The organism is Leifsonia sp. Leaf264 (assembly GCF_001422325.1).
Classification (GTDB): Bacteria; Actinomycetota; Actinomycetes; order Actinomycetales; family Microbacteriaceae; genus Orlajensenia.
On record NZ_LMMR01000007.1, the window covers coordinates 399,837 to 515,179 of the forward strand.

Genomic DNA, 115,343 nt, shown 5'->3' on the forward strand with positions numbered 1-115,343 from the left:
CAAGATGGCGATCAACGCCCTGAACTCCGGCGCGAAGGTCTGGCTCGCCGACCAGGAGGACGCCACGAGCCCCACCTGGACGAACGTGATCGAGGGGCAGCTCTCGCTGTACGACGCGCTGCGCGGAGACCTCTCGTACACATCGCCCGATGGCAGGCAGTACACGGTCGCCGGCCGCATCGGCCTCACCCACGGCGGCGAGGCCGAGACTCCTACCATCGTGATGCGGCCGCGCGGCTGGCACCTGGTCGAGAAGCACCTGCGCTTCCACGACCGCTCCGGGCGGGCGATGAGCGCGTCGGGCAGCCTGGTCGACTTCGGGCTGTACTTCTTCCACAACGCCCGTCGCCTGATCGAGCTGGGCCTCGGCCCGTACTTCTACCTGCCGAAGCTCGAGAGCCACCGTGAGGCCAGGCTCTGGAACGATGTCTTCTCGTTCTCGCAGGAGCGCCTCGGCATTCCGCAGGGCACGGTGCGCGCCACTGTTCTCATCGAGACCATCCAGGCCGCGTTCGAGATGGAGGAGATCCTCTACGAACTGCGCGATCACTGCGCCGGCCTCAACGCGGGGCGCTGGGACTACATCTTCTCGATCATCAAGACGTTCCGCTCGCGCGGGCGCCGCTGGGTCTTCCCCGACCGCTCCGAGATCACGATGACAGTGCCGTTCATGAGGGCGTACACCGAACTGCTCGTGTCGACGTGCCACAAGCGCGGGGCATATGCCATCGGCGGCATGAGTGCGTTCATCCCGAATCGTCGAGACCCCGAGGTCACCGGGCGAGCGCTGGAGAAGGTCGCGACGGACAAGCGCCGCGAGGCCGGTGACGGCTTCGACGGAACCTGGGTCGCACATCCGGATCTCATCCCCACGGCCCGGGCGGAGTTCGACGCCGTCTTCGAGGAGCGCAGCAACCAGCTGCACCGCCTGCGCGACGACGTTCACGTCACAGAGGCCCAGCTGCTCGACATCCCGTCGATCGGCGGATCGGTGAGCGAAGAGGGCGTGCGGGACAACGTGCGCATCGCCGTGCGCTACATCGAGTCGTGGCTGCGGGGCATCGGGGCGGCCGCCATCGACAACCTGATGGAGGATGCCGCGACGGCCGAGATCTCGCGCTCGCAGATCTGGCAGTGGGTGAACGACAACACGATCACCCGTGAGGGTCGGCGCATCGACGCCGCCTGGCTCGAGGGGATCGTGGCCGCCGTCGAGGAGGAGCTGCCGCGATCGGAGGGCGACCGCTTCGACGACGCGTTCGCCGTGTTCCGCCAGGTCGCGCTCGAGCCGGAGTTCCCGACATTCCTGACGATCCCGGCCTACACGCGGTTCCTGTAGGGAGCGTCGCCCGTCTTTGCCGAGGACCCCGCGCACACGAGCGCGCGGGGTCCTCGGCTTCGGGGCGGTCGCTGCGCTCGCGTCCCTCTGCCAGCGGGGTGTGCATGCCAGCGGGGGTGGGGATGCCAGCAGGGCCGGGGATGCCGACGGGGCGGAGGCCCGCGGCTAGGGTCGAAGCGTGACCCTGACCATCCGCACCGCGACAGCGAGCGACGCCCGGAGCCTGGCCGATCTGGCCGCAGCGACCTTCGCGCTGGCGTGCCCGCCGCACACGACGGCCGAGGCCATCGCCGACTTCATCGCCACGCAGCTCTCCAGCGCGCGCTTCGACGACTACCTCGCCGATCCCGCTCGCGTGCTGCTCGTCGCCGAGCAGCACGCGGCGACGGATGCGGCATCCGGCCGCCTCGCCGTCGGCTACACGATGCTGGTGTTCGCCGAACCGACCGATGCCGACGTCGCGGCGGCCATCGGCATCCGCCCGACGGTGGAGCTCAGCAAGTTCTACACGCTGGCCTCGAGCCATGGCACCGGGGTCTCGGGCCCCCTCATGGCCGCGACGCTCGACGTCGCCGCCGCCCGTGGGGCCGCCGGCGCCTGGCTCGGCGTGAACCAGGAGAACGCGCGGGCCATCCGCTTCTACGAGAAGAACGGCTTCGCGCGGGTCGGCACGAAGCACTTCCTCGTCGGCGACCGCTTAGAGGACGACCTCGTGCTGGAGCGCAGGCTGCCGTAGCTGTACGCCCAGGCGCGCTCAGACGCTGACGGCGTCACCCCGCAGCGTGCCCGCAAGCAGCGTGCCCGCATGCAGCGTTGCGGCGGGCGCGCCGCCGGCATGCAGAGTGCCCGCGTGGCGTGTCGCCGAGCGGCGCCCATCCGCGCGCTGCGTCGGCGCATGCGATGTCGTCGAGCGCTGTACTGCCGCGTCCGGAGGCCGCGGCATCGGAGAGGCGTACGCCGCCGTGCCGACGTGGCGCCGGCGGGCGATGTCATCGCGCCGCCCGGGCCGGAGTTCGACGCAGGAGCTCGATCCGGTCAGGGGCGAGAAGTGCGATGCCGCCCGCGGACCCGGGGTCGCGACGACCCACCGCCGATCGCCGTGTCCGGTCGTGCCGAGTGCCACGGGGAGAGGGCTGTACGAGACCGCCGACGTCCACTTCCACTCGGTGGACAGGGCGGCGAGCTGCGATCGGAGTGCCGCGCTCGACGCCGGGGCGAGCAGCACGACGGCCGGGCGCGGACCGACGTGCGAGCCTGCAGATCCGACCGGGGGCACTCCGAAGACGATGCCGGGGGCGTCGGGGCCGGCATCCGGGGTCTGGGTGAAGAACCCGTGGGCGCCGATGCGGGTGAGGGCCAGCGATCCCGTGGTGAGCACCAGGATCATCAGGCACACGATGGTGATGTAGACGCCCATCTCCACCGGCGACTTGGTGCGGGTCGGGTCGATGAAGAAGTACGGGAACCAGCCGACGATGCCGCCGCGCACCATCGTGAACACCAGCCAGATTCCCGGATACGGCAGCGCCCAGCCCATGGTGCCCCAGGGCAACGTGTTCGTGCGCACGGCCAGGCGCCGTTCGGCGATGAAGTCGACCGTCAGGAGGACGGGCATGATGAAGTGCAGGACGACATCCGACGGGGTGACGATGATCGGCTTGACCTCGCCGGCCGAACCGACGGCGAGGATGCCGTAGACGATTCCGGCGAGGATGACGTACCCCAGGACGATCGACCGCGCCGCGTGGATGCGGCTCGATTCCGGCCTGCCGGTGACGGCGAGCACCCCACTCGTCACGAGCAGGGCGACGGCTCCGACCGCCGACTGCACAGTGAAGAAGCAGAAGTAATTGCCCGCGTCGAAGGCCGTGACCCCGACCGCCTGGAAGTTCGCCGCAATGGCGATGGTCTCGACCGCGGCGAGCGCCAGTCGAGCTCCCCCGATCGCCTGATGGATGTTCCCCCGTGAGATGTGAGGGCCTGTGATGTGCTCTCGCATAATGCACGGTATCCGGCGCAAGCGCGTGCATGCTGGGCATACGCCGAGATTCGCTCACTTGAGGTCCAGAACCGCATGCAGTCGGGTGCAGTAGGTTGAAATCGCGTTCGCGTGCTCGGGAGGAGGGCGGCCGGGGCTCAAGCGCAAGCCCGCGATACCCATGAGACGCAGAACCTTCCTCATCGCCGCCGTCGGGGCTCTCGGCACCTCGGTGCTCGCCGCCTGCACCCCGCAGCCGCGGCCGAGCGCGTCACCGTCACCGTCACCGTCGCCGACTCCGACGCCGACGACCCAGCCGCCGGCATCCGCCGTTCCGCAACCGGTGTCGATGCTGCGCTCGCGGTGGAGCGTCGACCCGTTCGCGCTCGGCGCCGCGAGCTTCGCCGCCGTCGGGTCGACGAGCGCCAGCCGTGACGACCTGGCCGCCGCCGTCGACGACCGCATCTTCTTCGCCGGCGAGGCGACCTCCCGCGACGCCCCCGGAACCGTGAGCGGTGCCGTGGCGTCTGGCACGCGCGTCGCCGACGAGGTGATCGCCGCCTCCGACGGCTCCGAGCGCATCGGGGTGATCGGTGCCGGCGTGGCCGGTCTGACCGCCGCGAGGGCCCTGCTCGACGCCGGCTACGACGTCATCGTCGTCGAGGCGCGCGACCGCGTGGGCGGACGCATCGACGCCCGCACCGGCGACTCCTGGCCGCTCGCGGTCGACCTCGGCCCGACGATGATCGACGACGGCGATGAGGCGCTGCACTCCGCCGTGGTCGCCGCGGGCGGCGACGTGGTCTCGTTCGGACGGTCGGACGAGGTGCGCACGACGGCCGGAACCGCCGTCGCGGTGTCGGGCGTCGGGGCCGCGGCCGTGGCCGACGCCGTGGAGTGGTCGTCGAAGCAGCCGCACGACGTTCCGCTGTCGTTCGCCATCGGACAGTCCGAGGCGGGCGCCCTGTCGACCACCCCGGACGACGACGGGGTGTCGGATGCCGACTGGTTGGCCTATCAGCTCGATTCCGTCGTGCAGCCGCGGACCAGCGCGCCGGACGAGCGGCTCTCGGCCTGGAACGGCGGCGCCACCTCACCGGGTGACGGGGTGGGTGGAGCGGTCCCGCTGGCCGGCTTCGGCACCTTCGCCGACGACCTCGCCGACGGCGTCGACGTTCTCCTGCGCAGCGTCGTGACGCGGATCGTGACCCGTGACGACAGGGTGAGCCTGCGACTGCGCACAGGGGAGTCGCTCACCGTCGATCGTGTGGTCGTGACTCTGCCGCTGGGGGTGCTCAAGTCGGGATCGGTGGCATTCGAACCGGAGCTGCCGCTGCCCAAGGCGCGAGCCGTGTCGATCCTCGGCATGGGCGACTCCGACCGGGTGTGGCTGCGCTTCGACGAGCCGTTCTGGAGCACCGACGCCACGGTGTGGTCCACCGTCGCAGCGGCTTCCCCGGTGGCGCTGTGGGTGAACCTGTTGCCCGACACGGGGTACCCGGTGCTCGTCGGCACCATCGCTGCCGGGGAGGCGGCCCGACTCGCCGCCGTCGACGACGACGCCGTCGTGCTCGCCGAGTTGCTGGCGGGCCTGGAGCCGTTCCTCGACGAGGCGAAGCGCGCCGACGGCGATGACGGCGCGACGGCGACGCCGACCCCAACTCCGACCCCGACTCCGAGCGCGGGCTAACCGGCTGTCGGCCGGCCTCGCTGCGTCAGGCCGCCTCGACGCGCTCGTCTCGCTCGGCCGCCTGCGCCGGGCGCGGGTCGGACGGAGCGGACCCGGGGGCGTGCGGCGCGGGCGGATGCCGCATCCGGGCCCGACTCAAGCCGATGAAGGCGGCCACGAATCCCAGGATGACGGCGAGGATGCCGGCGCAATAGGCGACGATGGCCCCCGGCCCGCTCACCTGCGACGGGTCGAGGAAGAAGTACGGGTACCAGCCGACGGCGTCGCCGCGCACCAGCGTGAAGATGAGCCAGATCACCGGGTACGGCACGGCCCAGGCCAGGGCGAGCCACGGCACGGCCGGTGCCCGCGGGCCGAGGAAACGGCCGACCAGCCAGTCGAGGAGGAGCACCGACGGGAGGATGAAGTGCAGGAGCTGATCCGACCACGGGATGGCGATCTGGTAGGTGCGCGTCGAGGAGAAGGCGGCGAGCAGGCCGAAGACGATGCCCGACAGCACGACGTAGACGAGCACGATGGTGCGGGCGGTGAGGAGGACGACGGATTCGCTGCGTCCACTCACCAGCACGAGACCGCCGACGAGGGTGACCGCCACGGCGATCATGGCCGACTGGATGGTGAAGTAGCCGAAGAAGTTGGCGACTCCGAAGGAGCTGAAGCCGAGCACGTAGCGGAAGTTTCCGATGAGCGCGATGATCTCGGCGGCCACCACGGCGAGACGAAGCCAGCCCAGCGCGAGGGCGACGCGTGCCTCGCGGAGCCCCGGCGGCCGGGCCGGGTCCTCACGCACGCGCATAGGAGAACGCTACGCCAGCGTGGCTGGGACGGTCCCGGCCGCGGGAGGCGGCTGGCGCGGCTCGCTCAGTGAATCGGCTGAAGGCGCCGCGCCGCCCGGCGGGCGATGGCGTCGGTGCCGAAGGCCGCGAGGAGGAACATGACGGCCAATCCGGCCCAGCCGGCGAAGCCGTGCGCGAGCGCCGCCGTGACGACGACGGGCGCGAGCATCGATCCGACCGAGAACGCCATCGAGAACACTCCCTGATAGGCACCGGGGGCGGCGGCATCCGCCAGTTCGAAGCTCAGCCCCCATCCGCCGGCCTGGGAGAGCACCTCCGCGAAGGCGTGCGCGAGAGCCGCGGCGAGCAGCAGGAGCGCTGCCGCGATCACGCCGAATCCGGATGCGGCGAAGTAGAGCAGGCACGCCGCTGCCATGATGACGCCCGCCCATGCCGTGACGGCGCCGGCCCGGCGGAGGTCGTGGGTGCCGCGCGACAACGGCACCTGGAACACGATGACGACGATGGTGTTGAGGATGAGCACCGCCGCGACGAGGGCCGTCGGGGCGCTGGTGTCGTGCGCGATCCAGAGCGGAACCCCGACCTCGGCGAGGCCGAACTGGATGCCGAAGACCGCGCTGAGGGCCGACAGGGCGAGGTAGCGCGGATTGCGCCACGGCGAGTGGAGGCGTCGATCGGCCGAGATGGCGGCGCGCGCACTGGTGTCGACGCCGATCTCGCGCGGTGGGGCGTCGACGCTCGCGGGCAACCGCAGCAGCATGGTGCAGCCGAGCAGGTAGATGGCGCCGGCGCCGATGAGGATGCAGCGGTAGGCGTCGGCCGTGCCCACGAGCAGCGCGAGCCCGCCGAGCGCGGAGCCGGCGGCGATGGCGATGTTGGTGACTGTGCGCAGCACGGCACGCGCGTTCACCCGAGCCGCACCGGTGAAGGCCCGCGCGATGATCGCCATGCGGGTCGCATTGCTCGCGGAGTCCGCTGCTCCCACGAGGCACGCTATGAGCAGGGCGGAGGCGAACGAGGTGGCGAAGACGTAGCTGATGAGGCCGAGCCCGCTGAGCGCCGAGAAGCCGAGCAGCAACCGCCTCGCACTGAACCTGTCGGCGAGCTGGCCGCCGAGGAGGGATGCCCCGACCCCGACGGCGCTGGATGCCGCCAGCACCAGCGCGACCTCGGCGGCCGAGAGCCCCACGATGAGAGTGAAGTAGAGCACCGTCACGGTGAGGAAGATGCCGCGGCCCACCCGGCCGATGAGGGTCGACAGCACGAGCACGCGCAGGACGGGATCGGAGATCGAGGCGGCGATGCGCTGCACCGGGGTGAGGCGGGTGGGGGAGGGTGCTGCATCCGTTTCGGTCACTCGATCGATGATCACCGACTGAAGGCGCCCTCGACAGTGATGTAGCGTTCTCCTACATGTTGCGATACCGGCTCACCGAATCCGACGTCGGCGGGGTGCACTTCGGCCTGTCCCCGCTGTGCGAACTCGGGCTGTCGTTGCGTGCGATCAAGGATCCGTCGGCCTTCCCGCTCCAGCTGCCGTGGCTCCGCCGCACCGAGGAGGCGCGCAGCCGGGTCGACCTCGAGACCCTGCTCGCGCTCATCGACGACAGGTTCTGGACTCCCGACTTCCTGAATCCGCGCCCGACGTCGCCGCTCACCCGCATCGACGATGAGTTCCACGCGCTGGCGCGCATCCGCACCTCGACCTTCCATCGCGACCTCGAGGCCGTGCACGGACGCATTCCGGATGCCCTCGCGGGGCCGCCGCGCGAGGCCGTCGCGCGGATGATGCGTGCGCTGCAGCAGCTCTGGGACGCCTGCTTCGCGCCGCACTGGCCACGGATGCGAGCCGTGCTGGAGGCCGACGTGACCTATCGCGGGCGGCAGATCGCGCAGTCCGGCCTGGCGACGATGCTCAACGGGGTGTCGTCGACGGTGTCGTACGAGAAGGGTGTCGTGTCGGTGCGGCTGCGCGATCCCGTCGACCGGGAGGTCGCGACGCACGGGCTCGGTCTCACGCTGGTTCCGACGATGTTCACGAGGCGGGCGTCGGCCCCGGTGGGCAGCGGACCGCCCATGGTGATGTACCCGGCACGCGGTCAGGGCGCCCTGTGGGAGACCGAGCGGGTGCCGAATCCGGCGGCCGTCGCCGGGATCCTCGGGGAGGCGCGTGCGAGCCTGCTCACGGCGCTCGCCGAGCCGGCGTCATCGACCGAGCTGGGGGTGCGCTTCGACGTGACGACCTCGGCGGTCAACCAGCACCTCCGGGCGCTGAGGGATGCCGGACTGGTGACCTCGACGCGGTACGGGCACAGCGTGCTGTACTTCCGCAGCGAACTCGGGACGGCCCTGCTGGCGGCGTCGGCGAGGCGGTGAGAGACGCGATCAGCGTCGGACGGCTGCGTTCTTCACCACCTCGTAGGCCGCCAATGCGGCACGGCGGGTCTCGCCGAGATCGACGATCGGGTCGGGGTAGGCGTCGGTTCCGGCCTCCGGGACCCAGTGCTTCACGTACCGGCCGTCGCGGTCGAACTTCTGCGCCTGCAGCTCGGGGTTGAAGACGCGGAAGTAGGGAGCGGCATCCGCCCCCGATCCGGCGACCCACTGCCAGTTGAACGGGTTGCTCGCCTCATCGGCGTCGACGAGGGTGTCCCAGAACCACTGCTCGCCGAGCCGCCAGTCGATGAGCAGGTTCTTCGTGAGGAACGAGGCGACGACCATGCGGATGCGGTTGTGCATGGTGCCGGTGGTCCAGAGTTCGCGCATCCCGGCGTCGACGATCGGCAGCCCGGTGCGGCCATGCTGCCAGGCCAGCAGTGCCCCCTCGTCGAGCGGCGGCCACGGGAAGGCGTCGAACTCGCGACGCCAGTTGACCGTGGCGAGGTCGGGAGCGTGGAACAGCACGTGGTGCGAGAACTCGCGCCATCCCAGCTCGGTCAGGAACCGGGTCGTGCCCTCGGCTCCGGCACCCCCGAGCCCGGCCCGTGCCCTGGTCGCCCGCTCCCACACGGTGTAGGGGCTGATCTCGCCGAAACGCAGGTGCGGCGAGAGGCGCGACGTCGCGTCCTCGGCGGGGACATCGCGGTCGGCGGCATAGTCGGCCAGCTTCGCGGCCAGGAAGTCGTCGAGGGCAGCGCTCGCCGCGACCTCGCCCGGAGTCCAAGCCTCCCGCAGCCCGCCGGCCCAGTCGGGGTGCGTCGGTTCGAGCGCCCAATCGTCAAGCGCGTCGGATGCGGCAGCCCCGGCGTAGCCCTCGATCGCGGTCGGGGCCGGCAGCGGCCCGCGCGGCGGCGGTGCATCGCGGCAGGCCTTCCAGAACGGCGTGAACACGGAGTACGGGGTACCGGCGCCGGTGCTGATGGTCCACGGCTCGAACAGGAGCGACGCGGCGAAGCTCGCCACCTCGAGGCCGTCGGCTCGCAGCGTGGTCTTGAGCTCGGTGTCGACGGCGCGCGCGGCTCCGCCGTAGCGCCGGTTCCAGAACACGGCACCGGCCCCGGTCTCGGCCACGACGGCCGGCACGATGTCCGCCGCAGCGCCGCGTCGGAGCACGAGCGGCACGCCCAGCTCGGCGAGCGAGGCGCCGAGGGACGCCAGGCTCTGGTGCAACCACCAGCGGCTCGCCCCACCGAGCTCGCGGACGCCTTCGGACACCTCATCGAGGACGAAGAGCACGAGCACGGGGCCTCCGCGCTCGACCGCGGCGTTCAGCGCCGGGTTGTCTGCGACGCGCAGGTCGTCACGCAGCCAGACCACGGCCGGGGAATCTGTCGACTGCTGCACGGATGTCGTCCTCTGCTCGGGTCGAAGCGCCACATTCGCGGCGCTCCCATTCTGCGCGTTCGATAGGGTCGACTCGTGTTCGAGTACTCCTCAGCGGGTGGTGACAGCGGATCCGGTCTCGGCATCGTGACCGACCGATTCATCTGCCTGCTCGGGTCGCAGGCGGATTCGGCGCTGGGCGCCGGCGTCTACGCCCTGCTCGATGACGACGAGACGCACCTCGCCGACGCGCTCGACGTGTTGATCGGCGAGCACCCCGACCTCTCGTTCGCGATCGTCGAGGTCATCGACCCCGCCGAGCGCACCTTCCACGTCGCCGTGAGCGGCGATGTGGACGTGATCATGACGGGCACGTCGTCGACGCGCTTCAGCGGACCTCCGGGTGCGGCCTGGATCGTCGGCGAGGCCATCGGCGTCGACAGGCTGCGCCTCGCCCTCGACGCCCGTGACGGCGTCGACTGCCTGCCGGTTCGCGACGGCGTCGTGCGCACGTCGATGATCGGCGTCGCGGAGCGGCCCGTGGCGGTCGCCCGCGCCACGTCCGCGCACCTGCACACGCGGCCCATCCGTCTGCCGGCTGCCCCAACCCGGATCGACCTGGAGCGGGCGGGGAAGACCGACGCCGCGCCCGCGGCACCAGCACGGATCCCGCCGCTCGACCCCGAGGCATCCGTCTCGCTGGAATCACCGGAGCCTCCGGTGGCGCCGGAACCGTCGGAGCCCGGCTGGACCCTCGTGCTTCCCGACGGGACCCCCGTCGCGCCGCCGGTGATCTTCGGCCGTCGCCCGTGGAAGGACGGCCCGTCGGGCGCCATGCACATCGTCGTCCCGTCGCCGGGTCGGGAGATCTCAGGGGTGCACGTCGAGGTCGGTCTGGAGGGTGCCGTGCTCACCGCTCACGACCTCGATTCCACCAATGGAACGATCATCTACTCGCGCTCCAGGCCACCGCGTCTGCTCCACGATGGGGGGAGGGCGGCACTGGCCCCCGGAGATATACTCGATTTGGGGGATTCCTACAGTGTTGCCGTACAGGGGCGTTCGACGTAGAGTCCGCCACGAGCACGTCGGGACTGTCAGCAGCCCGAGCTGACAGAAAGGCGATCCACGTGGCCAGACGGGTGTCATCACCGCCGGTCATCGGAGGCTACAGCTACGTGCGTCCGCTCGGATCCGGCGGCTTCGCCGACGTCTTCCTCTACGAGCAGGACATGCCCCGCCGGGTCTCCGCTGTCAAGGTGCTGTTCGCCGACGCCCTGAACCCCGAGGTGCGCCGCGCCTTCAACGTCGAGGCCGACATCATGGCCAAGCTCTCGGCGCATCCGGCCATCGTCACCATCTACCAGGCCTCCATCTCGGCCGACGGGCGCCCGTACTTCGCCATGGAGTACTGCCCCGACACCATGAGCGCCCGCTACAAGAAGGAGCCTCTCGACATCGTCGAGGTGCTCGACACCGGCGTGCGCATCGCCGGTGCACTCGAGACGGCGCACCGGGCGGGCCTGCTGCACCGCGACATCAAGCCGTCGAACGTGCTCATCAACGCCCTCGGTTCCCCGGTGCTCGCCGACTTCGGCATCGCGGCCGCGGTATCGGCCGACGACGGGGTCCCGGAGATCTTCGCGATGTCGATCCCGTGGAGCGCACCCGAGGTGTTGCAGGAGCGGGTGTCGGGATCCGTGCCCAGCGAGATCTGGAGCCTGGGCGCCACGCTCTACACGCTGCTCGCCGGCCGCAGCCCGTTCGAGGCCTCGACGCGGGAGAAGAACACCCGCGAGCAGCTGGTGCGCCGCATCACGGCCGCGCGCTACACGGCGCTGCCGGTCGAGGGCCTGCCGCCGCGCATCGACGAGATCCTGTCGAAGGCCATGCACCGCGACCCGGCCAAGCGCTTCGCCTCGATGGCGGAGTTCGCCGAGCAGTTGCGCTGGGCGCAGTACGAACTCGGCATCCCGTCGACCTCCTTCGACGTCGCCAGTCCGGAGTGGGCCGCGGCGTCGCCCATCCGCTTCAAGGACACCCGCCAGCGCGGCCCTGTCGTCACCACGGTCGAGAAGGACTCGCGGCGTGCTGCGCGCGCTGCACGACAGGGCGATGGCGAGGGTGCGGCCGTCGATCGCGACGGCATCCCGGTTGCCTCCCCGCAGCCATCGGCGCTGCGCGCGGGCCTCGTCGGTGCCGGCATCGGCGCCGGTCTCCTCGCCGTCGCCGGCGTGGCTGTCCTGTTCATCACCGGGGCGCTGTGATGGCTACCCCACGCACGACCCGCCGTCCGGCGCGCTCCGCGATCATCGCAGCGGTCTCCGCTGTGGCAGTCCTCGGTGTCGTCGTGACCCTGGCCGTGACGGCTGAGGGCTACGAGGCCACCGAGGTTCCCCGCGTCGAGTCGTCGGTGTGGGTCACTCGCGACTCCGGCCAGTACGCCCGAGTGAACACCGACCTCGCCGAGATCGACACAGTCCGCGCCGTCGACGATCCCAACGAGGTCGCGCAGGCCGGCGCCCAGACCTCGGTCTACAGCCAGGGGCTCCGCCAGCGCTGGCCGATCGATGCCGCCAGCCCGATCGATCTCGTGCAGGAGGACGAGGCTGACGCCGCTGCGGCGACGGATGCCGCGGCCGGCGCGGCAGCGAGCACTCCGGCCGGTACCCGTGAGGTCGTGTCGGCCGGATCGCACGTGCTCTACCGCACGGACACCGGCCAGGTGTACCTCGGCGGGGTCGGCGCCGACGCCGGCGTCGTCCCCGTCGATCCGCTCGCCGAGGAGGCCGCATCCGTTCCTCCCACGGAGTCTGCAGACGGAGGCGACGGTGCCGACGGCGACGCTGAACCCGCGGCCTACGTCGCCGCAGCGGTCTCGGTCTCACCGGCGGGTCTCGTGGCGCTGTACTCCTCCGACGAGCAGGCCGTGCGCAGCTACGACGCGACCACCGGCAGCTTCCTCGGTTCGCCGCAGAAGCTCGCCTCACCGCCCGATCCCGATGCCGCCGTGGCGCTGAGTGTCGTGGGCGACGGCTGGGTGCTGCTCTCGGCCGGCCGCGCCTGGATCTCGGATCGCGATGCGCCGGTCGACGTCGCCGTCGACGACGCCGCCGTGCTGCAGGCCGGCAGCGACGACGGTGACTCAGCGCTCATCGCCGACGGGGACGGGCTCGTCGAGCTCGACCTCAAGCGCGGGACCTCGAAGCGCATCGCCCAGGCCGAGGGCACGCCGGCGCAACCAGTCGTCGTCGGGGACGACGCCCACGCCGCCTGGCTGGGCACCTCGGCCGGGGCCATCTGGTCGCGCTCGACAGGCGCGACCACGCCCATCACGGTTCCCGACGGCACCCTCGACAACGCGCAGGCGGTGACCCCGGTCATCCGTTCGAACGGGGACCGGGCCGTGCTCAACGAGACGACATCCGGCCTGCTCTGGACCCTGCCCGACGGCGCCGCCATCCCGCTCGAGGAATGGTCGGTCGACGAGGACGACGACGAGCAGCAGGGTGCGATCGTCGTCGATGACGTGTCGGAGCCGGAGCCTCCCGTGGCCGTCGACGACGCGTTCGGAGTGCGCAGCGGGCAGCTCGTGCTGCTGCCGGTGCTGCTGAACGACCACGACCCCAACAAGAAGGACGTGCTCACGATCGACCCGGCCTCGGTGACGGCGCTCGGCGACCAGGGCTTCGGTGCCGTCTCGGTCGTGGGTTCGGGCCAGTCCCTGGCCGTGCGCGTGAAGGCCGGCGAGGGCGAGACGACGTTCGAGTACGCCGTGACCGACGGCACGGCGACATCCAAGCCGGCCAGGGTCACGCTGACCGTCAAGGCGCCGGAGGAGCAGACAGCGCCTGTGTGGTGCGGCGTCGAGGCCTGCCAGCAGGACTGGCCGACCCCTCAGGTGCTGCCTGGCGGCACCGTCATGGTTCCGATCCTGAACGCCTGGGTCGATCCGGAGGGCGACCCCGTCATCCTGTCGGATGCCCGGACCGTCGACGCCGACGCCCCCGTGACCGTGGTGCCGATGGCCGACGGCCGGGTGGCCGTGCGCCACTCCGACCCGAACGGCGCCGACGGCGTCGTCGACGTGCAGGTGACCGTGACCGACGCCGGCGGCGCCAGCACCGAGAAGACCCTGTCGGTCGTCGTCACGGGCTCGCCGACCCTCGAGGCTGCGCCCGTCGCCGTCACGGCCGGGGTCGATGAGACGGTGTCAGTGGCCGTGGCCGACCATGTGACCGGCGGATCGGGATCGTTCCGCCTCGTCGACGCCGTCGCGTCATCGACCTCGGAACAGGGCCTCATCGTCTCGCCGAACGCCGCAGCAGGCGAGATCGAGCTGAGCGCCTCGGCGCCGGGCCAGTACGTGGTCACCTACTCGGTCGTCGACACCCTCTCGCAGTCCGAGCAGTCGGCGATCGTGCGACTGACCGTGGTCGGCGACGGCGTTCCCCTGTCGATGGCGCCCATCACGGCCTTCGTACGTGCCGGCGAGGACACCTCGGTCGACGTCTTCGGGGCCGTGTCCAACACCACCGGCCGCGTGCTCGTGCTGTCGTCGGCGGAGAGCACGGATGCCGCCCTCAACGTCGGCGTGGTCGACTCGGCCGAGCTGCGGGTCAGCGGCTCCACGGCCGATGGACTGCCCGGTCTGATCGGGCGGGCGAACGTGACCGTGGCCGACGGCGCCGGAGCCGCGGTGACCGGAACAGTCGCCGTCTTCCTCGCCCCGAGCGAGTCGGCGGTCTCGCCCATCGCCCTCCCCGACGCCGTCACAGTGCGTGCAGGGGCGCTCGTGCGCATCCCGGTGACGGCGAACGACGTGAGTCCGCGCGGAGCCCGACTGGTCGTCAGCCCCGAGGTCGCCGGCTCGGGAACTGCCGGTGAGCTCGCCTTCGCCGCCGGTGACAGCGTGCGCTACCTCGCGCCGTCGCAGGCAGGCACCTACAGCATCGGCTACTCGGTGGCGCTCGAGTCCGATCCGTCGCGCACCGACAACACGACCATCACCGTGACGGTCCTGCCGCCCGGAGCCAACCGCGCCCCGAAGCCGCAGTCGCTGAGCGCTCGGGTGCTCACCGGGCAGAGCGTCTCCATCCGGGTGCCGTCCTACGGCGTCGACCCCGACGGCGACGCCGTGATCCTGGTCGGAACCGAACAGCCCCCGGTGAACTCCGGCACGGCATCGGTCTCCGCCGAGGGCAACGCCATCGTCTACACGGCCCCGGGCTCCGCGGTCCCGGGCGGGCAGTTGAGCTTCGGCTACACCGTGCGCGACTCCAACGGTGCCGAGGCGTCAGGCGTCGTGCGGGTGGGAGTGCTCGACTCCGAGCTCGCCGACACTGCTCCCGTCACCTTCAGCGACTTCGCGCGCGTGCAGAGCGGTGCCGCCACTCCGGTGCGCATCCAGCCGCTCGACAACGATCGCGACCCCGCGCAGGGTGAGCTCGAGCTGATCGCGCTCGAGCCGAACGCCCCGGCCGGTACCAGCGAGTACGAGCGGCTCGAGCGACTGATCGACCCCGAGACCTCCCTCGCCGACGGCCGGGTGCTGCTGGACGCCGGTGACGTGACCGGCACCAACTCCTACGTCTACACGGTGCGCTCCGACGCCTCCTCGAGTACGGCCCAGGGCCTCATCGTGGTCGCCGTGAGCGACGAGGTCGGCGCCGACAACCCCATCGTCAGCGACACGGTGCTGACCGCGCGCACCCGCGGCGACCTGTCGAAGGCGGGCGTCGACGTGCTGTCGGGCAAGGTGACCTGGTCGTCGGGCGATGTCGCCGGCCTGAAGCTGCGCCTCTGGGGCGACAGGGCGCAGTCGCGCTACGAGGTCGACGGCTGGCGCATCACGGGCTCCCTGCCGGCCAAGGGCGATCTCGTCCCGTTCCAGGTGACGGCGACGGATGCCGCGGGCGACGACGTCGTCTCGTACGGGTTCCTGCGCATCCCCGCGTTCGACAACATGCGCGTGCAGCTGAAGGCGGCCATCGACCCCGTGCAGGTCGATGAGGAGAAGTCGGCCACGATCGACGTGCGCGACCTCGTCGACCTTCCGGCATCCGACGACGTGCAGTTGCGCGGCGGGACGTTCACCACGCAGCGCGCTGCAGCGACCTGCACGGCGAGCGGCACCGACGACGCCGTCTACGCAGCCGGACGCGAGGCGCCGTGGATCGACTCCTGCCTCGTGCCCGTGCGTATCGACGGCCAGTCGACCTGGTCGTACGTGGTCGTGCCGATCGCCATCAGGCCGAAGAACCCGCAGGCCATCCTGTCGGCGCTCTCGCGCACCATCGCCCCGGCGGCCTCGGAGACCGTCGCGCTGTACGACTCGATGACCACCTGGGAGGGCGACCGCGAGGGCGACAGGTCGAAGCTCGACTACAGCGTCGCCTACGACGGCGCATCCTTCGTCATGACGCAGAGTGGCGACTCCGTCAGCTTCGAGGCCCGAGCCGACGCCCGCCCCGGCACCCGCGAGACGGCGACGGTGTCGGTCTCGGCCTTCGGTGGCCTGAGCGCCGCCATCACCCTCGTCGTCGGAGTCGCCCCGGCCGATGCCCCGCGCGGCGCCACCTTCACCGAGAAGTGCACGGTGAGCGCCGGCACCTGCTCGATCCCGGTCGTCGGCGTCTCGGGAGAGTACGACCCGTTCGCCGGCAAGACCGGCGCCGGCCTGAAGCTCGTGAGCATCGGCTCCGGCGGAGGCGTCTCCTGCGATGTGGCGACGGTCGCGGCATCCGGCGACACAGCCGTGAACGCGGTGTTCCCCTCGGGCCAGGACGCCTTCGGCGGCGAGTGCGTCGTGCCGTTCACGGTGGCCGACGCGCAGGGCCGCACCGGAACCGGCAGGCTGACGATCGACGTGCAGGGCTATCCGCAGCGGCCGTCGTCGGTCTCCACCCGCTCCTACACGGGGTCGAGCGTGACGCTCGACGTGGTGCTCGGAGAGGCCGCCCGGGCGCATCCGGCGCTCACCGGCGTCGCCATCTACAGCGGCGGCCGCCAGCAGTCCGCCGACTGCTCGCAGTCTGTCGCCGGCGTCTACTCCTGCACGATCTCCGGCCTGGCCAACGGCGAGAAGCACGAGTACACGGCGCGCGCCGTCAACCCGGTGGGTGAGTCCGGCGACACCTCGTCCGTCACGACCTGGGCCTACGAGGCCCCGCGCATCGGCGACGCGACGGCGGTCCCCGTCTACGTCGACGGCCGCACAGCCGCGAACAACGCCGTCATCGAACTGTCGGTCGCGTCCTCGGACGACACCCAGGCCTTCCGCGTGGTCGAGCGCGACCAGACCATCACCCGCTCGGGCAGGACCACGACGGAGCGCCTCGACGTGACCCCGGGACCGCAGGTGCTGACCATCGTTCCGATCAGCCGCTTCCAGCCGCCGATCTCCGGACCGACGGACGGGGCATCCGTCGTCGTCACCGTCGATGGCGCCGGCAGCCCGATCATCACCAACGGGGTCACGGCCTCGGCCGCCACCAACTCGACGATCACCGTCGGGGGAGCCGACGTCAACGCCAACGGCAGCACGACGCCCGTCGAGCGCCTCTACGTCGCCTGGCGTGACGGCGGCGAGCCCCAGTGCCGCGTGAACGCGAAGGGCGGATCGCTCTCGATCTCCGGCGGCGAGGTGCAGGGCACAGGGCCGACGCTGTCGGGGCTGGCCGAGTTCGAGGTCTACCAGGTCAAGGCCTGCGTGAGCAACGGCTTCGGCGTCGCGTCGTCGAACTCGACCCAGGTGCTCACGTTCGTCTCCGTCGACGCTCCGTCCGGCGACAACACCTACTCCGTCGCCACCTCGGCGTCGCCGACCCCGACGCCGACAGGCCTGAGCTACAGCTACGGTCTCGACCGGGGCCCCTCGATCCAGGCGCGCCGCGGCTTCGAGGTGCAGTACTACCTCTACGGACAATGGCGCGACGACTTCTCGCTCTCCGATGACGGCGCCCCCGGTAACGTGAAGGCACGCGAATGCCGCAAGAACTTCGGGCTGTACTGCTCCGGCGAGACGGCGATCACCGGCAACGTGCCGACGACGGTCTCCGTGGAGTTCGACGATCCGAACGGGCAGGACGACGGCTGCTGGGTCGACACCACGAACCCCGGCGATCTCGTGTCGGTCTCCGCGGCAGCGCGAGGTTCATACTCCGTGTCCGGATTCACCTTTGCGGCAGACAGGCTCTCGGCTGACTTCACCGTCACCTTCACGGGGTCGTTCGCGCCATTGCAGGCCATCGCGCACACCGTCCCCATCTGCGCCCCGCCAGCCCCGGAGCCGACACCGACTCCCACCCCGACCGAGCCCGCCGACCCCGCCGACCCCGTCGCACCGTGACAGTCGGCGCATCAGTTCTTCCCCAGCATCCTTCGAGAGGACCCAACAGCATGACGATCGCCCCCGAGCAGGCCGCCTGGTTCACCGACACCTTCTCGCTGCTCGCCGACAACGTGGAGCAGGCCATCCTCGGCAAGCGCCACGTCGTCGAGCTCGTGCTGGCCACGGCGATCAGCGAGGGCCACGTGCTGCTCGAGGACTTCCCGGGGACGGGCAAGACCGCGTTGGCACGCGCCATCGGCCAGACCATCACGGGCACGAACTCGCGCATCCAGTTCACGCCAGACCTGCTGCCCGGCGACATCACGGGCATCACGGTCTACGACCAGAAGAAGGGCGAGTTCGAGTTCCACGCCGGACCCATCTTCGCCAACATCGTGCTGGCCGACGAGATCAACCGCGCCAGCCCGAAGACGCAGTCGGCGCTGCTCGAGGTCATGGAGGAGGGCAACGTCACAGTCGACGGCGTCACCAGGGCCGTCGGCGACCCGTTCCTCGTGCTGGCGACGCAGAACCCCATCGAGCAGGGCGGAACCTACCGACTGCCCGAGGCGCAGCTCGACCGCTTCATGATCAAGACCAGCATCGGCTATCCGGATGAGGCGGCGACCCTGCGCATCCTGCAGGGCGTCTCGCAGCCGAAGGGCGAGCTGACCGGCATCGTCTCGCCCGACACCCTCGTGACGATGACTGACATGTCGCGCAGCGTCTACGTGAACCCGCTCATCTCCGACTACATCATGCGCATAGTGGATGCCACCCGTCGGGCCACCGAGGTGCGCCTCGGCGTGAGCGTGCGCGGCGCCATCTCGCTCTCGAAGCTCGTGATGACCTGGGCGGCGGCTCACGGGCGCACCTTCGTCACCCCCGACGACGTGCGCGACCTGGCCATCCCGGCCTTCAGCCACCGCCTCGTGCTCGAGCCCGAGGCCGAGTTCGACGGCGTCACCGCTGCCGCCGTCATCGGGCAGATCCTGCTCGACGTCACACCGCCCCGTGAGAACGGGGCTGCGTGAGCTCACCGACCGAATCCCGTCTGGGCCGCACCTCGGCCGCGACGGGAACCCGCACGCGTGCAGCGACCGTCACGCGCTACGCCGAGACCCGGCGCGGCGCCGTGGCCGGCGCGGTGTTCGGCGTGCGCCGGGCGACGCGGGTAGGAGCCGACGCGCTGCGGCGCGCTGTGGAGTGGACGCGGGACACGGTCTCGCCGGCCGGTCTCGTGCTGGTCATCGCCGTGATCGGCGGGGTCGTCGCCGGACTCGGCTTCGGCTGGGTCGAGGCCTGGGTGGTCGCTGCCATCGCTGCCCTGCTGCTGCTGGCTTGCATCCCGTTCCTGCTCGGCGCCCACGACTACAGGCTGGAACTCGTGCTCGACCGCGACAGGGTCGTCGCCGGCAGCACCGTGGGCGGCCACCTCGACCTGGTGAACCGCGGCGAGCGGGCGTCGCTGCCCGGTGTCGTCGACATCCCCGTCGGCCGCGGCCTCGTCGAGGTGCACGTCCCCCTGCTGCGTGCCGGCGCCCAGCACCGCGAGAACCTCACCATCGGTGCCGAGCGTCGCGGCGTCATCGACGTGGGCCCGATGACCATCTCGCGCGGTGACCCGCTCGGCATCCTGCACCGCGACATGAGCTGGCCCGACGTGCAGCGCGTCTACGTCCACCCCGTCACGGTCGCCATCCCGAGCACCAGCGCCGGTCTCATCCGCGACCTCGAGGGCACCCCGACGAGCGACCTGACCGACTCCGACCTCTCCTTCCACGCCGTGCGCGACTACGTCACCGGCGATTCGCAGCGGCACGTGCACTGGAAGGCGACGGCACGCACGGGCAAGCTCATGGTGCGCCAGTTCGAGGAGTCCAGGCACGCCCGCATCGCGATCCTGCTCGACCTCGACACCGAGGAGTTCGAGACCGATGACGAGTTCGAGATGGCCGTGAGCGCGGCGTCCTCCCTCGGCCTCAACGGCGTGCGAGAAGGTCGCGACGTGCTCGTCGCCGTCAGCGCCCCCATCCCCGAGTTCTCCCGTGATGCCGTCATGAGCATCAACACGGTTCCCACCCAGACGCCCAAGGCGATGCTCGACGGCATGGCCGCCATCCAGTCCCGGGCGAACGTCATGCGGCTCGAGGCCGTCACGGCCCTCACGGCGCAGAGCTTCCCCGACCTGTCGATCGCCTTCCTCGTCACGGGATCACGGATGCCGCTCACGCGCATGCGCCAGGCCGCCATCACCCTGCCCGCCCGCATCCGCACCGTCGCGGTCAGGTGCGAGCCTGGAGCCGAGCCCACCATCCGCACGGCCCGCGAGATCACGGTGATCACCATCGGCGCCCTCGACGACCTCACCAACCTGCTCGCAAGAGGAGCCCTGCGATGAGCCGCCGCCGCGCCGCGCGGAAGCGCCGCACCGACCGCGCCATCGAGCTCTGGGGGCTCGGCTACCTAGCCGTCGGCGTCGTGCTCGCCACAGTCGCCGTCTGGCCGGTGTACCAGTCCTGGCGCGTGGTGCTGGTGGCCGTCGTCGGAGCAGGCGTCGGCGGCGGGATCGCCCTGCTGGTGCGGCGCCTCGGTTGGCGCGGCGTCACCGGCGCCCTGCTGGCCGTGCTCGTGACGCTCGCCGCCTACGCCGTGGTCGTGGTCCCCGTCGCGATCCCCTCGGCAGTCACGGGCATCCCGGGCATCGCCCGCGGCATCCGTGATGGCATCGTCGGCATCGTCGTGGGGTGGAAGCAGCTGCTGACCCTCGACCTTCCCGTCGGGGAGTACCAGGCCGTGCTGGTGCCGTTCCTGATCGTGATCCTCGTCGGCACCCTTCTCGGCACGACCCTGGTTCTGCGCGATGACAGGTGGACGCCGCTGGCCGCGCTGCCCGTCGTGGCGATGGTGCTGTTCGGTGCGACCTTCGGCTCCAGCGAGACCAGCGCGGCCGTCGACGTCTTCGGCGTCGAGCTTCCGGCGCCGCGCGAGCTGCTCCTCGCCGTGCTCACGCTGCTCGTGACCGTGGGCTGGTTGCTCGGCCGCTCCAGGCTGGTCCGGGCCAGGGCGCTCGCCCGCGCTCGAGGCGGGACGGTCAGCGGTGGCGGCGGATCCGTGTGGATCGCCGTGCGCCGCAATGCGCTCGCTGTCGGCCTCATCGTCGTCGCTCTGATCGGCGGACTCGCCGTCGCTCCGGCGGCCGCGCAGCTGGCCGATCGCGATGCGCTGCGAGACGGCATCGACCCGAGCATCGTCGTGCAGAAGCAGCCGAGCCCGCTGAGCGACTATCGCGGCTGGTTCGGAGTCGACTCCTTCGACACGGAGCTGTTCCGCGTCTCGGGTGACGTGGAGCGCATCGGGCGCCTTCCGCTGGCCGTGCTCGACGACTACGACGGTGAGACCGTGCACGTCGCAGCAGACACCCGCTTCTCCCGGCTGCCGCGGTCGGCCGGAGCCGGCGACGATCGTGTCGACCTCGGCGTGAAGGTCGGCGAGGGCTACAGCGGCGTCTGGGTGCTCTCGCCCGCCGCCCTCGCCGCCGCCCCCGACTTCACCGGCCCTCGAGCCGAGGCCCTCGACGACGGATTCGCCATCGCCGCGGACAGTGGTGGAGCCGTCGACGTCGCTCCGGCCGGTGACGACTTCGGCCTGCTGCCCGGCGACTCGTACACCCTGACCGCCGACGAGCAGGCGCCGCCCGCCGACTTCGGCTCGGCGCAGGGGGCCGCCGCCGGCCTCGACCCCGATGAGTACCCGGCCCTGCTGGAATGGGCGTCGCTGCAGGAGCTGCCGCGCACCGGAGCCGGCCTGGCCGAGATCATCGACAGGCTGCGCGCCCGCGGCTACCTCAGCCATGGACTCCTCGACGACGCCGACTCCACCAGTTGGGTGCAGGCGCTGAAGGCCGACGGCCGCTACACCTTCCTCTCGAGCTACGCCGGGCATTCGCGGGCCCGCATCGAGACCCTGTTCACCTCGCTCGTCGACCAGCAGCGCCGGGCCGGGGCCAAGGCGAGCGATGCCACCCTCGTCGCCGCCGTCGGCGACGACGAGCAGTTCTCGGTCGCCGCATCGCTGCTGGCGACGGAGTGGGGATTCGAGTCCCGCGTCGTGGTCGGCATCCGTCTGCCTGCAGCCGACGAGGTTCCCGGCATCCCGGCCTGCGTCGAAGTGTGCACCGGCTCGCAGATGAGTGCCTGGGTGGAGGTGCGCGATCCGCGGGGAGGCTGGGTGCCCTTCGACGTCACCCCGCAGTTCGCGAAGGCCCCCACCGCCATCACCGAGGGAGAGCAGCTGCCGGAGAACCCGACGGTTCCCGACGACGTGAAGAGCGAGGCCGTCGACCCGCCGCAGGCCCAGAGCGACGCCTCGGACGCCGATGTCGTTCCCACGGAGGACGGCGCCGTCGTCGCGGCGGGATTCTGGCCCGTCGTGCGCGGCGTCGCCATCGGAACCCTCGCCCTGCTGCTCCTGCTGCTGCCCATTGCGGCCATCCTGCTGGCGAAGGTGCTGCGCCGTCGCAGCAGGCGCGGTGCAGCCAGCGCCGAGGTGCGCATGGTGGGCGCCTGGGAGGAACTCATCGACGGCTACGCCGACGCTGAGGTGCCGTTCGAGAGGCTGCCCAGCCGGCTGCTGCTCGCGCGATCCGCCGGTCGCGCGGCCGCCGAGCAGCTGGCCCGCGAGGTCGACCGCGCCGTCTTCTCGGAGCATCCGCCCACGGCTGCCGATGCCGACTCCGCCTGGAGCATCGTCGACGAGGAGCGCCAGACACTGCGAGTCGGTTCGTCGTTCTGGAGACGCCTCAGCGCCGCCCTCACCCTGCGGTCGTTCCTGGCCCGCATCCGCAGTTCGAATCGTCCCGTCACCGTGCCCGTCAGCCTGCGCAAGGAGATCGCCCCATGAGTACAGCCACGTCGGATCCCTCGGGCGTCATCGGTGCGCTGGTCGCCGTGATCGTGGTCTTCTCCCTGGTCGGCATCGCCGTCTACGTGTGGGACGCCCTCGCCCTGTCGCGACTGTTCCACCGTCTGGGCGGTGAGTCGTGGAAGGGCTGGGTGCCCATCCTCAACACCGCCGAGGTCTACGCACGCGGTGGTGTTCCGGCCTGGTCGGTGGTGTTCCTGTTCATCCCGATCGTGAACCTGTACGGCCTCTACCTGTACGTCATCGCCACGCACAGGATCAACGTGCTGTTCGGGCGGGGTGCCGGCAGCACCGTGCTCGCGGTGCTGCTGCGTCCGGTCTGGGCGACCCTGCTGGCCTGGGGGAGCGCGTCGCCGGATCCCGAGCGCGGGCGGATGCAGCCCGTACCGACGCTCAGTGAGCGGGTGGGACCGCTCATGGAGCCCGCGGCTGCTCCTCGCGATGCCTCGGGTTACGCCATTCCGCCGCGGGATGCCGCCGCCGACCCCGCCGTCTCGTCGTCGGCCGCCGCTGTCGCGGCAGCATCGGTGATCCCCGTCGCAGCTCCGGCTCCGCACCAGGCTCCAGACCTGCCCCCGGTCGCGCACGTGTCGATCGCCGAGACCATGGGACAGCCGGCACCCGTCGAGGCGACGAACCCCTGGGCGCCGCGCGACCAGGGCGCTGGTGCGTCGGCCGATGCCGCGCCTGCGGATCGCTCCGTCGCGGCACCGTCCACGCCGCCCCGCGTGCAGCCCGCCGAGCCGGCACCGGCACCGGCGCCGCCGGTGGTGGCCTCGCCGCCGGCGTTCTTCGAACCAGTTCCGGCGTCGGTGCCGCCGGTCGTGGTACCGCCGGTCGCTCCGCCGGCCCAGCCGGCTCCGGTTGCTCCGGTTGCTCCGCCGGTGCAGGCTGCCCCGCCCGCTGAAGCCGCTCCGCCCGCCGCGCCCGCTCCGGCCGAGGCTCCGTTGTTCACGCCGCCGGCTCCCGACGCCGACGCCGACGCCGGCTCCGACGACGACTTCGGCCACTACGACACCATCATCACCGCCGGCCGCCCGGCCCCGGCCGACGACGTCGAGGAGGACGTCGACGACCTTGAGGCGACTGTCGTGGTCGACCGACGGCCGCGTGTGCGCTGGCGACTCGCCCTCGACGACGGAACCCTGCTCGACCTCACGGCACCGCGGGTGGTTCTCGGTCGCAACCCCGTGGCCGCCGACCCGGGAGAACAGGCACTCGCCGTTCCGGACCAGACGCGTACGCTGTCCAAGACGCATGCCCGACTCATCCTGGAGGACGGCGAGTGGACCGTGACCGACCTCGGATCGACGAACGGAGTGCTCCTCTACGACGAGCACGGCGGCGAGATCCTCGTCGATCCCGGCGTGGCGGTCTCGGTGGCCGACGGATTCGTCCTCGGCAAGGTGGCCATGCGTGTGACTTTCGTGGAGGAGACCCGGTGACGGCATCCGTTCAGCGTGTGGTCGTGAACGTCGCGGCCGTGACCGACCGCGGCCAGAAGCGCCAGGCCAACGAGGACTCCGTGCTCGCCGAGCGGCCGATCTTCCTCGTGGCGGACGGCATGGGCGGCTACGACGCCGGTGACCTGGCGAGCCAGGCCGTGGTTGCTGCGTTCCGCGAGTTCATCACCGGCGGCGAGATGACGACCCTCGACGAGGTCCGCGACGCCCTCGGGGCGGCCGATGAAGCCGTCGACACCGTCTCTGCCGGCACCAGGCGCGGCGCGGGCAGCACCGTGGCCGGCATCGCCATCGTCGAGCACGATGGCAGGCCGCACTGGCTGGTGTTCAACGTCGGCGACTCCAGGGTCTACCGGCACGTCGGCAGCGAACTCGAGCAGATCACCGTCGACCACTCCCTGGGGCAGGAACTGGTCGATCAGGGGCGGATGCGTCAGGACGAGCTCGCGACCTTCGACAAGCGCAACGTCATCACCCGGGCGATCGGGGCTCCGGACAGCACCGCTGACAGCTGGCTGATGCCCGTGACCAACGGCGAGAGGCTGCTCATCTGCTCCGACGGGCTCACCTCCGAGGTGAACGACGAGGCGATCCGCGCGACGCTCACCATGAGCGGGGGACCGGACTCGGCGGCCGAGGCCCTCGTCCAGCGTGCCAACCGCGCGGGCGGGCGCGACAACATCACGGTCATCGTGCTCGACGTCGTCTCCGGCGGCGCCACCGGCGAGCCGACGGACACGACGGGCGCCCGTCTCACCGGGAGCGGCCTGACCGACTCCATGATCGACGACACCACGATCCCCGTGCGATCGGGCGTGTGAGCGTGTCCGGCGTCGACGATGAGGACGAGCGCACCGTGATCGTGGATCGCGGCGGCGGTGATGAGGACGAGCGCACTGTGCTGGTCGATCGCGGCGGCGACGACGAGGATGAGCGCACCGTGCTGGTCGATCGCGGCGGCGACGACGAGGAGGACGAGCGCACCGTGATCGTGGATCGCGGCGGCGGCGAGGAGGATGAGCGCACCGTCCTCGTCGATCGCGCCGACGATCAGGTCGATGACGACGGCACCGCCGTGGTCGACCGGCAGCACTCCGTCGACGACGGCACCTTCGTCATCGATCGAGCGACCCACGACCTCGATCAACCGCTGTTCCGCCCACCGCCCCCGGCGCGCGAGAAGGCACCGCTCGTCCGCCGCGGCCGCCGCACCGTGAGACCGGCCCCGCTCGATCCCACCCTCGTGCGCACAGCACTCGAAGCGCCGGGGCCCGGAGCCGTCGCGCCGTACGGCCCGCGATCGCTGCCCGAACCGACGGCGCCGCCCGCTCAGCTCGCGCCGACGGCGCAGGCCACGCGCGTCGTCGACGGCAGCCTGCCCTCGGTCGAGGGCGAGGCCAGACGGGTGAGCCTCATCGCCGTCGGAGCCGTCGTCGCTGCGTCGGTCGTCTCGGTGGTCGGACTCGTGCTCCTGGCTGTGCTGCTGTTCGGCTGACGGCCGCCTCGACTGCCGTCGGGCTGTCAGAACTCCTCGTCGGCAGGCCGATCCAGGAAGCCGAGCCGTGATGGTGCGTCGGATGCCGGGTCCTCGGCATCGGTCCGGCGGCGCCGGCGGAGCACGACGGCCGTTGCGATGATGCCGAGAAGCGTCGCGCCGACGATGGTGATGAAGGCCGTGGCGGCGCTCGTGGCGGCGAAGTTCGACTGGCCGTCGTCGGGGGTCACCGTGATCGTGGGAGGCCTCACGGCGCTTCCAGCGGTGTCGACGAAGGGACTCGCCGGCCCGCGGGTGGTGGCTGACGCCAGCAGCGTGATCGCGTCCGCCGGCTGGATGAGACCCCAGCCCGCGACGTCGTCGCGCTGGTCGAGGTCTGTACGCGCAGCCGTCGCCATCAGGCGGTAGGCCCAGCCGTCCGGGCCGTCGGAGGGGTGGGCGGCCGCGACGAGGGCGGCCGCACCGCTCGCGTACCCCGTGGCGAAGCTCGATGACGGCGCCTCGGTGGCGTAGACGCAGTCGCCGGCACCCGTCGCCGAGGTGGTGACCGCCTGCGCCGGGGCCGACACGTCGACCTGGGGTCCGTGGATCGAGTCGTCCGTCACGGTTCCGGATGCATCCGTCGCCGTCACTCCGAGAACACCCGGGTAGGCGGCGGGATAGCGGGCGCCGTCTCGCGTGTCCTCCGTCGTCGCCCTGTTGCCGCCGCTTGCGACCACCAGGCTGCCGGAGTCGTGAGCGGCCTTCACAGCCGCCTGCAGTTCGGCGGATCCGGCGACCTCGCTGAGTGACACGTTGATGACGTCGGCGTCATGCTCGGCTGCCCACCGGATGCCGGCGGCCAGCCGAGCCGTGGTCGGTCCGAAGCCGTCGCGCTTCGACTCGTCGTCGGTGCCCCTGAAGACCCGGACCGACAGCAGCCGGGCATCCGGCGCCAGTCCGATGACGCCCGACGATGGAACCGCTCGGGCGGCGATCTGGCCGGCGATGGCTGTGCCGTGTCCCTGCGGATCGCTCAGCCCGTCGGCGCGCTCGCCGTCGCCGACGAGGTCGATCCCGCCGATCACGGCGTCCTCGAGGTGCGGGTTGCCGACGTCGATCCCGGAGTCGACCACGGCGACGATCACGCCCTGCCCGGTGCTGTGCTGCCACGCGGCCTCGGTCTGCAGCAGTGAGAAGGCCGCCGGCCTCTCGGAGGAGAACACGACGTTGCCGGGCTTGCAGGCCTCGTCGGCGGCCATCGCCGGCGCGACGTCGGGCATCGGCGACACCAGCAGGCCACCGGCGAGGATGCCTCCGAGCGCGACGGCGACGCCGATACGTCGGGGCGTCACTTCGAGCTCGCGGCCTCGACGGCGGGGCTGGTTCCCGCTGCCTCGGGGGACAGCTCGGGTCCGGCCGGCAGGAAGTCGAGCCATCCGGGCACGACGGGGGCGACGTCCCTGCTGGAGTAGCCCAGGCGTTCGAGGGAGTCCGTCGTCGCGACGGCGTAGGCGGTGCCGGAGCCGTCGACCAGGAAGGCCGGAGATCCCTTCCCCGTGCGAACCAGCGAACCCGCTCCCACGTCGACCCCGATGGAATCGGTGTCATTCACATCGGCCGTCGGAGCCGTGGCCAGACTCGTCGTCGCGGCGTCGTCGGTCACGTCCGACAGGGCGCACGGCACGTTCTCGGCGTCGACGGGAGCGAGAACCTCGCTCGGCCAGTCGAGGCCGCCGGCCGGGTCCGTCGCCGTGGGCAGGTCGCCGATCTCGGCCGGGCTCACATCGACGGCCTCGCCGTCGCTGTTGCCGAGGAGTTGAAGCTGGTAGGCCAGCGGCGTGAGCCTGGCGAGCTCGCCGGTGGCCAGTGCGATGTAGCGCTCGTCGTCGGGGCTGCCCTCGGGGTGTACCACGGCGCCGACGCGCAGGTCGGTGCCATCGATGGCGTCGCCCGCGCCCTTCACCGTCAACGGTGCCAGATCGGTTCCGGGCTGGAACAGGTCGAGCCACCGGCCGTCGACCTCGATCGGGGCTGAGGCGCCGAGCCCCACCGCCCGGAGCACGGCGTTGGCGTCGTCGCTGTCGACGGCGTAGCGGTACTCGCCGGCGACGACGAAGAGTTCGTCGTCGACGGTCACGACGGCTCCGCTGGCCGGGGCGAGAATGGCTATCGGGCTGTCGCTGATGCTCACGGCCGTCTTGCCGCGGCCGGTGACGCAGGCGGTCCAGCCGTCGTCGATGAGCGCATCCGGAGCGGGCAGGTCGTCGGGAGCGCCGACGATGCCCACGGTGCCACCGACGGTGATGTCGGCCACGGTGGCCTGGTCCGTGCTGATGACGGAGAAATCGCCGGCCGGAACGAGCAGGCGTGCGCTGGCCGTGTTGATGACGGGATGCAGTGTGCCGCCGACGGTGAGGTACCGGGCCCCGGTGTCCGAGACGAGCACGAGCTTGTCGTCCTCCCAGCCCTGCGGGAGCCCCGGGCGCACCAGCCCGTAGAACACCCCGGCCAGGATGACCATGGCCGTCAGGGCGACGCCGGCGACGACGGCGCGCAGAGGCTTGGCCGGGTCGAGTTCCTTGCCGCCGGGGGCGCCGCCGGTGAAGGCCGAGAGCAGGCGTCGCCGACTGAACCCCTGCGCCTCGATGAGGTCCTTCTTGGTGGCCATCGGGCTACGCGAGCCCGGCCGTGATCACGCCGAGCGGGAGCAGCAGGGCCAGGGCGATCACCTCGACGGTGTCGGCGACGCGTCCGAGGCGCAGCCGCGCGCGGGGGCTCAACAGCGTGAGGGTGACCAGGAGGGCGGTTCCGACCAGCAGGACGATGAGCATGCCGATGCGCAGATCGGGCTGGGTGACTATGACCGTGAGCCCGGTGGCGGCGAGCCCGATGGCACCGAGGGCCATGAGGGTCATGACGCCGGCGCGGGCGTAGGTCTGGCGCGACTGGAACATCATGCCGAGGAACGCGAGAGCGCACAGCAGGGCTCCCGTGAGGCCGTTCGCAGCGACGATCGGGGTGGCGGCGAGTGCCGCGAGACCGAGGGCCAGTCGCAGCGACACCAGCACCCTGGCGCCCGCTGCCGCGCGACGCTTCACATCGTCGGCGTCGATGGGATCGGGAGCCGTGAAGACGTCGGCGTCGCTCTGGGGGGAGATGACCTGGATGCGGGTGGAACTGAGCGCGAGCCACGGCAGCCCGTTCGCGAGCATCGCGGTGACGGCGAGCATGATCGAGTACGGCCCGACGGGGTCGAGCGAGAACGCCGCCGTCACCACGGCGGCCAGTCCGATGCTCGCGCCGAAGGCGAGGGGGACGAGGTGGATCTCGGGCTTCGTGGGGGTGAACGCCAGTTCCACCCCGCCGACGATGATGAGTCCGAGCGCACCGGCGGCGACGGGCCACCCCCACATCTGCTCGGCGGGCACGGCGAGGAAGCCCGCGATGCCCCCGTACCCAGCGGCGGCGAGGCCGAGCGCCGCACCGGCCTCGGTCTGGCCGAGACGCGAGAGCACCACGGATGCCGCGATCAGCACGAGCGCTCCGGCGCCGGCGAGCACCACGGCCAACGGGAAGTCGCGGCCCGTGCCGACGAGCAGGAGGGCGCAGAGGGCGAGGAACGTCACACTGACGGCCAGGGCGGTGCGCGAGCTGTCACGGGGAGTCCAGGAGCCGTGCTGTTCGCTGGTCGCGTCGATGACGGCTTCGACGACGTCGTCGTAGACGCGGGCCTCGGCGAGGAGGCCGCCGCGCACCAGCGTCAGCAGTTCGCCGTCGTGCACACCCTGACTGCCGATGCCGCGGGCGGGATCGAGCGCCGAGCCGTCGGCGCGATTCAAGACGTAGCCACCGTGCGCCAGTGACGGATCGAGCATGCCGAGGCGCCGGGCGAAACCGGGCAGGAGCTCGATGAGGGGTACCTGCGCGGGCACGCCGACGTCGAGACGTCGGTCTTCGCTGACGATCGACAACCGCAGCACCGCGCCCGCCGCGATTGCGGTCTGGCTCATGTCTTCCCCATTCGTCTCGTCCGCTCGACCAGCGGATGACACGCGTTTCACTCTAGATGATCGACGCTCAACCGACCGTGTTGCGCCATTCGGGGGACGTCCCGCATATGGGGGGAATTGCCCACCGCCTCCATCTGGCTTAGGTTGGGTCGCGGTGACGCATTTGGGGGACGAAGACGCTGCCGTGTTTCGGCCGCCCCCTCCAGTGATCGTCTACATCGGACGAATGAGAGGAATGGGTGATGGCTGACCAGATTTCAGCAGAAGAGGGTGCCCTCCGCAAGGGTGCCCAGGCAGTGCGCGAGACGAAGACCGGAGTCGACCAGCAGGTCAAGAAGGTCCGCGGCGAGATCGACCAGCTGCGCGGCTACTGGACCGGCGCCGCTGCCGGTTCGTTCACGACCTTGATGACGCGTTGGGACGAGCAGACCCGCAAGCTCAACGAGGTTCTCGTCACTCTCGAGGCCGCACTCGCCGGCACCGAGAAGGACCAGGCAGCCACCGAAGACTCGCACCAGCAGACCATCTCGGGCCTCGGCTCGATGATGGGCGCCTAGGCACCGGAACACGGATCAAGGAGTAGATGAACATGCAGTCGATGTCAGTCCGTCCCGAGCAGGTCACGGCGCTCGCAGGTCAGATCCGCGGAGGAGCCCAGGGCATCCGCGCCGAGCTCGACCGCCTCGAGGCCGAGGTGGGCAAGCTCCGTTCAGCGTGGGGCGGTGACGCTCAGCAGGCCTACGACCAGGCTCAGGCCAAGTGGAACGCCTCGATCGGGGAGCTTCAGCAGCTACTGCAGCAGATCTCCGGCAAGACCGAGGAGATCGCCGCTCAGTACCTCCAGAGCGACAAGTCGTCGGCCGGGCGTTTCTCGCTCTAGGCCGCATCCGGTGGGCCGGGAGCAGATCCCGGCCCACCGTTCACATCCCATATCACTGAAAGGAGCCCCGCCATGGCGAGCATCATCCAGGTCATCCCCGACCTCGTGTCGAACAGTCTCAAAGACCTCCTGGAGGGGCTCTCCGCTCTGCCCGAGCCGAGCGAGTTGCAGTCCGAGGGCGTCAACGTCGGCGTGGCATCCCCGTTCCGGACGGAGCTGTCCCAGACGGCCTACGTCCTGAAGGACGCGACCCGCTCGATCATCGAGGAACTGAAGGCGGCGGAGGACGCGATCCGCAAGACCGTCTCTCAGCTCGTGCAGAACGACGAGAGCATCGCCGACGACGCCAAGGCGTTCCTGAGCTTCCTCGACGCCGCAGTCGCGACCGAGCTCCCCCCGGTTACGCCCGTCGCGCCCGCTGGCGGCGCAACGCGCAACCGCTTCCAATGAGGCGTGGTTCCTCCCGCCTCATCGCCGCGTTGGCGGCGACAGCGGCACTCGTCGTCGGTCCGGCACTGCCGGCGACGGCAGCAGTCGACGGACCCGGCCTCTGGTACGTCGATGCGCTCCACCTCACCGACGCCTGGGAGGCGGGCTACACGGGTGCCGGAGTGACTGTCGCCATCATCGACTCGCAGTTCCACCCCGACATCCCCACCCTCGCCGGCGCGGACATCACAGTGCGCGAGCCCTCCTACTGTGCCGACGACGACGGAGGCGCCTACCCGGCGACGACCGACTCGCTGACCGCCAAGCACGGTACGAACACCGCCTCACTCATCGTCGGTGACGGCAGCGGCAGCGACGGCGAAGCGGGAGTCTACGGTGCTGCCCCCGGAGCGAAGCTGCTCTACTACACCGGGGTGATCACCCCGCCGACGGCCGGAGGACTGCAATTCGACGGCCAGTGCAGGCCGGTGGACGATCCGACGAGCATCACAACGATCGAGGCCGTCAACGCCGCCATCGACGACGGCGCCGACATCATCTCCATCTCCCTGGCCCTGAGCGCCGACCAGGACTGGATCCCCACGATCCTGCGTGCCGCCCGGGAGGGCGTCGTGATCGTCGCAGGTCTGCCTGACAAGCCGGGCAGTCAGTCCGACGGTTTCGCACGGTACAACAGCGTCGTCGCCGTGCAGGCGATCGGGTCCGATGGTGCGGCTCTGGCGACGGACGGCGTACCGAACTCGTTCGAGAAGGTCACGGTCTCGAACGCCGGAATCGGAATCCTCAACCAGGGCTCGAGCTTGGACACTCCCACAGCGGACAAGAACTGGACCGATCAGTCGCTCGCCGACGGAACGTCATTCGCGACGCCGCTCACGGCGGCCTTCCTCGCCGTAGTGAAGCAGAAGTATCCGAAGGCCACGGGCAACCAGCTCATCCAGACGCTGATCCACAACACAGGGGGCGGTAATCCCGACCTCCTCCATGACAACACCTTCGGCTACGGCACTGCGTCGCTGACGACCATGCTCACCGTGGATCCCACAACGTACCCCGACGTGAACCCCCTGATCCTCGACGACCCTGACGCTGTGCCCGCAGCAGCGGAGTTCGCGCAGGAATCGGCCGCGCCGTCGGCCTCGGAGTCGCCGTCGACGGCCCCGGTGGCCTCGGATGACGACTCCGCCGGGCTCGCCGTGCCGGTCATCGTCGGCATCGCCGTCGTCGGCGTCCTGGTTCTCGCCGGACTCGTCGTCCTGATCGTGGTGCTCGCGCGTCGTCGCCCGAGTGCATCCCCGCCGACCACCGGCCAGACCCAGACAGGAGCATGACCATGGGCAAGTACGAAGACCAGCTCGCAGCCATCGGCGCTGGAGCCGACTGGAACATCGAGAAGATCCAGACCCTGTCGCTCGCACTCGGCACCCTCCAGCGCACCATGGCCACCCTGGCCGCGTCGCCGGGATGGGAAGGTGCGTCCGCTGACGACGCATCCGAGGTCTTCCAGGTGCTCAAGAAGAAGTTCAGCGTGGTGCAGGATGCCGTGAGCCAGATCGAGACGACGGTCGCTCGGGCGAACTCGGCCCGGTCGGATGCCGCATCCTCGTCATCCGATCTTCCGTCGGCGCGGGTCGATCCGTTCTGGCGCACCGCGGTGACGGCCGGATCCACTGTCGTGCACCCCGTCCTCGGCCCGCTCGCATCTGACACGGCGCTCGACGTCATCGAGGGGTTCCTCGGCAACCAGCGCGAGGATGCCGCCAAGAAGAAGGTCGAGAGCCTGGGCGGCACGCTGGAGGAGCACCGGGTGGAGCTCCAGAAGAGCCAGGAGACGCTTCGAGCAGTCCCGACGATCAGTCTCACGGACGTCTCCATTCCGAAGGACGACGGACCAACGGGCCCCGCGATCCCCGGAGGCGGCTACCCCGGAGGCGGCTATCCGGGCGGCGGCTACCCCGGCGGCGGCCACCCCGGCGGCTCGACACCGGGATCGAACCCGGGCGGTCAGGTCGGAACCTTCATCGGCACTCCCGACTACACCAGCACAGACCCGACCGACACGACCCCGCACGAGCCGACCTGGGTCGACCCGACTCCTGGGGGTCCCGGCGGCGAGTACCCGGACCCCACCCCCGGACCCGACCTCTCCACCCCGTCGGTCGATGACGGTGGACCCGGCTACATTCCCGGAGGTGGAGCCGGTGGCCCCGGCTACACCCCCGGCGGCGGAGGCGGTACACCCGGCGGCCTGGGCGGATCGGCCGGCAACGGCTCCGGTGGCTCGTCCCCGATCGGTTCCGGAGTGATCGGCGGCGGCGCCGGTGCTGCGCTGCTGGCGGGCTCGAAGCTCGCTGGTGCCGGCGCGGGCGGACTCGGTGGACTGGGCGGCTTCGGCGGCGCGGGCGGAGCCGGCGGCATCGGCGGCACAGGCGGCGCCGGCTCTGTTGCCGGTGCTCGATCCAGCGGTGGACTGCTCGGTCAGGCAGGGGGAGCCGGCGGTGGTGCCAACGGCGCCAACGGTACGGCCGCAGCACGCGCCGGTGGGGCATCCGGAGCCGCAGCCGGCCGCCCCGGCATGATGGCGGGCGGACAGCCGGGCGGCGCCTCCGAGGAGAAGGCCAAGGGCCAGGGCCTCGGCGGCTACATCGCCCCCACCCTCGATGATGACGAAGAGGCCGGCCCCAGGTCGAAGGGCGCCGGCGCCGGCGGACGCGACTGACGCACCGGGCGTCGCTCTCGTGGCGTGAGCGCCCGGCGTGCACGCCACGGGCCGCATGCAGGTGGCAGGATCTAGCGTGGGAGCCTCGCCGGCCTCCCGCGTGCTGAACGACGAAGGACCAGGGGGAGACGCATGAGCACTCCCGCCGTCGAACGCCGCCGGCTCGCGCTGCTCAGCGACGGTGACCGCTTCGACATCGCCATCCCCTTGGACGACAGGCTGGGCGATGCGCTGCGTGCCGGGGGCCTGCCCGTCGGAGACGGCCGTCACATCGTGCTCGACCGCGACGGTGCCGAGATCGTCCCGGAGACGCCGGCCATCGATCTCGTCGACGGTGGGGTCTACAGCGTCGTCGACCTGCGGGCGGATGCAGCAGGCCCGGCACGCGCAGCCCGCGAGTCGGGCGGTCGACGGGCCGACCACGGCATGCCGTGGTGGGTGCTCGCCGTGATCGCACCGCTCGCCCTCGCCGCCGTCGTCGCGCTGTCGGTCGACCCCGGCATGCGCCTGCTCACCAGCATCGTGCTGGGACTGGCGGCCATCACGACGGCCGTGGTCTGGGCGGCGCGCGCCCGTGCCGGCATGGCCGGGGCCGTCGCGCTGCTCGCCCCGCTCGCCCTCGCCTTCACGGCCGGAGCCCTCGCCCCGCCGCCCGGACTGGAGGACGGTGCCCGCCTGGCCGTCGCCGCCGGATTCGTGGCCGCCGCCGTGTTGAGCGCCGTGCTCACGGCGACTGCGGCATCCGCGGAGCTGAGGGCGGCCGCCGGCACCGTGGCGATCATCCTCGCCGCCCTGGCAGCGGTGTGGGGCCTGGCCCTGCTGCTGCACTGGCAGGAGCCGGCAGCTGCCGCCGTCTCCCTCGGCGCCGTGCCCCTCGCCCTGCGCGCCCTGCCCAGCACCCTCGTGAACCTCCCCGAGGGCTACTTCATCGAGTACAAGCACTTCATCGGCAACCGCTGGACCGTGCGCGGCGCCATCCCCGAGTCGCCGGCGGCGATCCGGGTGGAGACAGTGCGGGCCGTCGTCGACGGGTCATCGGCCAGGCTCGTCGCCGGAACCGCCGTGCTCAGCATCATCGCGGCCGCCTTCGCCCCCATCGCACTGCTGCGGCCGTGGGGGAGCGATCCCATCGTCATCACGGGCGGCATCGTGCTCATGGTGTGCGTCGAGATCTCGCTGCTGCTCACGCCGAGGCACACCACGGGACAGTTGCTGCGCTGGATGCCGCGAGCCGCGGCGGCGGTGGTCCTGGTGGTCGCAGCGCAGCTGGCCCTGACGACCCTCGAGCCGCTCGCGCTCAGCCTCATCGCCGCCGGGCTGTTCCTCGCGGCGGTGATCGCCGCGGGCGTCGTCGTCCCCGCTTCGCGCGGCGCGTCCTCGCTGGCGTGGTCGCGCACCGGCGACGTGATCGAGTGGATCGCCGTGGCCTTCGCCCTGCCCGCCGCACTGCTCTACGCGGACGTGCTGAGCCTGCTGCGTGGGATGATGGCGGGATGAGCGACCGCGGAGCATTCCCCGGGCGCGCGGGGGTTCCGGCACTGCCTCCCTCCGGCGTGCCCGCACTGCCCCCTGGCCTGCTCGCGCCCCAGCCGGGGCTCGAGGGGTCGTCGCCGGACGCCCCGCGGCAGGCTGCCGGCAGCCCGGACGAGGCACGACCCGGCGCCCTGGCACCGGCATCCGCCGACCCATCGGTCGCCCCCGACATCGCGCCACCGGCCGTGCCGACTCCGGCCGGTCCGCGTCGCATCGGCGGCTCCCTCGGCACGGCGTTCCTCGGTCGACCGGCGACGGTCGGTCGGCGCATCGCCGCCTTCAGCATCGACGTCGTCGCCGTCGCGGTGATCGCCGTCGTGGTCTGGGTGCTGTCTGGCACTCTCGTGCTCGGAGCCGTCGTGGCCATCGAACTCGCCGTCGGGCTGTGGATCGTCGAGTCGCGCACCGGCATCACCCCGGGCAACGCCGCCCTGCGCCTCCGCACTGCCCGTGAGGACGGCCCGTTCTCGCCCGGCGTCGGTCGCGGGTTCGTGCGCTGGTTCATCACGGGTGCAGGCTTCCTCGTCGCCGGCATCGGCGCCTGGGTCGTCGTCGCCTCGAGCGCGTGGGACGCCTCGGGCCGAGGCCGCTCCTGGGCCGACCGTGCCGCGCGCACTCTCGTCGTCGCGGTTCCCGCCCGCAGCCGCGCCGCTGCGTCCGCCGGGTCCCGCGGCATCGTGCTCGCGGCCCCCCTGCTCGTGACGTCGACGCGGCGTGCTCCGGCGACGCTGGTCTCCGACGACGAGAACTCGGCCGGCGCCTCCTTCACCGGCGCGCCCTCCTCGGTTCCCATCGCCGTCGAATCCGCCTCGGTGCGCGGTGCCTCCACGGCCGGTGCAGACGAGCGGATGCCTCAGCTCGACGCCCCGACCGCAGGCCCCGAGACCCGTGCCCGGCGGGAGCGTGCGGAGGCGACGCCGACGGCAGCCGCGAGCGTCGACCCTGCTGCGGCATCCGTCATCCCATCCGCCGCTCCGCCGACGGGACGACGCGCAGCCGCTGTGCCCGTCGACCAGGCGCCGGGCGGCGATGCTCCGGCGGCCGAGACCGGAGCCCTGCTCCTCATCTTCGACACGGGCCAGCGCGAGCAGCTTCCCATCCCCGTCGCCGTCAACCTCGGACGCAACCCGTCCGCAACGGACCAGGGTGACAGGCTCATCTCGGTGCGCGACCCCGAGTCGACGGTCTCGAAGACGCACCTGCGGCTCGAGCACTCGCGCGGCCGCACCTGGGTCACCGACAACAACTCCACGAACGGAACCGAGATCAGAAGCGACGACGCCGCCTCAGCTCCCCTCCTGCCGGGCAACCGGGTGCTGCTCGACGAGGGCGACCGCGTGCGCATGGGCAACAGGACCTTCACCGTGAGCATCCTGATGGCGCACGAGAGTGCGGGCGAGGCCTGATGAGCGGACCACGTCTGGCACCACCCCGCGTGCCATCGGGCACCATCACGGTGCAGCCACCGCCCGAGATCGCCCCGAGCGACGGTGGCGGGGGGCTCCTCAGCTCCATGCTTCCGATGCTCGGCTCGATCGGCGCCATCGTGATGGTCAGCGTCTCCAACACCGGACCGACCGGTTTCATCACCGGCGCCATGTTCCTGCTCTCCTCCCTCGGCTTCGTGGCCGTGAACGGATGGCGACAGCGATCGCAGCGAACGTCGGCGACGCTCGCCGCCCGCCGCGAGTACCTCGCTTACCTCACCGAGCTGCGACGCACTGTGCGAGTGGCGTCGAAGCAGCAGCGCCGGGCCGGCAACTGGCAGCATCCGGCACCCTCGACGCTTCCGTTCATCGCCGAGGAGCGCACCCGCGTCTGGGAGCGCTCGCCCGGCGACGCCGACTTCCTCGCCGTGCGCGTCGGCACCAGCGACCAGCCCCTGTGCATCACGCTCGAGGCGCCGGAACTTCCCCCGCTCGCCCAGCTCGATCCCGTCGCCGCATCCGCCGCCCATCGCTTCATGCTCACCCACGAGGTGCAGAAGGACCTGCCGCTCGGCGTGACCCTGCGCGACTTCGCCCGCATCGAGATCACCGGCGACGAAAACGAGTCGCGCGGACTCGCCCGCGCGATGCTGCTGCACGCCGCGACCATGCACGATCCCGACAACCTGCAGATCGTCATCGCGGCCGAAGACGCCGCCCTCGGCCAGTGGGAGTGGGCCAAGTGGCTGCCGCACACCCACTCGCGTCAGTCGACCGACTCCCTCGGCGCCGCGCGCATGATCGGCTCGAACGTCGCCGACCTCGCGGCCCTCATGCCGGCCGACGTGCGTGAACGGCCCCGCTTCGCACGTGACGGGTCGGCGCCGATCACCCCGCACGTCGTCATCGTCACCGACGGCGCGCGCATCCCGCTCAGCGACGTGCTGCTCGCGGGCGACGGCACCTCGGGCGTCACGGTCATCGACCTGCCGGCCCGCTGGGGCGACCTCGAGAACCAGAACGCCCTGCGCATAGCCTTCGACGCGGAGCGGCCCGGCCGGGCCGAGCTGCTGACGCTGCAGATCCCGGCGCGCTCGTTCCGCCCCGACACCATCAGCATCGTGGAGGCCGAGGCCACGGCGCGTCGCCTGCTGCCGATGTTCTCCATGACCAGCACGGCCGTCGCCACGCGCTCGACGGCCAAGCAGGCCGACCTGGTGGACCTGCTCGGGCTGCCCGACGTGCGGGACATCGACTTCGACGTGTCGTGGCAGCCCCGCCTCGAGCGCGACCGCCTGCGGGTGCCGATCGGCCAGGACACGAACGGCGCGCCGATCGTGCTCGACATCAAGGAATCGGCCCAGCAGGGCATGGGCCCGCACGGTGTGATGATCGGTGCGACCGGATCCGGGAAGTCCGAGGTGCTGCGCACCCTCGTGCTGGCGCTGGCGCTCACCCACTCGCCCGAGCAGCTCAACTTCGTGCTCGTCGACTTCAAGGGTGGAGCCACCTTCGCCGGCATGGCGGGAATGCCGCACGTCTCGGCCATCATCACGAACCTGGGTGACGAGATCTCGCTCGTCGACCGCTTCCAGGACGCCCTGCAGGGCGAGATCGTGCGCCGTCAGGAGCTGTTGCGCTCCTCGGGCAACTTCGCGAACGTCTCCGACTACGAGAAGGCGCGACGGGGCGGGCGCAGCGACCTGCCGCCGCTGCCGTCGCTGCTCATCGTGGCCGACGAGTTCTCCGAACTGCTGGCAGCCAAGCCCGAGTTCGTCGAGAGCTTCGTGAACATCGGCCGTGTCGGCCGTTCGCTCCAGGTGCACTTGCTGCTCGCATCGCAGCGCCTCGAGGAGGGCAAGCTCCGCGGCCTCGACACCTACCTGTCGTACCGCATCGGCCTGCGCACCTTCTCGGCCGCGGAGTCGCGCACCATCCTCGGGGTCCCGGATGCCTACACCCTGCCCCAGCAGCCTGGCGTCGGATTCCTCAAGAGCGACACCGAGACCATGACGCAGTTCCGGGCCGCCTACGTCTCCGCGCCGCCTCCCCGTCGTCGCCGCTCGGTGGACACCGGCCGCTCCGAGTCGGGGGCGGCATCCGTCGAACTGTTCACGGCAGCGGCCGTGCACACGGCGGCGCCGGTCGAGCCCGACCTCGACGCGCCGGTGGCCATCGAGCCCGAGGAGTCGCGCAGCACCTTCGAGATCGCCGTGGCACGGATGTCGGGACGCGGCCCCGTCGCCCACCGCGTGTGGCTGCCGCCGCTCGAGGTGCCGGCGACGCTCGACCAGCTGTTCGGCGACCTCGCCGTCGACCCGACGCTCGGCCTGGTCTCGGCCCGCTGGCGTGCGGCCGGTTCCCTCACGGTGCCGCTCGGCATCGTCGACGTGCCGCTCGAGCAGCGCCGCGAGAACCTCGTGGTCTCGCTCGGCGGCGCCGCGGGCCACATGGTCGTCGTCGGTGCACCGCTCAGCGGCAAGAGCACCCTCGCGCGCACCACGATGATCGCGCTGGCCCTGACAAACACCCCGCTCGAGGTGCAGTTCTTCGTGCTCGACTTCGGCGGCGGAGCCTTCTCGGGGCTGCAGGCCTTCCCGCACCTGAGCGGCCTCGCCACCAGGTCCGAGCCCGACGTCGTGCGCCGCACCGTCGCCGAGGTCACCGGCATCCTGAACGCCCGTGAGGTCTTCTTCAGACAGAACGGCATCGACTCGATCGACACCTATCGGCAGCGGCGTGCAGCCGGCCAGGTCGACGACGGCTACGGCGACGTGTTCCTGGTCATCGACGGCTGGGGGACCCTCCGCTCCGAGTTCGAATCCCTCGAGGCGAGCATCCAGACCATCGCCGCCCGCGGCCTCACCTACGGCGTGCACATCGTCATCACGGCTGCCCGCTGGCTCGAGCTGCGGGCCAACATCAAGGACCTCATCGGAACCCGCATCGAGCTGCGACTGGGCGACCCGAGCGACTCCGAGATCGATCGCAAGGCCGCGGCCAACGTCACGGCCATCCCCGGGCGCGGACTGAATCCCGCCGCCCTGCAGATGCTCACGGCGCTGCCGCGCATCGACGGGGTCGCGGCATCCGGCTCGCTGGCCGCCGGAATCGACCACCTCACCGAGAACGTGCGGGCGGCCTGGACCGGGCCGGCCGGGCCGAAACTGCGCCTGCTGCCAGACAGCATCACCCTCGACGAGCTGCGCGCGCTGGTGCCGGCGGCGACCGCATCGCGCGAGATCGCTCTCGGCATCGACGAGGCCGACCTCGCGCCGTTCCTGCTCGACCCGTCGGAGGAGCCGCACCTGTTCCTCTACGGCGATGCCGGCTCCGGCAAGTCGTCGATGCTGCGCTCCTACGCCAACGAGATCATGCGGCACTACGGTCCGACCGAGGCGAAGATCTTCGTCGTCGACTACAGGCGGGCGCTGCTGGGCGACATCCCCGACGAGTACCTCGGCGCGTACCTCAGCTCACACGAGATGGCATCGGGCGGCCTCGGCGAGCTCGCCGCGTTCTTCCAGAGCCGCATCCCCGGCCCCGATGTCACGCCCGAGCAGCTGCGCACCAGGTCGTGGTGGACCGGCGCCGAGGGCTTCATCCTCGTCGACGACTACGACCTCGTGGCCACCTCGCAGGGCAACCCGCTGGCCGTGCTCGCTCCGCTGCTGGCGCAGGCCGGCGACCTCGGCCTGCACGTGATCCTCACGCGTCGCGCCGGTGGCGCCAGCCGCGCGGCCTACGACCCGATCATCCAGCGCCTCACCGACCTCGGAACGACCGGCATCCTGCTGAGCGGAAGCCCCGAGGAGGGCCAGCTCATCGGCAAGGTCAAGGCGGTGCCGGCTGTTCCGGGTCGCGCGCAGATCGTCAGCCGCAGCCGCGGCGTCGTCGCGGCCCAGCTCGCCTGGGTGCCGCCGCGGTACAGCTGAGGACGCGCTGGTGCCGCCGACGGCATCCGCTGAAAGCATCCGGATGCCGCTACTTCTTCTCGGTGCTGTCGGCGTCGCCGGTGAGGGTGGCGACGCTGTCGCGAGGCGTCAGGATGCAGGAACGAGGCGCTCCTGCTTCTCCCGTGCCGCCGCCGCGCGCCAGCCGACGAGCATCACGAGAAGCCCGAATCCTGCGCACAGCACCGTGTAGAGGCCGATGTAGCTGATGGCGACCCAGGCCGGGATGCGACCGAGGCTTCGACGACTGCCGCCACCGGGTGCACCGACGAGGGTGGACAGGTCGCCGTCGACCTTCGCCACGATGTAGATCGCGGCGATGATCATCAGCACTGCGAGAAGCAGGAAGACCCCGCCGACCACGATCGAGCGCATCCGGGTCGGTGCGGTGGGCGGCTCCCCATCCGTGCCCGATGGCGTCGCGAGGGCCGGATCGCCCCGACCTGCGAGCACGATGCTGATCACCCCGGCAGTCAGGGTGCCCACGGCGAGGACGCCGCTGAAGACCACGGCGAATCCCGCTGGAACCTTCTGCCGTGATCCCAGCGGCGCCGAGAAGTCACCACCCGTGAGGGTCACAAGGTAGAGCGCGACGCCGGTGATGAGCAGGCCGACGGCGAAGATGACGGCTCCGACGAGGATGGAGCGCGTCTTCGGACGGCGGCGTTCGATGGACGTCATCGAGCGTCGCCGGTAGTCGTGGGGGCTGCCGACTCCTCGGCCACGCGGATGACGACCTTGCCCCGTACGTGTCCGCCCTCCACGGCGCGTTGGGCGTCGGCCCCCTCCGCGAGCGCGAACTCGCGGTCGACGTGAACGCGCACGGCGCCCGAACGGAGCAGCGCCGCGATCTCGGCGAGAACCCGACCGTCGGCTGGCACGTTGTATCCCGTTGCGCTGATGCCGCGGGCTGCGGCATCAGCCTGCATCGTCGGCCAGCTTCCGGTCGGAGCGTTGACCAGCCGGCCGCCGTCGCGCAGCACCTCGAGCGACCGGGTGCCGGTGTCGTCGTGCACGTTGCCGATGAGGTCGATGACGACGTCGATGTCGCTCGCGACCTCCTCGAAGCGCTGGGTGGCGTAGTCGATCGTCTCGGACGCGCCGAGCTCCCTCAGGAAGTCCGCATTGGCACCGGATGCCGTCGCGATCACGTGGGCTCCCGCGAGAGCGGCGAACTGCACGGCGAAGTGGCCGACTCCGCCCGCCCCGGCATGCACGAGCACCCGGTCGTCCGGGCCGACCTCGGCCAGCCGCACCATGCCCCACGCGGTCTGGGCGGCGACCGGAACCGCCGCGGCCTCGACGTGGCTGAGGTTCTCGGGCTTCACGGCGACGGCGGTCGAGGCGACGCTCAGGTACTCCGCGAAGCTGCCGCCGACCCGCGGAACGCGTCCCATGCCGAAGACGGGGGTGCCGACGGGGAACGGATGCTGCGCATAGGGCACGGCGACCACGACGCCCGAGAAGTCCGAGCCGCCGATGAACGGGAAGGAGGCGATGGCGGCCGACGATCCGCGACCGGAGCGCGTCTTCACGTCGATCGGGTTCACGCTGGCGGCGATGACCCGCACCAACAGCTCGTCGGCGATGCGGAGCGGCACGGCGACGTCGGCGAGGTGCAGCTCATCGGCGCCGCCGAGCCTGTCGATGACGAGGGCGCGCATGGTCTCGGGGATGGTGTCCGGCATGCCCCCATTCTGCCGCGCCACCGTGCCCGCCATCCTGCGGTCCGGTATTCCGGAGCGGAGGGGCGTGTCGCCGCGCTCGACGGGCGAGCACCAGCGCGACACGCTCCGGATCCGGAGAACCGGTCGGGCTGGCGAGGCGGCGAGGCTGGCGAGGCTGGCGACCGCCTACGCCCGCAGCCACCCCTCGAACGCCGCCCGCAGCGCCGCGAGCTGCGCCGGCTGGCCGTCATCGCGCGCGGGCAGCCGGGTGAGCGGAGCGCCGAGAGCACCCGCCCACTGCTCCGCGACGGGGAACGGATGCACGGGGTCGCGGGGCGCGCCGATCACGGCGGTCGGCATCCGTGCCCCCAGCGCGGCCAGCTGTGCCTCGGACTCGAACGCGCGATTGCGCGGCACCTCGACGAGTCGCACCGCCCGCTCGACGGCCGACGGGTAGCGGAACTGGGCGAGCAGCCCAGCGCCGCCGAGTGGCGATGCGCCGACGGCAGTGCGGTAGGCCTGGGTCTCGCGGAACAGCAGCTCTCCCTCGACCGGCCCGACGTCGTGCAGCAGTTGGCCGATCACGGGGAAGGCACGCAGGTTCTCGGGCATCGACCTGTCGGTGAACGACGGTCGCACGAACAGCGACCGGTCGATGCGGAGGCGGCCGGCCAGCGCCATCCTCAGCGCGAGGGCGGCTCCCATCGACACTCCGACGACGGTGAGCCCGGCAGCGGCAGTCGAGTTGGCGGTCGTGGCGGTCTCGGCGGCATCCGATCCAACCAATAGTGACAAGTCGACCTCGAGCTCTCGGGCCAGGGCGTCGAGCGCGAAGTCAGCCGGGGCGCCGACCAGGGGCGAGGCGCCGTGGGCGCGCACGTCGGGCGCGATCACGCGCTCGCCCGGGGCGATGGCCGCCAGCAAGGGCCCGAAGACGTCGAGCATGTACTGCCTGTCGGAGCCGAGCCCGTGCAGCAGCAGTACCGTCATCGCGTGCGTCGGTGCAGTTCGTCGATCAGGGCGTTCGCGAGGCTCACGAGGATGGCGATCTGGTCTTCATCGCGCTCGACCCAGCGGCAGAGAGGCTCGTTCGACACCGGCACGAAGTCCTCGTGCTGCTCCCACACCACGAGGGTGCGGTCGGCGCCGAGCACGTACTGCTGCCACCAGACCTGACGCAGGTAGGAGCGCGGGATGTTGCGCCACGGCTTCGAGGTCGTCTTGATCTCGCAGAGTTCGAGGCTGCCGGATGCGCGCACCACGTAGCCGTCGGGGGTGGCGAGGTGGCGCGACTCGTGTTCGGCGTGAAAGAGTGCGCTGCTGGAGAGGATGCCGTGCTCACGCAGCACCCACTCGGCGATCACGGGCTCACGGGCCCGGCCGTGGTCGGTGAACGGATTGCCGCCGAAGCTCGTGCCGTTCAGCTTCTCGTAGGCGGCGGACTGGATGGAGCGCGGGGTGGCGAGCTTGGCCACATCCGTCGCCGTGATTCCGCGCGACCGCGCGCGCAGCCAGCCGACCCGATCGCTCGAGTCGGCCACGATCCGACGCATCGCGGGGTGAACGGATGCCGCGACGGGGGCTGCGGCGACCGTCGGCCGATCCTCGGCGAAGAGGTCGAGCAGCGTATCGGTCACTCCACCATTGTCCCTCGCGCCTCGGACGCCGCGCGACACGACGCACCGCCCGCCCGCCCACCGCTGGTCGATCAGCGGAAGGCTGCGAGCACAGCCGTCCCTACTTCGTCGCCAGCGCGTCGACGCCCTCAGGCGACAGCGCGTGATGGATGGCCAGCATGCTGGCCCCGAGCACGGCGGCGTGCTCGGCCGCCGACGACTGAACTATCGAGAGGTGCTCCGTCGCGAGCGGCATCGACCGCGTGTAGACGATCTCGCGCACCCCGGCGATGAGGTGCTCGCCGGCCCGTGCCATCGATCCGCCGATGGCGATGACCGACGGGTTGATCAGGCTCACGGCCGTCGTGAGCACCTCGCCGATGTCGCGGCCGGCCTGCCTCACGGCCTGGATGGCCTCGATGTTGCCGCGCTTCACGAGGTCGACGACGTCGCTGCCGGTCGCCACGTCGATGCCGGCCTTGCGGAGGTCCCGCGCTATGGCTGGCCCGGAGGCCAGAGCCTCGAGGCATCCGCGATTGCCGCAGTGGCACGGGATGCCGACCCCGCGCGCCACCTGCACATGACCGATGTCGCCGGCGATGCCCTGGGCTCCGCGCTGCAGGCGGCCGCTCGAGATGACACCGGATCCGATGCCCGTGGCGATCTTGACGAACATGAGGTGCTCGGCGTTCGGCCAGGCGAAGGCCCGTTCGCCGAGAGCCATGATGTTCACGTCGTTGTCGACGAGCACGGGAACCTGGAGGTGCTGCTGCACCCAGCCCGGCACGTCGAAGCGGTCCCAGCCGGGCATGATCGGCGGGTTCACCGGGCGTCCGGTGGAGTGCTCGACGGGCCCGGGCACGCCGATGCCGATCGCCACGAGTTCGTCGTGGCTGCGGTCGATGCGGGCGAGCAGGGTGCCCGCGGCCTCGACCATCCAGCTGAGCACGGCCTCGGGGCCGCTGGCGATGTCGATGGCCTCGCGCAGCTCGCCGAGCACGGTTCCGGAGAGGTCTGTGACGGCGAGGGTGGCGTGCGAGGCTCCGAGGTCGGCCGCCAGCACGACCCGGGCCGACGGGTTGAGTGCGAAGCGCGACGGCGGCCGGCCGCCGGTGGAGAGGGCGTCGCCGACGGGCGAGACCAGGCCGAGGGCCATGAGCGAGTCGACGCGGGTCGCGATGGTCGATCGTGCGAGTCCGGTGACGGTCGCGAGCTCGGCGCGAGTGCGCGGGCGGCCGTCGCGCAACAGCTGGAACAGCTCGCTGGCACCCGAGGTTCCGAGTGCCGATCCCCGGCTGATGTCGACCATTCGCATAGTAAAGCACACGGTCTTCGTCGATTCGTAGATCAGTGTCTTGATCTCGAACCGGCAACTTTTGTCGATTGACTAGCAAAAGTCGAAGGATGTGTGCCACACTCGGCGCATGACAACGGACGTCATCGCACCTGCCACCGCGATCCGTGTCGGCTTCGTCGGTTCCGGGTTCATGGCCTCGGTCCACAGCCGCGCGGCTCGTGCCGCTCGTGCCGAGCTCGGCGGTGCCGCCTCATCGAGTGAGGCATCCGCAGCCGATGCGGCCATGCGCCTCGGGCTCGATCGTTCCTACGTGTCCGTCGCCGAGCTGCTCGCCGACGACGATATCGACATCGTGCACATCTGCACTCCCAACACCACGCACGCGGCCTTCGCGCTCGCCGCCCTGGACGCCGGCAAGCACGTCATCTGCGAGAAGCCGCTGGCGACGACGGTGACGGATGCCGCAACTCTCACCGAGCGCGCCGCGCAGCGCGGCCTCACCGCCACGGTTCCCTTCATCTACCGCTATCACCCGATGGTGCGCGAGGCCCGGGCCCGCGTCGCCGCCGGGGAGGTCGGCCGCCTGCTCACCATCCAGGGCGGCTACCTGCAGGATTGGCTCGCCGAGCCCCACGCCGACGACTGGCGGGTCGACGTCGGCCTCGGCGGACCGTCGCGGGCCTTCGCCGACATCGGATCCCACCTGGTCGACCTGCTCGAGTTCGTCACCGGAGACACCATCGCCCGGCTCTCGGCAGCCACCCGCACGGTGCACTCCCAGCGTGGAGGGCGGGCGGATGTCGCCACCGAAGACCTCGTCGCCCTCGTCGTCGAGCTGAGCGGCGGTGCGGTCGGAACCCTGCTGGTCTCGCAGGTCGCCCCGGGTCGCAAGAACAGCCTCGTGCTCGAGATCGCCGGCACAGCCGAGAGCATCCGCTTCGACCAGGAGCGCCCGGAGGAGCTGTGGCTCGGGCGGCGCACGGGATCGGAGCGCGTCCTGCGCGACACCGACTCCCTCGCGGCGTCGGCCGCGCGCCTCTCGCTCGTGCCCGCCGGACATCCGATGGGCTACCAGGACGCCTTCAACGCCTTCGTCGCCGACAGCTACGCCGCGGTCGACGGAGCAGAGCCCGACGGCCTGCCGCGCTTCGCCGACGGCCTGCGTGCAGTGCGGGTGACTGAGGCCGTGCTCGCGTCCGCTGCATCCGGCCAGTGGGTGGAGGTGGCCGGATGAGCGCACAGGACCAGCCCACGGCGCAGGCGCCGGGCGCGACAGCCGTCGCCGGGCGCGAGCCCGTGCTCGTCGCCGCCGGGCTCGAGAAGAGCTTCTTCGGTGTCACAGTCCTGCGGGGCGTCGGCCTCACCCTCTACCCGGGGCAGGTGCACGGCCTCGTCGGGGAGAACGGCGCCGGCAAGTCCACGTTCATGAAGATCCTCGCCGGCGTCTACCAGCGCGACGCGGGATCGGTCACCCTCGGCGGAGAGGCCGTGGAGTTCGGGCATCCCGTGCAGGCGATGAAGGCCGGGCTCGCCACGGTCTTCCAGGAGTTCAACCTGCTGCCGGAGCGCAGCGTCGCGCAGAACGTCTTCCTCGGCCGCGAGCCGCGCCGGGCGGGGTTCGTCGACCAGCGCGGCATGGTCGCGGCGACCCGGTCGCTGCTCGGGGAACTCGGCATCAACTTCATCGACCCGACCTCGCGCGTCGGCACCCTCACCGTCGCCGAGCAGCAGATCGTCGAGATCGCGAAGGCCCTCTCCTACGACGCCCGCGTCATCTCCATGGACGAGCCGACGGCGGCTCTCTCCGACAACGAGGTCGCCCTGCTCTACGCGATCATCCGTCGGCTACAGGCCAGGGGTGTCGCCATCCTCTACGTCTCGCACCGGCTCAAGGAGATCTTCGACCTCTGCGACACCATCACCGTGCTGAAGGACGGCGCCCTCGTCAGCAGTGGTCCGGCCTCCGAGCTCGACACCGACGAACTGGTGCGGCGCATGGTCGGCCGCTCTATCGAGACCTACTTCCCGGGCGCCCTCGAGGGCACGACCACCGGCGAGGTGCGGCTGGCGGTGACCGGAGCCGGCAACGACTTCGTCGACGGCATCGATATCGAGCTGCGAGCCGGCGAGATCGTCGGAGTGTCGGGTCTGCAGGGCAGCGGACGCACCGAACTGGTCGAGGCGATCTTCGGGGTGGCTCCGTTCACGCGGGGCGGGATGACCCTCGACGGCGAGTCCGTGCGCATCACGCGCGCCCGCTCGGCCGTGCGGCACGGCGTGGCCCTCATCACGGAGGACCGCAAGGCGCAGGGCCTGGCGGTGAACCAGTCCGTGCTCGACAACGCCCTCCTCGTCATCCGTGGCGTGTTCGCACGGCGCACCGCCGAGGTGCGGCGCTCGATCCCGGGAGTGCTGACCTCCCTGGAGGTGAGCTCGCACGGCCTCGACCAGGAGGTGCAGTTCCTGTCGGGCGGCAACCAGCAGAAGGTCGTGCTGGCGAAGTGGCTGGCCACCAGACCGCGCGTTGTGCTGCTCGACGAGCCGACGCGCGGCATCGACGTCGGCGCCAAGATCGCCGTCTACGCGCTCATGCGCTCACTCGCCAAGGAGGGCGTCGCCATCCTGATGATCTCGTCGGAGCTGCCGGAGGTCATCGGCATGTCGGATCGCATCCTCGTCATGCACGACGGACGCATCGCCGCGGAACTGCCCGCAGGCGCGACCGAGGAGGCCGTGCTCTCGGCGGCCACCGGACACGCCGCCACGGATCGAGGTGCGGCATGAGTCCGGCATCCGCTCGCCCCATCCGTCGTCGCCGGCGCATCGACTCCACGGTGCTCGTCTACGTGGCGCTGCTGGCCGTCATCGTGGTGGGCGCCATCCTGGTGGCCACGGTCGGGCGCAGCTTCTTCAGCGCCGGCAACATCCGCGACATCCTCACCGGTATGAGCGTGCTCGGCTTCGTGGCGATCGGGCAGACCCTGGTGATCCTGTGCGGCTCTCTCGACCTCTCGGTGCCCTACGTCGTGAGCCTGTCGAGCCTCATCGCGGCCGACACGATGAAGGGCAGCGCCGCGAACATTGTGCCGGCGGTGCTCGCTGCACTCGCCGTGGCCGCCGTGCTGGGCCTCCTCAACGGGCTCATCGTCACCAAGCTGCACGTCAACGGCTTCATCGCCACCCTCGGCATGGGCCTCATCATCAAGGGCTATCTCGACACCAATTACAAGGGCACCAGCGGCGACGTTCCGTGGGAGTTCCAGCTCATCGGAGCCACGGGTCTCGGTCCGATACCGGTGTCGACCATCATCATGCTGGTCGTCGCCCTGGTCGCCGCCCTCTTCCTCAGCCGCACCCGCACGGGCAACCACATGTTCGCGGTCGGCGGCAACGAGCAGGTCGCCAGGCTCTCCGGCATCCGTACCGCCCAGCCCATCATCGTGGCGCACGTGCTCTGCTCCATCACGGCGGCCTTCGCCGGCCTGCTCCTCGCCAGCCGCCTCGGCGTCGGCAGTCCCACGGTCGGAACCCAGGGCGGCTACGACCTGCTCTCGATCGCTGCCGTCGTGCTCGGCGGCACCATCCTCGCGGGCGGTCGCGGCTCGGTCTGGGGCACGATCGGGGGCGTCGCCATCTTCGCTGTGCTCGACAACGTGATGAGCGTGCTGCAGGTCAACCCGTTCATGAAGGACGTCGTACGCGGTGTGGTGATCGTGGCAGCAGTCGCGGTCTACACGACCCGCCAGGTCGAGCGCCGCCGGGCCAGGTTCGGAGCCGATGGCGGAGCCGTCTCGGCACCGGATGCCGACCCCTCGCCATCCGACAGGGTGTCCGAGTCAGTGAAGGGCGGTGCGGCATGAAGTTCGTCAGCGCTCTCGTCAGCCCGCGCGGGGCCGTGTTCCTGCTCCTGGCCGTGCTGCTCATCGCCATCACGATCCTCAACCCGCACTTCGCCGAACCCGGACAGCTCATGCGCTTCATCCAGCGCGTCGCCCCGGTCGCGATCGTGGCCATAGGACAGTACTTCGTGATCGTCGGCGGGGAGTTCGACCTCTCGATGGGCTCGGTGGTGACGGCGCAGGTCGTGATCGCGGGCAACCTGGTGGGCCAGGAGGAGAGCCGCACGGTTCCCGTGCTGTTCCTGATGCTCGCCTTCGGAGTGCTCGTCGGCCTGGTGAACGGCCTCATAGTCTCCTTCCTGCGCGTGCCGTCGTTCATCGTGACCCTCGGCATGATGCTCGCCCTGCTCGGCGGGGTGCTCTACTGGACCGGCGGGGCCGCGACGGGCAACCCCGACGACAGCTTCAGGCAGATCGGCCGGGGCGGCATCCGCGACGTGCCCGTGCTCGATCTCATCCCGTGGTCGGTGCTCATCCTGATCGTGGTGCTCGCGGCGGCCATCTGGTTCAGCAACCGGCCGTTCGGGCGCACCATCATCGCCCTCGGCGACAACCCGACGGCGGCCGGCTTCGCCGGGGTGCGCACCTGGTGGGTCAAGACCAGCACCTTCATCCTGTCGTCGCTGTCGGCCACCGTGGCCGGCATCCTGCTCGTCGGCTACGCGGGCGTGCACCCCTCGGTCGGTCGGGGCTACGAGTTCACGGCCATCACGGCCGTGGTGCTCGGCGGCGTGGTTCTGGGTGGCGGGCGCGGCTGGGTCGTCGCCGCAGCGGCGGGCGCCTTCGCCCTCGAGGCCCTGTTCACGCTGCTCAACTTCGCCGGGGTTCCCTCGACGCTGCGCGACGCCATCCAGGGCGTCATCATCATCGCCGCCGTCGCCTACTCGGCCGTCTCGTTCCGAGCACGCCGCAGCGGCCGCACCGATATCGCCGGGCCGCCCGTCGACGCCGATGACGGCCCGGTCGACGACCCGGCCGGGTCAGCCGACGGCCCCACTGAGACTTCGCCCGCACGGGAGAAGGAGTCGCCCCCACTGTCGGGCGCGACTCGACCTGCAATCCACTCCCTCGAGGCAGAGGGCTGATCCAACACAACCAAGGAGGTTTGTGATGCGACGAATGCATGTGGCATCCGCCATGGTCGGAGCGCTCGCGCTGCTGACACTGGCCGGATGCACGACCGATCCCAGCGTGACCGCCCCGTCGGACGACGCCGCGGCCACGGAGGAGGCCGAGGTCGAGTGGTTCGACCAGGCGCTGTTCGACAAGCAGGACGCGGAGCGGGGCGTCGTTCCCGAGGGTCCTGACGGCAAGCCCTATCTGCAGTACATCAACGCCGAGATGGTCGACACCGGCGAGTTCGCGAGTGAGGGGGCGAAGAAGGGATGCTTCGCGAACGCCTCGATCTCGAACCCGTGGCGTCAGACCGGCTGGATCACCATGAACGAGCAGCTCAAGGTGCTGCAGGATGCCGGCGCCATCAGCGAGCTGGAGACGCGCGACGCGCAGGACAGCGACGACACCCAGATCGCCGACATCGACTACTTCATCAACGAGGCGAACTGCGACTTCTTCGTCATCTCGCCGAACAGCACGGCGGCAATGACTCCGGCGGTCGAGCGCGCCTGCGACACCGGGAAGCCCGTCATCGTGTTCGACCGCGGCGTGCAAACCGACTGCCCCGTCACGTTCATCCACCCGATCGGCGGATTCGCCTGGGGCATCGACTCGGCGAACTTCCTGATCGACAACCTCTCCGAGGGCGACAAGGTCGTTGCGCTTCGCATCCTCCCGGGTGTCGACGTGCTCGAGCAGCGCTGGGCCGCAGCCGAGAAGCTGTTCGGTGAAGCCGGCATCGACGCCGTCGACTACTTCACCGGCGCCGACCCGGTGGAGATCAAGAAGATCATCTCCGACGAACTCGCCAAGGGTGATGTGAAGGGCGTGTGGATGGATGCCGGCGACGGCGCCGTCGCAGCGATCGAGGCGTTCGAGGACGCCGGGGTCGACTACCCGGTCATGACCGGAGAGGACGAGCTGAGCTTCCTGCGCAAGTGGAAGGACACCGGCCTCACCGGACTCGGAACCGTGTACTCGAACTTCCAGTGGCGCACGCCGCTGCTCGCCGCGCAGAAGATCTTCGCGGGCGAGGAGGTCCCGAAGGAGTGGGTGCTCCCGCAGAGCCCCGTGACCAGCGACGACCTCGACGAGTACCTCAAGGCCAACGAGGGCATGCCCGACGGTCACTACGCCAAGTTCGGCGGAGAGGACCTGCCCGGCTACCCGACGGTCTGGCAGGAGCGCCAGATCCCGTAACCGGTACGCTGCCGACTGGCGGGGCTCACTCGAGCCTCGCCAGTCGCCATGCAGGGCCGCAGTGTGCGAGAGGAGACACGGATGCGCCGCACCATCGGCGTCAACACCTGGGTCTGGACCAGCCCGCTCGACGATGCCTCGCTCGCGGCGCTCGCCGCCAAGGCCGCCCGGATGGGGTTCGGTGCGATCGAACTCCCCGTCGAATCGGCGGGGGACTGGTCGCCGGAACGCGCTCGGGACGTGCTCGCCGAGCACGGGCTGGCGCCGATCGTGGTCGGCGCCATGGGCCCGGGCCGCAACCTCGTGGCCGCACCGGCATCCGAGGTCGTGGCCACGCAGAACTACCTCGTGCACTGCATCGGCGTCGCCGAGGCCATCGGCGCCACCGTCGTCGCCGGTCCGTTCTACGCCGCCACCGGACGCACCTGGCGCATGTCCGACGCCGACAGGGCCGAGCACTACGCAGAACTGCGGGCGGCCCTCACTCCCGTGGTGCACCGGGCCGAGCGGGGCGGCATCAGTCTCGCCGTCGAACCGCTCAACCGCTACGAGACCAGCCTCGTGAACACCGTCGACCAGGCACTGGATGCCCTCGGCCCGCTGCTGGGCCGCGGGCTCGGGCTCGCGCTGGACAGCTACCACCTCAACATCGAGGAGAAGGACATCGGCGACGCCATCCGCGCCGCCGGTCCCCACATCGCCCACGTGCAGGTCTGCGGCAACGACCGCGGTGCCGTCGGCGACGACCACATCGACTGGCCGGCCTTCCTCGACGCTCTCGACGACGCCGGCTACACCGGGCCGCTCGGGCTCGAGAGCTTCACGGGAGAGAACGCCACCATCGCCGTCGCCGCCTCGGTCTGGCGACCGCTCGCCATCACGCAGGACGCGCTCGCGGCCGACTCGTTGAGCTACCTCACCGCACTGCAGGACGACAGGGAGAGACCATGACAGAGTCCGCATCCGGGAATCGAACCGGCCACCCCGTCACGTTGTTCACTGGCCAGTGGGCCGACCTTTCGTTCGAGGAGGTGGCGCGGCTGGCGAGCGGATGGGGCTACGACGGCCTCGAGATCGCCTGCTCCGGTGACCATCTCGACCTGAAGCGCGCCGAGGAGGAGCCGGGCTACCTCGACGAGCGCCGCGCGATCCTCGACAGGTATGGCCTGCAGGTGTTCGCGATCTCGAACCACCTCACCGGCCAGGCCGTCTGCGACGACCCGATCGACTTCAGGCACGAGGCCATCGTGCGCGACTACACATGGGGCGACGGCGATGCCGAGGGTGTGCGGCAGCGTGCGGCCGAGGACATGAAGCGGTCGGCGCGCGTTGCGAGGCTGCTCGGCGTCGACACGGTGGTCGGCTTCACCGGGTCGAGCATCTGGCCGTACCTGGCGATGTTCCCGCCGGTGCCTGCCTCCGTCATCGACGCCGGCTTCGAGGACTTCGCGGCCCGCTGGAACCCGATCCTCGACGTCTTCGACGCCGAGGGTGTGAGGTTCGCGCACGAGGTGCATCCGAGCGAGATCGCCTACGACTACTGGAGCTCGGTGCACGCCCTCGAGGCCATCGACCGCAGGCCGGCCTTCGGCTTCAACTGGGACCCGTCGCACATGATGTGGCAGAACATCGATCCGGTCGGCTTCATCTGGGACTTCCAGGACCGCATCTACCACGTCGACTGCAAGGACACGCGGATGCGGCCGCACAACGGACGCGCCGGCGTACTGGGCTCCCACCTGCCGTGGGGCGACCCGCGCCGCGGCTGGGACTTCGTGTCGACGGGGCACGGGGACGTGCCGTGGGAGGACTCGTTCCGGGCACTGGACGCCGTCGGCTACACCGGACCGATCTCGATCGAGTGGGAGGACGCCGGCATGGACCGGCTGCACGGAGCGCCGGAAGCGCTCGCCTACATCCGCTCGCTCCTGTGGGAGCGTCCGTCGACGTCGTTCGACGCCGCCTTCTCGAACCAGTAGGGCCGGGCGCGCCTCCGCTCCGCAGCGAGCGGACGAACAGCGTGGAAGAGTTGACCCCACCATGGCACCGACCCCTCGCACCCTCGCCCCGCGTATCGACCGCATCCGCCTTCCCGAGCTCATCGACGCCGACGTCGACTCCCTCGAACCGCACGACAGCCGCGATGCCGAGAGCTTCGCCGGCGTCGACCTGGTCGGCCGCGATCTCCAGGGGACGACCTTCAGCGAGTGCGCCTTCGTCGACGTCTCCGCTCACGAGGCCGACCTGCGCTCGGCGACTTTCCTCGACACCGTGATCGAACGCCTCAACGCCCCGATCCTGAGCGCAGCCCGGTCGCGATTCCGCGACGTGAGCCTGGACTCCTCACGCCTGGGGTCGGCGGAGTTCTACGACGCCTCCTGGCAGTCGGTTCACATCGCGAACTGCAAGCTCGGCTTCGTGAACCTGCGTGGCGCGCATCTGAAGGACGTGCTGTTCACCGACTGCACGATCGACGAGCTCGACCTCGGGGGAGTGAAGGCCGACCGCGTCTCCTTCGCCGGAACGCGCATCGGCACCATCGACCTCACCCATGCCGAGCTGAAGAACGTCGACCTGCGCGCTGTCGACCTGCGCCGTATCGTCGGGCTGCCGGGCCTCAAGGGCGCGACGCTGACCTCGGAGCAGGTCGCCGAGCTGGCCGCGCTCTTCGCGGACCAGCTCGGCATCACCGTCGAGGACTGAGCGGCTCCGAGGGGCGAATCCCCTCGATCGGAGGCCGGAGTCAGACCTCGCGCACGGCACCCTGCTTGATGTGCAGCCTGCGCTCCGCCCGTCGCGCGACGGCCGAATCGTGGGTGACCACGATGAGAGTGAGCCCGCGATCGCGCCACAGGCCCTCGAGCAGATCCATGATCTCGTCGCGGGTCTCCTCGTCGAGGTTGCCCGTCGGCTCGTCGGCGAGGAGCACCTCCGGCTCCTTCACGAGGGCCCGCGCGATGGCGACGCGCTGCTGCTGTCCGCCGGACAACTCGTTCGGCAGGTGGGTGCCGCGGTCGGCGAGCCCCACCGAGGCGAGGGCATCCGCCGCCCGCTGCGACCGCTCGGCACCCGATACGCCGAGCGGCTCGAGCGCCGTCTCGACGTTCTGCTGCGCCGTGAGGGTCGGGATGAGGTTGAAGCCCTGGAAGACGAAGCCGATCTCCTTGGCGCGCACGCGGGCGAGCCTGCCGTCAGACATCGTCGAGATGTCGTGGTCGCTGAGGGAGATCGTCCCGCCCGATGGCCTGTCGAGGCCGCCGAGCATCTGCAGCAGGGTCGACTTGCCGCCGCCTGTCGGTCCCTGGATGGCCACCATCTGGCCGGAGCCGATGGTGAGGTTCACGCCCTTGAGCGCGTGCACTGTGCGCTTGCCCTGCGTGTAGGTCTTGCTGACGTTGCTGAGGGTGTACATGGTCCTGGCCTTTTCGATTGGAGACGGATGCGGGTCAGCCGACGCTGCGGAGGGCCTCGGCGGGGCGCAACCTGGCCGCGCGCCAGCCGCCGAACGCACCGGCGAGGAGTCCGCCGAGCACGGCCAGTCCGACCGCGATGGCGATCACCGAGAGGGTGAGCGGGGCGTTCAGGGCGATGTCGGTCGTGGCCTGGGCCGCGGCGGCCATCGGGCCGCCGAAGCTGCGTCCGCCTCCGGCCGCGGCGCCGCCGGGACCGCCACCGGCGCCACCGGTTCCGGCCGCCGCGAGGCCGCCGGTCGAGGCGCTGCCCGAGAGGGTCGGGGCGATGATGTTGATTATGGTGATGCCCAGCACACCGATGACGACGCCGAGGGCACCGCCGATGAGGCCCTGCACGAGCGATTCGCCGGCGACCTGGCCGACGATGCGGGGGTTCGACCAGCCGATCGCCTTGAGGGTTCCGAACTCGCGGGTGCGACGGGTGACGCCGGAGATCGTGAACAGGATCGCGATCAGGAACGCGGCGATCAGCACGGCCACCGACAGCCAGAGGCCGAGGTTGGCCACGAGGTCGGATGCTGTTCCCAGCGAGCCCGAGACGCTCGACGCGAGGTCCTCCTGGGTCGAGACGGTGGCATCCGGGAGTGCCTTCTCGATGTCGGCCTGGACCTGCGCGATGTCGGTCGACGACGCGGCCTGCACGTAGATGGTGGAGATGTTGCCGTCCTCGCCCGACAGGGTCTGCGCCACGTCGAGCGGGATGTAGACGTTCGAGGCGCTGGCCGCGTCGGCCGAGTTCGAGGTGACGGTCCCGACGACCTCGAAGTCGGTGCCGCCCACGTCGATCGTGTCGCCCACGGCGATCTCGGCGCTGGTGGCGTAGTCGGCGTCGAGCACGGCAACGTCCTTGCCGGCGTCGTCGGGGGCGAGAGTGCGGCCATCGGCGAGGGTCACGGCCGAGAGCGGGCCGATGGCGTCGGCGGTCGGGTCGAGGCCGAGCACGGTGAAGCTGTCGACGTCGAAGGCGCTTCCGCCTGCGCCGTCCGGGCCGCCCTGCGGGGGCGCAGCACCCTGGTCGGTGGGGGCGCTGTCGGTCTGGTCGCCGCCGTCCTGGGCGAACTGCGGCATCTCGCCGTTGAAGGTGGTGTTGGTGAGGGCGAGGGTTCCGGATGCCGCAGCCACGTTGTCGATGCCCGTCACTGTGTGGAGCGCTGTGGCCGCGAAGGTGGTGGAGCCGAACCCCGCCGACAATCGCGACTGGCTCACCGAGGTGGTGCCGTCGTCGCTCGTCGTTCCGTCGCCGGCCCCGAACTGGAACCTGCCGCGATCGCCCTGCTCGCCGTCGGCCGGCGGGGTGGGGGTCTGGCTCACGGTGATGTCGGTGCCGACGCCGTAGACCGACTCGAGCACGGACGCCTGGGCCGACTTCACGCCGGCCGCGACCGAATTGACGATGATGACGAGCGCGATGGCGAGCGCCATGCCGATCGCGATGATGGCGGTCTGGCGGCGCCGTCCGGCCAGCTCACGCCGGAGATAGGTGAAAAACATGCTGCTCCTTCAGGTGGATGCCCCGAAGCTACGAGCCGCTTCTATCGCCGCCCTATGGCCAGGCTGTGGAGACACTATGGAGCGCGGACCGACCGAACTCACAGCCACGACACCGACGGCTCATAGACGGCTCATAGGCCGGCGCGGATACTGGAGAGCACCATGACGACTGAATCGACCGACCAGGCCCCCGTCCGCCAGCTCGCCGGCGGCATCCGTCGCGCCGATGGCACCCCCGTGCGAGTGCTCGTCGTCGACGACGAGTCGACCCTCACCGACCTGCTGCAGATGGCGCTGCGCTACGAAGGCTGGGACGTGCGCACCGCCGCCGACGGTCGCACGGCCGTCGCCGCCGCCCGCGAGTTCCGCCCCGATGCCGTCGTCCTCGACATCATGCTGCCCGACATCGACGGCCTGCAGGTGCTGGCCCGCATCCGCGAGGACCGCCCCGAGGCGCCGGTGCTGTTCCTCACGGCCAAGGACTCGCTCGACGACAGGCTCAAGGGCCTCACGGCCGGCGGAGACGACTACGTCACGAAGCCGTTCAGCCTCGAGGAAGTCGTGGCGCGACTGCGCGGACTCGTGCGGCGCTCGACCCTCACGACGGCCGCGGCGTCCGACCCCGTCATCGAGATCGGCGACCTCACCCTCAACGAGGACAGCCACGAGGTCAGCCGCGGCGGCGAGCTCATCGAGCTCACGGCCACGGAGTTCGAGCTTCTCCGCTTCCTCATGCGCAACCCGCGCCGCGTGCTCAGCAAGTCGCAGATCCTCGATCGGGTCTGGAGCTACGACTTCGGCGGCCGTTCCAGCGTCGTCGAGATCTACATCTCCTACCTGCGCAAGAAGATCGACGCCGGCCGCGAGCCGATGATCCACACAGTGCGCGGGGCCGGTTACCTCATCAAGCAAGCCGTATGAGCGATCCGAGGCCGCAGCGTGTCGCGGGCGTGACGGCGTTCACGCGCGAGACCACGGCGGCGACCCCGGACGCTGCACCGGCTCCGGATGCCGCCACGCGTCCGCGTGCTCCCATGACGCTGGTGCGGCGCCTGCTCATCACCGTCATCGCCGTTCTCGCCGTGGTCAGCACCGTCATCGGCCTGGTCAGCGTGCTCGTGCTGCAGGCGTCGTTGATGAACCGGGTCGACACCCAGCTGGCCAACACCACGAAGCGCGGCTACGTCGCGGCCGACATCCCGCAGGGTCAGAACGGCGGCGGCCTGCCCGACTTCAACAGGCTTCCGGATGCCGGGACCATTCTCAGCGCGCCGAGCCAGGCCGAGGGAACCGTCGCCGTGGTGTCGCAGGACGGCGTCGTGCAGACTGCCGGGCTACTCGACACCGACGGAGACATCACCCGGATCACCGTGGAGCAAGGTGACGCCCTCGCCGCCGTGCCGGCCGACCGGCAACCGCACACCATCGCCTTGAGCGAGCCGCTCGGCGAGTACAGGGCCATCGCCGTCGCCGACCAGGACGGCCGCAAGGTCGTCATCGGGCTCCCGCTCGCCAGCGTGAACGCGACCATCACCCAGCTCGCCGTCACCATCGCCATCGTGGCCGTCATCGGCATCCTCGTGGTGGCGTTCCTCGGCGCCCGCATCGTGCGCATAGCACTGCGCCCACTCACCCGCGTCACGCAGACAGCCCAGCGGGTGGCCCAGCTGCCGCTCGACCGCGGCGAGGTCGCCCTGGGCGAGCGGGTTCCCGACGCCGACGCCGACGAGCGCACCGAGGTCGGGCAGGTGGGAGCCGCGCTCAACACGATGCTCGATCACGTCGGCGCCGCCCTCGAGGCCCGCCAGGAGTCTGAGCAGAAGGTGCGCCGCTTCGTGGCCGACGCCAGCCACGAGCTGCGCACGCCGCTCGCCTCCATCCGCGGTTACTCCGAGCTCACCAGGCGCTCCGGCCAGGAGGTACCGCCCGACACGGCGCACGCGCTCGCACGCATCGAGAGCGAGTCCGTGCGCATGACGGGCCTCGTCGAGGACCTGCTGCTGCTCGCCAGGCTCGACGAGGGCCGCGAGCTCGCCCACGACCCCGTCGACCTCACGAGCATCATCATCGACGCCATCGGCGACGCCCACGTCTCGGGGCCCGATCACGACTGGGAGGTCGACCTGCCCGAGGAGCCCGTCGTGGTCGACGGCGACGCCCCGCGCCTGCACCAGGTGGTGGTGAACCTGCTCGCGAACGCCCGCGTGCACACGCCGGCCGGTACGAGGGTGCTCGCCCGGTTGGCTGACGACGGCGACTCGGTGTCGATCACCGTGATTGATGACGGCCCGGGCATCGACCCGGCCATCACCGGAACTCTGTTCGAGCGGTTCGCCCGTGGCGACGCATCGCGCACCCGTGCGACCGGAAGCACCGGCCTCGGCCTCGCCATCGTGCAGGCCGTCGTCGAGGCCCACGGCGGAACCGTTTCGGTCGCCAGCGAGCCCGGCGACACCGTCTTCACCGTGACCATCCCGCGCGCCGTCTCCCGCTGACTGCCGTCCCTCTCCCGCTGATCGAGTAGCCCGCGAGCGCAGCGAGCAGGCACCCCTCCCGCTGATCGAGTAGCCCGCGAGCGCAGCGAGCAGGCGTATCGAGATCACCGTCCCGCGCGCCGAACCCTCCCCGAACCGACCGCGCTGTGAAAGGATGACGGAGGCTGAGGGGGCGTCAGCTGCATGGGTGACCGCTCCCGTCGGCCATCCGTTGCAGCTTGACGAGGAGCCCATGAACGACGCCGACCGCATCCTCGACTTCCGCGACGAGCTCGACCGCGATGCGCGGGCCCATGCCGCTGCTCCGACGATGTCGACGGCATCCGACTCCTCCGGATCTGTGGGCGTCGCCTTCGACTCCGACGCCCGAGTTCTCTCGGTGGTGGTCCGTGATGGCTGGCTGGCCACCCACGCCCCGTCGGAGCTCGGCCCAGTCATCGTCGACCTCGTCGTGCAGCTCGCGGCCGAGCGTGCACGCCAGTGGGGCGAGACCGTCGCCGAAGACGAGACCGCACGCGTGGCTACTCCACTCCCTCCCCAGAGCGAGAGCCCGGGGGCGCTGCTCCAGTCCGCGCTCGTCGACGCCGGTGACTCCCTCGACGTGGCAGCCATGCTCGGGCGGATGATGACGATGCTCGAGGAGGTGAATGCCGGGATGGACTCCGCGATGCAGATCGTCACCACACGGCTGAGCACGTCCCATGTCGCCACCAGCGCCGGGGGTCATGCACGTGCGACAGTCGACGGATCGGGTGCCGTCACTGCGCTCCAGCTCGACGAGCCCTGGTTGCGCGCCGAGTCGCCCGCCGACATCACGCGAGAGATCAACCAGGCGATCGCAATTGCGGCCGCCGCAGGCGCGGCGCCGACCAACCCGTTCGTGGGCACCCCACTCGAGCGCTACGGCGCTCTGCTCGACGACCCGTCGGCACTCAGCAGGATCTTCCTCGGAAAGGACTGAAGCATGGCCGATCGCATCAGCGTCGCCTACGACGCCCTCACGAACGACGCCCGGCGCTGGGATGGCGTCGCAGCACGGTTGGATCAGGCGAAAGCCAGCGTGGCGAACCTCGACCTCGGCCGAGGAGAGTTCTCCTTCGCAGCGATGGATGTGGCCGACGAGTACGCGCGCCTCCGCGCCCTGGTGGTCCGACTCCTCGAAGACGGTGCCACCCAGACCCGCGGCGCTGCCTCGGCCCTTCGCGAGATCCGCGAGGACTTCGAGGGCACTGATGCCGCCATCCAGGCGTCCTTGGCCGAGCTCTGGGAGCCGGCGGACTGACCCATCGCCGTCCACCGACATCGAACACGCACACGCACACGCACACGAGAGGACATCCGATGGATCCAGCACAGGAAGTCAGCGAGATGATCGCGAAGCTCCAGGGGAAGGTCGAGGAGCTCACCCGCATCGTGAATTCCACGCTCGCGAAGGTGCCCGATGTCCTCTCCTGGGTCGTCGACAGGCTGATCGAGGGCTGGAACACCCTCATGGCCAAGCTCGGCGAGTTCTGGGACTGGTTCACCGACAAGCTGTCCTACGTCGGAGACCCCTTTGGGCTGAACGCGGCGGCCGTATCGTGGCGTGAAGACGTCGGGGGCGTGGTGGCGAACCTCGTTCGCGACATCGACGACAGTGATCTGCTCGTCGACGACCGGTGGCAGGGCGACGGCGCCGACCAGTACCGGCAGGCGGTCGATCCGCAGCGCGAAGCGCTCGGCTCCATCAGCACCGACTTCGCCAGCAACATCTCCTCGGCACTGTCGGCGTTGGCGCTCGCCATCGCGTCGTTCTGGGGGGCGGTGTTGCTGGCCATCGTGTCGGTGATCGCGGGCTTCGTGTTCGCCACGGGCGCCGCGGCCACGGTGTTCGGTCTTCCGATCGCCCCTCCGGCCGCGCTCGCCGGCCTCGCCGGAGGGCTCGCCTCGCTTGCCGTCGGCATGTCGATCCTCTACGCGACCGCGGGGACGGTGCGTGGAACCCTGGCCGGAGCGGCCTCAGGCGTGCAGACCTGGCCGCAGTTCGTCACCGCATGAGCGCGCGCGTCTGGACCTCCGACCCCGTCAAGCTCGCGAAGCGGCGAGGCATCGGCGGCATGATGATCGGCGGGATCCTCCTCGTCCTCGGTGCCGGCACGGCACCACTCTGGAGCGCCTCATCGACCCTCGCCGTCTTCGGCATCGCGTCGCTCGCCCTTGCGGTACTCGTGTTCGTGCTGAGCGCCATCGCCTTGAGCATTGCGCGTCGCTATCCCGCTGTCAGGCACCTCGGCGGGCCGAACGACCTCGCCACGGTCCTGGTGCTCGTCGTCGGAATCCTCGGCGTCGTCCTCGCGGTGCTGAGCCTCATCGCACAGCCGTTCGAGTATTTCCTCGCCAGTGGGTTGCTGATCGTGATGATCGCGGTCTTGGCCGGATCCGTCGTGCTGCTGGCCGGGGCCAACCGCACCGCCATCCGGAGCGAGGATGCGACGGGCCCGCGGCCGTAGTCAGGCGCTGAGGCGCCCCAGCAATTCAGCGAACTTGCGGATGTCGTCCTCAGGCCAGGTGCGCAGAAGCTCGTAGAAGCGCGCCTGGTTGGTGCGACGGATCGCCGTGACCTTGGCGATGGCGAGCGGAGTGGCCACCAGCACCCGGGCGCGCCCGTCGGTCTCGTCGGCCGTGCTCTCGACGAGCCCGAGCTGCTCCATCAATCGCACCTGGCGGCTGATGACGCTCTTGTCTGTGTGCAGCTGCTCGGCGAGGACCCCGGCGTGGGCCGGGCCCTGCCGAACGAGGTGCCCGAGGATCTTGTAGCCGGCGGGCTGGAGTTCCGGATGCACGCTCGCGGCGTAGTCGCGCCAGTTCGAGCGCACCCTGTTGAAGAGAGCGCTCAGCTGCCCCTCGACATCGGCGATGGCCTGATCGCTCGCCGCATCCTGATCGGCGGTGTCGAGGTCGGCCGTCGCCGGGTCGTGGTCGTCGCTCATGGGCGCAATCCTATTCAGGTCGGCATCGTCGTCGACCGTAGCGGGGAAGAAGTCTGTGGTGTCGGCGGGGCTCATGCGCCCAGGCGTCCGATCATCGCGGCGAAGCGCGAGATGTCGTCCTGCGGCCATTGCCGCAGCTGCTCGCGGAACAGCTCGGTGTTGCTCGAGTGGGCGCACTCGACCCGGGATCTGGCCTCCGGCGTCGCCGCCAGCACGCGGATGCGGCCGTCAGCCGCATCCGCGCGGGACTCGACGAGTCCCTTGTCCTGCAGCCAGCGCACCTGCCTGCTCATCACGCTCTTGTCCGTGGCGAGCATCTCGGCGAGGGCGCCGTTGGTCGTCGGACCGAGGCGCACGAGGGCCGACAGGATCTTGTAGCCGGCCGGCTGCAGCTCGGGGTGCACGCAGGCCGCGTAGTCGCGCCAGGTGGCGCCGGCCCGCGCGAACAGCACGGCCATCGCATCCTCGACCTCCACGATGGCGGAGTCGATGGGGGCGATGGCCGTGCTGCTCATGGTGCGTGCCTCGGTGTCGGCGCTACGAGCGGCTGTCGACGGATGCCGTCGAGCCCGTGTGAGTGCCGACGGGGTGAGCCTCGCCCACGGCGGGCAGTCCTGCCGTCGCGGCGGAGACCTCGATCAGCACGTCCTCGGCGTTCTCGATCTCGCGCTCGCGCTCCTCCTCGGCGTCGACGGCGGAGCCGCCCTTCTTGGCCAGGTCGATCGCGTTCATCGTGCCGAGCTTGTTGTTCGGCAGGAAGGCGACGGCGATGACCGTGATGACGGCCAGCGGCACCGCGAGGAGGAAGATCGTGCCGACGGCGGAGCCGTAGGCCGATTCCACGAGCACGCGGATGGCGTCGGGGAGGTCGGCGACGTGAGGGATCACACCGCTGCCGAGGGCCTTCGCGGCCGCCATCTGGTTCTCGGGGGAGAGGGTCTTGATGCCGTCCTTGATGTGGTCGGCCACGAGGGTGCCCATGATCGATCCGAGGATCGAGACGCCCATGGTGCCGCCGAGGCTGCGGAAGAAGGTCACAGCGCTGGTGGCCACGCCGAGGTTCTTCACCTCGGTGGTGTTCTGCACGACGAGGGTGAGGTTCTGCATGACCATGCCGACGCCGGAGCCCAGGATGAACATCGAGACACCGACGAACCAGAAGTTCGTGTCGTAGTGGATCGTGCTGAGCAGCGCGAGGCCGACGACGGCGAGGGAGGACCCCGTCACCATGATGGCCTTCCACTTGCCGGTGCGGCTGACGATGTTCCCGAAGAACGCCGAGGACAGCAGCAGTCCGCCCATCATGGGGATCGTGAGCAGGCCCGACTGGGTCGGGGTCGCGCCGCGGGCCAGCTGCATGTACTGGCTGAGGAACACCGAGGTGCCGAACATGGCCACACCGATCGAGATGCTCGCGATGACCGAGAGCGTGAAGGTGCGGTTCTTGAACAGCTGGAGCGGGATGATCGGCTCCTTCACCTTGAACTCGGTGATGACGGCTGCGATCAGGAGCGCGGCTGCGCCGGCCACCATGGCGAAGGAGGTCGCGGATGCCCACTCGAACTGCGAGCCGGCCAGGCTGACCCAGATGAGGAGGAGCGAGACGCCACCGGCGATCAGGATGGCGCCGAGGTAGTCGATCTTCACGGCGCGCTTGACGATCTTGGGCAGGTGCAGGGTCATCTGCAGCAGGATGATCGCGACGATTGCGATGGGCAGCGCGAGGAAGAAGTTCCAGCGCCAGCCGAACGCGTCGGTCACGACACCGCCGAGCAGCGGGCCGCCGACCATGCCGACGGCCATGACGCCGCCGAAGAGACCGGCGTACTTGCCGCGCTCACGCGGGGAGATGATGTCGGCCATGATGATCTGGCTGAGCGCTCCGAGGCCACCGGCACCGAGGCCCTGCATGACACGGAAGACGATCAGCGTCGTGGTGTCCTGCGAGAACCCGGCGAAGGCCGAGCCGAGGACGAAGATGACGAGCGCGATCTGGATGAGCAGCTTGCGGCTGAACAGGTCGGCGAGCTTGCCCCAGATGGGCGTCGAGACCGTGGTCGCGAGCAGCGTCGCGGTGACGACCCAGGTGAACGACGACTGGTCGCCCTTGAGGTCGGAGATGATGAGCGGCAGCGACGAGCTGACGACCGTCGACGCGAGGATCGACACGAACATGCCGAGGATGAGGCCGGAGAGGGCCTCGAGCACCTGGCGGTGGGTCATGCCGTTCTCGGCTGTTGTGGACTTGGCGGACGACGTCGGTTCGACGGCGGACTCCGCTGCGCTGGTGCGCGATGAGCGTGACAAGAGGACTCCTGATTTTGATTGACTGCGGTCAACTATAACCATCTAGATGACTTTGGTCAACTATTGCCTTCGGTCAACTATTCCCACGCGATTCCCTCACGCGTCCGCGCGAATCGTTCACACGCCCGTGGCCGGCCTCGATTTGGCATCCCACTCCGCATCGGTTAGCCTGTACGGAGCCAAAGACCGCCGGTCATCGGTGTGCGTAGAGATACGGATGCTGATCGAAGCCTTGCGAAAGCAAGAACCTGCGCAGGTGTATCGAACTTTTCACGGGTTTCCCGTTTTCAGCTCCGTGCGCCAAGCGCCGGAGCTTTTCTCTTTCCCAGGCCCGGCCGGTCGAGGCGCACACCGCTCCCGTGGTGTGCGACGAAAGACATCAGAGGAGTACGCCATGGCGAACAAGGAAGCCACGGTCGCCGAGCTCACGGAAGCATTCCAGAGCTCGACCGCCGTTCTGCTGACCGAGTACCGCGGCCTCACCGTTGCAAAGCTCAAGGAGCTGCGCACCAACATCCGTGAGGACGCCACGTACGCCGTGGTGAAGAACACGCTCACCAAGATCGCGGCGAACAACGCCGGCATCACGTCGTTCGACGACGAGCTCGCCGGTCCGTCCGCGATCGCATTCGTGCACGGCGACCCCGTCGCCGTCGCGAAGGCTCTGCGTACCTTCACCAAGGCAAACCCTCTCCTCGTGGTGAAGGGCGGCTATTTCGATGGCAAGCCCCTGACCGCTGAAGAGGTGGGCAAGCTCGCCGACCTCGAGTCCCGTGAGGTGCTGCTTGCGAAGCTCGCAGGCGCCTTCAAGGCCTCGCTGTTCGGTGCCGCATATCTGTTCAACGCCCCGCTGTCGAAGGCCGTTCGCACGGTCGACGCGCTGCGTGAGAAGCAGGAGTCCGCAGCGTAGGTCTTCCTACGACGCGGTGAGTTACTAAGAAACCAAGGAGAAATATCATGGCAAAGCTGTCAACTGAAGAGCTGCTCGAGCAGTTCAAGGGCCTCACCCTCATCGAGCTCTCCGAGTTCGTCAAGGCATTCGAGGAGACCTTCGAGGTCACCGCCGCTGCTCCGGTCGCTGTCGCTGCCGCTGCCGGCCCCGCCGCCGCCGCTGAAGAGGTCGAGGAGAAGGACTCCTTCGACGTCGTCCTCGAGGCTGCTGGTGAGAAGAAGATCCAGGTCATCAAGGTCGTCCGCGAGCTCACCTCGCTCGGCCTCGGCGAGGCCAAGGCCGTCGTCGATGGCGCTCCCAAGGCTGTCATCGAAGGCGCCAACAAGGAGACCGCCGAGAAGGCAAAGGCTGCTCTCGAAGAGGCCGGCGCCACCGTCACCCTCAAGTAATCCGGGCCCCTCGGGGCACCAGATCTTGGCGTGAACGAACGCTGAAAGGGCGTCACCCCTCAGGGGTGGCGCCCTTTTCGTCGTCCACAGACGGAAGGATAGCCCGGCTATGAATAATGCATAGCCTTGCTATATACTTGGGGGATGCCAGAAACCGTCGTTCTCGACGCCACGCGCGCCAGTACCATCAGCCAGATTCTCGTCGAGGTCGTCAGTGCCTCGAACCGCCTCACCCGAGTCGCCGCCCGCCGCACCGGCAACACGGAGTCGCCAGCGCTGCTCCGCACCCTCAGCACGCTCCGAGCGTCGGGGCCCATGCGCATCGGCGAGCTCGCCGTCGAGAGCCGGGTCGCGCAGCCCACCATGACGAAGCTCGTCCGCACCCTGGTCGAGCGCGAGTGGGTTCGTCGCATCGCCGACACTGCCGACGCCCGGGCCTGGCAGATCGCCGTCACCAGGAAGGGCGAGCGCGCCCTCGACGAATGGCGGGAAGCCATGGGAACAGCTCTCCTCCCCGTCTTCGCCGACCTGAGCGACGAGGAGGCCGACGTCCTGGCCCGCGCCGCCGCCATCCTGCACGCCCGCATCGCCGGCGAGATCGGGAACGCGGCATCCGTCGCCGCTCCGGCAGCCACCGAGGCGGCGGCCCGATGAGCCACGGAACAACGGCCGGGACCGGGTCGATCCTCAAGCAGCCGAAGGCCGTGTGGGCCGTCGCTTTCGCCTGCGTCGTCGCCTTCATGGGCATCGGCCTGGTCGACCCGATCCTCCCGGCGATCGCCGCCGACCTTCAGGCCAGCCCCACCGAGACCGAGTTCCTGTTCACCAGCTACCTGGTGATCACGGGCATCGCGATGTTCTTCACCAGCTGGGTGTCGAGCCGCATCGGCGCCAAGAAGACCCTCCTCATCGGCCTGGCCGTGATCGTCGTCTTCGCCGCCGCGGCAGGCCTCTCCGGCGACGTCGAGTCGATCATCGGCTTCCGCGCCGGCTGGGGCCTCGGCAACGCGCTGTTCATCTCCACTGCCCTCGCGACCATCGTGGGAGCGGCATCCGGAGGCACGTCGTCGGCCATCATCCTGTACGAGGCCGCCCTCGGTCTCGGCCTGGCGATCGGCCCACTCGTCGGCGGAGTGCTCGGCAGCTGGAGCTGGCGTGGCCCGTTCTTCGGCACCGCCGTGCTCATGGCCGTCGGCTTCATCGCCATCTCCACGCTGCTGCGCAGCACGGCCGGCGACGAGAAGCCCGTGCCGACGAGGTTCTCCGCGCCGTTCCGCGCCCTCGGCCGCCCGGCGCTGGCCGTGCTCGCCACGACGGCGGTGTTCTACAACTTCGGCTTCTTCGTGCTGCTGGCCTACACGCCGTTCGCCCTCGTGCCGCTCGGAATCTCGAGTGCCATCTCGCTCGGCTTCGTGTTCTTCGGCTGGGGCGTCGCCGTGGCGGTCTCCTCGGTCTGGATCGCGCCGATTCTCACGGCACGGATGCGGCGCACCCGCGTGACCTGGACGATCCTGCCGTTGCTCGCCATCGACCTCGTCGCGATCGCCCTCCTCATCCACTCCGTCGTCGGCATCGTCGTGTTCGTCGTCATCGGCGGACTGTTGCTCGGCATCATGAACACAGTGCTCACCGAGAGCGTCATGGAGGCGACGGACCTGCCGCGCTCCGTCGCGTCGAGCGCCTACTCGGGCGTGCGCTTCCTCGGGGGAGCTGTCGCGCCTCCGGTCGCGGCGTGGCTCGCCCTGAACATCGCCGAGCCGGCCCCGTTCATCGCCGGCGCCATCGCCTTCATCGTGGCCACTCTGGTCATGATCGTCGGACGCGGAGCCCTCGCAGCATCCGACGGCCGAGCCGAGGTCGACGAGGCCGAGCAGGCCGAGGCCGTGCTGGTGGGCGACGCGGCGTAGCCCGCAGACGTCTCCGGCTCAGCCGACGTCTCCGGCTCAGCCGACGCTGACGCCGACGCCGAGACCGCAGTTCGCGCGGGTCCTCATCATCGAGACCGGAGTTCCTGCGGGTGTGCCACGCTGCGCACCCACAGGGACTCCGGTCTCGGCGTGTGAGCCCCGCTCGGTCAGCGACCGGCGACGGGCACGGGCACCGCGGCCGTCGTGGAGCTGCGCACCACCAGCCGCGACGGCAGGATGGTCTCGCCGCCGGGCTGCTCCGCCGCATCCGTTTCCAGCAGCCGCAGGACGGCGGCGACAGCCAGTCGACCCTGCTCCCGCGGTGCCTGTACGACAGTGGTGAGGCCGAACATCGCCGCGTACTCGTGATCGTCGATGCCCGTGATCGAGAGGTCGCGCGGCACGTCGACGCCGAGGCGCTGCGCGGCCAGGATGGTGCCGAAGGCCACCTCGTCGCAGGCGGCGAAGATGGCCGTCGGGCGATGGCGTGGGTCGCCGAGCACCTGCAGGGCGACGGCATAGCCGCCCGGCATGCTGAGCTCGGTCGGCCAGAACGTGTCTGTCGTCGGCAGCCCGGCCGCCTGCATCGCGAGCTCGAAGCCGCGCAGCCTCTTGCCGTGCACGGAGAAGTCCATCTGCTGCGCCTGATTGCCGCCGATGTGCGCGATGCGGGTGTGCCCGAGACTGAGCAGGTGCTCGGTGGCCAGACGGGACGCTGCCACGTCGTCGATCGCGATGGTCGTGGCGTGGGCGATCGGGCCACCGATGCCGACGACGGGCTTGCCGAACCTGTGCAGGCGTTCCACCTCGTCGAGAGACAGCTCGACGCCGACGGCGATGACGGCGTCCACGCGCTTGCGCGCCAGGAAGAACTCGAAGATCTGGCTGCGCTGGGCCAGGTCGCTGGTCACGTTGTAGAGGGTCAGGTCGTAGCCCGCGGCGAGCAACTCGCGTTCGACGCCCTCCAGGACCTCGCCGAAGAACCAGCGGTTCACGAACGGGATGATCACCCCGATGTTCTTCGTGCGTCCTGTCACCAGGCTCGCGGCGTTGGGGGAGGCGATGTAGCCGAGTTCGGATGCAGCACCCTGCACGCGCAGGCGGGTCTCATCGGCGACGTACCCCCGCCCGCTGAGCGCGCGGGACGCCGTGGCCTTCGAGACCCCGGCCAGGCGTGCCACATCGGCGATGGCGCTCATCTGCCTCACTTCCTCGGTCGGCATGACTGGAGCCGATCATAGCGTTCGAGGCGCTTTTCTGGAACCGATCTCAGGCGCGTTCTCCGTGCGTTCGCATGCACGGGAGCGGCGCATGCAAACGCTCTCTCGCCCGTTTCCCGCGCATCCGTCGAAGGAGATCGATTCGTGATCCCACAACCTTGTGCCTCGGGCGGGCGACGCGCTACCGTGGCGTCTGGAACCGGTTCCCCAGTTCTCCCTGCACACATACTCAATGAGGAGATGAGAAATGAGACTCACGCGGCATCGCCGTCTGTTGATTCCCATGGCCGCAGCAGCCGTCGTCGGACTGGCTCTCACCGGTTGTACCGGTGACGAGGCCGCCGGCAACAAGGCCGACACCGATTGCAGCCCCTACGAGTCGTACGGAAGCTTCGATTCGGGCACTGAAGTCAGTGTCTACGGCACGATCAGCGACACGGAAGCAGACCTTCTGAACGAGTCCTGGAAGGACTTCGAGACCTGCACCGGCATCGACGTGAAGTACGAGCCGAGCAAGGAATTCGAGACGCAGATCAACGTGCGCGCCCAGGGCGGAAACCCGCCCGACATCGCGATCTTCCCCCAGCCCGGACTGTTCGCAGCCCAGGTCGATGGCGGATACATCAAGAAGCCGGCTCAGGCCGTCGTCGACAACGCCAAGAAGTTCTGGTCGGAGGACTGGCAGAAGTACGGCACCGTCAAGGACGAGATCTGGGGCGCGCCGCTGATGGCGAGCGTCAAGGGCTACGTCTGGTACTCGCCGACCATGTTCTCCGACAACGGCTGGAAGGTGCCGACCACTCTCGACGAGCTCGCCACCCTTACCAAGGACATCGCGAGCTCCGGCAAGGTCGACAAGCCCTGGTGCGTCGGCTTCGCGTCCGGTGACGCGACCGGATGGCCGGGCACCGACTGGGTGGAGGACTTCGTGCTCCGCGAGTCGGGCCCCGACGTCTACGACCAGTGGGTGACCAACGACGTCAAGTTCACCGACCCGCAGATCCAGCAGGCGTTCGATGACGTCGGCTCCTACATCCGCGAGCCTGCGAACGTCAACGGCGGCCTGGGCGGCGTCGACTCGATCGCGACGACGGAGTTCGGCGACGCCGGCCTCCCGATCCTCGACGGCACCTGCGCCCTGCACCACCAGGCGACGTTCTACGAGGGCTTCTGGCCCAAGGGAACGACCGTCGCTGAAGACGGCGACGTCTGGGCGTTCCTGCTTCCCGGTACCGAGGCTGGAGCCAACGCCGTCACCGGTGGTGGCGAGATCGTGGGCAAGTACCGCGACGCCAAGGAGGTCGATGCACTGCAGACGTACCTCTCGAGCGACACGTGGGCGAACAACCGCGTCAAGCTCGGCGGCGTGATCAGCGCCAACAACGGCCTCGACCCCGAGAACGCCTCCAGCGAACTGCTGAAGACGGCCGTCGCGACGCTGCAGGATCCCAAGACGACCTTCCGCTTCGACGCCTCGGACCTCATGCCGGGCGCCGTGGGAGCCGGGTCGTTCTGGAAGGGCATGGTCGACTGGATCGGTGGCAAGTCCACCGCAGACACGACGAAGTTCATTCAGGACAGCTGGCCGCAGTAGTCGTCAGACTCCTGTTGCAATAACATCTGAGTCAGTGGGGCCGCGCGGCCAGCCGCGCGGCCCCGCTGCACCTCAAAGAAGAGGAGACCCGTACATGACGACCTCCGATCTCATCGGAAAGATCATCCAGCTGGTCGGTGGTATCGCGATCTTCGCAGCCGTCGTCGGATTGATCCTGTTCTTCATCGACAAGGCGCCCAAGCGCGGTCGCGACGTACTGCAGCTCATCGCGTTCCTCGCCCCGGCCGTGATCCTGCTGGGCATCGGGCTGGTCTATCCGGCCATCCGCACCGCTGGCGCGGCGTTCGCCGACAAGACCGGCCAGTTCGTGGGCCTCGACAACTTCGTCTGGATGTTCACCCAGCCCGAGGCTCTCGTCACCCTCCGCAACACCATCATCTGGGTCATCCTGGTACCCACGGTCTCGACGGTCATCGGCCTGGCCTACGCCAACTTCATCGACCGCTCCCGTGGCGAGAAGATCTACAAGTCACTCATCTTCATGCCATTCGCCATCTCCTTCGTCGGCGCCGGCATCATCTGGAAGTTCGTCTACGAGTACCGCCCGGAGGGCCGCGACCAGATCGGCCTCCTCAACCAGATCCTCGTCTGGTTCGGCCAGGAGCCCGTGCTCTGGTTGCAGACGGCCCCTCTGAACACGATCCTGCTCATCATCGTCATGATCTGGGTGCAGACCGGCTTCGCGGTGGTCGTGCTCTCCGCGTCCATCAAGGGCATACCGGCCGAGCAGCTCGAGGCGGCCGAGCTCGATGGAACGAATGGCTGGCAGCGCTTCACGAACGTCGTGCTCCCCGGCATCCGCGGTGCCCTCGTCGTCGTCGTGACCACCATCTCCATCGCCACCCTCAAGGTCTTCGACATCGTGCGCACCATGACCGGCGGAAACTTCGAGACCAGCGTCGTGGCCAACGAGATGTACACGCAGGCGTTCCGCGCCCTCGAGCCCGGCCGCGGCTCGGCTCTCGCCCTCATCCTGTTCGTGCTGGTGCTGCCCATCGTGGTCTACAACGTCCGCGTGCTCCGTAAGCAGAAGGAGATCCGATGACCTACACACCGGTCGAAATCCCCCTCGACGACGAGACCAAGAAGGAATTCCAGCGCGGCTTCAACGCCGACGGTTCGAAGGCCAAGCGCGTCAAGAAGCGCCTCACGTCGCGCACCGCGACAGTAGTGTCGCTCGTCATCGCCGTGATCTGGATCATCCCCACGTTCGGCCTGTTCATCTCGTCGTTCCGGCCCGAGGAGCTCATCAAGACCACCGGCTGGTGGACGATCTTCCAGAACCCGGGCTTCACGCTGGACAACTACAAGGAGGTGCTGTTCTCGGCGTCGTCCTCGTCGCCGCAGCTCGGCGCCTACTTCGTCAACTCGCTCGCCATCACCATCCCCGTGGTGGTCTTCGCGACTGTGCTCGCCGCGATGGCCGCCTACGCCTTGGCCTGGATCCCGTTCAAGGGCGCCGGCTGGATCTTCATCATCATCTTCGCGCTCCAGATCGTGCCGCTGCAGATGGCGCTCATTCCGCTGCTGCAGATGTTCACGACGTGGATCCTGCCGATCCAGCGCTGGGTGCACGACATCATTCCGATCATCCCGGAGCAGTCGTACGTGCAGGTCTGGATCGCGCACACCATCTTCGGCCTGCCGCTGGCGATCTTCCTGCTGCACAACTTCATCTCGGAGATCCCGGGCGAGCTCATCGAGGCTGCACGCGTCGATGGCGCCAACCATGGCCAGATCTTCCTCCGGATCATCCTGCCGCTGTCGGTGCCGATCCTCGCGTCGTTCGCCATCTTCCAGTTCCTCTGGGTGTGGAACGACCTGCTGGTGGCCCTCGTGTTCTCCGGCGGAACTCCGGATGTCGCTCCTCTGACCCAACGATTGGCCGAGCTCACAGGCAACAGAGGGCAGGAGTGGCAACGCCTCACCGCCGCGGCCTTCATCTCGCTCGTGGTGCCGCTCATCGTCTTCTTCAGCCTGCAGCGCTACTTCGTGCGCGGACTGCTGGCCGGTTCCACGAAGGGCTAGCGGCTCCGCATTGCAGGATGAGAGCCGACTCGGGCGCGATATGCGGCTGAGTCGGCTCTTATCCTGCAACCGTCCTCCGTCGGTGCCGGCGGTCGCCGCCGGCGGCCGGTGCGAGCTCGGCAACGGATGCCGCCGCCGGCGCGCCTAGGCTGAATCCATGAGCATGGGCGGCGGGATGCGTGGCGGTTCCAGGCGCGCCGGCGACGGCGGCACGGCGAGCAGTGCTCCCCGTCACGGGCCCGTCGACATCCAGGCGCAGAAGGCGGCGAACGCCGACGCCCCGCGCATCCCGCACCTCGGCCACCGCATCATGGCGCTGTTCGCACCGCACCGGATGGCGCTGATCCTCACGGCGTCGCTCGTGCTCATCACGGCGGCTCTCGCCGTGGTGCCCCCGCTGCTCACGCAGCGCGCCTTCGACGAGGGGCTGTTCCCCCCGAGCGGCATCCCGAACCTGCCCGTCCTGGGCAGGATCGTGGCCGTCATGATCGCCATCTACATCGTGAGCTCGCTGCTCGGCGTCTGGCAGAGCTACCTCACCGCCACGGTCGGCAACAAGGTTATGGGCGACCTCAGGGTGCGCATGTTCGGCCACCTGCAGTCGATGGAGCTCGGCTTCTTCACCCGCACGAAGACGGGCATCATCCAGTCGCGCCTGCAGAACGACGTCGGCGGCGTGGCCAACGTGCTCACCAACACGGTGTCGAGCGTGCTCGGCAACACCGTCACGGTGATCTCGGCGCTGGTGGCGATGCTGCTGCTCGACTGGAAGCTCACCGTGGTCGCCGTCGTGCTGATGCCGTTCATGGTGATCGCGCAGCGCCGGGTCGGCCAGGTGCGCGCGCGCATCGCCGGGAAGACGCAGGAGTCGCTGTCAGAGATGACGGCCATCACGCAGGAGACCCTCAGCGTCTCCGGCATCCTGCTGTCGAAGAGCTTCGCCAGGCAGCAGGCCGAGACCGAGCGCTACACCCAGGAGAATCGCAACCAGATCTCGCTGCAGGTGCGCCAGTCGATGAGCGGCCAGTGGTTCTTCGCGCTCGTCAGCGTGTTCCTCTCCAGCATCCCGGCGATCGTCTACCTGCTCGCCGGCGTGCTCGCCGCCAACGGTTCCGACACCATCACTGCCGGCACCATCGTGGCTTTCACGACAGTGCAGTCGCGCCTGATGTTCCCGCTCATCGGCCTCATGAGGGTCGCCCTCGACCTGCAGACCTCCGGCGCCCTGTTCGCCCGCATCTTCGAGTACCTCGACCTCGAACCGGCCATCACCGACGCACCAGACGCCCGCGCCGTGCCGCGGGACGACTCGCTCGGCCGGGTCGAGTTCGATCACGTGTCGTTCTCGTATCCGGATGACGCCGGCCTGGCGCATCCGACCCTCGACGACGTCTCGTTCACCATCGAGCGGGGCCAGTTCGCCGCCTTCGTCGGTCCGAGCGGTGCCGGGAAGACCACGGTCTCCTACCTGGTTCCGCGCCTCTACGACGTGAGCGCCGGCGCCGTCAGGTTCTCGGGCGTCGACGTGCGGGAGCTCTCGCAGTCCTCCCTCGTCGATCACATCGGCATCGTCAGCCAGGAGACGTACCTCTTCCACGCGACCATCGCCGAGAACCTGCGCTACGCCAAGCCCGAGGCGACGGATGCCGAACTCGAGGCAGCGGCCAGAGCCGCCAACATCCACGCCACCATCGACAGCTTCCCCGACGGCTACGCGACAGTGGTGGGGGAGCGCGGCTACAGGCTCTCGGGCGGAGAGAAGCAGCGCATCGCCATCGCGCGGGTGCTGCTGAAGGACCCGGAGGTGCTCGTGCTCGACGAGGCAACGAGCGCCCTCGACACCATCTCCGAGCGCGTGGTGCAGGCCGCCATCGACGGTGCCGCGCGGGGCCGCACCACCATCGCCATCGCCCACAGGCTCTCCACCGTCATCGACGCCGACGTGATCTTCGTCGTCGAGGCCGGGCGCATCGTCGAGAGTGGAACCCACGCCGAACTCCTCGCCGCCGGCGGCACCTACGCCGAGCTCTACTCGCAGCAGGCGACGGCGCCGATCGACGTCGACTGAGACGCCGGCGCTGCAGATTCTTCGGCGCGCGCCCGGGATTCCGAGCGCGCGCCGAAGGAACGACCGCGCTGTGGGCGAATCGGCCCGGCCCGGCGTATCCGTCATTCGTTAGAGTGAGGGGGTGAACCTCTCCTGCTCGTGTTGTCCTCGCTGAGTTCCCTCGCGACCATTTCCCTGTGCCTGCGCGACGACGCGCAGCACGACCGTTAGGACAACACGGATGCACTACGCACAGACCATCGTCGACCTCGTCGGCAACACCCCGCTCGTCAAGCTCAACCGGGTCACCGACGGCATCGCCGCGACCGTGCTCGTGAAGCTCGAGTACCTGAACCCCGGCGGATCGGCCAAGGACCGCATCGCCACCAGGATCATCGATGCCGCCGAACGCGAGGGCAAGCTCAAGCCGGGCGGCACCATCGTCGAGCCGACCTCCGGCAACACCGGCGTCGGCCTCGCCCTCGTCGCCCAGCAGCGCGGCTACCGCTGCGTCTTCGTGCTGCCCGACAAGGTGGGCGAGGACAAGCGCAACGTGCTCACGGCGTACGGCGCCGAGGTGGTCGTGACTCCGACATCCGTCCCGCCCGAGCATCCTGAGTCGTACTACAGCGTCTCCGACCGGCTCGTGAAGGAGATTCCGGGCGCGTTCAAGCCCGACCAGTACTCCAACCCCAACGGTCCGCTCAGCCACTACGAGACGACGGGCCCCGAGATCTGGCGGGACACGGATGGCCGCGTCACGCACTTCGTGGCCGGCGTCGGTACCGGCGGCACCATCACCGGCACCGGGCGGTTCCTCCGTGAGCAGTCGGACACGGTCCGCATCATCGGAGCCGACCCCGAGGGCTCGGTCTACTCCGGCGGCACCGGTCGCCCCTACCTGGTGGAGGGCGTCGGCGAGGACTTCTGGCCCTCCGCCTACGACCCGAGCGTTCCGCACGAGATCATCGCCGTGACCGATGCCGAGGCCTTCGCCATGACGCGCCGGCTCGCCCTCGAGGAGGGCATCCTCGTCGGCGGATCGAGCGGCATGGCCGTGGTCGCAGCCCTCCAGGTCGCCAAGGAGTTGCCGGCGGATGCCGTGGTCGTGGTGCTGCTGCCCGACGGCGGTCGCGGCTACCTGGCCAAGATCTTCAACGACAAGTGGCTGCGGTCCTACGGCTTCAGCAATGCGCCGACGGGGCACACCGTCGCGAACCTGCTGGCCACGAAGGCCGGACGCACCGAGCCGCTCGTGTTCACGCATCCCGACGACACCATCCGCGACGCCATCGACCGCATGACCGAGACCGGGGTTTCGCAGCTGCTGGTGCTGAACGCCGAGCCGCCCGTCGTGCTCGGTGAGGTCTCGGGTGCCATCCACGACGAGGAGCTCATGGAGCTGGTCTTCGCCGGCAAGGTGAAGCTCACCGACAAGGTGGCCTCGGTGATCGGCGAGCCGCTGCAGCTCATCGGCGTGAACGAGCCCGTCGCCGCCGCGCGCGCGGCATTCGCCACCAAGCCCGCGCTGCTCGTGACCGACGGCGGCAAGGTGCTCGGCGTCGTCACCCGGTCCGACCTGCTCAGCTACCTGGGCGCCTAGGAGAACACAGTGACAACCTCAGACCGCTTCGCCACCCGCGCCATCCACGCCGGGCAGGAGTTCGATCCCACGACCGGCGCCGTCATCCCGCCGATCTACCAGACGTCCACCTTCGTGCAGGAGAGCATCGGCCAGCTGCGCGGCGGCTACGAGTACGCCCGCTCCGGCAACCCGACGCGCACCTCGCTCGAGACGCTGCTCGCCGCGCTCGAGGGCGGGAAGCACGGCCTCTCCTTCGCGTCGGGACTCGCCGCCGAGGACACCCTGCTGCGCGCAGTGCTCCAGCCGGGTGACCACGTCGTGCTGGGCAACGACGTCTACGGCGGCACCTACCGCCTCATCAATCGCGTGCACGGAGCCTGGGGCATCCGGAACACTCCCGTCGACCTCGCCGATCTCGATGCCGTCAAGGCTGCGGTGGCGACGGATGCCACCCGCATCCTGTGGATCGAGACGCCGTCCAATCCGCTCATGAAGATCAGCGACGTCGCCGCCCTCGTCGAGATCGGTCATGAGGCCGGAGCGATCGTCGTCGTCGACAACACCTTCGCCTCGCCCGCCCTGCAGCAGCCGATGGCGCTCGGAGCCGACGTCGTCGTGCACTCCACCACCAAGTACCTCGGCGGCCACTCCGACGTCATCGGCGGCGGCCTGGTCATCAACGACGACGAGCTGCACGAGAAGGTCAAGTTCCTGCAGTTCGCGGCCGGCCCGGTCTCGGCGCCGATGGACGCGTTCCTCACCATCCGCGGCATCAAGACCCTCGACGTGCGGATGCAGCGCCACTCCGCGAACGCCCAGGCCATCGCGGAGGCCCTCGTCGGCCACTCGGCGCTTGAGGCCGTCTACTACCCGGGCCTGCCCTCGCACCCCGGTCACGAGCTGGCCGCGCGGCAGATGTCGGCCTTCGGCGGCATGCTCTCGATCGCCGTGGTCGGAGGGGCGGATGCCGCCAGGGCCTTCGCCGAGTCGCTCGAGGTGTTCCAGCTGGCCGAGTCGCTCGGCGGCGTGGAGTCCCTGGTGAACTACCCGTCGGCGATGACCCACGCGTCGGTGAAGGGCACCGAGCTCGAGGTGCCGGAGAACATCGTGCGGCTCTCGGTCGGCATCGAAGACGTGGACGACCTCGTCGCCGACGTGCTGCAGGCGCTGGAGGGTTCCGCTCGCTGAGACCGGCGCATCGGCCGCTGGAGTCGGCGCCCGAAGCGCATCCGGGCGGAATCAACCCCGTGCGCGATGTCGGCTCCACGGGGTAGAACGGAACCATGAGCGAACCGATCAACGACTGGATGGACGCCTACCTGCGCGCGTGGGACTCGAACGACCCCGACGACATCCGTGCCCTCTTCACCGACGACGCCGAGTACTACACGTTGCCGGGCCGGCCGGCCAAGGCCGGTATCGATGCGATCCTCGCGTGGTGGGAGGACGCCCGCGATGAGCCCGGCGATTACACCTTCCGCTGGGAACCCGTGTCGGTCACTCCGGCTCGCGCCGTGATCCAGGGCTACACCGACTATCGGGAGCGCGAGGGGTACCACAACCTCTGGATCATCGACTTCGAACCCGGTGGACGGGCCAGCCGCTTCACCGAGTGGTGGGTCGAGGTTCCGGCCGATGGTTCCGGGCCGAAGGGTGCGACCCTTCCGGCATCCGACGACTGAGATCGTCGGATCCCGCGGATGCCGGCCATGACGACGGCGATGCATGAGGAGTGGATGGCCCGCTACCTGCGTGCCTGGGACTCGAACCGGCCCGACCACATCCGAGCCCTGTTCACCGAGGATGCCGAGTACTACCCGGCGCCCCACGTGAGACCCGCGGTCGGCCACGGCGCCATCGTGGAGTGGTGGCTGGGCGCGGGAGATGAACCCGGCGACCACGGCTTCAGCTGGCAGCCGGTGGTCGTCACCCCGACGACTGCGGTGATCCGCGGACGCACCGACTACACCGACGGCCGGAGCTACGAGAACCTGTGGGTCATCGAGTTCGCCGGTGACGGTCGCGCCTCGCGCTACTCCGAGTGGTACATGAGCGTCGACGCGAAGGACCTCGCCACCGACTGACCTTCCAATGGCAGGATATCGATGAACAACGTCGTTCCTGCCAGTGCCGCGGGGGTCGCCCGTCGGGCATAGTGGACGGGTGAGCAGCACCGTCATCGATTCCCCAGTGAGCGCGGATACCCACGAGCACCACGGTTCCCTCGGCCTCGCTCGCGGCACGGCGCTCTACATCGCCGCGGTGCTCGGCACGGGCATCCTGGTGCTGCCCGGGCTCGCCGCATCCGTCGCCGGTCCGGCCTCGATCATCGCGGTGGCGGCGGTGTTCCTTCTCTCGATCCCGCTCGCCGGCACCTTCGCCGCCCTGGCCTCGCGCTTCCCCGACCCCGGCGGCGTGGCCAGCTACGCGCGTCGGGCCCTCGGCGACACCTGGGCGCGCATGGCCGGCTACTGGTTCTACTTCGGCGTCTGCGTCGGCGCCCCCGTCGTCGGCGTGCTCGGTGCCGAGTACGTCGTCGCGGTGCTCGGCATCGACCATGCGGCCGTCGCCTGGATCGGCATCGCGATCTTCGTGCCGCCCTTCGTCATCAACTTCTTCGGGGTGCGGGTCTCGGGCGCCCTGCAGCTGGTGCTCACGGCCCTGCTCCTGGTCGTCGTCGTGGGCGTGGTGGCGATCAGCTTTCCGCAGTCGGATGCCGCGAACTTCCAGCCCTTCCTGCCGCACGGCATCGCCGGCATCGGCACGGCCATCAGTCTCTTCCTCTGGGCCTTCGCCGGGTGGGAGGTCGGCACCCACATCGCCGGGGAGTTCCGGAACCCCCGTCGTGTCATCCCGATCGCCACGGCCATCGCCGTCGTCGTGGTCGGAGCCGCCTACCTCGCTCTGCAGTTCGTCACTGTCGCCGTTCTCGGAGACGCCGCGGGTACGAGCGCGACACCGCTCGTCGACCTCGTCGCCGATGGGGCACCGGGCTACGGACCGTTCCTCGTCGCCGTCATTGCGGCCGTCGTCGTGGCCGGAGTCGTCAACGCCTACCTCGGCGCCTTCGGCAAGCTCGGCGCCTCGCTCGGCCGCGATGGCGACCTGCCCCGCTGGCTGGCCCGAGGCGTGGAGGATGGCGGCATCCCGCGCCGCAGCCTCGCCGTCGTCGCGGTGCTCATCAGCGTCTACTACGCGCTGATGGCGGCGACAGGCTTCGAGCTCACGCCGTTCATCCTCGTGCACACCAGCAGCATGGCCGCCATCTACGCCATCGGCATGGTCGCCGCCATGCGACTTCTCGCCACCTGGAGCCTCGGCTGGTGGATGGCCGTGATCTCGACCGTGCTGACGATCGGCCTGCTCGTGCTCGCCGGTCCGAACCTCATCATCCCGGCGGTGCTGGCCCTCGCGGCCGTCGTCGTCGGACTCATCAAACGCAGAACGAGAGTGAGAACGACATGACGGATTTCCGCGCCCGCTTCGACGCCGAGGTCGCCTTCATCAACGGAGGCGACCTCCGCGTGAGCGATTTCCGCCTCGACCTGCCGTCGGCGAACGTGACCGAGGCCCAGCTCACCGAGCTCTTCGTGCGCCACCTGGGCCTCGCCCTCGTCGAGCGCGTCGACATCACCGGGCTGAGCATCGCCGAGGAGCAGCACAAGGGATCCCGGGGCGCTGATGTCGCGGCATCCGTCGCCCGTCATGTCGTCGACCTCAGCCACACGGTCTCTGCGGGGCTCGTCACCTACCCCGGGCTTCCCGCACCGGTGATCACGCCGCACCTCACCCGCGAGGATTCGCGCGCGAAGTACGCGCCGGGCACCGAGTTCGCCATGGACCTGATCACGATGATCGGCAACACCGGCACGTACATCGACAGCCCGTTCCACCGCTACGAGGGTGGAACCGACCTCGCGGGCCTCGACCTGTCGACGTTGGTGGGCCTGCGCGCCGAGGTCTTCCACCTCGACGACGTCGATTGGGGAACGGATGCCGCCACGCGCGGCATCCCGGCCTCCGTGTTCTTCGACCGGGACCTCGCCGGCTCGGCCGTGCTGCTGCACACGGGATGGGACGTGCACTTCGGCCGGCCCGCCTACGCGACGGGCTCGCCCTTCCTGACCGAGGCCGGCGTGCGCCACCTCGTCGACGCCGGCGTGACACTCGTGGGCATCGACGCGCTCAACATCGATGACACCGAGAGCGGGGGAGAGCGCCCGGCGCACAGCCTGCTGCTCGACGCCGGCATCCACGTCGTGGAGCACCTCACCAACCTCGGCGCTGTTCCCGCCCGCGGCGCGCGCTTCACCGCCGTGCCACCCAAGGTCGCCGACTTCGGCACCTTCCCGGTGCGGGCCTTCGCCGAGCTCGGATGAGCGTCGCTGACCCCGCCCACCGTCGGCAGAGCCGGGCGACCGGGATGTTACGCAACCCCTCGCATCCGTCGCCGGCTCGACAGAGGATGGACGTATGGCTGAGATTCCGACGTACACCCTGAACGACCAGTCCTCGATCCCCGTGATCGGGCTCGGCACCTACGGCCTGCGAGGGCCGGCGGGCACCGAGGCCGTGGCCGCCGCCATCGGCAGCGGCTACAGGCTGCTCGACACGGCGCTCAACTACGAGAACGAGCGCGAGGTCGGCGACGGCATCCGCGTGTCGGGCATCGACCGCGACGAGCTCGTCGTGACCTCGAAGATCCCCGGACGCCACCATGGCTACGACGAGACCTTCGGCAGCTTCGCCGAGTCCTCCACCAACCTCGGCCTCGACGTCATCGACCTGTACCTCATCCACTGGCCGCTGCCTCGGGTCGACAAGTACCTCGATACCTGGCGCGCCATGATCGCGCTGCGGGACGAGGGCAAGGTGCGGTCCATCGGCGTGAGCAACTTCACCGAGGAGCACCTCGAGCGCATCATCGGCGAGACCGGGGTCGCTCCGGCCGTCAACCAGGTCGAGCTGCATCCGTACTTCCCACAGGCCGCCCTCCGTGCATTCCATGAGCGGCATGGAATCCGCACCGAGTCGTGGAGCCCTCTCGCCAACCGCAGCGAGCTCACGAAAGAGCCGTTCCTCGCGGCCATCGCCGACAGTCACGGCGTGACCGCGACGCAGGTCGTGCTGCGCTGGCACGTGCAGCTCGGCTCCATTCCCATTCCGAAGTCGGCGGATGCGGCTCGTCAGCGCGCGAACCTCGACGTGTTCGACTTCGAGCTGAGCGATGACGAGGTGAACACCATCTCCTCGCTCGAGCGCGGCCGCCTCTGGGGCGGCGACCCCGAGACCAACGAGGAGTTCTGACGCCACTCCCGCGCTGGGCGCCTGCCGAGTGCGGCGGCGCGGGGCCGAGACCGGAGTTCTCGCGGGTGCGTGGAGGGTGACAACCGCACGAACTCCGTTCTCGACGGTGGCGACGATCGTCCTAAAATCGAACGAGTGAGCACCGAACCCGACGCCGACGCCGCCCGGGCGCAGGTCGAGGCACAGCTGGCGCGGAGTACGCCCGAGCCTCCTCAAGCAGGCGAGGCCGAGTCGACCGCCACCCGGATCGCCCGGCCTTCGCGGTGGGTGCTGGTCGGACTGATCTCGCTCATCGTGTTGAGTGCCTTCGAGTCCCTCGCCATCATGACGGCGATGCCGCTGGTGACGGCCGATCTCGACGGCGCCAACGCCTACGCCCTCGCGTTCTCGGCCCCCATCGCCGCCGGCGTCATCGGCATGATCCTCGCCGGCGACTGGGCCGACAGGCGCGGTCCGCGGGCGCCCCTCTATGCCGCGGTCATCGCCCTCACAGTGGGCCTGCTCATCGCCGGGCTGGCCCCGACGATGCCCGTGTTCATCGGTGGCCGCATCATCCAGGGCATCGGCGGCGGCGCCATCACGGTGCCCATCTACGTGATCGTGGCGCGGGTCTACCCCGAGGAGCGGCATCCGCGCATCTTCGCGTCCTTCGCTGCAGCCTGGGTCGTGCCGTCGCTGGTCGGTCCCGTCATCGCCGGCGCCGTGGCCGAGACTCTGGGCTGGCGCTGGGTGTTCCTCGGTGTCGTCGCCCTCGTCGCGGCCGCCCTCGCCATGGTGGGTGTCGCCCTCCGCGGTCGGCTGACGGATGCAGCGAGCACGGCCCCGCGCTGGACGCCGGTACGCCTCGGCTGGTCGGTGCTCGCGGCGTCGGCGGTGCTGGCGCTCACCCTCACGGCCGAGCTCGACGGGGTGCTGCGCTGGGCCGTTGCGATCGTCGCCGTCGCCGTGGCGATCCTCGCCCTCAGGCCGCTCGTGCCGACCGGCACCCTCCGGTCGGCCTGGGGCCTGCCGTCGGTCGTGCTGGTGCGCCTGCTCATGGCCGCTGCGTTCTTCGGGGCCGAGGCCTACGTGCCGTACCTGCTCCAGAAGCAGTACGACTACCCGGCAGCGTTCGCCGGGCTCGCCCTCACCGGAGCCGGCGTGGCCTGGGCGTTCGGCTCGTACCTGCAGGGGCGTGCCGGGAACGGCATCGCCAGCGCCGACGTGGTGCGGTGGGGAGCCACGGGACTGTTCGCGGGCATCGTCGTCGTGGGCGCCACCAGCGCGATGCACCTGCCGCCTTGGCTGGCGATCGTGGGCTGGGTTCTTGCCGGGGTGGGCATGGGATTCGGCTATCCGCGGCTCTCGGTGCTGACCCTCGAGTACTCCGACCTGGGCAACCAGGGCGCCAACAGCTCGGCGTTGGCCATCGCCGACGCTCTCGGGGCCGCGGCGGCGCTGGCCGCAACGGCACTGGCCGTCGTCACGGCTGCCGGAGCCGATGCGGCGTCGGCCTCCCCATCCCAGACGAGCGCCGGATTCACGGCCGCCTTCGTCGTGGCCGCGGCCTGCGGGCTGGCCGCCGTGGTTCTCGGGGCCCGCGTGAGGCGTCGGCAGCCGTAGTCGGAGACAGATGACGCGCGCGGCAAATGTGCGCTGCGGGGCGGATCCCGCGCGTCGGATGTCGTGCCGTCACACGATCCGCGCGATGTGACTGTCACATCGCGAACTTTCGCATCCGCCGCTCATGTGCATAATTGATCTGAGCTTTTCCATGTGAACGTGAACATCCGATCGGTCTGACAATGTCGCCTGAGCCGCAGAAGGGGCGAGCGCCCTCGATCCGCGATGTCGCGCGCCTTGCGGAGGTCTCGCACCAGACCGTCTCCAGGGTGCTGAACGGGCATCCGAGCATCAGGGACGAGACCCGGCAGCGGGTGCTCGACGCCATGGAGGCCTTGAAGTACCGGCCCAATCGGGCCGCAAGGGCGTTGGTCACCAGCCGGTCCCGCACCATCGGCGTGCTGTCGGCGACCACGGGGGAGTACGGCCCGTCGTCGAGCATCGCCGCCATCGAGGACGCCGCCCGCGAGGCCGGGTACTTCGTCAACACGGCGAACCTGGCCGCATCGACGCCAGCCGCCATCGTCGACGCTCTCAAGCACCTGGTGCTGCAGGACGTCGAGGGCCTGATCGTGATGGCCCCGCAGGTGCGCGTCTTCGACGTGCTCGCGGGCATGGCCATCGACATCCCGTATGTCAGCCTGCAGTCGACGGGACAGAGCGATCATCGCGCCCTCGCCGTCGACCAGATCGCCGGAGCTCGCGCGGCCACCCAACACCTCATCGACCTCGGTCATCACGAGATCGTGCACCTCGCCGGACCCCAGGACTGGATCGAGGCCGAGGCGCGCATGCGCGGATTCCTCGACGCGATCATCGAGTCCGACCTGCGCACGCATCCGCCGATCCTCGGCGACTGGACAGCCGACTTCGGCTACTACGCGGGCCGGGAGCTGAGCCGCTACAGGGACTTCAGCGCTGTGTTCGCGGCGAACGACCTGATGGCCATCGGCCTCATGCACGCGTTCCGGGATGCCGGCCTCGACGTTCCCCACGACGTGAGCGTCGTGGGCTTCGACGACATCCCGGTGGCACAGCACGTGTCGCCGCCTCTCACGACGGTGCACCAGGAGTTCCGCGAGGTGGGTCGCCGCGCTGTCGCCCTGCTGCTCGGCGAACTCCGCGGAGAGCCGGTGACATCGAGCGAGGAGATCGTGCCGTCGCTGGTGGTGCGCGGCTCGAGCGGGCCCGTGCACGCGGCCCTCGTTCATTACTGAGCCGTTACGAAAGTGTGACTCGAACTCAACTTGACACTGCTTCGCCGTGGAGGCACTATGAGACGCGATGTGAACGGTCACACGACCGTCACATCAGAAATTCCGACCCATCCCTTTGACATCGGAGTCAGCCCGTGAGCTTCATGTTGCAGCCCGGCCGCCCTGCGGTCGCCCTGTCCATGGCGACGGACACTCGCGATGCGGGTGCGGCCGATTCCAAGTTCAGCCACGGTTCGAAGGGACAGTCAAGCGATGCCGTCTGAGCAGCACCCCATCCTCGAGATGCGCTCGATCACCAAGGAGTTCCCCGGCGTCAAGGCGCTGGCGGATGTCTCCCTCACGGTGAACGCAGCCGAGGTCCACGCCATCTGCGGCGAGAACGGCGCAGGCAAGTCCACGCTCATGAAGGTGCTGTCGGGTGTCTACCCGGCCGGTACCTACACGGGGGAGATCGTCTTCCGCGGCGAGAAGGTGGAGTTCAAGGACATCCGCTCGAGCGAGAACGCGGGCATCGTCATCATCCACCAGGAGCTGGCGCTCATCCCCGAGCTCTCGATCACCGAGAACATCTTCCTCGGCAACGAGCTGGCCAGGCACGGCGTGATCGACTGGGTCGAGGCGAAGGCGAAGGCCACCGAGCTCCTCGCCCGCGTCGGCCTCGACGAGGACCCCGACCGCCAGATCAAGAACATCGGCGTCGGCAAGCAGCAGCTCGTCGAGATCGCCAAGGCCCTCAACAAGGACGTCAAGCTCCTCATCCTCGACGAGCCGACCGCAGCGCTCAACGAGAACGACTCGCAGCACCTGCTGGACCTCATCCGGGGCCTGAAGGGCAAGGGCATCGCGTCGATCATGATCTCGCACAAGCTGAACGAGATCGAGCAGGTCGCCGACACCATCACGATCATCCGCGACGGCAAGACCATCGAGACCCTCGACATCGCCGCCGGCGAGATCAACGAGGACCGCATCATCCGCGGCATGGTCGGCCGCAGCCTCGAGAGTCGCTTCCCCGACCGCACCCCGAACATCGGCGAGGTGTTCTTCGAGGTCAAGGACTGGACGATCCAGCACCCGCAGGTGGCCGAGCGTCTCGTCGTCAAGGGCTCCAACCTCTACGTGCGCCGCGGCGAGATCGTCGGCCTCGCCGGCCTCATGGGCGCCGGCCGCACCGAGCTCGCCATGAGCCTCTTCGGCCGCTCCTACGGCAGCTTCGTCTCGGGCACGATCGTCAAGGACGGCGAGGAGATCGAACTCCGCGACGTGTCGCAGGCGATCGATGCCGGCCTCGCCTACGTGAGCGAGGACCGCAAGGTTCTCGGCCTCAACCTGCTCGACGACATCAAGGCGTCGATCGTCTCGGCCAAGCTCAAGAAGATCTCGCGTGGCCAGGTCGTCGACGACATGCGCGAGTACAAGGTCGCCGAGGAGTACCGCAAGTCGCTGCGCATCAAGGCGCCGAGCGTCGACATGGGAGTGGGCAAGCTCTCCGGCGGCAACCAGCAGAAGGTCGTCCTCGCCAAGTGGATGTTCACCGACCCCGACCTGCTGATCCTCGACGAACCCACCCGCGGCATCGACGTGGGAGCCAAGTACGAGATCTACACGATCATCCAGGCGCTGGCCGCTCAGGGGAAGGGCGTGATCCTCATCTCGAGCGAGCTCCCCGAACTCCTCGGCATCGCCGACCGCATCTACACCGTCTTCGAAGGCCAGATCACCGGTGACATCCCCGTGACGGATGCCAACCCCGAAACCCTGATGAAGAGCATGACCTCCGCACGGAAGAGAGTTCAGAACTGATGAGCACCGAAACCAGCTCGACGAAGAAGAGCGGCGGCTTCGCCGACATCAAGAAGATGTTCGGTGGCGGCCAGTCCAACCTGCGCCAGTTCGGCATCCTGGGCAGCCTGATCCTGATCATCGTCGTCTTCCAGATCTGGACGAACGGGCTCACGCTGTCGCCGACGAACCTCATCAACGTCGTCAACCAGTACTCGTACATCCTGATCCTCGCCATCGGCATGGTCATGGTGATCATCGCGGGTCACATCGACCTCTCCGTCGGCTCGGTCGCCGCGTTCACGGGCATCGTGGTCGCTAAGGCCATGGCCGACTGGAACCTCCCCTGGCCGCTGGCGATCGTGCTCGGCCTCGTCGTCGGTGCCGCGATCGGCGCCTGGCAGGGCTTCTGGGTGGCCTATATCGGAGTGCCGGCGTTCATCGTGACGTTGGCCGGCATGCTCATCTTCCGCGGTGGCAACCAGTTCATCGGTCAGTCGACGTCCGTCGCCGTTCCGCCGGAGTTCACCTTCATCGGCGCCGGCTACATCCCCGACTTCGGCCCGTTCCCGTTCAGCACGGGCACGATGATCCTCGGCGTCCTCGGCGCTGCCTGGATCGTCTACAACGAGTGGCACATCCGTCGAGTGCAGAAGAAGATGGGTTCCGAGTCGTCGCCCGTCTGGGTGTCGGTCGTCAAGGTCGTCCTCCTCGCCGGAGTCATCCTCGTCGCGGCCTGGCTCTTCGCCACGGGTCGTGTGGGAACCAGCTTCCCGATCTCGGGCATCATCCTGGTCGCCCTGGTGATCCTCTACTCGTTCATCACCCGCAGCACCATCGGCGGCCGCCACATCTACGCCGTCGGCGGTAACCGCCTGGCCGCGACGCTCTCGGGCGTCAAGGACCGCCGGGTCGACTTCTTCGTGATGATGAACATGTCGGTGCTCGCCTCGCTGGCCGGCATGATCTTCGTCGCCCGCTCCACGGCATCCGGACCCCAGGACGGCAACGGCTGGGAGCTCGACGCCATCGCCTCGGTCTTCATCGGTGGCGCGGCGGTCTCCGGCGGTATCGGTACCGTCATCGGCTCCATCGTCGGTGGTCTGGTCATGGCCTTCCTCAACAACGGCCTGCAGCTCATCGGAGCCGGCGCCGACCTGGTGCAGATCATCAAGGGCCTCGTGCTGCTGATCGCCGTCGGCGTCGACGTCTGGAGCAAGCGCCAGGGTCGCCCGTCGATCCTCGGCATCTGGTCGCAGCGCCGCAAGGCACGCGCCGTCGCCGACGAGCCCGTGCTCGAGTCGAGCGGCACCGTGCTCCCGACCAACGACAACGCCTCGGCCGAGTCGCTGCGTCACTGACACCCCAGAACCGGCACCACCTCCCAACGCACCACCACCACCAAGAGAAAGTGAAATCAATGAAGAAGATCGCTTTGGCAACAGTCGCAGTCGCGGCTGCCGCCGCACTGGCACTGTCGGGCTGCTCGTCCGACCGCGGCGGAAGCACCGGCGGGTCGACCGACTCCGCCAAGGGCTTCGCTGCCGACTCCACCATCGGCGTCGCCCTCCCCGACAAGACGTCGGAGAACTGGGTTCTCGCCGGCGGACTGTTCGAAGACGGCCTCAAGGCAGCCGGCTTCAAGCCCGACGTGCAGTACGCACCCGCCAGCAACACCGTTGCTGAGCAGCAGAACCAGATCTCGTCGATGGTCACCAACGGCGCGAAGGTCATCGTCATCGGCGCGAAGGACGGCAAGCAGCTCGGCACCCAGCTGCAGCAGGCTGCCGACGCCGGCGTCAAGGTCATCGCGTACGACCGCCTCATCGAGAACACGCCGAACGTCGACTACTACGTCGCGTTCGACAACTTCAAGGTCGGCCAGCTCCAAGGCCAGGCTCTCCTCGAGGGTCTCGAGAAGCGCTCGGGTCACGCTGCTCCGTGGAACATCGAGCTGTTCTCGGGCTCGCCCGACGACGCCAACGCCGCCGTGTTCTTCAACGGTGCGATGGACGTGCTCCAGCCGAAGATCGACGACGGAACCCTCGTCGTGAAGTCGGGCCAGACCGAGGTCGCCCAGACGGCTACCCAGGGCTGGAAGGCTGAGAACGCCCAGAGCCGCATGGACTCGCTGCTCACGGCGAACTACTCGAGCGACGCCATCGACGGCGTCCTGTCCCCGAACGACACGCTGGCTCGCGCGATCATCACGTCGACCAAGCAGGCCGGTAAGGACATCTCGAAGGTCACCGTCACCGGTCAGGACTCCGAGGTCGAGTCGGTCAAGTCGATCATGGCCGGCGAGCAGTACTCCACCATCAACAAGGACACCTCCCTCCTGGTTGAGCAGACGATCAAGATGATCGGCCAGCTCCAGAAGGGCGATGACGCCGAGGTCAACGACACCGAGCAGTACGACAACGGCGTGAAGGTCGTTCCGGCCTACCTGCTGGCTCCGGTCATCGTGACCAAGGAGAACGCGGCTGACGCTTACGCGAACAACCCGAACCTCCTCGACATCGTGAAGGCCGCTTCCTAAGCAGTCATCGCACGTCACTCGACGGCCCCCGCTCCTCGGAGCGGGGGCCGTCCTGCGTTCTGCCGGGGGTCCCGCGTCCCGCCGGGCGTCGCCCAATCGCGAACGCGCGCCGCGAGTTGCCCACTTCCGCCAGTGCGGAGGCGGCCGCACTGGCGGAAGTGGGCAACTCGGCGTGGGGCGCGAAGTCGGGGCGTTGCGGGGGACCGGGTGGCCGTTCCGTACCCCTCTTAATGCGCGTGCAGGTCACAGCTTGGTCACAGTGCCCGGATCGTGATCCGACGACTTGCGCCGACCACCTTCGTTAGCGCTAACATAGGCGGAGGTTGTTAGCGCTAACGAAGCGAACGACCCCGACGCCGCCGTCTCGTGGTGCGTCGGCGTGCATCACGACAAGGGAGTTGCGACGGTGGTATCAGCATCCGGCCAGGAGAGCATCGAGCGCTCCGTCTTCAGCGCCGAGATCGAAGCCGCCATCGCGCAGGTGCGCCAGGACGTCTCATCCCTGCACTCCGAGCTCACCCGCTACGGCCTCATCGTCTGGACCGGCGGCAACGTCTCCGGACGCGTTCCCGGCGCCGACCTCTTCGTCATCAAGCCGTCAGGCGTCTCCTATGACGACCTCGCTCCCGAGAACATGATCCTCTGCGACCTCGACGGCGCCGTCGTGCCCGGCACGCCGGGTTCCGACCGCAGCCCGTCGAGCGACACCGCCGCCCACGCCTACGTCTACCGCAACATGCCCGAGGTCGGCGGCGTCGTGCACACCCACTCCACCTTCGCCGTGGCCTGGGCCGCACGCGGCGAGGAGATCCCCTGCGTGATCACCGCGATGGCCGATGAGTTCGGCGGCCCGATCCCGGTGGGCCCGTTCGCGATCATCGGCGACGACTCCATCGGCCGCGGCATCGTCGAGACTCTGTCCGGTCACCGCTCGCGCGCCGTACTCATGCAGAACCACGGCCCGTTCACCATCGGCAAGGACGCGAAGGACGCCGTCAAGGCCGCGGTCATGGTCGAGGACGTCGCCCGCACCGTGCACTACGCCCGCGAGGCCGGGCCGCTCATCCCCATCCCGCAGCAGGCCATCGACAGCCTCTTCGACCGCTACCAGAACGTCTACGGGCAGTCGGGGGATGCGCGACGATGAACGCCACCACCGGAACCACGGATGCCGCCCGCACGGCGATCCTCGACGGCCGCACCTCGCTCGGCATCGAGTTCGGATCCACCCGCATCAAGGCCTGCCTCATCGGCGAGGACCCGAGCGACGTTCTCGCCGTCGGCAGCCACGAGTGGGAGAACCAGTTCGTCGACCGCGTCTGGACCTACTCCATCGACTCCGTGTGGGCCGGCCTGCAGGCCGCCTACGCCGACCTCGTCGCCCAGGTGCGCAGCCGCTACGACGTGGAGCCCGCGACGTTCGGCGCCATCGGCGTCTCGGCGATGATGCACGGCTACCTCGCATTCGACGCCGACGACGAGCTGCTGGTTCCGTTCCGTACCTGGCGCAACACCTCGACGGGTCCCGCCGCCGCCGAGCTCAGCGAGGCCTTCGGCGTGAACATCCCGCTGCGCTGGTCGATCGCCCACCTGCACCAGGCTGTGCTCGACCACGAGGCCCACGTCCCCGACGTCGCCTTCGTCACCACCCTCGCCGGTTACGTGCACTGGCGCCTCACCGGGCGCAAGGTGATCGGCGTCGGCGACGCCTCCGGCATGTTCCCGATCGATGCGGCCACCCACGACTACGACGCCGGCCTCATCGCGATCTACGACGGCCTGGTCGCCGAGCGGGCTCCGCAGCTCCGCATCTCCGAACTCCTCCCCGAGGCCCTTCCCGCAGGCGAGTCCGGCGGAGCACTGACTGAGGCCGGCGCCGCGCTGCTCGACCCGTCCGGTGCACTGAAGCCCGGCGCGCCGCTCTGCCCGCCCGAGGGCGACGCCGGCACAGGCATGGTCGCGACCAACTCGGTCGCTCCGCGCACCGGCAACGTCAGTGCCGGCACCAGCATCTTCGCCATGGTCGTGCTCGAGGGTCCGCTCGAGCAGGTCCACCACGAGCTCGACCTCGTCACGACTCCGGCCGGCGACCCCGTCGCGATGGTGCACTGCAACAACGGCGCCAGCGAGCTGGCCGCATGGGTCAGCCTGTTCACCCGCTTCGCTGCAGCATCCGGTGCTCCAGTCGACAGCGATGCCGCCTTCGGTGTGCTGCTCCGGGAAGCCCTCGACGGAGAGGCGGATGCCGGTGGCATCATCGCCTACAACCACCTCGCCGGGGAGCCCATCGCCGGACTCTCCGAGGGGCGCCCGCTCGTCGTGCGCACCCCCGACAGCGACTTCACCCTCGCCAACTTCATGCGCGCGCAGGTCTACGGCGTCTACGGCACCCTCAGCCTCGGCATGCGCGTGCTGGCCGACGAGGGCGTCGCCCTCGACAGGATGTTCGCCCACGGTGGCATCTTCCGCACCGCCGGCGTCGCCCAGCGCCTGCTCGCCGGCGCACTCGACGCTCCAGTCGCCATCGGCGAGACCGCGTCGGAAGGCGGAGCCTGGGGCATCGCCGTGCTCGCGTCGTACCTCACCGCACGCTCGGGCGCCGCATCCGCACCCGATCTCGGCGTCTATCTGAACGAGCACGTCTTCGCCGACGCCGGGTTCGACACCGTCGATCCTGATCCTGAGGACGTCGCCGGGTTCGCCGCCTTCCTCGACCGTTATCGGGCCGGCCTCGCGGCCGAGGCCGCCGCCGTGCAGGCGCTCTGACCGAGCGCCGCGCAGGCAACCGCAGACAACCGACACCGACCACAGCACCAGGAGAACCGCACATGACCCGCACCGCCCTCACCACCTCCCTCGAGCAGTACGAGGTCTGGTTCCTCACCGGAAGCCAGGGCCTGTACGGCGAGGAGACGCTGCGTCAGGTGGCCGAGCAGTCGCGCGCCATCTCCGACGAGCTCGGCGGCGGCGTTCCGGTCAAGGTCGTCTGGAAGCCCGTGCTCACCGACTCGGACAGCATCCGTCGCACGGCCCTCGAGGTCAACGCGGCCGACAACGTGATCGGCGTCATCGCGTGGATGCACACCTTCAGCCCGGCCAAGATGTGGATCGCCGGCCTCGACGCATTGCAGAAGCCGCTGCTGCACCTGCACACGCAGGCCAACGTCGAGCTGCCGTGGGGCGAGATCGACTTCGACTTCATGAACCTCAACCAGGCCGCGCACGGCGACCGCGAGTTCGGCTACATCCAGACCCGGCTGGGCCTCGCCCGCAAGACCGTCGTCGGCCACGTGTCGAACCCGGCCGTGCAGGAGCAGGTCGAGACCTGGCAGCGCGCTGCGGCAGGGTGGGCGGCGTCCCGCACCCTCAAGCTCGCCCGCTTCGGCGACAACATGCGCTACGTCGCCGTGACCGAGGGCGACAAGACCGAGGCCGAGCTGCGCTTCGGCGTGCAGGTCAACACGTGGGGCGTCAACGAGCTGGCGGATGCCGTCGCTGCCGCATCCGCCGAGGCGATCGACGCTCTCGTGGCCGAGTACGAGGAGCTCTACGACGTCGTCCCCGAGCTGCGTGCGGGCGGCGACCGCCACCAGAGCCTGCGCGACGGTGCCGCGATCGAGATCGGGCTGCGCTCGTTCCTCGAGGAGGGCGGCTTCGGCGCCTTCACGACGAGCTTCGAGGACCTGGGCGCGCTCAAGCAGCTGCCCGGCCTCGCCGTGCAGCGCCTGATGGCCGAGGGATACGGCTTCGGTGCCGAGGGCGACTGGAAGACCGCCATCCTGGTGCGCGTCGCCAACGTGATGGGCGCCGGCCTCCCCGGCGGCGCGAGCCTCATGGAGGACTACACCTACGACCTCGTTCCGGGCAATGAGCGCATCCTCGGAGCCCACATGCTCGAGGTCTCGCCGTCGCTCACGACGTCGAAGCCAACGCTGGAGATCCACCCCCTCGGCATCGGAGGCAAGGACGACCCCGTGCGCCTGGTCTTCACCGCCGACCCCGGCCCCGCCGTCGTCGTGGCTCTCTCCGACATGCGCGACCGCTTCAGGCTCACGGCCAACGTGGTCGAGAACGTGTCGGCTCCCGAGCTGCCGAAGCTGCCCGTCGGCCGGGCCGTCTGGAAGCCGGCTCCCGACTTCGCCACGAGCGCGGCCTGCTGGCTCACCGCCGGCGCCGCCCACCACACGGTCATGTCGACGGCCGTCAGCGTCGACGTGTTCCGAGACTTCGCCGAGATCGCTCGCACCGAGCTTCTCGTGATCGATGAGACCACCACCCAGCGCGACTTCGCGCGGGAGGTGCGCTGGAACCAGGCGTACTACCGCCTGGCGCAAGGCCTGTAAACGCAACACCAAGCACCAACAGCTCCACACAATTGAACAGACCTGTCGCACTGTCACCCGGCAGTGCGGCATCAGGATCCGGTGATTCATGGACGACACCGGATCTGCACCTCACCAAGTGAACAACGGTGTCCATCAGTGAAAGGAAACACAGTGAAGACCAAGAAGGTTCTTCTGGCCACACTCGCGATCAGCTCGATGTTCGCCCTCGCCGCCTGCTCCGGCGGCTCCGGCGACAGCGGCAGCGGCGACAAGGGTGGCGACGGCGGCCTCATCGGCGTCGCTATGCCCACCAAGAGCTCCGAGCGCTGGATCCAGGACGGCGACGCCGTCAAGAAGCAGCTCGAGGACCAGGGCTTCAAGGTCGACCTCCAGTACGCAGAGGACGACATCCCCACCCAGGTCTCGCAGCTCGAGAACATGATCACCAAGGGTGCAGAGGCCCTGATCATCGCCTCGATCGACGGAACCACGCTCACGCAGGTGCTGCAGGATGCGGCCGACGCCGACATCCCCGTCATCGCCTACGACCGCCTCATCCGCGACAGCGAGAACGTGGACTACTACGCCTCGTTCGACAACTACAAGGTCGGCGTGCAGCAGGCCAACTCGATCCTCAACGGCCTCGGCCTGGTCGAGCTCGACGGCACGGCGAAGTCGGATGCCCCCAAGGGTCCGTTCAACATCGAGCTGTTCGCCGGTTCGCCCGACGACAACAACGCCACGTTCTTCTGGAACGGTGCGATCGACACCCTGCAGCCGCTGATCGACGACGGAACCCTCGTCGTCAAGAGCGGCCAGACCGACTTCCAGCAGGCGGCGACGCTGCGCTGGGACGGCGAGGTCGCACAGAGCCGCATGGAGGACATCCTCACCAAGAGCTACTCCGACGGCTCGAAGGTCAACGCGGTGCTCTCGCCCTACGACGGTCTGTCCCGAGGCATCATCTCGGCTCTGACCGACGCCGGATACACGGTGGGCGACGGCTGGCCGGCGATCTCGGGTCAGGACGCCGAGCTCGACTCGGTCAAGGCCATCAACTCGGGTGAGCAGTACGCGACGATCTTCAAGGACACTCGCAACCTGGCCAAGGTGGCCGTCGACATGGCGACCGCACTCCTGAACGGCGACAAGCCCGAGGTGAACAACACCGAGGACTACGACAACGGCAAGAAGGTCGTCCCGTCCTACCTGCTCGAGTCGCAGATCGTCGTCAAGGACAACATCAACGAGGTCCTGGTCAAGAGCGGCTACTGGACCGAGGCTGAGATCAACGGCTGAGACCGCTGATCTCCCGATCGTTCCGATGATCGACTGATACGTGTCGGGGCCTGGCGGCGAGTACTCTCGCACCAGGCCCCGGCACGTACGAAGTCGCTGAACAGTCCAGTCCCGGAGCATCCGGCAAGGAAGCAGGAAACGAATGACGACGAACATTCTCGAGATGCGCGGCATCACGAAGACCTTCCCCGGCGTGAAGGCGCTCTCCGAAGTGACCCTCGAGGTCGCCCGCGGTGAGGTGCACGCCATCTGCGGCGAGAACGGCGCCGGGAAGTCCACGCTCATGAAGGTGCTCTCGGGCGTCTACGGGCATGGCACCTACGACGGCGACATCGTCTTCGAGGATGAGGTGGTGGAGTTCAAGGACATCACCGACAGCGAGGCCAAGGGCATCGTCATCATCCACCAGGAGCTCGCCCTCAGCCCGTATCTCTCGATCGCGGAGAACATCTTCCTCAACAACGAGGTCAAGGGCCGCGGCGGCCTCATCGACTGGAACCGCACCAACCACGAGGCCCAGACCCTGCTGCACCGGGTCGGCCTCCGCGACAACCCGACGACGAAGATCATGAACATCGGCGTCGGCAAGCAGCAGCTCGTGGAGATCGCCAAGGCCCTCTCCAAGCGCGTGAAGCTGCTCATCCTCGACGAGCCCACAGCGGCCCTCAACGACGAGGACTCCGACCACCTGCTCGGGCTGATCCTGCACCTCAAGGAGCAGGGCATCACGTCGATCATCATCAGCCACAAGCTCAACGAGATCAAGAAGATCGCCGACACCGTGACGGTCATCCGCGACGGCAAGACGATCGAGACCATCGCCAAGGCGGATGTCTCGGAAGAGCGCATCATCAAGGACATGGTCGGCCGCGACCTCGAGCACCGCTACCCGGAGCACACGCCGAACATCGGCGAGGAGCTGCTGCGGGTCGAGGACTGGACCGCCCACCACCCGCAGGACACCTCGCGCGTGATGGTCGACAACGTGAACCTCAACGTGCGCGCCGGGGAGATCGTCGGCATCGCCGGCCTGATGGGCGCCGGGCGCACCGAGTTCGCGATGAGCCTGTTCGGCCAGACCTACGGATCTCGCATCTCCGGCAAGGTGTTCAAGCGCGGCCAGGAGATCAAGACCCGCACGGTGTCCGAGGCGATCGACAACGGCATCGCCTACGCCACCGAGGACCGCAAGACCTTCGGCCTCAACCTCATCGAGGACATCAAGCGCAACATCTCGATGGCGTCACTGGGCAAGCTGGAGAAGTTCGGCCTCGTGCACGACAACGAGGAGTTCAAGGTCGCCAACGAGTACCGCACCTCGATGAACATCAAGGCGCCGAGCGTGCTCGTGAAGACCGGGAAGCTCTCGGGCGGCAACCAGCAGAAGGTCGTTCTGTCGAAGTGGATCTACTCCGACCCTGACGTGCTCATCCTGGACGAGCCCACCCGCGGCATCGACGTCGGCGCGAAGTACGAGATCTACACGATCATCAACCGGCTGGCATCCGAGGGGAAGGGCGTCATCGTCATCTCCTCCGAGCTGCCGGAACTGCTCGGCATCTGCGACCGCATCTACGCCCTCTCGGAGGGTCGCATCACCGGGGAACTGCCCATCGAAGAGGCCACCCCGGAGTCCGTACTCAAGCTCATGACCATGGAGAAGCCCCGCTAGCGGCGTCGCTGGCCGGCCTTCGATCCACGCACCTTCCAAGAGGAGACATCACATGTCAGATCCCAACGCTCCACTCCAGACCGAGACCCGGGTCGAGGGCGGCAACGTCAACCCCGTCGAGAACAAGTTCACCGAACGACTCAGCCACATCCTGAGCGACCTCGGCAAGAACGGCATCTTCATCGCCCTCATCATCGTGGTGGTGCTGTTCTCGTTCCTGACCGACGGCATCCTGCTGCGGCCGCAGAACATCTCCAACCTGATCGTGCAGAACGGCTACATCCTCGTTCTCGCCATCGGCATGGTGATGGTCATCATCGCGGGCCACATCGACCTGTCCGTCGGATCGGTCGCCGCCTTCGTCGGCGCCTGTTCCGGACTCTTCGCCGTGACCTGGGGCATGCCCTGGTGGCTCGCGGTGCTGCTGTCGCTCGCGATCGGTGCCGCGGTCGGCGTCTGGCAGGGCTTCTGGATCGCCTACGTCGGCATCCCGGCCTTCATCGTGACGCTGGCCGGCATGCTCATCTTCCGCGGTCTCGCGCTCGTGGTGCTGGGCAACGCCAACATCGGCTCCTTCCCCGCCGAGTACCGCGCCCTCGGCAACGGCTTCGTGAACGGCGTCTTCGGTGAATCCGACCCCGACATCTTCACGCTCGGAGTCGGAGCCCTCGCCATCATCGCGCTCATCGTGCAGCAGCTGCGCACCCGTCGCGGACGCCAGAAGTACGGCCAGGAAGTGGAGCCGATCGTCTGGTTCTTCACCAAGCTCGTGCTCGTCTCCGTCGCCATCGGCTTCTTCACTTACGCGCTGGCCTCCTACAAGGGCATCCCCGTCACGCTGATCATCCTGGCCGTGCTCGTCATGGTCTACGGCGTGGTCATGAACCGCTCGGTCTTCGGCCGCCACATCTACGCCATCGGCGGCAACCGCCACGCAGCCGAGCTGTCGGGCATCAAGACCCGTCGCGTCGACTTCTGGCTGTTCGTCAACATGGGCTTCCTCGCGGCCCTCGCCGGACTCATCTTCACCGCCCGCCTCAACCTCGCCGGCCCCAAGGCCGGTGACGGCTTCGAGCTCGAGGCCATCTCGGCAGCGTTCATCGGTGGCGCAGCCGTGCAGGGTGGAGTCGGCACGATCGGTGGCGCCATCATCGGTGGTCTGATCATCGGTGTGCTGAACAACGGCATGTCCATCATGGGTATCGGCATCGAGTGGCAGCAGGCCGTGAAGGGCCTCGTGCTCCTTCTCGCCGTGGCCTTCGACGTCTACAACAAGCGTCGCTCCGGCGGCCAGTAGGTCCCTCCTCTGTGGTGGTGGTGGGACGGCGGCGGCCGGGCTGAGGAAGTCCGGTCGCCGTTGGCCACCGCGATGCATCGAGCAGGTCGGTTCTCGAGGGGGAGACGCGTGATGAGCGGAACGGATGCCGCTGAGCCCGTCGGCGCTGCCGGCACGGGTGCCGCCGACGTCGTCGGTGCGCGCTCTGCGGGTGGTCGCGCCGCCGCGGGTGGTGGTGCCGGCGCTGACAGCGCTGGTTCCAGCGCGGGCGCGGGTGCGGGTGCGGGTGCCGGCGGCGTCGCCGTCGGTGCGGCTGCGGCATCCGTCACCGCACGGGCAGCGACGATGTTCGACGTCGCCCGAGTCGCCGGAGTCTCGCATCAGACGGTGTCGCGCGTGCTCAACAACCTGCCGGGCGTGCGCGCCTCGACCCGAGTGCGCGTCGAGCACGCGATGAGCGAGCTCTCCTACGTTCCGTCGCCGGCTGCGCGCACCCTCGCGTCGCGCCGCTCGCAGACCATCGGGCTGATCCAGGCCGGCCGGCCCGACTACGGGCCGTCGAACGCGGCGCTGGCCTTCAACGAGGCGGCGCACGCCGCGAACTACACGGTGACCCAGGCCGGCATGCGCGACCTCGACGCCGACTCGCTGCGAGCGGCCGTGCAGATGATGGTGCGCCACAACGTCGAGGCGATCGTGCTCATCTCGGGCGAGCGTCAGGCGCTCGACATCATCCGCGGCATCGAGCGCTCGGTGCCGCTGATCGCCGTCTCCTCTGAGGACTTCGGCGGATTCCACCGTGTCGCCATGAACCAGTACGAGGGTGCCCGGCTCGCCGTCGAGTACCTCATCTCCATCGGCCACACCGACATCGTGCACATCGCCGGTCCCGCTGACTCGATGGACGCGACGGAGCGCGTGCGTGCCTGGCGCGACACCCTAGCCGCCCACGACCTGCCGGAGCGTCCCGCGATCATCGGTGACTGGCAGTCGACGAGCGGCTATGCGGCAGGGCAGGCGATCATCGCGGGCGCGGGCGCGGGCGCGGGCGCGGGTGCGGGTGCGGGTGTGGGTGCGGGTGCTGACGCCGATGCTGGTTCACCTGCGGGCGACCTCCCCACCGCGATCTTCGTGGGGAACGACCAGATGGCGCTCGGCGTGCTGCATGCACTGCGCGACGCCGGCATCCGCGTGCCGGAAGACGTGAGCGTCATGGGCTACGACGACATCCCCGAGGCGGCGCACTTCGCGCCTCCGCTGACGACGATGCGTCAGGACTTCTCAGCGCTCGGCCGCGACATCATGGCCACGGTGCTCGACGTGCTCGACGACGAGCAGCACGCCGACGACCGCGCGAGCCGCGTCTCGGAGCTCGTCGTGCGCGAGAGCACGGCCCCGCCCCGCGGCTCGCTCTGAGGCCCCGCCCGCACGGCCCCGCCGTCGCGCGTCTCGCTCTGACGCCCGGGCCGCTCGGCCTCGCCGTCGCGCGCTTGCGCTTCCGCTTCCGCTCCCGCTCCCGATTGCGCTGCGCGATGCCCGAGCCAGGCACTCGGCGGGGTTTCGGTGTCCTGGCGGGGGTTCCTGCACCCGCCGAAGCATCGATACCCCGCCGAGTGAAGCGCCGACGTGTTCGGCCCGTGTTCGGCGCACCGGCCCATGGAGCACCGCGGGCCAATGCGCCGAGGCGGGCCCGACCGTAGCTGGGGCCGGAGCGCGCCGACCACGCGCCAGACCATCGGCACCCCGGCCGAGTGAAGCGCCGACGTGTTCGGCGCGCGTTCGACCCACGTCCGGCGCACGTTCGGCACACCGGCCCATGCAGCAACGTGGGCCGGTGCGCCGAGGCTGGGCCCGAGCGAGGTGGGGCCGGAGCGCGCCGACGGAGCGCGCCGTGGGCCGGTGCGCCGAGGCTGGGGCCGGAGCGCGCCGACGGAGTGCGCCGAGGGGCGGCCGTCGTGGCTGCGCCCAGCTCGCCTGAGTAGCGGCATCCGCGGCCCGACGACGTCCCGAATATGAGCGCTCACATTTCGAATTGCAACGGATGCATAACGACCCGGAAACTGGGGGTACTCCCGCGCGAGTCGCTATTGTGAACCCTCACATGTTATCGCTAACATTTCGACCACGACCAGAATGGCCTGGCCGCCCGGCACCGAGAATCGCAGCACGTTCCCGCCGGGACACTGAACAAGGAGGTTTAGTCGAGATGAAGAAGATCATCGGATTGGCAGCGGCCGGAGCACTGCTCCTCGCCCTGGCCGGCTGTGCAGACGGCGGCGGTGGCGGCACCGAGGCATCCGGACCCAAGGACATCGGCGACCTGGTCGTCGGCTTCGCCCAGGTCGGTGCCGAGAGCGGCTGGCGCACGGCGAACACCAAGGACATCCAGGACACGTTCAAGGACGAGGGCATCGAGCTCAAGTTCTCCGACGCTCAGCAGAAGCAGGAGAACCAGATCAAGGCGATCCGCTCCTACATCCAGCAGCAGGTCGACTACATCGCCTTCTCGCCGGTCGTCGAGACCGGATGGGACGCCGTGCTCCAGGAGGCCAAGGACGCCGGCATCCCCGTCGTCCTGACCGACCGCGCCGTCGACTCGGAGGACACCTCGCTGTACGAGACGTTCCTCGGATCCGACTTCGTGAAGGAGGGCCAGAAGGCCGGACTCTGGGTGCTCGACGAGTACAAGGACGCCACGAAGCCCGTGAACATCATCCAGCTCGAGGGCACCACGGGTTCCGCGCCGGCGATCGACCGTGCAGAGGGCTTCGCCGACACGATCCGCCAGAACGCCAACCTCAAGGTCGTCGCCAGCCAGACCGGTGACTTCACGCGTGCCGGCGGCAAGCAGGTCACCGAGGCGCTGCTGAAGAGCAACCCCGACGTCGACCTGATCTACGCACACAACGACGACATGGGCCTCGGAGCCATCGAGGCCGTCGAGGCCGCCGGTCTCGTTCCCGGCAAGGACATCAAGATCGTCACGATCGACGCCGTTCACGATGGCATGCAGGCCCTCGCCGACGGCAAGATCAACTTCATCGTGGAGTGCTCGCCCCTGCTCGGAGCCCAGCTCGTCGACGTCATCAAGACGCTCAACGACGGCGGCACCGTCGAGAAGCGCATCATCACCGATGAGACGACCTTCACCCAGGAGCAGGCCGTCGAGGCCCTGCCCGACCGCAAGTACTGATCGGCACGGCCTGATCAGCAGCAGCCCTGATCGGCACTGCCTGATCGGGTGAACGGATGCCGGCCGGCTGCGTGAGCGGTCGGCATCCGTTCCTCCCCATGACCGGCGGTGAGAGCTGCCGCCCGGGGCGACACGCCCTCGGTGGGTGCGCGGTGTCCATGCCGCGCACCCATCACACTCGAACGACACGCACCACGGAACCACTGCCCCTCGACGGAGAGAGACGAGCATGCCAGACCCCACCGCGGCCACACCGGTCGTGGAGATGACAGACATCTCCATCTCCTTCCCCGGCGTGAAGGCCCTCGACGGCGTGAGCTTCCGCATGTTCCCCGGCGAGGTGCACTCGCTCATGGGCGAGAACGGCGCCGGCAAGTCCACGCTCATCAAGGCCCTCACCGGCGTCTACTCCGTGGACTCCGGCACCATCACCCTCGACGGTGAGGACGTCGCCTTCGCGAATCCGGCCTCGGCCCAGGACGCCGGCATCAGCACGGTCTACCAGGAGGTCAACCTCCTCGCCAACCTCACCGTGGCCGAGAACATCATGCTCGGCCGCGAGCCCCGCCGGTTCGGCGGCATCCACTGGAAGCTGATGCGCCGCCAGGCTGCGAAGCTCCTCGCCGGCCTGCACCTCGACATCGATCCCGGCTCCCTGCTCGGCGACCACTCGCTCGCCGTGCAGCAGCTCGTCGCCATCGCACGAGCCATCAACATCGACGCCAAGGTGCTCATCCTCGACGAGCCGACCTCGAGCCTTGACGCCGACGAGGTCGCCGAGCTGTTCCGCGTCATCCGTTCGCTCAAGGCCGACGGCACGGCCATCCTGTTCGTCTCGCACTTCCTCGACCAGGTCTACGAGATCTCCGATCGCCTCACCGTGCTGCGCAACGGCGCGCTCGTGGGGGAGTACCTCACCGAGGAGATCCTGCGGATCGAGCTGGTGCAGAAGATGATCGGCAAGGAACTCACCGTGCTCGACGACCTCGAGAAGAAGGCGCGCGAGGCCACGGCCGGCGAGAGCGACGAGGTGCCGTTCATCCAGGCGATCGGCCTCGGACGCAAGGGCGCCATCGAGCCGATCGACCTCAAGGTGCATGAGGGCGAGGTCGTCGGGCTCGCCGGCCTCCTCGGATCCGGACGCACCGAACTCGCCCGCATCCTCTCGGGCATCGACCGATCGGATGCCGGAGAGCTGCGCATCGCCGGAACCCCGACCCGCTTCCGCACTCCGCGCCAGGCGCTCTCCAAGAGGGTGGCGTACTCCTCGGAGAACCGCCGCTCCGAGGGCATCGTCGACGAGCTCACCGTGCGCGACAACATCATCCTGGCGCTGCAGGCCGATCGCGGCTGGGCCCGGCCCATCCCGAAGCGCCGCCAGGACGAACTCACTCAGAGCTACATCGACGCCTTCAACATCCGACCGGCCAACCCCGACGCGCTGGTGCGCAACCTGTCGGGCGGCAACCAGCAGAAGGTGCTCCTCGCGCGCTGGCTCGCCGTGGCACCGCGCCTGCTCATCCTCGACGAGCCCACCCGCGGCATCGACGTGGGGGCGAAGGCCGAGATCCAGAAGCTCGTCGTGAACCTCGCCGAGAACGGACTCTCCGTCGTCTTCATCTCGGCCGAGCTCGAGGAGGTGCTGCGCCTCTCGCACCGCATCGCCGTGATGCGCGACCGCCGCATGGTCGCCGACCTCGAGAACGACGACCTCACGGTCGACTCGCTGCTCTCCCTCATCGCCGAGGGCGCGAGCGCGGATCCCGAAGCCCCTGCATCCGTTCCCCCCGCCGCCCCGGCCGGCACGTCCACCGACAACACCCCTGGAGCGAAATCATGACCGCGGCCCTCGCCCGCTTCGCCGGCACCCGCATCTTCTGGCCGATCGTGCTGCTCGTCGTGCTGCTTGTGATCAACCTGATCGCGTTCCCCGGCTTCTTCACCATCACCATCAAGAACGGCCACCTGTTCGGCAGCCTGATCGACATCCTGCGGAACGGCGCCCCGACGCTCATCATCGCCGTGGGCATGACGCTGGTCATCGCCACCCGGGGCATCGACCTCTCCGTCGGCGCGGTCTGCGCCATCTCCGGAGCCGTCGCCGCCGCGATCATCCTCGGCTCCCCAGACCCGGGCAACCCCGGGGTCGTGGCGATAGCCATCGGCGTGAGCCTCGCCATCAGCCTGGTGCTCGGAGTCTGGAACGGATTCCTCGTCGCGGTGCTCGGCATCCAACCGATCATCGCGACCCTCATCCTGATGACGGCGGGCCGCGGCATCGCCATGCTCATCACCGAGGGCCAGATCATCACAGTGAACAGCGCCCCGTTCAAGGCCCTCGGGTCGGGTTCGCTGTTCGGACTCCCGGTGTCCGTCATCATCGCCGCCGTCATCTTCGCCTTCGCGGCGCTCATCACGAGGCGTTCGGCTCTCGGACTGCTCATCGAGTCCGTCGGCATCAACCCCGAGGCCAGCCGCCAGGCCGGTGTGCGCTCGCGCGGCCTGCTCTTCACGGTCTACGCCTTCTGCGCGTTCTCGGCCGGCATCGCTGGCCTCATCCTCACGTCGAACCAGACGGCGGCGGATGCGAACAACACCGGCCTGTTCATCGAACTCGACGCGATCCTCGCCGTGGTCATCGGCGGCACGTCACTGGCCGGCGGACGCTACTCGCTCACCGGAACCCTCGTCGGGGCGCTGGTCATCCAGACCCTCGTGACCACGGTGTACACGGTCGGCATCCCGCCCATCGCGACCATGGTGTTCAAGGCCGCCGTCGTCACGGCGGTCTGCCTCCTGCAGTCGCCCGCCACGAACGCGGCCTTCGCCCGCTGGCGTCATTCCCTCAGCCTCCGAGCCGGAAAGGGGGCGGCCGCATCATGAGCTCCGTTCCGACCACTGCACCCAACCCAGCCGTTCGGGCGGGCATCGGGGTGCGCAACGCGCTCCGCAGCCCGAAGTACGGACCCGTCCTCGTCACGGCGTTCCTGCTCATCGTCGTCTTCATCATCGGCGGCAGCCGCTACCGCGGCTTCTTCTCGGCCCAGGTGATCATCAACCTGTTCGTCGACAACGCCTACCTGCTCGTGCTCGCGGTCGGCATGACCTTCGTCATCCTCACCGGCGGCATCGACCTCTCGGTCGGGGCCGTGCTCGCCCTCTCGGGCATCATCACGGCGTCGCTGCTGCAGGCGGGCTGGGCACCGGGCATCGTGATCCCGCTCATCCTCGTGCTGACGAGCATCCTCGGACTCCTGGTCGGACTCATGGTGCACGTGTTCAAGGTGCAGCCGTTCATCGCGACGCTCGCCGCGATGTTCCTGGCGCGCGGGCTCTGCTACGTGATCAGCAAGGACTCGATCTCGATCACGGACCCCGTGTTCACGGCGCTGGCGCAGGCGCGCATCCCGCTCGGCGGGCGCGTGTCGATGACGTGGAGCGTCGTCATCGCGATCGTCGTGGTCATCGTCGCCGTCATCGTGCTGCAGTACTCGCGGCTCGGCCGCACCGTCTACGCCATCGGCGGCAGCGAGCAGTCGGGCGTGCTCATGGGCCTGCCCGTGGCACGCACCAAGGTGCTGGTCTACGTCATCAGCGGATTCTGCGCCGGACTCAGCGGCATCCTGTACACCTTCTACACACTCTCGGGCTACTCGCTCACGGCGATCGGCACGGAGCTCGACGCCATCGCGGCCGTCGTGATCGGCGGAACCCTCCTCACCGGCGGCTACGGCTTCGTGCTCGGCTCGGTGCTCGGGGTGCTGGTGCTGGGCGTCATCCAGACGATCATCACCTTCGAGGGCACCCTGTCGTCGTGGTGGACGCGCATCTTCATCGGGGCGCTGCTGCTGGTGTTCATCATCCTGCAGAAGGTGCTCACCGCGAGGCGGCGGTGATGCGGGGGTCGGGGGGGGGCGGGCGGATGCGGGGGCGTCGTCCGCTGCGGAGTCGGATGCACGAGCCGGACGCACGGGCGTGCGCTCCCGGGTCGGGTCCGCGCCGCTGCACGGCGGCATCCGTCACAGGACCGATAATGAGCACATCGAGCAACGCGCGACGAGCGCCAGGTAGGAGCCGACGAGGCCGGTGAGCACGGACGACGACAAAGCGCGCGTCGCGAACATCTTCGATGTCGCGCGCCTCGCCGGTGTGTCGCACCAGACCGTCTCGCGCGTGCTCAACGACCTGCCGAACGTTCGTCCTGCGACGCGACAGCGGGTCGAGCAAGCCATCAAGCAGTTGCGCTACGTGCCGTCGCCCGCGGCCCGTGCACTCGTCACGCGGCGGTCCCGCACCCTCGGGCTCATCACCGCAGGGCGACCCGACTACGGACCGTCGTCGGCCGCACTCAACTTCAATGAGGCAGCGCGCGAGGCCAGGTACGCCGTGAGCATGGCGAGCATGATCGACTCGGATGCCGCCCTCCTGCGCGCCGCCGTCGAGATGCTGCTGCGCCAGAACGTCGAGGCCATCGTGCTCATCGCCGCCGAGCGCCGGGCCATCGAGGCCGTCGAGGCTCTCGAGCTCGGGGTGCCCCTGGTGGCTGTGGCGTCCGAGGGTGGCGGGGCGGCTGGTGCCGGCGGCGCTTGGAGTTCGGCTGGCACGGGCTCGGGGGTTGGCGCCTCGGGCGCCTCGGGTTCCGCCGGTTCCGGTTCCGGCGCGGGTTCGGGAGCTGGCGGCGCGGGGGCGCGGGGGCGCGGCTCGGCATCTGGTCTCGCGGCGAATGCTACGGGAGCGGCATCCGGAGCCGGGAGTACCTCGCATCGCGTCGCGATCGACCAGTACGGCGGGGCGCGGGCGGCTGTCGAGCACCTCATCGCGCTCGGGCACCGCGAGGTCCGTCACCTCGGCGGACCGATCGACTCCATGGACGCCGCCGAACGCCTGCGCGGCTGGCGCGACGTGCTCGCCGAGAGCAACCTCGTCGCCCGCGAACCTCTGGTGGGCGACTGGCAGCCGTCGAGCGGCAACGCACTCGGTGCGATCCTCGCGACGGATGCCGACGCCACCGCCGTGTTCGCCGCCAACGACCAGATGGCGCTCGGCCTGATCCACGCGCTCGAGGGCGCCGGCCGTCGCGTGCCGCACGACGTGAGCGTGATCGGCTTCGACGACATCCCAGAGGCCGCCTTCTTCGCGCCGCCGCTCTCGACCATGCGCCAGGACTTCGACGGCCTCGGCCGCGACATCATGGCCACGGTGCTCGACGTGCTCCGCGACGAGCAGGCGCCGGACCCCACCCGTCGGGCGCCGCAGCTCGTGCTGCGCGCGTCGACCGCGCCCCCGCGCGCCGGCCGGTAACGGACCGCCGCTCGCTACCGACGGCACGCGCGCCGCGCGCTGACGGGCCGCCGCCCGCGCTCCCGCCTCGCTTTGTACCGGCTCGGCGGGGTCTAGATGGCCTGGCGGGGGTTCCTACCCCCGCCAAACCATCGACACCCCGCCAGGTCGGCGGAGTGCAGGCCCCGCTCCGGTCAAGTCCTGCACACCACAGTGCGGCGGTGAAAATCCCACCGCCATGAATCGGCGCAGGGGAGTCGGCTCGCCTTGCATGCACTATGAGCCGATGAGCGTAGACCTCGACTTCCTGTCGTCGCTCGACGACGGCCTGATCAGCACGGATCTTCTCAGGCGCTCTGGCGTCGATCCGCGAGGCATCGAATGTCTGATCGGCTTGAGCGAGCTCGTTCGCCTGCGGCGGGGCTGGTACGTCACGGCGACGGAGTGGAAGGCGGCCGGGCGTGACGGTCGATACCGCTTCATGATCCGAGCGACGAACGCGTCCTCTCCGAAGTCGTTGGTCGCCGCGCACCTGTCAGCCGCCGCGATGCACCGGCTGCCGACGATCGGCAACTGGCCGTCCGAACTCCATACCTTCGATCCCAGGGCCTCGGGCGGTAGTACGTCACGCCTGATCACGACTCACCGCTCAGGCCCGCCGGCAGAGACCGTTGTCATCGACGGGATCGAGGTCGTGGCGCTCGAGCGCACGCTGGTGGATGTTGCCGTCAACGAGTGCCCCGAGCGTGCGGTCACTGCAATCGATGCAGCTCTCAGGCGCGATGCGGTTCGTTACGCGACTGACCTACGACAGCGCGGAGAGGGTGAGGCTCGTCTCGTGCGACCGGCTCTGACGACAGACACTCTGCTGTGCGAACTCGACAACGTCGCTCCACCGTTTCATCGCGCACGAGCCGAGTCCGTCATCCGTTTCGCTGATGCCCGAGCGGGTAGTCCCGGCGAATCCCTGAGCCGGGTGCGGATGCGCCAAGGGCGCTTCGTGATCCCCGACTTGCAGGTGCGGTTTCCCGACATTCTCGGCAGCTACGCGGAAGTCGACTTCTACCTGGAGGGAATCCGCAAGGCTCAGGAGTTCGATGGCAAGGTCAAGTACACGCGCGGCGCCATCGTGAAGGAAGGCGACGATCCCGGCGAGATCGTGTGGCTGGAGAAGCAGCGCGAAGACGCCTTGCGTCGGCAGGAGGCGGTCGAGAGCTTCGATCGCTGGACGTGGGACATGGTGTTGCCCCTGAAGAAGTTCTGCCGGTTCCTGCAGGAGAAGGGGATGCCCGAACTGCGCGCTGGTGCCGCACACGCCCGCAGTGCGGGCTAGATGTCGTTGACCAGCAGCCTGTCGAGCCTGGCGGGGCTTCGATGCTCTGGCGGGGTTACCTACACCCGCCGGGCCATCGGAACCCCGCCGAGTCCTGGGTGAGAGCGGCGGGCTGCAGCGGGCCGGTAGGCCGCGGGCGCGGTCAGTCGCGCTTCGGCAGCTCCTGCAGCGTCCACCTGTTGCCGTCGGGGTCGGCGAACGTGACGAAGTTGCCCCAGGCCTGCGGATCGACGTCGGAGGCCTCGACGCCGTTGGCGAGGAGGTGCGCGCGAGCCTCGGCGGCATCCGGAACCACGACCTGGATCGTGTTCTGCTTGCCGGGTTCGAGGTCGATGCCGAGGTTGGTGCCGAAGGCGATGGAGCAGGCCGAGCCCGGGGGAGTGAGCTGCACGAAACGCAGGCCCTCGAACGGCGACTGGTCGTGGTCGAGCGTGAAGCCCACCTTGTCGACGTAGAACTCCTTCGCCCGATCGACATCGGTGACGGGAACGAAGATGAGCTCGATCTTCCAGTCCATGGCGCTACTCCTTTGTATGTGGGCGCATCCCGGGTGGGGAGACATCTTCACGCTAGCCCGCACCACCGACATCCGGAACGCCCGCGCATCCGTTCGACTGAGACGGATGCGCGGGCGTTCCGCGCGGCGGATCGAGAGGCCGCGCCCCTCGGGCCTCGCCGCCGGCGAGCAGCGCGTCGAGCTTGGCGTAGCCGGCGATCACGCCGTGCTCCATGCCCGACGCGACCATGCCGTCGCGTGCCTCGAGGGTGTCGATGAGCGAGATGTCGGTGACGCGGGTGCGGCCGTCCCCGAGGTCTTCGAAGAGGACGGTCTCGAGGCAGACGCCGTCGGGGAACTCGTCGAACGTGACGGTCTGCACGATGCGGTCGTTGAGCCGCACCTCGTGGAACGAGCCCCAGAAGACGGCGAGCTCGCGGCCATCGCGCCAGTTCGACCAGCGCCAGGAGCCGCCGGTGCGGGCGTCCCAGTGGGCGATCTGCGTGGTGATGTCGTCGGGTCCGAGCCACCGGGCGTAGAGCTCTGGGTCGGTCCAGGCGCGGAACACGCGCTCGCGCGGGGCGTCGAACTCGCGCACGATGCGGATGGTCGGCAGGTTCGGGTCGACCTCGATCGTCGTGTCGGGGGTGGTCGTCGTGGTCATGGTGCTGCTCCTTACTTATCGGTGTTGGCGGGGGTGGTGATGGTGCGGGTGGCGGGGGACGTTCCCCCGGGGTCTCGGGTGACGGATGCCGCGGGCACGGCAGTGGCGTCCGTCGGCGACGAGCTCGCGGCGTCCGCCGCCGCCTCGGCCTCGCCCATCTCGGCGAGCACGGCGTCCAGCCGACGGAACCGGCCCTCGGCGGTGCGGCGGTACTTCTCGATCCAGGCGGTCATCATGTCGAACACTTCGGCCTCCAGGTGGCGGCGGGAGCGGAATCCGTCGCCGTCGCGGCTCACCAGGCCGGCGTCCTCGAGCACGCGCAGGTGCTTGGAGACCGCCTGCACGGACACCGCGTACGGTTCGGCGAGCTCGCCGACGGTCGCGTCGCCATCCGAGAGTCGCATCACGATGTCGCGCCGCGTCGGGTCTGCTAGGGCACTGAAGACCTGCGTGAGCCGCTGGTCGTCCAGAGTGTGAGCTGCGTTCGTGGTGCTCATGTGCTCTGTGCCGCCTCCGTTATTCGTCAACCGTTTGGTTTACGACACGGTACGCGCGTGCGGCGCAATCGTCAACCCTTGGGTTGAGAACTGAGAGCGTCCAGCGACGGATGCCCCAGGCCGCGGTGCGCCGTCGGAGCACGGTGCGCCGTCGGAGCAAGGGTGCGCCGACTAGGAGGGGGCGCGCCGACCAGGAGGAGGGGGCGCCCCTTGGATGCACCGTGCGTCACAGCCGATCGGGCGGCCGAGCGCATCCGCGAACACGCCCGCGCGTCGTGCGCGCCCAGTGTCGGTGGGTGGTGGAAGAGTGTGCAGCACAACACAACATGTAGGGGTCGGACGCAGAAGCGACACAAGAGTGAACGCAGACGCGACACGCCCGGCGCAATTCCACAACACGTGGAATTCCCGAAATGGGGGCTGTGAATAACTCCCTCACGAAGGCCGGAAACAAGCCGATCGGCATCCGCTGGCCTGTTGAAAACGGGTGAATTACTTGTGGAGAACTACACGAATGTAACTACTGCATCTTGTGGGCGTTCCTTTCGGGAAGCACTAGATGTAGTATTGGAGTACAGCAAGACAACAACTCAGAACGAGCCAAAAGGGGTCAGAGAAATGACGGTAACGGTCTACACGAAGCCTTCGTGTGTTCAGTGCACGGCCACGTACCGCGCTCTCGACGCCAAGGGCGTTGAGTACGAGGTTCTCGACCTCTCTGTCGATGAGAACGCTCTGGCCGCCGTCAAGGAACTCGGCTACCTGCAGGCCCCGGTCGTCATCACCGACGAAGACCACTGGTCGGGCTTCCGCCCCGACAAGATCAGCGAGCTGGCTTCGCGCCTGGCCTGATCAGCGGCATCCGTTCTTCGGCATCGACGCAGCAATCGAATATCCGCGTCATACGGAGATCAGGGAGGATGCGCGGTGGACACCATCAACGCGGGCCCCTCTGCGGCTCGCCTCATGAATGCCCCCATGAACGCAACCGGCGCTGACGTCGCCGGCAACGGAAATACCCGCGCAGACAGCATCGCAAGCGCAACCGGCAACACCGTCACCAACGCGACGGCAGCTGGCGACCACCACGTCAACCTGGTCTACTTCTCGAGCGTCTCGGGCAACACGCACCGATTCATCCAGAAGCTGGGCCGACCGGCAGCACGCATCCCGCTGTACCCGCGGGACGCTCCGCTGACCGTGCACGAACCCTACGTGCTCGTCCTCCCCACCTATGGCGGGGGCGACGGGGACGGCGCAGTACCCAAGCAGGTCATCCGCTTTCTGAATGATCCGGGCAACCGGATGCTGATCCGCGGCGTGATCGGCGCAGGCAACACCAACTTCGGCGAGGGCTACTGCCTCGCCGGCGACATCATCGCGGCCAAGTGCCACGTGCCGCATCTCTATCGATTCGAAGTATTCGGAACACCCGACGACGTCACCGCCGTCAACGAAGGATTGGAAGCATTTTGGTCAACGCAACTGACAGCGGCGTAGCCGTGATCGACGCGCCGCGCGTGGGCATGGACTACCACTCGCTCAACGCGATGCTCAACCTCTACGGCGACGACGGACAGATCCAGTTCGACAAGGATCGCGAGGCTGCGCGGGAGTACTTCCTGCAGCACGTGAACCAGAACACGGTGTTCTTCCACTCGCTCAAGGAGCGCCTCGACTACCTCGTCGAGAAGGAGTACTACGAGGCCGCCGTGCTCGACCAGTACTCGTTCGAGTTCATCACCAGCCTCAACGACCTGGCCTACTCGAAGAAGTTCCGCTTCGACACGTTCCTCGGTGCGTTCAAGTACTACACGAGCTACACGCTCAAGACCTTCGACGGCAAGCGCTACCTCGAGCGCTTCGAGGACCGCGTCGTGATGACCGCGCTCGGCCTCGCCCAGGGCGACGAGAAGCTCGCCGTGAACCTCGTCGAGGAGATCATCGGCGGCCGCTTCCAGCCGGCCACCCCCACGTTCCTCAACACGGGCAAGGCGCAGCGCGGTGAGCTCGTCTCCTGCTTCCTGCTGCGCATCGAAGACAACATGGAGTCGATCTCGCGCGGCATCAACTCCGCCCTGCAGCTCTCCAAGCGCGGTGGCGGCGTGGCCCTCTCGCTCTCCAACATCCGCGAGGCCGGCGCTCCGATCAAGCAGATCGAGAACCAGTCCAGCGGCATCATCCCCGTGATGAAGCTCCTCGAGGACAGCTTCAGCTACGCCAACCAGCTCGGTGCCCGACAGGGTGCCGGAGCCGTGTACCTGAGCGCGCACCACCCCGACATCATGAAGTTCCTCGACACCAAGCGCGAGAACGCCGACGAGAAGATCCGCATCAAGACGCTCTCGCTCGGTGTCGTCGTTCCCGACATCACCTTCGAGCTCGCCAAGAACGGCGAGGACATGTACCTGTTCTCCCCGTACGACGTCGAGAAGGTCTACGGCGTTCCGTTCGGCGACATCTCCGTCAGCGAGAAGTACCGCGAGATGGTCGACGACCCGCGCATCAAGAAGACCAAGATCAACGCGCGTGAGTTCTTCCAGACCCTCGCCGAGATCCAGTTCGAGAGCGGCTACCCCTACATCGTGTTCGAAGACACGGTGAACAAGGCGAACCCGATCAAGGGCCGCATCAACATGTCGAACCTCTGCAGCGAGATCCTCCAGGTCAACACCCCCACGACCTACAACGAGGACCTCAGCTACAACGTCATCGGCAAGGACATCAGCTGCAACCTCGGTTCGCTGAACATCGCCCTCACCATGGACTCGCCCGACTTCGGCAGCACCGTCGAGACCGCCATCCGCGGCCTCACCGCCGTGTCGAACATGAGCCACATCGCATCCGTCCGCTCGATCGAAGACGGCAACGACAAGAGCCACGCCATCGGCCTCGGCCAGATGAACCTGCACGGCTACCTCGCTCGTGAGCGCATCTACTACGGCTCCGAAGAGGGCATCGACTTCACGAACATCTACTTCTACACGGTGCTGTTCCACGCCCTGCGTGCCTCGAACAATATCGCCAAGGAGCGCGGTGAGACCTTCGTGGGCTTCGAGGACTCCAAGTACGCGTCGGGCGAGTTCTTCGACAAGTACACGGATGCCGAGTGGCTTCCGTCGACCGCTCGCGGTGCTGAGCTGTTCGAGCAGTCGGGCGTGCACATCCCCACGCAGGACGACTGGCGCGAGCTGAAGGCATCCGTTCAGCAGTACGGCATCTACAACCAGAACCTGCAGGCCGTTCCGCCCACCGGTTCGATCTCGTACATCAACAACTCGACCGCGTCGATCCACCCGATCGCCGCGAAGATCGAGATCCGCAAGGAAGGCAAGCTGGGTCGTGTGTACTTCCCGGCGCCGTTCATGACGAACGACAACCTGGACTACTACCAGGACGCCTACGAGATCGGTGCCGAGAAGGTCATCGACACCTACGCCGCGGCAACGCAGCACGTCGACCAGGGCCTCTCGCTCACGCTGTTCTTCAAGGACACCGCGACCACGCGCGACATCAACAAGGCGCAGATCTACGCATGGAAGAAGGGGATCAAGACGATCTACTACATCCGTCTGCGTCAGATGGCCCTCGAGGGCACCGAGCTGGAGATGTGCGTCTCCTGCGCGCTTTGATTATCTGATCAGGACTTTCCTGATCACTTGAACGGATGCGGTTCCTCCGCGGAGCCGCATCCGTTCACCCCGCACCAACCACACGACCCGAAGCATCCGTTTCGAAAGAAGAGAACCCCATGACCCCCGACAAGCTCAAGCTGGTCTCGCACGTCGAAGCGATCAACTGGAACAAGATCCAGGACGACAAAGACGTCGACGTGTGGAACCGCCTCGTGAACAACTTCTGGCTGCCCGAGAAGGTGCCGCTGTCGAACGACATCCAGTCGTGGAACACGCTCACTCAGGAGGAGCAGACCCTCACGATGCGCGTGTTCACGGGGCTCACCCTGCTCGACACGATCCAGGGCACCGTGGGCGCCGTCTCGCTGATTCCGGATGCGATCACCCCGCACGAGGAGGCCGTCTACACGAACATCGCGTTCATGGAGTCGGTGCACGCGAAGAGCTACTCGTCGATCTTCTCGACGCTGTGCTCGACGAAGGAGATCGACGAGGCGTTCCGCTGGAGCGTGGAGAACGAGAACCTTCAGAAGAAGGCCGCGATCGTCATGGAGTACTACCAGGGCGACTCCCCGCTGAAGCGCAAGATCGCCTCGACGCTGCTCGAGTCGTTCCTGTTCTACTCGGGGTTCTACCTGCCCATGTACTGGTCGTCGCGCGCCAAGCTCACGAACACGGCAGACCTCATCCGTCTGATCATCCGTGACGAGGCCGTGCACGGGTACTACATCGGCTACAAGTTCCAGAAGGGCCTCGAAAAGGTCAGCCAGGCCGAGCGCGACGAGCTGAAGGACTACACCTTCAGCCTCATGTACGAGCTCTACGACAACGAGGTGCAGTACACGCAGGACCTCTACGACGGCGTCGGTCTCACCGAGGACGTGAAGAAGTTCCTGCACTACAACGCCAACAAGGCCCTCATGAACCTGGGCTACGAGCCGATGTTCCCGAAGACGGTGACGGATGTGAACCCCGCCATCCTCTCGGCCCTCTCCCCGAACGCCGACGAGAACCACGACTTCTTCTCGGGCTCCGGCTCGTCGTACGTGATCGGCAAGGCCGTGTCGACCGAGGATGAGGACTGGGACTTCTAGGTCTCACTGCAGTTCAAGGAAGGGCGGATGCTTCGGCACCCGCCCTTCTGTTCGATACAGGTTTCTCGTGGCCCCGGCTGTAGCCTCCATCTATGAGTGAGCAAACCCCCTCCGGCTGGTTTCCTGACCCCTTCGGGAGGCACGAACACCGCTACTGGGACGGTATTCAGTGGACCGAGCATGTCGGCTCCGCCGGTCGTCAGATGCTCGACGCGCCCATCGTCGCGCCGCCGAGGCCGGTTGCTCCGCAGCTTGCTACGCAGGTCGCGAGCAGGCCGATCGCCCCAAGCGAACCGTCTAACAAGAAGGCGCAACGACAAGTCCGCAAGCTTGGTGTCGCTGACCCGGATCGCGATGGCGGCGGCACGTTGTTCACCGAGCAGATTCTGGTGGTAAACCAAAAGGCAAAGCTCTTCGAGAAGAAGGCCGAGTATTCAGTCTTCGACCAGCACGGACGTAAGGTCGGCGGAGTCCGTCAGTTTGGCTACAGCATGTCGCGCATGGCTGTCGGGCGCGACAATGCCACGAAGCGCTTCCAGATTGTCGACGCTGAAGGCCAGCCGCTCGTGACGCTCACCCGACCGGCAACGGTGATGAAATCCAAGGTGATGGTCACGCGTGCGGACGGCTCGCCGGTTGGTCAGATCGTTCAGGAGAACTTTGGGGCTTTGGCTTCATTGCTCGGCGGCAGGTTCAATATCCGCTTTCGCATCGAGTCGGATGGCAAGACGCTCGGCACGATCAATGCGGAGAGCTGGCGAGCGTGGGACTTCAGTATCCAGGACCCGCGCGGTGCGGAGATTGGTCGAATCACCAAGACGTGGGGAGGGTTCGGAAAAGAGATGTTCACGAAGGCCGACAACTATGTCTTGGAGATGCATCGAACGCTCGAGGATCCGCTCCTTTCTCTTGTGGTATCGGCTGCCCTCGTCGTCGACACGGTGCTGAAGCAGGATGGCGATCAGCGCAGCCGTTGAACATCGCCCGACCTGCCGAACGTAGGTGGTTTGCTCATGAAGATGTCGAGCACGCCGCGCAGGTCTTCGTTCTGGCCGAGCGCGACGAGCCGAAGGACCGTGCCTGACGCCCAAACGCGCCATATACCCGGAAGTGCTATGTGGGCAAATGATCAATAATCACGCCGACGTACACCTCGGCTTCCTTCACTGCAAAGTACACACGGTTGATGTTGGGTCGAAGCTTGGTGTGCCACTCGCAACGAACAAGGGTGTCGTCGATGGTGAAGTCGCGCATTCGCATCTTCCGTGTGTTTCGACGCGTGTTGGACCCCTCGGGCGATGCTGTGATGCCAAAACTCCCCAATGCACTTTGACGATCGATCGTCTCGGTGTTCTCCGCCCAGATGGCCGGGGCCTGATCGTTTAGAACACCGAGATGTTGCACCAGTTTTGTGACGTTTTCGGTGTTGTCCCCATTCAGAGCGCGAAGATGACTCCAGGCGAGCTCATCGAACTTGAGGCTCGGAAACATGACAGGGGCGAAAGTCGGCAACAAACTGAGATCATTCCCGTGCTCGTCCAGAAAGAGTGCCCGCCACGCCTGTGCTGCTGCGGCGCGACTAGTTGGACTGTCGAAATCGGACGTAAGACGGACGAGGCGGGTTTTGATGCATTCCAAACACGTCGAAGTGCTCGTGCTCCACACTTCAGGGAGGGTTGAAAGCAAAAGTGGGGACTCACCACCAAAGGCAGCTACGTCCGAAATCAGGCGGGCAACGTTGCCCGGATGCCCGAGTGCAGGCTGATACTGATCGCCGAGGTGAGTTTTGCAAACGACCCGAGGCGGGCCCGAGGAAATGAAGCCTCGCGACATGTACAGTGTCAAAATCCGCCAAAAATCACGCTCCGCTATCGCTGAGGACGGCGGTGGTGATGCGGTGAGGTCTTGCAGGGCCTCAAGTGTCGCCGGCCCGATTTTGATGGCACGGTCATCGGCCCGGCCGAGCATTCGAGCCCAGAACTCGGTCTTTGCCGAGGCCGCGTCAGATGGAATCACGAACTCGGGGTCCAACAGAAGATGAGGCTGGTCAATCACCAGTCGCACCGCGAGCCCGTTCGATGTTCATCTTCAGGATGGCGCGGATGTCATCTTCAGACGAACTCAGG

The 115,343-nt window shown here is 68.9% G+C and carries 96 protein-coding genes (2 of these 96 cut by a window edge); 73 read left to right on the top strand and 23 right to left on the bottom strand.

Translation table 11 applies throughout. The features are described 5' to 3' along the window. Both aceB and ASF30_RS17665 read left to right on the top strand, forming a co-directional pair. Positions 1-1,339, top strand: the 3' portion of a protein-coding gene (gene aceB / locus ASF30_RS17660) for a malate synthase A (RefSeq protein WP_082468016.1). It extends 380 nt beyond the left edge of the window; only the last 1,339 of its 1,719 coding nucleotides appear in the window; its start codon lies off the left edge, out of view; it ends in the stop codon at positions 1,337-1,339. A 178-nt stretch (positions 1,340-1,517) separates the two neighbouring features. Next, on the top strand, positions 1,518-2,075 hold the full coding sequence (locus ASF30_RS17665; protein ID WP_055909739.1) for a GNAT family N-acetyltransferase: 558 nt from the start codon (positions 1,518-1,520) through the stop codon (positions 2,073-2,075). Between the two features lie 18 nt (positions 2,076-2,093). On the opposite strand, the gene ASF30_RS17670 is transcribed toward ASF30_RS17665, so the two are convergent. Further along, a complete protein-coding gene (locus ASF30_RS17670) occupies positions 2,094-3,338 on the bottom strand; it encodes a Pr6Pr family membrane protein (protein ID WP_055909741.1) in 1,245 nt (414 codons plus the stop codon). 160 nt (positions 3,339-3,498) lie between these two features. Between ASF30_RS17670 and ASF30_RS17675 the strand changes: the two genes are divergently transcribed. Continuing rightward, positions 3,499-5,007 carry a flavin monoamine oxidase family protein gene (locus tag ASF30_RS17675; RefSeq protein WP_055909746.1) on the top strand — a complete coding sequence of 503 codons (1,509 nt, stop codon included), beginning with the start codon at positions 3,499-3,501 and terminating at the stop codon, positions 5,005-5,007. Between the two features lie 25 nt (positions 5,008-5,032). Here the strand turns inward: ASF30_RS17675 and ASF30_RS17680 are convergent, their stop codons facing one another. Further along, positions 5,033-5,803, bottom strand: a complete 771-nt coding sequence (locus ASF30_RS17680) for a Pr6Pr family membrane protein (protein ID WP_055909748.1) — start codon at positions 5,801-5,803, stop codon at positions 5,033-5,035. 65 nt (positions 5,804-5,868) lie between these two features. Beyond that, entirely contained in the window at positions 5,869-7,161 is a 1,293-nt protein-coding gene (locus ASF30_RS17685) for an MFS transporter (protein ID WP_055910473.1), read from the bottom strand. A gap of 56 nt (positions 7,162-7,217) precedes the next feature. On the opposite strand from ASF30_RS17685, the gene ASF30_RS17690 reads away from it, so the two are divergent. After that, a complete protein-coding gene (locus ASF30_RS17690) occupies positions 7,218-8,180 on the top strand; it encodes an ArsR/SmtB family transcription factor (RefSeq protein WP_055909750.1) in 963 nt (320 codons plus the stop codon). A 9-nt stretch (positions 8,181-8,189) separates the two neighbouring features. On the opposite strand, the gene ASF30_RS17695 is transcribed toward ASF30_RS17690, so the two are convergent. Further along, entirely contained in the window at positions 8,190-9,587 is a 1,398-nt protein-coding gene (locus ASF30_RS17695; RefSeq protein WP_055910485.1) for a cryptochrome/photolyase family protein, read from the bottom strand. A 75-nt stretch (positions 9,588-9,662) separates the two neighbouring features. Here ASF30_RS17695 and ASF30_RS17700 point away from each other — a divergent pair, with 75 nt between their 5' ends. From ASF30_RS17700 to ASF30_RS17740, 9 genes are read left to right on the top strand one after another with little or no spacing between them, the layout of a single operon-like run. Beyond that, positions 9,663-10,637, top strand: a complete 975-nt coding sequence (locus tag ASF30_RS17700) for an FHA domain-containing protein (protein ID WP_055909751.1) — start codon at positions 9,663-9,665, stop codon at positions 10,635-10,637. A 59-nt stretch (positions 10,638-10,696) separates the two neighbouring features. Continuing rightward, on the top strand, positions 10,697-11,833 hold the full coding sequence (locus ASF30_RS17705) for a serine/threonine-protein kinase (protein ID WP_055909752.1): 1,137 nt from the start codon (positions 10,697-10,699) through the stop codon (positions 11,831-11,833). Beyond that, positions 11,833-17,916, top strand: coding sequence for an Ig-like domain-containing protein (locus ASF30_RS17710; RefSeq protein WP_055909754.1), 6,084 nt, complete (start codon positions 11,833-11,835; stop codon positions 17,914-17,916). The genes ASF30_RS17705 and ASF30_RS17710 overlap by 1 nt, the downstream gene beginning before the upstream one ends. Positions 17,917-17,966: 50 nt before the next feature. Further along, entirely contained in the window at positions 17,967-18,932 is a 966-nt protein-coding gene (locus ASF30_RS17715; RefSeq protein WP_055909755.1) for an AAA family ATPase, read from the top strand. Further along, complete coding sequence (locus tag ASF30_RS17720) at positions 18,929-20,299, top strand: DUF58 domain-containing protein (RefSeq protein ID WP_055909758.1); 1,371 nt, start codon at positions 18,929-18,931, stop codon at positions 20,297-20,299. Before ASF30_RS17715 ends, ASF30_RS17720 begins: the two co-directional genes overlap by 4 nt. Further along, on the top strand, positions 20,296-22,800 hold the full coding sequence (locus ASF30_RS17725) for a transglutaminase-like domain-containing protein (protein WP_055909761.1): 2,505 nt from the start codon (positions 20,296-20,298) through the stop codon (positions 22,798-22,800). The genes ASF30_RS17720 and ASF30_RS17725 overlap by 4 nt, the downstream gene beginning before the upstream one ends. After that, a complete protein-coding gene (locus tag ASF30_RS17730) occupies positions 22,797-24,266 on the top strand; it encodes a DUF5684 domain-containing protein (RefSeq protein ID WP_055909764.1) in 1,470 nt (489 codons plus the stop codon). Before ASF30_RS17725 ends, ASF30_RS17730 begins: the two co-directional genes overlap by 4 nt. Further along, positions 24,263-25,105: a PP2C family protein-serine/threonine phosphatase gene (locus ASF30_RS17735; protein ID WP_055909767.1), complete on the top strand. Its 843-nt coding sequence runs from the start codon at positions 24,263-24,265 to the stop codon at positions 25,103-25,105. Before ASF30_RS17730 ends, ASF30_RS17735 begins: the two co-directional genes overlap by 4 nt. Next, positions 25,102-25,779, top strand: a complete 678-nt coding sequence (locus tag ASF30_RS17740; protein ID WP_055909770.1) for a hypothetical protein — start codon at positions 25,102-25,104, stop codon at positions 25,777-25,779. Before ASF30_RS17735 ends, ASF30_RS17740 begins: the two co-directional genes overlap by 4 nt. Before the next feature lie 26 nt (positions 25,780-25,805). Here the strand turns inward: ASF30_RS17740 and ASF30_RS17745 are convergent, their stop codons facing one another. Genes ASF30_RS17745 through eccD form a run of 3 tightly spaced genes read right to left on the bottom strand, consistent with a single transcriptional unit; the run spans position 25,806 to position 29,771 of the window. Beyond that, positions 25,806-27,113, bottom strand: coding sequence for a S8 family serine peptidase (locus ASF30_RS17745; protein WP_055909771.1), 1,308 nt, complete (start codon positions 27,111-27,113; stop codon positions 25,806-25,808). Continuing rightward, the gene (gene eccB / locus ASF30_RS17750) at positions 27,110-28,429 is read right to left on the bottom strand and encodes a type VII secretion protein EccB (RefSeq protein ID WP_055909776.1); all 1,320 of its coding nucleotides are present in this window, start codon (positions 28,427-28,429) and stop codon (positions 27,110-27,112) included. Before eccB ends, ASF30_RS17745 begins: the two co-directional genes overlap by 4 nt. A gap of 4 nt (positions 28,430-28,433) precedes the next feature. Further along, positions 28,434-29,771 (bottom strand): type VII secretion integral membrane protein EccD, encoded by a 1,338-nt coding sequence (gene eccD / locus ASF30_RS17755; protein ID WP_055909779.1) that lies wholly within the window; start codon positions 29,769-29,771, stop codon positions 28,434-28,436. Positions 29,772-30,013: 242 nt separating this feature from the next. On the opposite strand from eccD, the gene ASF30_RS17760 reads away from it, so the two are divergent. From ASF30_RS17760 to eccCa, 8 genes are all read left to right on the top strand, one after another. Next, complete coding sequence (locus tag ASF30_RS17760) at positions 30,014-30,328, top strand: WXG100 family type VII secretion target (RefSeq protein WP_055824653.1); 315 nt, start codon at positions 30,014-30,016, stop codon at positions 30,326-30,328. A 26-nt stretch (positions 30,329-30,354) separates the two neighbouring features. Further along, positions 30,355-30,651, top strand: a complete 297-nt coding sequence (locus tag ASF30_RS17765) for a WXG100 family type VII secretion target (RefSeq protein WP_235480380.1) — start codon at positions 30,355-30,357, stop codon at positions 30,649-30,651. A 72-nt stretch (positions 30,652-30,723) separates the two neighbouring features. Then, complete coding sequence (locus tag ASF30_RS17770; RefSeq protein WP_055909782.1) at positions 30,724-31,101, top strand: hypothetical protein; 378 nt, start codon at positions 30,724-30,726, stop codon at positions 31,099-31,101. Continuing rightward, entirely contained in the window at positions 31,098-32,432 is a 1,335-nt protein-coding gene (locus ASF30_RS17775) for a S8 family serine peptidase (RefSeq protein WP_082468020.1), read from the top strand. Before ASF30_RS17770 ends, ASF30_RS17775 begins: the two co-directional genes overlap by 4 nt. A gap of 2 nt (positions 32,433-32,434) precedes the next feature. Continuing rightward, positions 32,435-33,820, top strand: coding sequence for a hypothetical protein (locus tag ASF30_RS22870; protein ID WP_055909788.1), 1,386 nt, complete (start codon positions 32,435-32,437; stop codon positions 33,818-33,820). A 132-nt stretch (positions 33,821-33,952) separates the two neighbouring features. Further along, a complete protein-coding gene (locus ASF30_RS17785; protein ID WP_055909793.1) occupies positions 33,953-35,317 on the top strand; it encodes a hypothetical protein in 1,365 nt (454 codons plus the stop codon). Continuing rightward, positions 35,314-36,759 carry an RDD family protein gene (locus ASF30_RS17790; protein WP_055909796.1) on the top strand — a complete coding sequence of 482 codons (1,446 nt, stop codon included), beginning with the start codon at positions 35,314-35,316 and terminating at the stop codon, positions 36,757-36,759. Before ASF30_RS17785 ends, ASF30_RS17790 begins: the two co-directional genes overlap by 4 nt. Further along, positions 36,759-40,715 carry a type VII secretion protein EccCa gene (gene eccCa, locus ASF30_RS17795; protein WP_055909799.1) on the top strand — a complete coding sequence of 1,319 codons (3,957 nt, stop codon included), beginning with the start codon at positions 36,759-36,761 and terminating at the stop codon, positions 40,713-40,715. The genes ASF30_RS17790 and eccCa overlap by 1 nt, the downstream gene beginning before the upstream one ends. A 108-nt stretch (positions 40,716-40,823) precedes the next feature. Here the strand turns inward: eccCa and ASF30_RS17800 are convergent, their stop codons facing one another. The 5 genes from ASF30_RS17800 to ASF30_RS17820 all read right to left on the bottom strand — a co-directional run bounded on the left by ASF30_RS17800 (position 40,824) and on the right by ASF30_RS17820 (position 45,325). Beyond that, complete coding sequence (locus tag ASF30_RS17800; RefSeq protein WP_055909802.1) at positions 40,824-41,414, bottom strand: hypothetical protein; 591 nt, start codon at positions 41,412-41,414, stop codon at positions 40,824-40,826. After that, positions 41,411-42,421: an NADP-dependent oxidoreductase gene (locus tag ASF30_RS17805; protein WP_235480381.1), complete on the bottom strand. Its 1,011-nt coding sequence runs from the start codon at positions 42,419-42,421 to the stop codon at positions 41,411-41,413. The genes ASF30_RS17800 and ASF30_RS17805 overlap by 4 nt, the downstream gene beginning before the upstream one ends. 165 nt (positions 42,422-42,586) lie before the next feature. Beyond that, the gene (locus ASF30_RS17810) at positions 42,587-43,390 is read right to left on the bottom strand and encodes an alpha/beta fold hydrolase (protein ID WP_055909805.1); all 804 of its coding nucleotides are present in this window, start codon (positions 43,388-43,390) and stop codon (positions 42,587-42,589) included. Beyond that, positions 43,387-43,953, bottom strand: a complete 567-nt coding sequence (locus tag ASF30_RS17815) for a YqaJ viral recombinase family protein (protein WP_055910492.1) — start codon at positions 43,951-43,953, stop codon at positions 43,387-43,389. Before ASF30_RS17815 ends, ASF30_RS17810 begins: the two co-directional genes overlap by 4 nt. A gap of 184 nt (positions 43,954-44,137) precedes the next feature. Then, entirely contained in the window at positions 44,138-45,325 is a 1,188-nt protein-coding gene (locus ASF30_RS17820) for an ROK family transcriptional regulator (protein ID WP_121004992.1), read from the bottom strand. Between the two features lie 115 nt (positions 45,326-45,440). Between ASF30_RS17820 and ASF30_RS17825 the strand changes: the two genes are divergently transcribed. The 8 genes from ASF30_RS17825 (at position 45,441) to ASF30_RS17860 (ending at position 54,231) form a co-directional block, all read left to right on the top strand. Next, positions 45,441-46,547: a Gfo/Idh/MocA family protein gene (locus ASF30_RS17825; protein ID WP_055909807.1), complete on the top strand. Its 1,107-nt coding sequence runs from the start codon at positions 45,441-45,443 to the stop codon at positions 46,545-46,547. Further along, positions 46,544-48,097, top strand: coding sequence for a sugar ABC transporter ATP-binding protein (locus ASF30_RS17830; protein WP_082468022.1), 1,554 nt, complete (start codon positions 46,544-46,546; stop codon positions 48,095-48,097). The genes ASF30_RS17825 and ASF30_RS17830 overlap by 4 nt, the downstream gene beginning before the upstream one ends. Beyond that, positions 48,094-49,173, top strand: a complete 1,080-nt coding sequence (locus ASF30_RS17835; protein WP_055909810.1) for an ABC transporter permease — start codon at positions 48,094-48,096, stop codon at positions 49,171-49,173. Before ASF30_RS17830 ends, ASF30_RS17835 begins: the two co-directional genes overlap by 4 nt. After that, positions 49,170-50,297 carry an ABC transporter permease gene (locus tag ASF30_RS17840; RefSeq protein ID WP_082468024.1) on the top strand — a complete coding sequence of 376 codons (1,128 nt, stop codon included), beginning with the start codon at positions 49,170-49,172 and terminating at the stop codon, positions 50,295-50,297. The genes ASF30_RS17835 and ASF30_RS17840 overlap by 4 nt, the downstream gene beginning before the upstream one ends. Positions 50,298-50,322: 25 nt before the next feature. Next, positions 50,323-51,528: a substrate-binding domain-containing protein gene (locus ASF30_RS17845; protein WP_055909814.1), complete on the top strand. Its 1,206-nt coding sequence runs from the start codon at positions 50,323-50,325 to the stop codon at positions 51,526-51,528. A gap of 81 nt (positions 51,529-51,609) precedes the next feature. Beyond that, positions 51,610-52,479 carry a sugar phosphate isomerase/epimerase family protein gene (locus tag ASF30_RS17850; RefSeq protein ID WP_055909816.1) on the top strand — a complete coding sequence of 290 codons (870 nt, stop codon included), beginning with the start codon at positions 51,610-51,612 and terminating at the stop codon, positions 52,477-52,479. Beyond that, positions 52,476-53,507 carry a sugar phosphate isomerase/epimerase family protein gene (locus ASF30_RS17855; protein ID WP_055909818.1) on the top strand — a complete coding sequence of 344 codons (1,032 nt, stop codon included), beginning with the start codon at positions 52,476-52,478 and terminating at the stop codon, positions 53,505-53,507. The genes ASF30_RS17850 and ASF30_RS17855 overlap by 4 nt, the downstream gene beginning before the upstream one ends. 61 nt (positions 53,508-53,568) lie before the next feature. Next, complete coding sequence (locus ASF30_RS17860) at positions 53,569-54,231, top strand: pentapeptide repeat-containing protein (RefSeq protein WP_055909821.1); 663 nt, start codon at positions 53,569-53,571, stop codon at positions 54,229-54,231. Positions 54,232-54,271: 40 nt separating this feature from the next. On the opposite strand, the gene ASF30_RS17865 is transcribed toward ASF30_RS17860, so the two are convergent. Both ASF30_RS17865 and ASF30_RS17870 read right to left on the bottom strand, forming a co-directional pair. Beyond that, positions 54,272-54,940 (bottom strand): ABC transporter ATP-binding protein, encoded by a 669-nt coding sequence (locus ASF30_RS17865; RefSeq protein WP_055909823.1) that lies wholly within the window; start codon positions 54,938-54,940, stop codon positions 54,272-54,274. Positions 54,941-54,974: 34 nt separating this feature from the next. Then, positions 54,975-56,492 carry an ABC transporter permease gene (locus ASF30_RS17870; protein ID WP_055909826.1) on the bottom strand — a complete coding sequence of 506 codons (1,518 nt, stop codon included), beginning with the start codon at positions 56,490-56,492 and terminating at the stop codon, positions 54,975-54,977. Between the two features lie 162 nt (positions 56,493-56,654). On the opposite strand from ASF30_RS17870, the gene ASF30_RS17875 reads away from it, so the two are divergent. From ASF30_RS17875 to ASF30_RS17900, 6 genes are all read left to right on the top strand, one after another. Continuing rightward, positions 56,655-57,413 (top strand): response regulator transcription factor, encoded by a 759-nt coding sequence (locus ASF30_RS17875; protein ID WP_055909829.1) that lies wholly within the window; start codon positions 56,655-56,657, stop codon positions 57,411-57,413. Next, the gene (locus ASF30_RS17880; RefSeq protein ID WP_235480383.1) at positions 57,410-58,987 is read left to right on the top strand and encodes a sensor histidine kinase; all 1,578 of its coding nucleotides are present in this window, start codon (positions 57,410-57,412) and stop codon (positions 58,985-58,987) included. The genes ASF30_RS17875 and ASF30_RS17880 overlap by 4 nt, the downstream gene beginning before the upstream one ends. 232 nt (positions 58,988-59,219) lie before the next feature. Continuing rightward, positions 59,220-59,948 carry a hypothetical protein gene (locus ASF30_RS17885; protein WP_157497485.1) on the top strand — a complete coding sequence of 243 codons (729 nt, stop codon included), beginning with the start codon at positions 59,220-59,222 and terminating at the stop codon, positions 59,946-59,948. 3 nt (positions 59,949-59,951) lie between these two features. Next, positions 59,952-60,269, top strand: a complete 318-nt coding sequence (locus tag ASF30_RS17890; RefSeq protein WP_055909835.1) for a hypothetical protein — start codon at positions 59,952-59,954, stop codon at positions 60,267-60,269. A gap of 59 nt (positions 60,270-60,328) precedes the next feature. After that, on the top strand, positions 60,329-61,024 hold the full coding sequence (locus ASF30_RS17895; RefSeq protein WP_055909838.1) for a hypothetical protein: 696 nt from the start codon (positions 60,329-60,331) through the stop codon (positions 61,022-61,024). Next, positions 61,021-61,476, top strand: a complete 456-nt coding sequence (locus tag ASF30_RS17900) for a hypothetical protein (protein WP_055909841.1) — start codon at positions 61,021-61,023, stop codon at positions 61,474-61,476. Before ASF30_RS17895 ends, ASF30_RS17900 begins: the two co-directional genes overlap by 4 nt. Here ASF30_RS17900 and ASF30_RS17905 read toward each other — a convergent pair whose 3' ends face one another. The 3 genes from ASF30_RS17905 to ASF30_RS17915 all read right to left on the bottom strand — a co-directional run bounded on the left by ASF30_RS17905 (position 61,477) and on the right by ASF30_RS17915 (position 64,179). Continuing rightward, positions 61,477-61,956, bottom strand: coding sequence for a MarR family winged helix-turn-helix transcriptional regulator (locus ASF30_RS17905; protein WP_055909844.1), 480 nt, complete (start codon positions 61,954-61,956; stop codon positions 61,477-61,479). 71 nt (positions 61,957-62,027) lie between these two features. Further along, positions 62,028-62,471 carry a MarR family winged helix-turn-helix transcriptional regulator gene (locus ASF30_RS17910; protein WP_055909848.1) on the bottom strand — a complete coding sequence of 148 codons (444 nt, stop codon included), beginning with the start codon at positions 62,469-62,471 and terminating at the stop codon, positions 62,028-62,030. A 22-nt stretch (positions 62,472-62,493) separates the two neighbouring features. Continuing rightward, a complete protein-coding gene (locus ASF30_RS17915) occupies positions 62,494-64,179 on the bottom strand; it encodes an MDR family MFS transporter (RefSeq protein ID WP_055910504.1) in 1,686 nt (561 codons plus the stop codon). A 478-nt stretch (positions 64,180-64,657) separates the two neighbouring features. On the opposite strand from ASF30_RS17915, the gene rplJ reads away from it, so the two are divergent. From rplJ to ASF30_RS17935, 4 genes are all read left to right on the top strand, one after another. Further along, complete coding sequence (gene rplJ / locus ASF30_RS17920) at positions 64,658-65,173, top strand: 50S ribosomal protein L10 (RefSeq protein ID WP_055909850.1); 516 nt, start codon at positions 64,658-64,660, stop codon at positions 65,171-65,173. A gap of 47 nt (positions 65,174-65,220) precedes the next feature. Next, entirely contained in the window at positions 65,221-65,604 is a 384-nt protein-coding gene (rplL, locus tag ASF30_RS17925; protein ID WP_055909853.1) for a 50S ribosomal protein L7/L12, read from the top strand. Between the two features lie 144 nt (positions 65,605-65,748). Beyond that, complete coding sequence (locus ASF30_RS17930) at positions 65,749-66,258, top strand: MarR family winged helix-turn-helix transcriptional regulator (protein ID WP_055909856.1); 510 nt, start codon at positions 65,749-65,751, stop codon at positions 66,256-66,258. Further along, on the top strand, positions 66,255-67,511 hold the full coding sequence (locus ASF30_RS17935; protein ID WP_055909859.1) for an MFS transporter: 1,257 nt from the start codon (positions 66,255-66,257) through the stop codon (positions 67,509-67,511). Before ASF30_RS17930 ends, ASF30_RS17935 begins: the two co-directional genes overlap by 4 nt. A 167-nt stretch (positions 67,512-67,678) precedes the next feature. Here ASF30_RS17935 and ASF30_RS17940 read toward each other — a convergent pair whose 3' ends face one another. After that, complete coding sequence (locus tag ASF30_RS17940; RefSeq protein WP_055910507.1) at positions 67,679-68,710, bottom strand: LacI family DNA-binding transcriptional regulator; 1,032 nt, start codon at positions 68,708-68,710, stop codon at positions 67,679-67,681. 304 nt (positions 68,711-69,014) lie between these two features. Here ASF30_RS17940 and ASF30_RS17945 point away from each other — a divergent pair, with 304 nt between their 5' ends. The 29 genes from ASF30_RS17945 to ASF30_RS18085 all read left to right on the top strand — a co-directional run bounded on the left by ASF30_RS17945 (position 69,015) and on the right by ASF30_RS18085 (position 106,831). Next, the gene (locus tag ASF30_RS17945) at positions 69,015-70,325 is read left to right on the top strand and encodes an ABC transporter substrate-binding protein (RefSeq protein ID WP_442914981.1); all 1,311 of its coding nucleotides are present in this window, start codon (positions 69,015-69,017) and stop codon (positions 70,323-70,325) included. 94 nt (positions 70,326-70,419) lie between these two features. Next, entirely contained in the window at positions 70,420-71,391 is a 972-nt protein-coding gene (locus tag ASF30_RS17950; protein ID WP_055909865.1) for a carbohydrate ABC transporter permease, read from the top strand. After that, positions 71,388-72,374: a carbohydrate ABC transporter permease gene (locus tag ASF30_RS17955; RefSeq protein WP_055909868.1), complete on the top strand. Its 987-nt coding sequence runs from the start codon at positions 71,388-71,390 to the stop codon at positions 72,372-72,374. Before ASF30_RS17950 ends, ASF30_RS17955 begins: the two co-directional genes overlap by 4 nt. 157 nt (positions 72,375-72,531) lie before the next feature. Beyond that, positions 72,532-74,442 (top strand): ABC transporter ATP-binding protein, encoded by a 1,911-nt coding sequence (locus tag ASF30_RS17960; protein ID WP_082468027.1) that lies wholly within the window; start codon positions 72,532-72,534, stop codon positions 74,440-74,442. 220 nt (positions 74,443-74,662) lie between these two features. Beyond that, positions 74,663-76,024, top strand: coding sequence for a cystathionine beta-synthase (locus tag ASF30_RS17965; protein ID WP_055909872.1), 1,362 nt, complete (start codon positions 74,663-74,665; stop codon positions 76,022-76,024). A 9-nt stretch (positions 76,025-76,033) separates the two neighbouring features. Continuing rightward, complete coding sequence (locus ASF30_RS17970) at positions 76,034-77,194, top strand: cystathionine gamma-synthase (protein ID WP_055909875.1); 1,161 nt, start codon at positions 76,034-76,036, stop codon at positions 77,192-77,194. Between the two features lie 95 nt (positions 77,195-77,289). After that, positions 77,290-77,688: a nuclear transport factor 2 family protein gene (locus ASF30_RS17975; RefSeq protein ID WP_055909878.1), complete on the top strand. Its 399-nt coding sequence runs from the start codon at positions 77,290-77,292 to the stop codon at positions 77,686-77,688. A gap of 27 nt (positions 77,689-77,715) precedes the next feature. Then, positions 77,716-78,090 (top strand): nuclear transport factor 2 family protein, encoded by a 375-nt coding sequence (locus ASF30_RS17980; RefSeq protein WP_055910513.1) that lies wholly within the window; start codon positions 77,716-77,718, stop codon positions 78,088-78,090. A gap of 79 nt (positions 78,091-78,169) precedes the next feature. Next, entirely contained in the window at positions 78,170-79,471 is a 1,302-nt protein-coding gene (locus tag ASF30_RS17985; RefSeq protein WP_235480385.1) for an APC family permease, read from the top strand. Further along, entirely contained in the window at positions 79,468-80,385 is a 918-nt protein-coding gene (locus tag ASF30_RS17990; RefSeq protein WP_055909884.1) for a cyclase family protein, read from the top strand. The genes ASF30_RS17985 and ASF30_RS17990 overlap by 4 nt, the downstream gene beginning before the upstream one ends. Before the next feature lie 94 nt (positions 80,386-80,479). Next, positions 80,480-81,313 (top strand): aldo/keto reductase, encoded by an 834-nt coding sequence (locus ASF30_RS17995; protein ID WP_055909886.1) that lies wholly within the window; start codon positions 80,480-80,482, stop codon positions 81,311-81,313. Between the two features lie 135 nt (positions 81,314-81,448). Beyond that, positions 81,449-82,915, top strand: a complete 1,467-nt coding sequence (locus tag ASF30_RS18000; RefSeq protein WP_055909887.1) for an MFS transporter — start codon at positions 81,449-81,451, stop codon at positions 82,913-82,915. 182 nt (positions 82,916-83,097) lie between these two features. Beyond that, positions 83,098-84,132 (top strand): LacI family DNA-binding transcriptional regulator, encoded by a 1,035-nt coding sequence (locus ASF30_RS18005; RefSeq protein WP_055909889.1) that lies wholly within the window; start codon positions 83,098-83,100, stop codon positions 84,130-84,132. 252 nt (positions 84,133-84,384) lie between these two features. Beyond that, positions 84,385-85,935 (top strand): multiple monosaccharide ABC transporter ATP-binding protein, encoded by a 1,551-nt coding sequence (gene mmsA, locus ASF30_RS18010; protein ID WP_055909892.1) that lies wholly within the window; start codon positions 84,385-84,387, stop codon positions 85,933-85,935. Next, positions 85,935-87,275 carry a multiple monosaccharide ABC transporter permease gene (gene mmsB, locus ASF30_RS18015; RefSeq protein WP_055909894.1) on the top strand — a complete coding sequence of 447 codons (1,341 nt, stop codon included), beginning with the start codon at positions 85,935-85,937 and terminating at the stop codon, positions 87,273-87,275. The genes mmsA (ASF30_RS18010) and mmsB (ASF30_RS18015) overlap by 1 nt, the downstream gene beginning before the upstream one ends. 59 nt (positions 87,276-87,334) lie before the next feature. Continuing rightward, on the top strand, positions 87,335-88,453 hold the full coding sequence (locus ASF30_RS18020) for a substrate-binding domain-containing protein (protein ID WP_055909899.1): 1,119 nt from the start codon (positions 87,335-87,337) through the stop codon (positions 88,451-88,453). Positions 88,454-88,886: 433 nt separating this feature from the next. Then, positions 88,887-89,600: an L-ribulose-5-phosphate 4-epimerase gene (locus ASF30_RS18025; RefSeq protein WP_055910515.1), complete on the top strand. Its 714-nt coding sequence runs from the start codon at positions 88,887-88,889 to the stop codon at positions 89,598-89,600. Continuing rightward, complete coding sequence (locus ASF30_RS18030) at positions 89,597-91,219, top strand: xylulokinase (protein ID WP_055909902.1); 1,623 nt, start codon at positions 89,597-89,599, stop codon at positions 91,217-91,219. Before ASF30_RS18025 ends, ASF30_RS18030 begins: the two co-directional genes overlap by 4 nt. A gap of 62 nt (positions 91,220-91,281) precedes the next feature. Beyond that, the gene (araA, locus tag ASF30_RS18035; RefSeq protein ID WP_055909906.1) at positions 91,282-92,796 is read left to right on the top strand and encodes an L-arabinose isomerase; all 1,515 of its coding nucleotides are present in this window, start codon (positions 91,282-91,284) and stop codon (positions 92,794-92,796) included. A 198-nt stretch (positions 92,797-92,994) separates the two neighbouring features. Beyond that, positions 92,995-94,077: a multiple monosaccharide ABC transporter substrate-binding protein gene (gene chvE, locus ASF30_RS18040; RefSeq protein ID WP_183060220.1), complete on the top strand. Its 1,083-nt coding sequence runs from the start codon at positions 92,995-92,997 to the stop codon at positions 94,075-94,077. 142 nt (positions 94,078-94,219) lie between these two features. Next, positions 94,220-95,749, top strand: coding sequence for a multiple monosaccharide ABC transporter ATP-binding protein (mmsA, locus tag ASF30_RS18045; RefSeq protein ID WP_055909912.1), 1,530 nt, complete (start codon positions 94,220-94,222; stop codon positions 95,747-95,749). A 52-nt stretch (positions 95,750-95,801) separates the two neighbouring features. Continuing rightward, complete coding sequence (mmsB, locus tag ASF30_RS18050; protein ID WP_055909914.1) at positions 95,802-97,046, top strand: multiple monosaccharide ABC transporter permease; 1,245 nt, start codon at positions 95,802-95,804, stop codon at positions 97,044-97,046. 111 nt (positions 97,047-97,157) lie between these two features. Beyond that, on the top strand, positions 97,158-98,441 hold the full coding sequence (locus ASF30_RS18055) for a LacI family DNA-binding transcriptional regulator (RefSeq protein ID WP_200918475.1): 1,284 nt from the start codon (positions 97,158-97,160) through the stop codon (positions 98,439-98,441). A gap of 790 nt (positions 98,442-99,231) precedes the next feature. Then, positions 99,232-100,218 (top strand): ABC transporter substrate-binding protein, encoded by a 987-nt coding sequence (locus tag ASF30_RS18060; protein WP_055909917.1) that lies wholly within the window; start codon positions 99,232-99,234, stop codon positions 100,216-100,218. Between the two features lie 229 nt (positions 100,219-100,447). Then, on the top strand, positions 100,448-102,058 hold the full coding sequence (locus ASF30_RS18065) for a sugar ABC transporter ATP-binding protein (RefSeq protein ID WP_082468029.1): 1,611 nt from the start codon (positions 100,448-100,450) through the stop codon (positions 102,056-102,058). Further along, positions 102,055-103,101 (top strand): ABC transporter permease, encoded by a 1,047-nt coding sequence (locus tag ASF30_RS18070; RefSeq protein ID WP_055909920.1) that lies wholly within the window; start codon positions 102,055-102,057, stop codon positions 103,099-103,101. The genes ASF30_RS18065 and ASF30_RS18070 overlap by 4 nt, the downstream gene beginning before the upstream one ends. Further along, the gene (yjfF, locus tag ASF30_RS18075; RefSeq protein WP_055909923.1) at positions 103,098-104,114 is read left to right on the top strand and encodes a galactofuranose ABC transporter, permease protein YjfF; all 1,017 of its coding nucleotides are present in this window, start codon (positions 103,098-103,100) and stop codon (positions 104,112-104,114) included. The genes ASF30_RS18070 and yjfF overlap by 4 nt, the downstream gene beginning before the upstream one ends. Before the next feature lie 190 nt (positions 104,115-104,304). Then, positions 104,305-105,519: a LacI family DNA-binding transcriptional regulator gene (locus ASF30_RS18080; RefSeq protein ID WP_055909926.1), complete on the top strand. Its 1,215-nt coding sequence runs from the start codon at positions 104,305-104,307 to the stop codon at positions 105,517-105,519. Positions 105,520-105,736: 217 nt separating this feature from the next. Further along, positions 105,737-106,831, top strand: a complete 1,095-nt coding sequence (locus tag ASF30_RS18085) for a hypothetical protein (RefSeq protein WP_157497487.1) — start codon at positions 105,737-105,739, stop codon at positions 106,829-106,831. Between the two features lie 142 nt (positions 106,832-106,973). Here ASF30_RS18085 and ASF30_RS18090 read toward each other — a convergent pair whose 3' ends face one another. Genes ASF30_RS18090 through ASF30_RS18100 form a run of 3 tightly spaced genes read right to left on the bottom strand, consistent with a single transcriptional unit; the run spans position 106,974 to position 108,488 of the window. Continuing rightward, on the bottom strand, positions 106,974-107,348 hold the full coding sequence (locus ASF30_RS18090) for a VOC family protein (RefSeq protein WP_055909931.1): 375 nt from the start codon (positions 107,346-107,348) through the stop codon (positions 106,974-106,976). A gap of 52 nt (positions 107,349-107,400) precedes the next feature. After that, a complete protein-coding gene (locus tag ASF30_RS18095; protein WP_082468031.1) occupies positions 107,401-107,991 on the bottom strand; it encodes an SRPBCC family protein in 591 nt (196 codons plus the stop codon). Positions 107,992-108,002: 11 nt separating this feature from the next. Beyond that, positions 108,003-108,488 carry an ArsR/SmtB family transcription factor gene (locus ASF30_RS18100; protein WP_082468033.1) on the bottom strand — a complete coding sequence of 162 codons (486 nt, stop codon included), beginning with the start codon at positions 108,486-108,488 and terminating at the stop codon, positions 108,003-108,005. Between the two features lie 618 nt (positions 108,489-109,106). On the opposite strand from ASF30_RS18100, the gene nrdH reads away from it, so the two are divergent. From nrdH to ASF30_RS18125, 5 genes are all read left to right on the top strand, one after another. Continuing rightward, positions 109,107-109,340 carry a glutaredoxin-like protein NrdH gene (gene nrdH, locus ASF30_RS18105; protein ID WP_055824762.1) on the top strand — a complete coding sequence of 78 codons (234 nt, stop codon included), beginning with the start codon at positions 109,107-109,109 and terminating at the stop codon, positions 109,338-109,340. Between the two features lie 126 nt (positions 109,341-109,466). After that, the gene (gene nrdI / locus ASF30_RS18110) at positions 109,467-109,988 is read left to right on the top strand and encodes a class Ib ribonucleoside-diphosphate reductase assembly flavoprotein NrdI (protein ID WP_082468104.1); all 522 of its coding nucleotides are present in this window, start codon (positions 109,467-109,469) and stop codon (positions 109,986-109,988) included. 26 nt (positions 109,989-110,014) lie between these two features. Continuing rightward, positions 110,015-112,120 (top strand): class 1b ribonucleoside-diphosphate reductase subunit alpha, encoded by a 2,106-nt coding sequence (gene nrdE, locus ASF30_RS18115; protein WP_055910519.1) that lies wholly within the window; start codon positions 110,015-110,017, stop codon positions 112,118-112,120. Between the two features lie 119 nt (positions 112,121-112,239). After that, the gene (gene nrdF, locus ASF30_RS18120) at positions 112,240-113,217 is read left to right on the top strand and encodes a class 1b ribonucleoside-diphosphate reductase subunit beta (protein ID WP_055824765.1); all 978 of its coding nucleotides are present in this window, start codon (positions 112,240-112,242) and stop codon (positions 113,215-113,217) included. Positions 113,218-113,309: 92 nt separating this feature from the next. Then, the gene (locus ASF30_RS18125) at positions 113,310-114,194 is read left to right on the top strand and encodes a phospholipid scramblase-related protein (protein WP_082468035.1); all 885 of its coding nucleotides are present in this window, start codon (positions 113,310-113,312) and stop codon (positions 114,192-114,194) included. A gap of 136 nt (positions 114,195-114,330) precedes the next feature. On the opposite strand, the gene ASF30_RS22875 is transcribed toward ASF30_RS18125, so the two are convergent. Next, on the bottom strand, positions 114,331-115,272 hold the full coding sequence (locus tag ASF30_RS22875) for a hypothetical protein (RefSeq protein ID WP_157497489.1): 942 nt from the start codon (positions 115,270-115,272) through the stop codon (positions 114,331-114,333). Next, positions 115,265-115,343, bottom strand: the final stretch of a protein-coding gene (locus tag ASF30_RS18135) for an AAA family ATPase (protein ID WP_157497491.1). It continues 1,661 nt past the right edge of the window; only the last 79 of its 1,740 coding nucleotides appear in the window; its start codon lies off the right edge, out of view — the gene reads right to left on this strand; it ends in the stop codon at positions 115,265-115,267. Before ASF30_RS18135 ends, ASF30_RS22875 begins: the two co-directional genes overlap by 8 nt.

Bases quoted from the DNA above. Each gene is read 5' to 3' on its own strand.
- ASF30_RS17820 (WP_121004992.1), bottom strand. From the start codon at position 45,325: ATGGTCGACATCAGCCGGGGATCGGCACTCGGAACCTCGGGTGCCAGC.
- ASF30_RS17905 (WP_055909844.1), bottom strand. From the start codon at position 61,956: ATGAGCGACGACCACGACCCGGCGACGGCCGACCTCGACACCGCCGAT.
- ASF30_RS17815 (WP_055910492.1), bottom strand. From the start codon at position 43,953: ATGCGTCGGATCGTGGCCGACTCGAGCGATCGGGTCGGCTGGCTGCGC.
- ASF30_RS17895 (WP_055909838.1), top strand. From the start codon at position 60,329: ATGGATCCAGCACAGGAAGTCAGCGAGATGATCGCGAAGCTCCAGGGG.
- ASF30_RS17765 (WP_235480380.1), top strand. From the start codon at position 30,355: ATGAACATGCAGTCGATGTCAGTCCGTCCCGAGCAGGTCACGGCGCTC.
- nrdF (WP_055824765.1), top strand. From the start codon at position 112,240: ATGACCCCCGACAAGCTCAAGCTGGTCTCGCACGTCGAAGCGATCAAC.
- rplJ (WP_055909850.1), top strand. From the start codon at position 64,658: ATGGCGAACAAGGAAGCCACGGTCGCCGAGCTCACGGAAGCATTCCAG.
- ASF30_RS17900 (WP_055909841.1), top strand. From the start codon at position 61,021: ATGAGCGCGCGCGTCTGGACCTCCGACCCCGTCAAGCTCGCGAAGCGG.
- ASF30_RS17810 (WP_055909805.1), bottom strand. From the start codon at position 43,390: ATGACGGTACTGCTGCTGCACGGGCTCGGCTCCGACAGGCAGTACATG.
- ASF30_RS17835 (WP_055909810.1), top strand. From the start codon at position 48,094: ATGAGTCCGGCATCCGCTCGCCCCATCCGTCGTCGCCGGCGCATCGAC.
- mmsA (WP_055909892.1), top strand. From the start codon at position 84,385: ATGCCGTCTGAGCAGCACCCCATCCTCGAGATGCGCTCGATCACCAAG.
- ASF30_RS18005 (WP_055909889.1), top strand. From the start codon at position 83,098: ATGTCGCCTGAGCCGCAGAAGGGGCGAGCGCCCTCGATCCGCGATGTC.
- ASF30_RS17730 (WP_055909764.1), top strand. From the start codon at position 22,797: ATGAGTACAGCCACGTCGGATCCCTCGGGCGTCATCGGTGCGCTGGTC.
- ASF30_RS17830 (WP_082468022.1), top strand. From the start codon at position 46,544: ATGAGCGCACAGGACCAGCCCACGGCGCAGGCGCCGGGCGCGACAGCC.
- mmsB (WP_055909894.1), top strand. From the start codon at position 85,935: ATGAGCACCGAAACCAGCTCGACGAAGAAGAGCGGCGGCTTCGCCGAC.
- nrdI (WP_082468104.1), top strand. From the start codon at position 109,467: ATGAACGCAACCGGCGCTGACGTCGCCGGCAACGGAAATACCCGCGCA.
- nrdH (WP_055824762.1), top strand. From the start codon at position 109,107: ATGACGGTAACGGTCTACACGAAGCCTTCGTGTGTTCAGTGCACGGCC.
- eccCa (WP_055909799.1), top strand. From the start codon at position 36,759: ATGAGCGGACCACGTCTGGCACCACCCCGCGTGCCATCGGGCACCATC.
- ASF30_RS17845 (WP_055909814.1), top strand. From the start codon at position 50,323: ATGCGACGAATGCATGTGGCATCCGCCATGGTCGGAGCGCTCGCGCTG.
- yjfF (WP_055909923.1), top strand. From the start codon at position 103,098: ATGAGCTCCGTTCCGACCACTGCACCCAACCCAGCCGTTCGGGCGGGC.
- ASF30_RS17690 (WP_055909750.1), top strand. From the start codon at position 7,218: ATGTTGCGATACCGGCTCACCGAATCCGACGTCGGCGGGGTGCACTTC.
- nrdE (WP_055910519.1), top strand. From the start codon at position 110,015: ATGGACTACCACTCGCTCAACGCGATGCTCAACCTCTACGGCGACGAC.
- eccD (WP_055909779.1), bottom strand. From the start codon at position 29,771: ATGAGCCAGACCGCAATCGCGGCGGGCGCGGTGCTGCGGTTGTCGATC.
- ASF30_RS17770 (WP_055909782.1), top strand. From the start codon at position 30,724: ATGGCGAGCATCATCCAGGTCATCCCCGACCTCGTGTCGAACAGTCTC.
- ASF30_RS18055 (WP_200918475.1), top strand. From the start codon at position 97,158: ATGAGCGGAACGGATGCCGCTGAGCCCGTCGGCGCTGCCGGCACGGGT.
- ASF30_RS18030 (WP_055909902.1), top strand. From the start codon at position 89,597: ATGAACGCCACCACCGGAACCACGGATGCCGCCCGCACGGCGATCCTC.
- ASF30_RS18060 (WP_055909917.1), top strand. From the start codon at position 99,232: ATGAAGAAGATCATCGGATTGGCAGCGGCCGGAGCACTGCTCCTCGCC.
- ASF30_RS17805 (WP_235480381.1), bottom strand. From the start codon at position 42,421: ATGCCGGACACCATCCCCGAGACCATGCGCGCCCTCGTCATCGACAGG.
- ASF30_RS18095 (WP_082468031.1), bottom strand. From the start codon at position 107,991: ATGACCACGACGACCACCCCCGACACGACGATCGAGGTCGACCCGAAC.
- ASF30_RS17875 (WP_055909829.1), top strand. From the start codon at position 56,655: ATGACGACTGAATCGACCGACCAGGCCCCCGTCCGCCAGCTCGCCGGC.
- ASF30_RS17680 (WP_055909748.1), bottom strand. From the start codon at position 5,803: ATGCGCGTGCGTGAGGACCCGGCCCGGCCGCCGGGGCTCCGCGAGGCA.
- ASF30_RS18100 (WP_082468033.1), bottom strand. From the start codon at position 108,488: ATGAGCACCACGAACGCAGCTCACACTCTGGACGACCAGCGGCTCACG.
- ASF30_RS17980 (WP_055910513.1), top strand. From the start codon at position 77,716: ATGACGACGGCGATGCATGAGGAGTGGATGGCCCGCTACCTGCGTGCC.
- ASF30_RS17865 (WP_055909823.1), bottom strand. From the start codon at position 54,940: ATGTACACCCTCAGCAACGTCAGCAAGACCTACACGCAGGGCAAGCGC.
- chvE (WP_183060220.1), top strand. From the start codon at position 92,995: ATGTTCGCCCTCGCCGCCTGCTCCGGCGGCTCCGGCGACAGCGGCAGC.
- ASF30_RS17850 (WP_055909816.1), top strand. From the start codon at position 51,610: ATGCGCCGCACCATCGGCGTCAACACCTGGGTCTGGACCAGCCCGCTC.
- mmsA (WP_055909912.1), top strand. From the start codon at position 94,220: ATGACGACGAACATTCTCGAGATGCGCGGCATCACGAAGACCTTCCCC.
- ASF30_RS17800 (WP_055909802.1), bottom strand. From the start codon at position 41,414: ATGACGTCCATCGAACGCCGCCGTCCGAAGACGCGCTCCATCCTCGTC.
- ASF30_RS18090 (WP_055909931.1), bottom strand. From the start codon at position 107,348: ATGGACTGGAAGATCGAGCTCATCTTCGTTCCCGTCACCGATGTCGAT.
- araA (WP_055909906.1), top strand. From the start codon at position 91,282: ATGACCCGCACCGCCCTCACCACCTCCCTCGAGCAGTACGAGGTCTGG.
- ASF30_RS17715 (WP_055909755.1), top strand. From the start codon at position 17,967: ATGACGATCGCCCCCGAGCAGGCCGCCTGGTTCACCGACACCTTCTCG.
- ASF30_RS17880 (WP_235480383.1), top strand. From the start codon at position 57,410: ATGAGCGATCCGAGGCCGCAGCGTGTCGCGGGCGTGACGGCGTTCACG.
- ASF30_RS17710 (WP_055909754.1), top strand. From the start codon at position 11,833: ATGGCTACCCCACGCACGACCCGCCGTCCGGCGCGCTCCGCGATCATC.
- ASF30_RS17790 (WP_055909796.1), top strand. From the start codon at position 35,314: ATGAGCGACCGCGGAGCATTCCCCGGGCGCGCGGGGGTTCCGGCACTG.
- ASF30_RS17840 (WP_082468024.1), top strand. From the start codon at position 49,170: ATGAAGTTCGTCAGCGCTCTCGTCAGCCCGCGCGGGGCCGTGTTCCTG.
- ASF30_RS17995 (WP_055909886.1), top strand. From the start codon at position 80,480: ATGGCTGAGATTCCGACGTACACCCTGAACGACCAGTCCTCGATCCCC.
- ASF30_RS17855 (WP_055909818.1), top strand. From the start codon at position 52,476: ATGACAGAGTCCGCATCCGGGAATCGAACCGGCCACCCCGTCACGTTG.
- ASF30_RS18020 (WP_055909899.1), top strand. From the start codon at position 87,335: ATGAAGAAGATCGCTTTGGCAACAGTCGCAGTCGCGGCTGCCGCCGCA.
- ASF30_RS18085 (WP_157497487.1), top strand. From the start codon at position 105,737: ATGAATCGGCGCAGGGGAGTCGGCTCGCCTTGCATGCACTATGAGCCG.
- ASF30_RS18070 (WP_055909920.1), top strand. From the start codon at position 102,055: ATGACCGCGGCCCTCGCCCGCTTCGCCGGCACCCGCATCTTCTGGCCG.
- ASF30_RS17760 (WP_055824653.1), top strand. From the start codon at position 30,014: ATGGCTGACCAGATTTCAGCAGAAGAGGGTGCCCTCCGCAAGGGTGCC.
- ASF30_RS17675 (WP_055909746.1), top strand. From the start codon at position 3,499: ATGAGACGCAGAACCTTCCTCATCGCCGCCGTCGGGGCTCTCGGCACC.
- ASF30_RS17775 (WP_082468020.1), top strand. From the start codon at position 31,098: ATGAGGCGTGGTTCCTCCCGCCTCATCGCCGCGTTGGCGGCGACAGCG.
- ASF30_RS17965 (WP_055909872.1), top strand. From the start codon at position 74,663: ATGCACTACGCACAGACCATCGTCGACCTCGTCGGCAACACCCCGCTC.
- ASF30_RS17885 (WP_157497485.1), top strand. From the start codon at position 59,220: ATGAACGACGCCGACCGCATCCTCGACTTCCGCGACGAGCTCGACCGC.
- ASF30_RS17785 (WP_055909793.1), top strand. From the start codon at position 33,953: ATGAGCACTCCCGCCGTCGAACGCCGCCGGCTCGCGCTGCTCAGCGAC.
- ASF30_RS17860 (WP_055909821.1), top strand. From the start codon at position 53,569: ATGGCACCGACCCCTCGCACCCTCGCCCCGCGTATCGACCGCATCCGC.
- ASF30_RS17950 (WP_055909865.1), top strand. From the start codon at position 70,420: ATGACGACCTCCGATCTCATCGGAAAGATCATCCAGCTGGTCGGTGGT.
- ASF30_RS17890 (WP_055909835.1), top strand. From the start codon at position 59,952: ATGGCCGATCGCATCAGCGTCGCCTACGACGCCCTCACGAACGACGCC.
- ASF30_RS17940 (WP_055910507.1), bottom strand. From the start codon at position 68,710: ATGAGCGCCATCGCCGATGTGGCACGCCTGGCCGGGGTCTCGAAGGCC.
- ASF30_RS18125 (WP_082468035.1), top strand. From the start codon at position 113,310: ATGAGTGAGCAAACCCCCTCCGGCTGGTTTCCTGACCCCTTCGGGAGG.
- ASF30_RS17670 (WP_055909741.1), bottom strand. From the start codon at position 3,338: ATGCGAGAGCACATCACAGGCCCTCACATCTCACGGGGGAACATCCAT.
- ASF30_RS17990 (WP_055909884.1), top strand. From the start codon at position 79,468: ATGACGGATTTCCGCGCCCGCTTCGACGCCGAGGTCGCCTTCATCAAC.
- mmsB (WP_055909914.1), top strand. From the start codon at position 95,802: ATGTCAGATCCCAACGCTCCACTCCAGACCGAGACCCGGGTCGAGGGC.
- ASF30_RS18065 (WP_082468029.1), top strand. From the start codon at position 100,448: ATGCCAGACCCCACCGCGGCCACACCGGTCGTGGAGATGACAGACATC.
- rplL (WP_055909853.1), top strand. From the start codon at position 65,221: ATGGCAAAGCTGTCAACTGAAGAGCTGCTCGAGCAGTTCAAGGGCCTC.
- ASF30_RS17930 (WP_055909856.1), top strand. From the start codon at position 65,749: ATGCCAGAAACCGTCGTTCTCGACGCCACGCGCGCCAGTACCATCAGC.
- ASF30_RS17935 (WP_055909859.1), top strand. From the start codon at position 66,255: ATGAGCCACGGAACAACGGCCGGGACCGGGTCGATCCTCAAGCAGCCG.
- ASF30_RS17945 (WP_442914981.1), top strand. From the start codon at position 69,015: ATGGCCGCAGCAGCCGTCGTCGGACTGGCTCTCACCGGTTGTACCGGT.
- ASF30_RS17960 (WP_082468027.1), top strand. From the start codon at position 72,532: ATGAGCATGGGCGGCGGGATGCGTGGCGGTTCCAGGCGCGCCGGCGAC.
- ASF30_RS17975 (WP_055909878.1), top strand. From the start codon at position 77,290: ATGAGCGAACCGATCAACGACTGGATGGACGCCTACCTGCGCGCGTGG.
- ASF30_RS17825 (WP_055909807.1), top strand. From the start codon at position 45,441: ATGACAACGGACGTCATCGCACCTGCCACCGCGATCCGTGTCGGCTTC.
- ASF30_RS17915 (WP_055910504.1), bottom strand. From the start codon at position 64,179: ATGACCCACCGCCAGGTGCTCGAGGCCCTCTCCGGCCTCATCCTCGGC.
- ASF30_RS17870 (WP_055909826.1), bottom strand. From the start codon at position 56,492: ATGTTTTTCACCTATCTCCGGCGTGAGCTGGCCGGACGGCGCCGCCAG.
- ASF30_RS17725 (WP_055909761.1), top strand. From the start codon at position 20,296: ATGAGCCGCCGCCGCGCCGCGCGGAAGCGCCGCACCGACCGCGCCATC.
- eccB (WP_055909776.1), bottom strand. From the start codon at position 28,429: ATGGCCACCAAGAAGGACCTCATCGAGGCGCAGGGGTTCAGTCGGCGA.
- ASF30_RS17910 (WP_055909848.1), bottom strand. From the start codon at position 62,471: ATGAGCAGCACGGCCATCGCCCCCATCGACTCCGCCATCGTGGAGGTC.
- ASF30_RS22870 (WP_055909788.1), top strand. From the start codon at position 32,435: ATGGGCAAGTACGAAGACCAGCTCGCAGCCATCGGCGCTGGAGCCGAC.
- ASF30_RS17955 (WP_055909868.1), top strand. From the start codon at position 71,388: ATGACCTACACACCGGTCGAAATCCCCCTCGACGACGAGACCAAGAAG.